The following is a 108,486-nucleotide window of genomic DNA, read 5'->3' on the forward strand; positions in this document are numbered from 1 at the left end:
AGCGACAGCTGGTGGGTCAGCAGCTCCTCGAAGGCCAGGCGGTGCTGGGCCCAGTGGCGGCCTTCGGCGAGCTCCTCGAGGTCGGCGTCCGGCGGTGGTCGATGCAGGTAGCGGATCGCCTCATCCAGCGGGCCGAGGCGGTAGTCGCGGGCCAGCTCCTCGGGCAGCCAGTCGGGCAGGCTACGCGGGCCGAGGCGGGCCAGGGCCTGCTCGCTCAAGGCTCGCAGGCGCTGCTGGGTCAGGCCTTCGGTGCTGGGGTAGATCGGCGTCAGGCACTGCTCCACCGGCGGCGCGTCGGCGCCACTGAGCGCGCGGTACTCCGGGTGGTAGATCTCCAGGCCTGAGGAGCCGGGGCGCACTTCGCCATAACAGCGCAGCTGGGTTCCGCGCTTGAGGCCGTCCTTCTGCGCCTGGCTGAAGTGGTAGAAGCGCAGGCTGAGGGTGCCGCTGCCGTCCTGCAGGCGCACCAGCAGGCTGCGCCGCCGGCCCATGACCACGTCGGCGCCGACCACCTGGCCTTCGACCACGGCGTCCTGGCCGGGCCGCAGGGCGCCGATCGGCACGATGCGGGTGCGGTCCTGGTAGCGCAGCGGCAGGTGGAACAGCAAATCCTGCAGGTTCTCCAGGCCGACCTTGGCGAGCTTCTCGGCCAGGGCGGCGCCGACGCCTTTCAGCGCGGTGACGGAGATGCTGGCCAGTTCGCTCATGGGCCGGACTTAAGCGGGCTGGGCCTGGGGCTTGGCCACCGAGCACAGGCGGATCGAGTCGCCCAGCACCTCGATGGCGTTGGGCCGCGGGAAGCTGGCGCGCCAGGCGATGGCCACGGTGCGGAACGGCGCTGGCGCGCTCAGCGGGCGCACCTCGATCACCCCGGGAGCGTAGTGGTGGCTGTCCACCGCGGAGAACGGCAGGATCGATACGCCGAGGCCGGAGGCGACCATGTGGCGGATGGTTTCCAGCGAGCTGGATTCCACCGTGGTGTGCTTGGCGTGCTCCTCGCCGCCCTTGCGCAGGGTCGGACAGGCCTCCAGCACCTGATCGCGGAAGCAATGGCCCTCGCCCAGCAGCAGCAGGCTCTTGTCGTTGAGCAGCTTGCTGTCGATGCTCTGCATGGCGGCCCAGGGGTGGCCGGCCGGCATCAAGGCATAGAAGGGTTCGTCGTACAGCGGCTTGGTCAGCACGTCGGCTTCCTGGAACGGCAGGGCGATGATGATGGCGTCCAGCTCGCCGGTGCGCAGCTTGTCGCGCAGCACATGGGTGAAGTTTTCCTCGATATACAGAGGCATCTGCGGGGCGACGCGGTGCAGCTGGGGAATCAGGTGGGGGAACAGGTAGGGACCGACGGTGTAGATGGCGCCGATCTTCAGCGGCGCGGTCAGCTGGTTCTTGCCGGCCTGGGCCAGCTCACGGATGCCCTGGGCCTGCTCCAGCACCTTCTGTGCCTGGGTGACGATGCCTTCGCCAACCGGGGTCAGGCGTACCGCGCTCTTGCTGCGCTCGAAGATCAGCACGCCGAGCTCGTCCTCGAGCTTCTTGACCCCCACCGACAGGGTCGGCTGGCTGACGTGGCAACGCTCGGCGGCGCGCCCGAAGTGCTGTTCCTGGGCGAGGGTGACGATGTAGCGCAGTTCGGTGAGGGTCATAGTGAATATCCATTGAATTGCGCCTAAGCATAGCCTTTGCATTGCGACGAACCAACCGCGCTACACTGGCTCACGGCGAAATTGTGGAGGTGCGGATGGCGAGTTCTACCAGGGTGCTGATAGCCGGCTGCGGGGATGTCGGCTCCCGCCTCGGCGTGCGCCTGGCCGAGGGCGGTTGGGAGGTCCATGGCCTGCGCCGCTCGGTGGCGTGCCTGCCCGCCGCGATCCGGCCGGTCGCCGCTGACCTGCAGGCAGACGGCTGTCCGCCGGGCTGGCCCACAGGCGAGCTGGACTACCTGGTGTATTGCGCGGCGGCCAACCAGCGCGACGAGGCGGGCTACCGGGCGATCTATGTCGAGGGGCTGCGCCGGGTGCTGGACTGGTTGGCGCAGCACGGGCAGCGGCCCAAGCGCCTGCTGTTCGTCTCCAGCAGTGGGGTCTATGGCCAGCAGCAGGGCGAATGGGTCGATGAAGATTCCCCGGCGCAGGCCGCGGGGTTCTCCGGCCAGGTGATGCGCGAGGCCGAGCAGCTGGCCCTGCACAGCGGCATCGCCGCCACCCGGGTGCGCCTGGCCGGGCTCTACGGACCGGGCCGCCAGTGGTTGCTCAGCCAGGTGCGCCAGGGCTACCGGGTGGCCAGCGAGCCGCCGCTGTATGCCAACCGTATCCACGTCGAGGATGCCGCCGGCCTGCTGGCGTTCCTGCTGCAGGCCGATGCCCGCGGCGTGGCGTTGGCCGATTGCTACCTCGGCGTCGACGACGAGCCGGCGCCGCTGCATGAGGTGGTGGCCTGGCTGCGCGAACAGCTGGGCGTCAGCCACTGGGCGCCCGAGGCGACGGTGCGCCGCGCCGGCAGCAAGCGCTGCAGCAACGCCCGCGCCCGCGCCCTGGGCTGGGCGCCGAGTTACCCGAGCTACCGGGAAGGCTATGGGGCGATCCTGGCGGATGCCTCGTTCAGCGCCTAGGGCGGTCAGTCGCGCGGCGCTTGCTCCTGCGAGTGCCTATTGGCGCTCCAGCTGCCAGCGTTGCGGCCCCTTGCGGTATTCCGGCATGTCGTCGAGCTGCGCCTGGTTGACGGCATCGAAGATGCTCAAGCGCTCGCCGTCGCGCTCGAACAGCCAGGTCTGGCCCTGCTCGCCGAGCTGCAGCCACAGGCTGTCGAATTCGCCGCTCATGGCCGCGCAGTCGCCGGCCAGGCACAGCGCGTAGCGCTCGGCGCCGGGCAGGCCCTCGACCCGGCCGTCGGCATGGAACAGCACCAGGCCGCCTTCGCCCAGGCCCTGGCGAATGGTCCAGGTGCCACCCAGGTAAGCGCCGTACAGCGCCTGCTCGAAGCGGCTGCCGGGCGGGGCGTAGCTGTTGTCGGCGCTCGGGGCGCGGACGAAGCGCTGCTCGGGCCAGGTGCCGCTGGCCGCCTGCACCAGTTCGGCATCATCGAGGCTGAGGTATTCGTGGTAGTCGCCGTAGAAGTCGACCCGCAGGCGCTGCTCGGTTTCGCTCACCAGCTGGCCTTCGTCGTGCTCGTAGCCATTGCTGAAGCTGGCGCGCCGGCGTTGCGGTTCGATCCGCCACTCCAGGTTCGGCCCGTAGGCGAGCAGGGCCTCGCGCAGATGGCCGCCGTGGCGCGCGGCATCGATTGCCGCCTGATTGATCCAGATGCCGCCGGGGTCGCCGGGCTGGCTGGCGCAGCCGGCGAGTAGCCAGATGAACAGCGGCGAAATGAGGAGCGGGCGCATCGGTGACTCCTTGCACGCAGGAGAAAGGCGGGGCGTCGTGCCCCGCCGGCGGACTTATTCGAGTACCAAGATAGCGTCCATTTCCACTTGCGAGCCGCGCGGCAGCGCAGCGACGCCGATGGCGGCGCGAGCCGGGTATGGCTGCTGGAAGTAGCGACCCATGATCTCGTTGACGGTGGCGAAGTGGGCCAGGTCGGTGAGGAAGATGTTCAGCTTGACGATGTCCTTGAACGAACCGCCAGCAGCCTCGGCCACTGCCTTGAGGTTCTCGAACACCTGGACGGTCTGCGCCTCGAAGCCTTCGACCAGTTCCATGGTCTTGGGGTCCAGCGGAATCTGCCCGGACATGTAGACGGTGTTGCCGGCCTTGATCGCCTGGGAATAGGTGCCGATGGCGGCAGGGGCCTTGTCGCTGGTGATGACGCTCTTGCTCATGGGAACTCCTGAAACGGTTGCTTGAATGGGGCGCTGCGTCGCGCCGGGTGCGCGCCGCGCAGCCGCGGGCGACTAGGGTCGGCGAAAGCCGGGGGCGCTGTCAAAGTACAGCTGCGAGGAAAATGACTTGTCAGTCGGGCGTCAGGCGCGCACGCGGGTGATGCGGATGACCCCGGGGAGGGCGCGCAGCTTCTTGATCACCCGGGCCAGGTGTACGCGGTCATGTACGCTGACCACCAGCTGGACCACGCTGATGCGGCCGTCGCGCTCGTCCATGCTGATCTTCTCGATGTTGCCGTCGGCGGCATTGACGCTGCCGGCCAGCAGGGCGATCAGGCCGCGCTGATGCTCCAGCTCGACGCGCAGCTCGACGTTGAACTCGCCGGTGACGTCCTTGGCCCAGGACAGCTGGATGCACTTCTCCGGGTTGTGGCGGATCTCGCCGATATTGCGGCAGCTCTCCAGGTGCACCACCATGCCCTTGCCCGCCGACAGGTAGCCGACGATGGGGTCGCCGGGGATCGGCGTGCAGCATTTGGCGTAGCTCAGCACCAGGCCTTCGGTGCCGCGAATCGCCAGCGGGCCTTCGGCGTTCGGCAGTTCGTCGCCGCCCTCGGCCAGCAGGCGCCGCGCCACCACATAGGCCATGCGATTGCCCAGGCCGATGTCTTCCAGCAGGTCCTCGATCAGCTCCAGGCGGTACTCGCCGAGTACCGTCTTGACGCGCTCGCCCGGAATCTTCTCCAGGTGGCTGTCGAAGCTGGCCAGCACTTTGTTCAGCAGGCGTTCGCCGAGGCTGATCGACTCGGAGCGGCGCTGCAGCTTGAGGGCGTGACGGATGTGGGTGCGCGCCTTGCCGGTGACCACGAAGTTGAGCCAGGCCGGGTTAGGACGCGCGCCAGGCGCGCTGACGATCTCCACGGTCGAGCCGCTCTGCAGCGGCTCGGACAGCGGCGCCAGGCGGCGGTTGATGCGGCAGGCGATGCAGGTGTTGCCGACGTCGGTGTGCACCGCATAGGCGAAGTCCACCGCGGTGGAGCCCTTCGGCAGCTCCATGATACGGCCCTTGGGCGTGAACACGTAGACCTCGTCCGGGAATAGGTCGATCTTCACGCTCTCGATGAATTCCAGCGAGTTGCCGGCGCGTTGCTGCATCTCCAGCACGCCCTTGACCCACTGCCGCGCGCGGGCGTGGGTGCCCTTGGGCTGGTCGTCGCCCTCGGACTTGTACAGCCAGTGGGCGGCGATGCCGTTGTTGGCCATCTCCTCCATCTCGCGGGTACGGATCTGGATCTCGATGGGCACCCCGTGCATGCCGAACAGGGTGGTGTGCAGCGACTGGTAGCCGTTGGCCTTGGGGATCGCGATGTAGTCCTTGAAGCGTCCGGGCAGGGGCTTGTACAGGTTGTGCACGGCGCCGAGCACGCGGTAGCAGGTGTCGACCTTGTCGACCACGATGCGGAAGGCGTAGACGTCCATGATCTCGTTGAACGCTCGGCGCTTGCCGCGCATCTTCTGGTAGATGCTGTAGAGGTGCTTCTCGCGGCCGACCACTTCGCCTTCCAGGCCGTCGCGGGCCAGGCAGTGGACCAGCGACTCCTCGATCTTGTTGACGATTTCCTTGCGGTTGCCGCGGGCCCGGCGCACGGCGGCGCGGATGCGCTCGGAGCGCATCGGGTGCATGGCCTTGAAACCCAGGTCCTCGAACTCCACGCGCAGGCTGTGCATGCCCAGGCGGTTGGCGATCGGGGCGTAGATTTCCAGGGTTTCCTTGGCGATGCGTCGGCGTTTCTCGCCGGACAGCACTTCCAGAGTGCGCATGTTGTGCAGGCGGTCGGCCAGCTTGACCAGGATCACGCGGATGTCGCGGGCCATGGCCATGGCCATCTTCTGGAAGTTCTCGGCCTGGGCCTCGGCCTTGGTCTCGAAGTTCATCTGGGTCAGCTTGCTGACCCCGTCGACCAGTTCGGCCACGGTTTCGCCGAACTGCGCATTGAGCGCTTCCTTGGCGATGCCGGTGTCTTCGATCACGTCATGCAGCATCGCCGCCATCAGGCTCTGATGGTCCATGTGCATGTCGGCGAGAATCCCCGCCACGGCGAGCGGGTGGGTGACGTAGGCTTCGCCGCTACGGCGGCGCTGGCCGTCGTGGGCTTGTTCGGCGTAGAAATAGGCGCGGCGGACCAGGTTGACCTGGTCGCCGTCGAGATAGGTCGAAAGGCGATCGGCGAGGGCGTCTATGTTCGCCATGGGTGTTCCCCCTGGCGAGCCTTGTGAGTCCGCGTCGTGCCGCTTCGACCAGGCATGGCTTACAGAGGCTCGTTGGCCTCTTCCTCGAAGGCGGCGAACAGCGGCTCTTCTTCGACGATCTCGTCCTGGGCAATGACGTCATAGTCGACCAGGCCAGCGGCGATTTCGCGCAGGGCGACCACGGTCGGCTTGTCGTTTTCCCAGGCCACTTTCGGCTCTTTGCCGCCGGTGGCGAGCTGGCGCGAACGCTTGGTGGCGAGCATGACCAGCTCGAAGCGGTTATCAACGTTGTCCAGGCAATCTTCGACGGTTACGCGGGCCATGGTGTTCCTCGTAGCAAATGCAAATAAAGAGCTGGGCCCGAATGGGCGAGCGGACTGAATAGTCTAAAAAATCACCAGCATTAAGGGAAGCACTGTTTTCTGCGCGGCCGCCCGGACTCAGGCCAGCAGCTCGCCGAGCAGGCCGCTGTGACGCTGCTGTTGTACCCCCTGCAGCAGCTGGTTGGCGCGGAAGATGGACTTCAGGTCGCTAAGGGCGTGGGCGAAGTCGTCGTTGATCACCAGGTAGTCGTACTCGACGTAGTGACTCATCTCGCTGACCGCCTCACGCATGCGCCGCTCGATGATCTCGCCGCTGTCCTGGCCGCGGTTGGTCAGGCGGTGGCGCAGGGCCTCCTGGGTCGGCGGCAGGATGAAGATCGACTTGGACTGCGGCATCAGCCTGCGCACCTGTTGGGCGCCCTGCCAGTCGATCTCGAGGATCAGGTCGTAGCCTTCGGCGAGGGTCTGCTCGACCCAGTGCTGGGAGGTGCCGTAGAGGTTGCCGAATACCTCGGCATGCTCGAGAAAGGCATTCTGGTCGAGCATGCCGTGGAACTGTTCGTGACTGACGAAGTGATAGTTCACCCCGTCCACCTCGCCGGGGCGCATGGCGCGGGTGGTGTGCGAGACCGAGACGCGAATCATCGCCTCGCTGTCGATCAGTGCCTTGACCAGGCTGGTCTTGCCGGCGCCGGAGGGCGCGGAAATGATGTAGAGGGTGCCGGTGGTGAGGCTCATGGCTGGGTCCTGGAAAAAGCGTGGGTCGTAGGGTGGCGGCGTGCTCGGCCGGGCTTCGGGGCGCGGCTACTCGATGTTCTGTACCTGTTCGCGCATCTGCTCGATCAGCACTTTGAGGTTGACCGCCGCCTGGGTGCTGCGTGGGTCGAAGGCCTTGGAGCCCAGGGTGTTGGCCTCGCGGTTGAGTTCCTGCATGAGGAAGTCCAGGCGCCGGCCGGCCGCTCCGCCGGCCTTGAGCACGCGGCGCACTTCGCTGACGTGGGTGCTGAGGCGGTCGAGTTCCTCGGCGACATCGCTTTTCTGCGCGAGTATCACCAGTTCCTGCTCCAGGCGCTGGGGATCGAGGTCGGCCTGCATCTCGCGGCAACGCTCGAGGATCTTCTGCCGCTGCGCGTCGAGCATCTGCGGCACCAGTTCGCGCAGGGCCGCCACTTCCTCGAGGATGCCGTCGAGGCGTTCGCCGAGCAGCTTGGCCAGTTCTGCGCCTTCGCGCGAGCGGCCGCTCTTGAGCTCGCCCAGGGCCTGGTTGAACAGCGCCAGCGCGGCCTTGTTGAGCGCCTGTGGGTCGGCGGCATCGGCCACCAGCACGCCCGGCCAGCCGAGCACTTCCAGGGGGTTGAGCGGTGCCGGCTGCTGGATCAGGCTGGCGACGCTTTCCGCTGCGGCGACCAGCTGCGCGGCGCGTTCACGGTCGACCTGCAGCGGCTTGCCGGCGCTGTCCTCGGCGAAGCGCAGGGTGCATTCGACCTTGCCCCGCGATAGCCCCTGGCGCAGCGCCTCGCGCACGGCGCCCTCGAGGTCACGGAAGGCCTCCGGCAGGCGCAGGTGCGGTTCCAGGTAGCGATGGTTGACCGAGCGCAGCTCCCAGCTCAGGGTGCCGTTTGGCCCGGCCTGCTCGGCGCGGGCGAAGGCCGTCATGCTGTGGATCATGGGGGCGAACCTCGCGGAATGTCGGGACGAAAGGCGCAGGATTGTAGCGCAGTGCGTCGGTCCCTCCCAATTGGTCATGTCGTCGCCGGGCCATGGCCCCTATAATGCTCGGCAGATTTAACTCCAGAGCAGGTATTCCTTGATGAAACGTCCCAGTGGCCGCGCGGCCGACCAGTTGCGCTCGATCCGCATCACCCGCAACTACACCAAGCACGCCGAGGGTTCGGTGCTGGTGGAGTTCGGTGATACCAAGGTGATCTGCACGGTCAGCGTCGAGTCGGGAGTGCCGCGCTTTCTCAAGGGCAAGGGCCAGGGCTGGCTGACCGCCGAGTACGGCATGCTGCCGCGGGCCACCGGCGAGCGTAACCTGCGCGAGGCCAGCCGCGGTAAGCAGGGCGGGCGCACCCTGGAGATCCAGCGGCTGATCGGCCGTTCGCTGCGCGCGGCGCTGGATATGTCCAAGCTCGGCGAGAACACCCTGTACATCGATTGCGACGTGGTCCAGGCCGATGGTGGTACCCGCACTGCGTCGATCACCGGGGCCATGGTCGCCCTGGTCGATGCGCTGAAGGTGATCAAGAAGCGCGGCGGTCTGAAGGCTGGCGACCCGCTCAAGCAGATGATCGCCGCGGTGTCGGTGGGCATGTACCAGGGCGAGCCGGTGCTCGATCTGGACTATCTGGAGGACGCCGCCGCCGAGACCGACCTGAATGTGGTGATGACCAGCGCCGGCGGCTTCATCGAGGTGCAGGGTACCGCCGAAGGCGCGCCGTTCCAGTCCGAGGAGCTGAACGCCATGTTGGCGCTGGCGCAGAAAGGCATGGCCGAACTGTTCGAACTGCAGCGGGCGGCGCTGGCCGACTGAGGCCTTTTACCGATCGAGGGAGGGTGACGATGGACGAGCATGCACAGGCGCCGGTGCCGACCCCGAACCAGGAAGCGCGGCAATGGGCGATGTTCTGTCACTTCGCCGCCTTTCTCGGCTTCGTCTTCCCCTTCGGCAATTTGATCGGCCCGCTGATCGTCTGGCAGATCAAGAAGGATCTTGACCCCTTCGTCGACGCCCAGGGCAAGGAGGCGTTGAACTTTCAGATCAGCGTGGCGATTGCCTTCATGCTCAGCGTGCTGCTGATGCTGGTGGTGGTCGGTTTCCTGCTGGCCGGCCTGGTCTCCATCGGCGCCATCGTGCTGACCATCATCGCCGGGATCAAGGTCAACGAGGGGCAGGCCTACCGCTACCCCTTCAACTGGCGGTTGATCAAGTAGGCGCGCTGCAAGGCACAAAAAAGCCGGCAACCGCCGGCTTTTTTGTGGGTGCTCATCCTACAGGCTGAGAATCCAGTCGTAATCGACGATCAGCGGCGCGTGCTGCGAGAAGCGCGGTTGGCGCGGCAGACGCGCGGTGCGCACGCTGCGGCGCATGCCCGGGGTCAGCAGCTGGTAGTCGAAGCGATAGCCCAGATTGAGCATCTCGGCCTGCTCGCTGTCCGGCCACCAGCTGAACTGGTCGCCTTCGCGACTGACTTCGCGCAAGGCGTCGACATAACCCATGCTGCCGATCACCTCATCCAGCCAGGCACGCTCGGGTGTCAGGAAGCCCGGTGACTGCTGGCAGTCGCGCCAGTTCTTCACGTCCAGCTTCTGGTGTGCCACGTAGAGCGAGCCGCAATAGATGTACTCGCGGCGCTTGCGCCGTTGCTTGTCCAGATAATGGGTGAAGTCGTCCATGAACTTGAACTTCTGGTTCAAGCCCTCGTCCCCGTTCTGCCCGGATGGCAGCAGCAGGGTGGCGATACTCACCTTGTCGAAATCGGCCTGCAGGTAGCGCCCGTAGCGATCGGCCATCTCAAAGCCGAGTCCACTGATTACCGCCTTGGGTTGCAACCGCGAATAGAGTGCCACGCCACCTTGGCTTGGCACTTCAGCATCGCAGGCATAGAGGAAATAGCCATCCAGTTGGAAGGCTTGGTCGTCCAGCTCAAAGGCGGAGGCGCGGGTGTCCTGCAGGCAGATGACGTCGGCATTCTGTGCTTGCAGCCAACTGAGCAAACCGCGCTCGACTGCAGCATGAATACCATTCACGTTCACACTGATGATCCGCATAAATGGCCCCCAAAAACACGTGCGTGTATGATACCCGAGCTCGACTTCAATTAGCTAAATTCCTAGCCAAATCCGTGCCGTCCGGGACTTTCCATGCAAGCGTACCAGCGCGAATTCATTCGTTTTGCCATCGAGCGCGGGGTGCTGCGCTTCGGTGAGTTCACCCTCAAGTCCGGGCGCACCAGCCCTTATTTCTTCAACGCCGGGCTGTTCGACAGCGGTCTGGCGCTGGCCCAGCTCGGGCGGTTCTATGCGGCGGCGGTGGTCGATAGCGGGATTCCCTTCGACGTGCTGTTCGGTCCGGCGTACAAGGGTATCCCCCTGGCGGCGACCACTGCGGTGGCCCTGGCCGAGCACCATCAACGCGATCTGCCCTGGTGTTTCAATCGCAAGGAAGCCAAGGACCATGGCGAGGGCGGCACCCTGGTCGGTGCGCCGCTGGCCGGCAAGGTGCTGATCATCGACGATGTGATCACCGCCGGCACCGCCATCCGCGAGGTGATGCAGATCATTCGCGCCCAGGGCGCCGAGGCCGCCGGGGTGCTGATCGCGCTGAACCGCCAGGAGCGCGGCCAGGGCCAGTTGTCGGCGATCCAGGAGGTCGAGCGCGACTTCGGCATGCCGGTAGTGAGTATCGTGTCACTGCAACAGGTGCTTGAATATCTGGCAGGCGATGCGCAACTCAAGCAGTATCTACCGGCAGTTGAGGCGTATCGCGCCGAATATGGAATCTAACCTGCGCACATAGGGTGTTGCTTCGATGCCAAGACTGGTCGTGACGCGTTGCCTGCTGCTCCTCGGACTGGCGCAGCCGCTGGCGGTAGGTGCTGCCGAGTTCTATCGCTATGTCAACGATCAGGGTGTCACGGTGCTCAGCCGTCAGGGCGTGCCGCCGGAATTCATCGCCAAGGGCTACCAGGTGCTGAATGAGCAGGGGCGGGTCATCCAGGTGGTGCCGCCGGCACCGAGCGCCGAGGAGCGCCGGCGCCTACTCGCCGAGAAGGCTCGCGCCGGCACCGATGCGCAGCTGCTGCGCCTGTATACCAGTCCCGAGGATGTCGATCGGGCCCTCGGGCGCAAGCTGGCTGAGCTGGATGCCCTGATTGGTGTGGCCCGCGGCAACCTGCAGTCGGCGCGCACCCAGCAGGGCAACCTGCAGAGCCAGGCGGCCGAGCATGAGCGCGCCGGCCGAGAGGTGCCGGAGCACCTGATCATGCAGATCGACAACCAGATCGCCGAGCAGCAGCGGCTGAAGAAGGACATCGCCCGTTATCAGGACGCGCGCAAGCGGGCCCAGGCCAGCTTTGCCGCCGACCGGGCGCGCCTCAGCGAACTGCTGGGGGCACGCCCTTAACCCTCATTTAAGACTGGTCGGCCGCTGTCCTTGGCTCAGGGACGCTTGCGGTTGCAGATCAGGGTGCCGACGCCGCTGTCGGTGAAGATCTCCAGCAGTACCGCGTTGGGCACCCGACCGTCGATGATGTGCGCGCTGGTCACCCCGGCCTGCACCGCTTCCAGGGCGCAGCGGATCTTCGGCAGCATGCCGCCGTAGATGGTGCCGTCGGCGATCAGGCCGTCGACCTGCTGGGTGGTCAGTCCCGTCAGGACCTCACCCTGCTTGTCCATCAGCCCGGCGATATTGGTCAGCAGCATCAGCTTCTCGGCCTTCAGCGCCTCGGCGACCTTGCCAGCCACCAGGTCGGCGTTGATGTTGTAGGACTCGCCGTCGGCGCCGACGCCGATCGGCGCGATCACCGGGATGAAGTCGCCCTTGACCAGCATGTTCAGCAGGTCGGTGTTGATCCCGGTGACCTCGCCGACATGGCCAATGTCGATGATTTCCGGTTGGGTCATCTCCGGGGTCTGGCGGCTGACCTTGAGCTTCTTGGCGCGGATCAGCCCGGCATCCTTGCCGGTCAGGCCGATGGCGCTGCCGCCGTGCTGGTTGATTAGGTTGACGATGCTCTTGTTGACCTGGCCGCCAAGGACCATCTCCACCACGTCCATGGTGGCGGTGTCGGTGACACGCATGCCATCGATGAAATGGCTCTCGATCGACAGGCGCTTGAGCAGGTCGCCGATCTGCGGACCGCCGCCATGCACCACCACCGGGTTGATGCCGACCGCCTTCATCAGCACGATGTCGCGGGCGAAGCCTTCCTTGAGCTCTTCGCTCTCCATGGCGTTGCCGCCGTACTTGATCACCAGGGTCTTGCCGACGAAGCGGCGGATATAGGGCAGGGCTTCGGATAGAACCTTGGCCACCTGGGTGGCGGCATCACGCTCGAGGGTCATGCGGGACTCCAATGCTGAATCGCTCATTCAAAACGGTAGATTAATGTCGGCGGCAACGCGCTGCAGCTGGCCGCGGAACACGGCCTTGATGCGTTCCAGTTCCTGTTCGCTGTCGGCCTCGAAGCGCAAGACCAGCACCGGCGTGGTGTTGGAGGCGCGCACCAGGCCCCAGCCCTTGGGGTAGTCGACGCGCACGCCGTCGAGGCTGGTGATGTTGCCCTCGCCCCATACGCCGTCGCGCTGCAGGCTGTCGATCAGGCCGAACTTGCTCTGTTCGGTGACCTGGATGTTGATCTCCGGGGTCGAGATGTCGCTGGGGAAGGCGGCGAATACCTGCTCGGCGTCGCGCTTGTCCTGGCTGAGGATCTCCAGCAGGCGGGCGGCGGCATAGATGCCATCGTCGAAGCCGAACCAGCGCTCCTTGAAGAAGATGTGCCCGCTCATCTCGCCGGCCAGCAGGGCGCCGGTTTCCTTCATCTTCTTCTTGATCAGCGAGTGGCCGGTCTTCCACATCACCGGGCGACCGCCGTAGCCGCTGATCAGCGGGGTCAGGCGGCGGGTGCATTTGACGTCGAAGATGATGTCGGCGCCGGGGTTGCGCGACACCACGTCCTTGGCGAACAGCATCAGCAGGCGGTCGGGGTAGACGATGGTGCCGGTGTTGGTCACCACGCCGACACGGTCGCCGTCGCCGTCGAAGGCCAGGCCGACATCGGCCTGCTCTTCCTTCACCTTGGCGATCAGGTCGACCAGGTTCTCGGGCTTGCCCGGGTCCGGGTGATGGTTGGGGAAGGTGCCGTCCACCTCGCAGTACAGCGGGATCACCGTGCAGCCGAGGGCCTCGATGAGCTGCGGGGCGATCACCCCGGCGGCGCCGTTGCCGCAGTCGACCACCACCTTCAGAGGCTTGGCCAGGGCGATGTCGTCGCGGATCTGGCGGAAGTAGCGTTGCAGCACCTCGACCTGCTCGACCGTGCCGACGCCGTTGGCCAGGTCGTTGTTGTCGATGCGCGTCTTGAGCGCCTGGATCTGCTCGTTGGCCAGGGTGTCGCCGGCGATGACGATCTTGAAGCCGTTGTAGTCCGGCGGATTGTGGCTGCCGGTGAGCATCACCGCGGACTTGCCGCTGAGTACGTGGGCGGCGTAGTACACCACCGGGGTCGGCACCATGCCGACGTCGCTGACGTTGCAGCCGCAGTCCAGCAGGCCCTGAATCAGTTGCTGCATCAGTTCCGGCCCGGACAGGCGGCCGTCACGACCCACGGCGATATTGGCTTCGCCCTGCGCCAGGCTCTGTGAGCCAATCGCCCGACCGACCCAGTAGGCGGTCTCGGCGGTCAGGCTGCTGCCGACCACGCCACGGATGTCGTAGGCGCGGAAGATATCGGCGGGGAGGGTCGGGGCGGTTTGCGGAGTACTCATTGCGGGTGTCTGCTCCAGTCCCAGGAGATCCTGGTCGTCGTCGAGAATGTCGATATCGAGGATATCGGTGTCTTGAAACAGCGGATCGACCAGATCCGCCGGCGTGTGGGCTGCCGTCGCGGCAGTCGCGGAGGGGGCGCCCTGGGGGCGCTCTTTTGCCGCTGTGCCCTGCGCCCCCTCATGGGTACGGCGCGGCATGCGGGCCAGGGTCTGGGCCAGGCCGTCCAGTGCCGGCAGGCTCAGGCTGAAGGCTTTGACGGCCTTGCCAGCCGAGAGTTCGCCGACCAGGTAGCCGAGCTGCCGGACGTCGGCGCGCAGGCGGCGTTGCAGGCCGCTGTGCAGCATGAACAGGCCGGTGATGGCGCCGGCCCAGGCCAGCAAGGCAGCCAGGGCAAGCAGTGGCAGGGAAACGTGCGCTGGTTCGAGGGCCTGTCCAGGGGTAAAGCTGAGCTTCCAGTTGCGGTTGCCGCTGTCGAAGCTCTGTCCGGTGCCCTGGGCCTGGCCGCGCTGGGCCAGCAGCTGTGGGGCAGCACCGCTGAAGTGCTGGAACAGCTGCAACTGGCCGACCTCGGTGGGCAGCGGCGGCAGGCTGCTCAGCAGGTGGTTGAGGTCGAACGCCAGCAGCAGGGTGCCCTGCAGCGGCTGGTCGTCGCTCAGGCGCACCGGCGCGACGCTGTACACCAGCCAGCGGTCGCCGACCTTGTAGGCTTCCGGTGCGGGCGTCTGGCCGTTCTCAGCCCGGCGCAGCAGGTCCAGGGCGGCGAAGTTCATCGGCGCGTCGTGCTGCATGTCCTGGGTTGCCTGGCCGCGACCATTGAGATGGGCGTCGATCACGCCGCCCCAGTGGCGCAGGTCGCGCTCGGCGGCGCGAATCCGCTCCGGCTCCTGGCTCTGCAGGGCTTCCAGCAGGCTGGGGTTGCGCGCGGCGCTGTGGGTGTCGCCGGCCAGCCGGATCAGCGCCTGGCGCAGCGCCGCGGCCTGCCCGTCGCCCCAGGCCTGGACCAGTTGCTGTTGATGCTGCTGGGCGCTGCCCTGTAGGCCGAACCAGAGCAGTCCTGCGGCCAGGACCACGCCGACCGTGCTGGCCAGCAGGCCGGGCAGCAGTGCCCGCAGGGGCTGCCGGTTGGCATCGGCCGGCCTCTTCGCCGTCTTGCCGGACGAGGTGCCGGCGTGGGTGTCCTTGGCGGTGCGCTTGAAGAGTTTCATCGAAGGGCTCCTCGGCGGTTCATCCTGAAAGGGTTAAGTGCGTTCAATGGCTGCCCGAGTGGCCGAAGCCACCCGCGCCGCGCTGGCTCTCGTCGAACTCCTCGACCAGCTCGAAGTGCGCCTGCACCACCGGCACCAGGATCAGCTGGGCGATGCGCTCGCCGACGGCGATGGTGAAGGCGCTCTGGCCACGGTTCCAGCAGGAGACCATCAGTTCGCCCTGGTAGTCCGAGTCGATCAGGCCGACCAGATTGCCCAGCACGATGCCGTGCTTATGGCCGAGCCCCGAGCGTGGCAGGATCATCGCCGCCAGGCCCGGATCGCCGATGTAGATCGACAGGCCGGTGGGGATCAATACGGTCTGCCCGGGGCCCAGGATCAGGTCCTGCTCGAGCATGGCGCGCAGGTCGAGCCCGGCCGAGCCGGGCGTGGCGTACTGCGGCAGAGGGAACTGGTCGCCGAGGCGCGGGTCGAGAATCTTGGCTTGTAGGGCGTGCATGTCGGGCTCTGTGGTCGGTGATTGGGGCGTCAGGCGCGGGGCAGGCGCTCGGCGATGAAGGCCACCAGCTGGCGCGCGATCTTGCTCTTGCTGGTCTGGGCGAAGCCGTTCTGCTGCAGCTCGCGGTCGATCACCGTGATGGCGTTTTCCTCGCTGTTGAAGCCGATGCTCGGGTTGGCCACGTCATTGGCGACGATCAGGTCGAGGTTCTTGTCCTTGAGCTTGCGCGAGGCGTATTCCAGCAGGTTCTCGGTCTCGGCGGCGAAGCCGACGCTGAACGGGCGGTCGTCGCGGCGCGCCAGGGTGGCGAGGATATCCGGGTTGCGCACCATCTGCAGGAGCAGGCCGTCGCCGTTGGCCGGGTCCTTCTTCAGTTTGTGCTGGGCGACCACTTCCGGGCGGTAATCGGCGACGGCGGCGGCGGCGATCAGCAGGTCGCAGGGCATCGCGGCTTCGCAGGCGGCGAGCATGTCGCGGGCGCTGACCACGTCGATGCGCTGGACCCGGTCCGGTGTCGGCAGGTGCACCGGACCGCTGACCAGGGTGACCTTGGCGCCGGCTTCGACAGCCGCCTCGGCCAGGGCGAAGCCCATCTTGCCGGAGCTGTGGTTGGTGATGTAACGCACCGGATCGATGTTTTCCTGGGTCGGGCCGGCTGTGATCAGGACATGCATGCCGGTCAGCGACTGGCGCTCGAAGCAGTCGGCGGCGCACTGGGCCAGCTTCTCGGCTTCGAGCATGCGGCCGAGGCCGACGTCGCCGCAGGCCTGCTCGCCGGCAGCCGGGCCGAACAGGCGCAGGCCGCGCTCGGTGAGCGTGCGCGCATTGGTCTGGGTTGCCGGGTCGCGCCACATCGCCTGGTTCATCGCCGGCGCCAGGGCAACTACGGCATCGGTGGCCAGCACCAGGGTGGTCAGCAGGTCGTCAGCGACGCCCTGGGCCAGGCGGGCCATGAGGTCGGCGGTGGCCGGGGCGATCAGCACCAGGTCGGCCCAGCGGGCCAGTTCGATATGGCCCATGGCGGCCTCGGCGGCCGGGTCGAGCAGGTCCAGGTGCACCGGGTGGCCGGACAGCGCCTGCAGGGTCAGCGGGGTGATGAACTCGCGGCCGCCCTGGGTCATCACCACCCGTACTTCCGCGCCCTGATCCTTGAGGCGGCGGACCAGTTCGGCACTCTTGTAGGCGGCAATGCCTCCCCCCACGCCGACGATGATGCGTTTGCGATAAAGCCGCTGCATAGGCCTGCCTTTTATATGAGGTGGATGTGCGCCGCGGCGATGCCGCCTCCCCAGGCCGATCGCCGCGCAAAAAGATGGGCTACGATAGCACAGCGGCCGCAGCGGAGTAGCGGCGCCCAGCTCGACACGGAGGTGCGATGAGCATTCGCGACTGGCCCGCGGCGGAGCGTCCGCGGGAGAAACTGCTGGCCCTGGGGGCGGCTACCCTGAGCGACGCCGAACTGCTGGCGATCTTCCTGCGGACCGGTGTTGCCGGGCAGAGCGCGGTGGACCTGGCGCGCCATCTGCTTGGCGATTTCGGCGGCCTGCGAGCCCTGCTGCAGGCCGATCTGCCGGCCTTCAGTCGGCGCCTGGGGCTGGGGCCGGCGAAGTTCGCCCAGTTGCAGGCGGTGCTGGAAATGGCCCGCCGTCACCTGGCCGAACAGTTGCGGCGGGACTCGGCGCTGGAGAGTCCGCAGGCGGTGCGCGACTACCTCAAGGCGCTGTTGCGCCATGAGCCCCACGAGGTGTTCGGTTGCCTGTTCCTCGATGCCAGGCATCGGGTGCTGGCCTTCGAGGCGCTGTTCCACGGTTCCATCGACAGCGCCAGCGTCTACCCGCGCCAGGTGGTCAAACGCGCGCTGGCACACAATGCGGCGGCGCTGATCCTGACCCACAACCACCCCTCGGGCGTGGCCGAGCCGAGCCAGGCGGACCGCCTGCTGACCCGAAGATTGAAGGATGCGCTGGAGCTGGTGGATGTGCGGGTCCTCGACCACTTCATCGTTGGCGACGGCGAGCCGCTGTCTCTGGCGGAGTACGGCTGGTTGTAGGTCCGTCGGTGCGACGAGCGGTCGAGAGGCGTCGCGGCCCATGCCCGTGGCCGGATGGCGAGGATAGAGTGTTCGTGGAAAAACGCGGAAAATGCGTTTCGCCTTGTTGCTCCGGGGGGTTTCTGGTATAAAGCAGCGCTCTTTTCTAGGGGCCCGGTTGTTGCGCTTTCAGGTGTGACCGGTAAGACCCTCGAGAAACGCGGCGCAGAGCGCCAATGACACTGAGTTTAAGCGGCCAACCCATGCCGGGTTGGGCATGTGGTTTTAGAGGGCTGAGGCATGTCGAGAGTCTGTCAAGTTACCGGTAAGGGTCCGGTAACCGGGAACAACATTTCCCACGCAAACAACAAAACCCGTCGTCGTTTCCTGCCGAACCTGCAGCACCATCGCTTCTGGGTCGAGTCCGAGAAGCGCTTCGTGCGTCTGCGCGTATCTGCCAAGGGCATGCGCGTCATCGACAAGCGTGGCATTGACGTAGTGCTGGCCGAGCTGCGCGCTCGCGGCGAAAAGGTTTAAGGAGCAAATCATGCGCGAACTGATCCGTTTGGTGTCCAGTGCCGGTACCGGCCACTTCTACACCACCGACAAGAACAAACGCACCACCCCCGACAAGATCGAAATCAAGAAATTCGATCCGGTCGTGCGCAAGCACGTGATGTACAAGGAAGCCAAGATCAAGTAATTGATCCGCAACCTTGCCGAGAGAGCCCGCCTATATGGCGGGCTTTTTCTTGGTCGGATTTCGCTGCCGGCAATCAGCTCGTCGCGGCGATGAACTGCACCACAACCTCTGCGAGCCTTTCGCCCTGGTCTTCCTGCAGGAAGTGACCGCCATTGACGATGGTGATATGGGCTTGGCCCCGGGTGCCGGGAATCAGTTTCTGCATCAGCTTGTCACCGCCGGCGGTGATGGGGTCCGAGTCGCTGAAGGCGGTGAGGAATGGCTTCTGCCATTGCCGCAACTGGGTCCAGGCCTCGCGGTTCTTGGCGGCCGCCGGGTCGTCCGGGGTGATGGGCACCAGCAAGGGGAACTGGCGTGCGCCTTCCTTGTAGCGTTCTTCCGGGAAGGGGGCATCGTAGGCGTCGATGACGGCCTGGGGCAGCTCCGTGGTGGTGCCGCCCTTGATGACGCCGCCGGCCGGAAACACCGCTACTTCCTGGGAGAACTTCTGCCAGCTGCGGAACGCCGCGCCAGGATCGTGATCGCCCGTCGGCAGCATGGTGTTGGCGGCGACCACCCGGGCGAAGCGCGCGGGATTGTCCGCCACCAGGCGCAGGCCGATCAGTCCGCCCCAGTCCTGGCAGACCAGGGTGATGTCCGTGAGCTGCAGCTGCTCGAGCAGCGACTGCATCCAGTCCACGTGGCGCTGGTAGCTGTAGTCGGCGCGCCGGCTGGGTTTGTCGGAGCGACCGAAGCCCACCAGGTCGGGGGCAATCACGCGATGCCCGGCCGCCACCAGGATGGGGATCATTTTCCGGTACAGATAGCTCCAGGAAGGCTCGCCGTGCATCAGCAGCACGGGGGCCGCCGCGGCAGGCCCCTCGTCCAGGTAGTGCGCCCGCAACTGGCCACCTTCGGTGTCATCGACCATCAGGTAGTGCGGGGCAAAGGGGTATCCAGGCAGGTTGGCAAAGCAGGCCTCTGGCGTGCGCAGGAACTCCATGACGCGGTCCTCCTTAATTGTTGTCTGCGCATTCTGGGCGCCCCCGGTGTCGCCGGACAGTCCGCTGGACGCGCCGAATGCCGCGTCATCACCCGCACTGCTGCCGCTGGGGTATTGCCGCATCAACCGATCACCGCGTCGGCATAAAAAAGCCCGCACGAGGCGGGCCCAAGGCTGACGCATGACGGGGGGCTCAGGACTGGGCCTGTTCGAAGATGACGTAGACCTTGCGGCAGGTCTCCAGCACCTCCCAGGTGCCTGTGAACCCGGCGGGAATGACGAAGCGGTCGCCGGCGCGTACGGTCTTGGCGTTGCCGTCCGCATCGCGCAGCACGGACACGCCCTGGAGGATCTCGCAGTATTCGTGCTCGCTGTAGCTGACGCTCCACTGGCCCACCGCGCCTTCCCAGACGCCGGCGCTGAACTGGGCGCAGGGGCTGGCGTAGTGGTTGCGCACGCTCTGCTCGGGGTCACCCTTGAGGACCTTTTCCGGCGCCGGACGGTAGTGCTCGGCAGTGCTGTTGGCCTGGGCGAAATCGACGATCTGCTGGATAGTCATCGGCGTGTCCTTTGAACGGGTTATTGGGCCCTGCGGATCGAAGCGGCGAGCTTCTCCACCAGGGTGTCGATCTGGGTCTTCTCGACGATCAGCGGTGGCGACATGGCCAGGGTATCGCCGGTCACGCGGACCATCAGGCCGTCGTGGAAGCATTGCTCGAACACCTGATAGCCGCGCTTGCCGATGCCCTGGTCGCTGGGCGCGAGCTGCACCCCGCCGACCAGGCCGACGGCGCGGATGTCGATCACCTGGGGCAAATCGCGCAGGCTGAGCAGGGCATCCTGCCAGTAGTTCTCCAGCTCGATGGTCCGTTCGAACAGGCCTTCCTGCTGGTAGATGTCCAGGGTCGCCAGGGCCGCGGCGCAGGCCACGGGGTGGCCGGAATAGGTGTAGCCGTGGAACAGCTCGATGCCGTCCGGCCCTTGCATGAAGGCGTCATGGATCTTCTCGTCGACGAACACCGCGCCCATGGGGATGGCGCCGTTGGTCAGGCCCTTGGCGCAGGTGATGATGTCCGGGGTGACGCCCCAGCGCTGGGCGGCGAAGGCCTTGCCGACGCGACCGAAGCCGGTGATCACCTCATCGAAGATCAGCAGGATGCCGTGCTTGCGGGTGATCTCGCGCAGGCGCTGCAGGTAGCCCACCGGCGGCAGCACCACGCCGGCCGAGCCGGACATCGGCTCGACCATCACCGCGGCGATGTTCTCGGCGCCGTGCAGGGCCACCAGGCGCGCCAGCTCGTCGGCCTTGTCGACGCCGAACTCCGGCAGTCCCTTGCTGAAGGCATTGCGGGCGATATCCAGGGTGTGTGGCAGGTGGTCGACGCCGGGCAGCTGCAGGGCGAAGGCCTTGCGATTGTTGACCATGCCGCCGACCGAGATGCCGCCGAAGCCGACGCCGTGGTAGCCCAGCTCGCGGCCGATCAGGCGGGTGCGGGTGCCCTGGCCGATGGCGCGCTGGTAGGCCAGGGCGATCTTCAACGCGGTATCGGCCGACTCGGAACCGGAATTGGTGAAGAACAGCTTGTTCAGCCCGGCCGGGGCGATCTCGGCCAACCGGCTGGCCAGCTCGAAGGGCAGCGGGTGGCCCATCTGGAAGGTCGGGGCAAAGTCCAGGGTGGCGATCTGCCGGCTGACCGCTTCGCTGATTTCCCGACGACCGTGGCCGGCGTTGCAGCACCAAAGTCCGGCCGTGCCGTCCAATACCTGACGGCCGTCGTCACTGGTGAAATACATGCCGGCGGCGCTCTTCAACAGGCGCGGTCTGGCCTTGAACTGGCGGTTGGCGGTGAAGGGCATCCAGAAATCGTCGAGGCCGTGGGTTTTTCTGTTCATCTGCTGGTGGCTATCGGTGGTCATGCGGGTTGTCCGAGCGAGCGAGAGAGGAGCGTGGGAAAGTGATTTTGCCCAGTCTATGTTCGATATAATGAACATTACAAGAGGGTCGATGGCGGCTTTGTCAAAAATATTGAAAAGCTGTGGCCCTCTGGTTTAGTGTTGCCAGCAGGATTCGGCCCGCTCGGGCCTTGCAGAATTATTGACAGTGCGGGAGCCTGCTCCATCGCGCTTTTTACTGATAAGAGGATGCTTGCATGACTAGCCTGACTCGCGCCGACTGGGAACAACGCGCCAAGACCCTGAACATCGAAGGGCGTGCCTTCATCCACGGCGAATACCGCGGGGCGGCGTCCGCTGCGACCTTCGAGTGCATCAGCCCGGTGGATGGGCGCCTGCTGGCGAATGTCGCCAGCTGCGATGTGGCCGACGCCGAGCTGGCGGTGCAGGATGCCCGGGTGACCTTCGATTCCGGCGTCTGGTCGCGCCTGGCACCGGTCAAGCGCAAGGCCGTGATGATCCGCTTCGCCGACCTGATCGAGCAGCACGGCGAGGAGCTGGCCCTGCTGGAAACCCTCGACATGGGCAAGCCGATCAGCGACTCCCTGGGTATCGACGTCTCCAGCGCCGCCCGCGCCATTCGCTGGAGCGGCGAGGCGATCGACAAGATCTACGACGAGGTGGCCGCCACCCCGCATGACGAACTGGGCCTGGTGACCCGCGAGCCGATCGGCGTGGTCGCCGCCATCGTGCCGTGGAACTTCCCGCTGCTGATGAGCTGCTGGAAGCTCGGCCCGGCGCTGTCCACCGGCAACTCGGTGATCCTCAAGCCGTCCGAGAAGTCGCCGTTGACCGCCATCCGCCTGGCCCAGCTGGCCATCGACGCCGGCATCCCGGCCGGGGTGTTCAACGTGCTGCCGGGCTACGGCCACACTGTCGGCAAGGCCCTGGCCCTGCACATGGACGTCGACACCCTGGTGTTCACCGGCTCGACCAAGATCGCCAAGCAGCTGATGGTCTACGCCGGCGAGTCGAACATGAAGCGGGTGTGGCTGGAAGCCGGCGGCAAGAGCCCCAACATCGTCTTCGCCGACGCCCCGGACCTCAAGGCCGCCGCCGAAGCCGCGGCCGGCGCCATCGCCTTCAACCAGGGCGAGGTGTGCACCGCCGGCTCGCGCCTGCTGGTGGAAAACTCGATCAAGGAGCAGTTCGTGCCGCTGGTGGTCGAGGCGCTCAAGGCCTGGAAGCCGGGGCATCCGCTGGACCCGCAGACCAACGTCGGCGCTCTGGTCGATCAGCAGCAGCTCAATACCGTGCTCGGCTACATCGAGGCTGGCCAGGCCGACGGTGCCAAGCTGGTCGCCGGCGGCAAGCGCACCCTCGAGGAGACCGGCGGCGTGTATGTCGAGCCGACCATCTTCGATGGCGTGAGCAACGCGATGAAGATCGCCCGCGAGGAGATCTTCGGTCCGGTGCTCTCGGTGATCGGTTTCGCCGATGCCGAAGAAGCCGTGCGCATCGCCAACGACACGCCCTACGGCCTGGCGGCGGCGGTGTGGACCAGCAACCTGTCCAAGGCTCACCTGACCGCCAAGGCGCTGCGCGCCGGCAGCGTGTGGGTCAACCAGTACGATGGTGGCGACATGACCGCGCCGTTCGGCGGCTTCAAGCAGTCGGGCAACGGCCGCGACAAGTCGCTGCACGCGTTCGACAAGTACACCGAGCTGAAGGCCACCTGGATCAAGCTGTAAGCTCGGACTACGACGGGCGGGCAACCGCCTGAAGGTCCGCCCTTCGGGGCCGGCTCCGATGAGCCACACCTGCGGCCGGGTTCCCTTGGGAAGCCCGGCCGTTTCGTTTTCACCGGCCACGACGACAGGAAGGAGTCGGGTAATGCGTTGGGGTACCTATTTCGCCGTCTGTTCGGCGGTGATCAGCATCGGCCTGGCTCTCGGCGTGACCATGCCGCTGGTGTCGCTGCGCCTGGAGGGCTGGGGCTACGGCTCCTTCGCCATCGGCGTGATGGCGGCCACGCCGGCGGTAGGGGTACTGCTTGGAGCCTCGCTGGCCGGTCGCCTGGCCGGCTGGTTGGGCACCACCCGGCTGATGCAGGCGAGCCTGCTGTGCAGCGCGTTGTCGGTGGCCGTGCTGGCATTGCTGCAGGACTACGTTATCTGGCTGGTGCTGCGCCTGTTGATCGGCGTGGCCCTGACCCTGGTGTTCATCCTCGGCGAGAGCTGGATCAACCAGCTGGCGGTGGAGAAGTGGCGCGGCCGCCTGGTGGCGCTGTACGGCACCGGCTACGCCTTGAGCCAGCTCTGTGGGCCGCTGCTGTTGACCGCGCTGGGCACCGCCAGCGACCGCGGCTTCTGGGCCGGCACCGCGCTGCTGATCGGCGGCTCGCTGCTGCTGGTGGGGCGCAGCGGGGCGCCCCGGGTCGATGCGCAGAGCGCCTCGGGGCGGGGCCTGCCGGCCTTCTGCCGCAAGCTGCCGGCGATCGCCTGGGCGGTGATGCTGTTCGCCGCGTTCGAGGCGATGATGCTCACCCTGCTGCCGATCTACGGCCTGCGCCAGGGCTTCAGCCAGGAGGTGGCGCTGTTCATGGTCAGCGTGGTGGTGGTCGGCGATGCGGCTCTGCAGCTGCCGATCGGCCTGCTGGCCGACCGCTTGTCGCGGCGCAGCCTGTTCCGCGGTTGCGGGGTGATCCTGCTGGGTTCGAGCCTGGCGATTCCGCCGCTGCTGCACTCGCCGCTGATCTGGCCGCTGCTGGTGCTGTTCGGCGCCAGCGCCGGGGGGCTGTTCACCCTGTCGCTGATCCTCATCGGCGAGCGCTACCGCGACGACCAGCTGGTGCGCGCCAATGCCCATGTGGCGCAGCTGTGGGGCATCGGCTGCCTGCTCGGCCCGCTGGCCACCGGAGCGGCCAGCCAGTGGCTGAACAGCCATGCGCTACCCATGCTGATGGCCCTCGGCGCGGCGGTGTTCGTGGTGCTGGCCTGGCGCGACAGCGGCTTCGAATCACCACTCGCCACCGCGCCGGTGCGCGGCGACTAATCCGTCCGGCGCAGCTCCGCCAGCAGCTCGCCGGCAGCTGCGCCGACGCGGCGCACGGCCTCTTCGAGTTCCGTCGTCGCTGGCGCGGCATAGTTCAGGCGCAGGCAGTTACGGTACTTGCCGGCGGCCGAGAAGATGCTGCCCGGCGCGATCTGCACCTTGTGCGGCAGCAGGACGCGGTTGAGCTGCTGGCTGTCGAAGGCGCTGTCCAGCTCGACCCAGAGCATGAAGCCGCCATGGGGCTGGCTGACCCGCGTGCCGCCGGGAAAGTAGCGGCTGACCCAGTCGGTCATCCGGTTGCGGTTGCGCGCGTACTGGCTGCGCATGCGCCGCAGGTGCGGCTCGTAGTGCCCGGCGGCGATGAACTCGGCCAGGGCCAGCTGCGGCAGCTGTGCGGTCATGCCGGTGCCGATGTACTTGAGGTGGAGAATCTGCGGCTGGTAGCGCCCGGCCGCTATCCAGCCGACGCGCAGTCCCGGCACGAGGGTCTTGGAGAACGAACTGCAGAGCAGCACGCGGCCATCGACGTCGTAGGACTTGATGGTGCGCGGGCGCGGGTAGCTGTATGCCAGCTCGCCGTAGACATCGTCCTCGATGATCGCCACGTCGTAGCGCTGGGCCAGCGTCAGCAGGGCGCGCTTGTTGGCCTCCGGCATGATGTAGCCGAGCGGGTTGTTGCAGGTCGGGGTGAGCTGGATGGCCTTGATCGGCCACTGCTCGAGCGCCAGCTCCAGGGCGTCCAGGCTGATGCCGCTGAGCGGGTCGGTGGGCAGCTCCAGGGCCTTGATGCCGAAGCCCTTCAGGGCCTGCATCACGCCATGGAAGCTCGGCGAGTCGAGGGCGACGATGTCGCCGGCCTTGCAGGTCGCGCAGATCGCCGCCGATAACGCCTCATGGCCGCCGGTGGTGATGACGATCTCGTCGGGCGGGATCTGGCAGCCGGAATCGAGCATCAGCCGCGACACCTGCTCGCGCAGCTTGGGGTCGCCATGGATGCAGCCATAGCTCAAGCCTTCCATCGACTGGCGCCGGCTCAGGCGCGACAGCGAGCGCAGCAGGGGTTTCAGGGTCGGGCTGCTGATATCGGGAATGCCGCGGCCGAGCTGCAGGACGTCGCTGCCCGGGGGCAGGCTGATCAGCTCGAGAATGTTGTCCCATTGCGAGACGTCGACCGGTCGCTGCGGCGCGCGCCCGACCTGGGGCAGGGCGGGCGTGTGTCGGGACAGCGGGACGAAGTAGCCGGACTTGGGCCGTGGGGTGGCCAGGCCGTGATCTTCCAGGTGGCGATAGGCCTGCTGCACCGTGCTCAGGCTGACGCCATGCTCCACGCTCAGGGCGCGCACCGAGGGCAGGCGATCGCCCGGGCGGTAGAGGCCTTGCTCGATGCGCGCGCCGAGCAGTTCGGCGAGGTCAAGGTAGAGGGTCATGGTCGCTGCCTCGGGCTTTTTTGAATTCCGTGGGTTCTATCTAAAGCAATACAGATCCGTGAGAAAAACAGGATTCAGCCGTACCTGATTCTAGTCTGTATGGTGATTAAACGAAAACTCTGAATCTGTAATGATCTTCTCCCACCACGCATCATGATCTCCCACAAGGCTGGCGTATCGGAGAACATGATCATGGGCGGATTGAGCGATGTGAGGCTGACGCTTTCCCAGCAGGAGTTGTTGGCGGCGGGGGAGCCGCTGCGCCTGGTTCCGGCGCCTCAGGAGGGCCAGGCGCAAAGGCGCTGGAAGGCGTTCTGGCGACGCCTGAGCACCCGTCGCGCCCTGCTCGAGCTGGATGACGCGCAGTTGCGGGATATCGGCCTGACCCGCGCGCAGGCGCGGCAGGAAGCCCTGCGGCCGTTCTGGACGCTCTAGGGTGGCGCCCGTCTCGGCGCGGGCGTCGGCGCCCGCTTCGTTGCGGTGTCTAGGCCAGTTCCTTGAGCCGGTGCCAGAGCATGCCCAGGGCCAGCAGTGGCGAGCGCAGGTAGCGGCCGCCGGGGAAGGTCAGGTGCGGCACCTTGGCGAACAGCTCGAAGCCGCCGCCGGCCTGGCCGGCGATGGCCTCGGCGAGCAGCTTGCCGGCCAGGTGGGTGGCGTTGACCCCGTGACCGGAATAGGCCTGGGCGTAGAACACATTGGCCTGCTCCTTGAGCCGGCCGATCTGCGGCAGACGGTTGGCGCCGATGCCGATCATGCCGCCCCACTGGTAGTCGATCCGGACATCGCGCAGCTGCGGAAACACCTCGAGCATCTTCGGTCGCATGTAGCCGGCGATGTCCGCCGGGTCGCGTCCGGAGTAGTGGCAGGCGCCGCCGAACAGCAGGCGGCGATCGGCGGACAGGCGGTAGTAGTCGAGTGCCACGCGCTGGTCGCACAGGGCCATGTTGCGCGGAATCAGCGCCCTGGCCTGGTCTTCGGAGAGCGGCTCGGTGGCGATGATGTAGCTGCCGGCCGGCAGCACCTTGCCGCCCAGGGTGGGGTTCAGCTCGCCCAGGTAGGCGTTGCAGCCGAGCACCAGCTGGGCGGCGCGCACCGTGCCGTGGGCGGTGTGCACCTTGACCTCGCGGCCGTAGTCGATGCGCGTCACCGGCGAGTTCTCGAACAGCTGCACCCCCAGGGCCTGCGCCGCGGCGGCCTCGCCGAGGGCCAGGTTGAGCGGGTGCAGGTGCCCCGAACCCATGTCGATCAGGCCGCCGACATAGCGGCTGGAGCCGACCACCTCATGCACCTGCTCGGCCTGCAGCAGGCGCAGTTCGTGGCGGTAGCCGAGAGACCTGAGCTCTTCCAGATCCTCGGCGAAGGCGGCCAGGTGGCTGGGCTTGTTGGCCAGGTCGCAGTAGCCCCAGGTCAGGTCGCAGTCGATGGCGAAGCGCTCGACGCGTTGGCGGACCAGTTCCACCGCCTCCAGGCCCATCAGCTTGAGCCGGCGCACGCCGTCGACGCCGATCACCGGCGCGAACTGCTCGACCCCGTGGCCGACTCCGCGGATCAGCTGGCCGCCGTTGCGGCCGCTGGCGCCCCAGCCGATCTTGCGCGCTTCCAGCAGCACCACCGAGAAGCCCTTGTCGGCCAGCTCGATGGCGGTGTTCAACCCCGAGAAGCCGCCGCCGACCACGCAGACGTCGGCCCGCAGCTCGCCGCCCAGGGGCGGGAAGTCGAGCTGGCGATTGGTGCTGGCGGCGTAGTAGGAGGCGGCATGCTGGGTGCTGTGCACGGGCTGGCGAACGCGGGCGTTCATGTGTGAAATCCTGATTTTTGTGTTTGGAAAATTTTACGAAGGATAAGCGCGGTTTCCGTCCGGCGCCAAGGGGCAGGGGCAAAAAACTGGACTCTGGTCGGCAAATCAGCCGAGCGGGCAGCCTCCAGGGACAACCGGGGGTAAGATGCGCGGATTTTCTCCCGGACCCTTCTGCGATGAGCTGCACCAGCCGCAAGATCGACTACCTGCGTTTGCAGATTCCCTCGTTCACCTGCGAGCCGGGCTGCCACGACTGCTGTGGCCCGGTGACGGCCTCAAGCGAGGAGATGGCGCGGCTGCCGGTCAAGAGCGTTGCCGAGCACGACGCCGCGCTGGCCGAGTTCAACTGCGTGCACCTCGGCCCCCAGGGCTGCCAGGTGTACGACCAGCGACCGTTGATCTGCCGCTTGTTCGGCACCACCCCGAGCCTGCCCTGTCCGCGCGGCCGCGGGCCGGAGCAGCCGACCGAGGCCGCCGTCGAGCGTCAGGTCCACCGGCTGATCGCCAGTACCCGTCAGGTGCTGGTCTGAGCGTGCCGGCTATTCCGGCACCGGCAGGGCCAGGGACTCCTTCACTTCTTCCATGACGATATAGCTCTTCGATTCCCGCACATGGGGCAGCTTGAGCAGGATGTCGCCGAGCAGCTTGCGGTAGCTGGCCATCTCGTTGATCCGCGCCTTGACCAGGTAGTCGAAGTCGCCGGACACCAGGTGGCATTCCAGCACGTGGGGCAGCTTGAGCACCGCGCGGCGGAACTCCTCGAAGGTGTCGCCGGACTTGTAGTCCAGGCTGATCTCGACGAACACCAGCAGGCTGGCCTTGAGGTTCTGCGGGTTGAGGCGCGCGTGGTAGCCCATGATGATGCCCTCGCGCTCCAGGCGCCGCACCCGCTCGGTGCAGGGCGTGGTGGACAGGCCGACGCGCTCGCCCAGCTCGGTGAAGGAGATGCGCCCGTCCTCCTGGAGGATGCGCAGGATGTTGCGGTCGATCTTGTCCAGCTCGCGCCGGCTCTGGTGCTGGGTGCGCATGGTGGATGCCCCTCCGTGAAAGTGGTTTTTGCCGAGAAATCTCGCCAAATATAGTAGTCAATATAGTGAGAAACACTGGCTGCTGCTCAATATACTGCGCCCATCAACTCTCTGGACAACAAACGCCAGCGCATAGTCGCGGCGAGGAGTGAAGCATGCGGGTTCTGGTTCTGGGCAGCGGTGTCATCGGTACGGTCAGCGCGTACTACCTGGCTCGTCAGGGCTTCGAGGTGGTGGTGGTCGATCGCCAGCCCGCGCCGGCCATGGAGACCAGCTTCGCCAACGCCGGCCAGGTGTCGCCCGGCTATGCCTCGCCCTGGGCCGCGCCCGGCGTGCCGCTGAAGGCCATCAAGTGGCTGCTGCAGAAGCACGCACCGCTGGCGATCAAGGCCACCGCCGACATCGACCAGTACCTGTGGATGGCGCAGATGCTGCGCAACTGCACCGCCAGCCGCTACGCGGTGAACAAGGAGCGCATGGTGCGCCTGTCCGAGTACAGCCGCGACTGCCTCGACGAACTGCGCGCCGAAACCGGCATCGCCTACGAAGGCCGTCGCCTGGGTACCACCCAGCTGTTCCGCACCCAGGCCCAGGTGGACAACGCCGCCAAGGATATCGCCGTGCTGCAGCAGTCCGGCGTGCCCTTCGAGCTGCTTGATCGCGATGGCATCGCCCGCGCCGAACCGGCCCTGGCCCAGGTCAAGGACAAGCTGGCCGGCGCCCTGCGTCTGCCCAACGACCAGACCGGCGACTGCCAGGTGTTCACTACCAAGCTGGCCGAGATGGCCAAGCAGATGGGCGTCGAGTTCCGCTTCGGCCAGAACATCCAGCACCTGGACTTCGCCGGCGACCGGATCAACGGCGTGTGGATCGACGGCAAGCTGGAAACCGCCGACCGCTACGTGCTGGCCCTCGGCAGCTACAGCCCGCAGATGCTTAAGCCACTGGGTGTCCGTGCGCCGGTCTACCCGCTCAAGGGCTATTCGCTGACCGTGCCGATCGTCAACCCGGACATGGCGCCGGCCTCGACCATTCTCGACGAGACCTACAAGGTCGCCATCACCCGCTTCGACAACCGCATCCGGGTCGGCGGCATGGCCGAGATCGCCGGTTTCGACCTGAGCCTAAACCCGCGTCGGCGCGAGACCCTGGAGATGATCGTCGGCGATCTCTACCCCCAGGGCGGCGACCTGAGCCAGGTGGACTTCTGGACCGGCCTGCGCCCGGCGACCCCGGACGGCACGCCGATCGTCGGCGCCACCAGCTTCCGCAATTTGTTCCTCAACACCGGTCACGGCACACTGGGCTGGACCATGGCCTGCGGCTCCGGTCGCTTGCTCGCCGACCTGATGGCCAAGAAGCGTCCGCAGATCAGCCCCGAAGGCCTGGACATCTTCCGCTACAGCAACAAACAGGAGACGCCCAAGCACGGCAGTCCGGTGCCCGCGCACTGAGACCGGCCAGGCGTCGGGACCCGCATGTTCCCCATGGACAGGCGGGTCGAGATGATGGCGGCGGCAAGCGTCTGCGCCATCATGAGCGAATAGCCGTCGCGTTCCCTCGGCCACGAATGCGACGCACAATCCTGCTTGGCCCGGCTCTGCCGGGCTTTTTTATTCACCGTGCCCCGTTAGAAGTGTGAGAGCCATGCGTCCAGCCCGCGCCCTGATCGACCTGCAAGCCCTGCGTCACAACTACCAGTTGGCCCGCGAAGTCTCGGCCGCCAGGGCGCTGGCGGTGATCAAGGCCGATGCCTACGGGCATGGCGCGGTGCGTGTCGCCCAGGCGCTGGAGGAGCAGGCCGATGGCTTCGCCGTGGCCTGTATCGAGGAGGCCCTGCAGCTGCGCGAGGCCGGCATCCGCGCGCCGATCCTGCTGCTCGAGGGCTTCTTCGAGGCCGACGAACTGGCGCTGATCGAGCGGCACGAGCTGTGGTGCGTGGTGCATGCCCAGTGGCAGATCGAGGCGATCGAACGCAGCGCCCTGAGCAAGCCGCTGACCCTGTGGCTGAAGATGGACTCCGGGATGCACCGGGTCGGCCTGGCGCCGGCCGAGTATCAGGCGGCCTACCGCCGCCTGCTGGCCAGCGGCAAGGTCGGCAAGATCGTGCTGATGAGCCACTTCGCCCGGGCCGACGAGCTGGACTGTCCGCGCAGCGAAGAGCAGCTGGCGGTGTTCGAGCAGGCCCGTCAGGGCCTGGTGGCGGAAGTCAGCCTGCGCAACTCGCCGGCCGTGCTCGGCTGGCCCAACATCCCCAGCGACTGGGTACGCCCCGGCATCATGCTCTACGGCGCCACCCCGTTCGAGCAGGAGCAGGCGCTGGCCGCGCGCCTGCAGCCGGTGATGACCCTGGAATCGAAGATCATCAGCGTACGCGAGCTGCCGGCCGGCGAGCCGGTCGGCTACGGCGCCCGCTTCGTCACCGAACGGCCGACCCGGGTCGGGGTGGTCGCCATGGGTTATGCCGATGGCTATCCGCGGCACGCGCCGACCGGCACCCCGGTGACCATCGACGGTCAGCCCAGCCGCCTGATCGGCCGGGTGTCGATGGACATGCTCACCGTCGACCTCAGCGACCTGCCCCAGGCCGGCCTCGGCAGCCGGGTCGAGTTGTGGGGCAAGCAGGTGCTGGCCAGTGACGTGGCAATCCGCGCGGGCAGCATTCCCTACCAGCTGTTCTGCAACCTGCGTCGGGTGCCGCTGATCTACTCCGGGGATTGAACCGGGCGCCGGGCAGGATTTGCAACTGGACTGTTGTAAATACTGAACGCTGTTGCCATGATACGGGCACTCTTTCCGTATCTTCCCCAGGGGGACTCCAGCATTGGACGTCGGTGCACGACTGCAATCCATTCGCAAGCTCAAAGGCCTTTCCCAGCGTGAACTCGCCAAGCGCGCGGGCGTCACCAACAGCACCATTTCGATGATCGAGAAGAACAGCGTCAGTCCCTCGATCAGTTCGCTGAAGAAGGTGCTGGCCGGCATTCCCATGTCCCTGGTGGAGTTCTTTTCCCTGGAGATGGAGCAGGACGGTCACAGCCAGGTGGTCTACAAGGCCGGCGAGCTGATCGACATTTCCGATGGTGCGGTGACCATGAAGCTGGTCGGCAAGGCCCATCCCAGCCGCGCCCTGGCGTTCCTCGACGAGACCTATCCGATTGGCGCCGATACCGGCGACGAGATGTACACCCACGACGGCGAAGAGGCCGGGATACTGGTCGCGGGGCGTCTGGAGCTGACCGTGGGCGGCGAGGTGTTCATCCTCGAGCCAGGCGACAGCTACTACTTCGAGAGCAGCAAACCGCACCGATTCCGCAACCCGTTCGACGAGCCGGCGCGGCTGATCAGCGCCACCACCCCCGCGAATTTCTGACCGTTCGCCGCAATAACCCTGCGACAAACTGGGTTGTTTCGGCCCGGCGGCCTTCCCGTTATACTGTCGCCCGCTCGCGAAACCGTGGCCGCGGGCGTGACTAGCCACGATGAGGGTGTATCCGTGAACCTACTTAACAAGATGCTGCTGGCGCCTGCCGCCGTGTTGGCCCTGTGGGCAGTGACTGCTCAGGCCACGACCAATGACGAGATCGCCGAGCGCCTCAAGCCGGTCGGTGAAGTCTGCGTGATGGGCGAGGAGTGCAAGGGCGTCGAAGCGGTCGCGGCCTCCGCCGGCGGCGGTGCACGCACCGCTGACGATATCGTCGCCAAGAACTGCAGCGCCTGCCACAGCGCCGGCGTGCTGGGCGCGCCGAAGATCGGCGACACTGCCGCCTGGCAGGCGCGCGCCAGCAACGGTGTGGATGGCCTGCTGGCCAATGCCATCGCCGGTATCAACGCCATGCCGCCGAAAGGCACCTGTGGCGATTGCTCGGATGACGAGCTGCGCGCCGCCATCGAGAAGATGTCCGGCCTGTAAGGCCCGGCCGTCGTTCTCGCAAAGCCGCCTTCGGGCGGCTTTTTGCATTGTGCCGGTTGTAGTGCAGCAAAAGCCCGCGATCCATAGTCCAACCTGACATGCCAGGGATGCCGTCAGGAGTCGCCAGATGCCAGAAGTTTGTTCCATCGAGCAGGCCGTTGATCGCGTGCTCAGTGCGATCGATGGGCCGATCCATCTGGGCCTGCCCCTGGGCCTGGGCAAGCCGAACCGCTGGGTCAACGCCCTGTACGCGCGGGTCAGGCAGCAGCCGCAGCGCCAGCTGACTATCTACACCGCGCTGTGCCTGGGTCGCCCGCGCGCCACCCAGGAGCTGCAGCGACGCTTTCTCGAGCCCTTCGTCGAGCGCGTCTACGGCGACTATCCGGAGCTGGATTTTCTCGCCGACCTGCATGCCGACAGGCTGCCGGCCAATGTGCGCATCGAGCAGTTCTTCCTGCAGCCCGGCAGCCTGCTGGACTGCGCCTCGGCGCAGCAGGACTACAACAGCTGCAACTACAGCCAGGTCACCCGCGACCTCGATGCCAAGGGCATCAACCTGATCGCCCAGCTGGTCGCCCGTGACCCGCAGCGCCCAGGCTACTTCAGCCTGAGCTGCAACCCCGACATCACCCTCGACCTGCTGCCCTTGCTGGAGCGGCGTCGCGCGGCCGGCGAAACCATCCTCTGCCTGGCCCAGGTGCATGAGCACCTGCCCTATATGCCGGGGCCGGCGGAGGTCCCCCGCGAGTGCTTCGACCTGCTGTTGCAGGAGCCGGAGCGCAGCACCTTGTTCTCCACCCCGAACCTGCCGGTGAGCCTGCAGGACCAGTGCATCGGCCTGCATGCCAGCAGCCTGGTGCGCGACGGCGGCACCCTGCAGATCGGCATCGGTGCCATGGGCGACGGGTTGACCGCGGCGCTGCTGGCCCGGCATGTGGACAACGCGGCCTACCGGGCCGGACTCGAGGCCTTGCAGGGCGACGCCTGGGCCGCGCAGGTCGACGCGGTGGGCGGCCGAGAGCCCTTCGCCGAGGGCCTGTACGGCTGCAGCGAGATGTTCGTCAATGGCCTGCTGGCGCTGCTCGAGGCCGGTGTGCTGCGCCGGCGGGTCTACCCCGAGCTGCGCCTGCAGCAGCTGGCCAGCGCCGGTGCGCTGGATGGGGAAGGGCGGCCGCACAGCGTGCAGGCGCTGCTCGACGCCGGCCTGCCGGCCCGCCTGGATGCCGCCGGCCTAGCCTGGCTGCAGGGCAACGGCCTGCTGGGCGCAACCCTGCAGGTGCGCGACGAGCGCCTGCGCCTGGCCGATGGATGCGAGCTGTCGACCGACCTGCAGGACCCCTATACCCAGTCCGCGCTGCAGCCCCACCTGGGCTCGGCGCGCGGCGGCGTCCTGCTGCACGGCGGTTTCTTCCTCGGCCCCGCCGATTTCTATGAGCGCCTGCGCGGGCTGGCGCCCGAGCGCCTCGGGCAGATCGCCATGACCGGCATCGGCTACGTCAACCAGCTGTATGGCGAGGAGGCGCTCAAGCGCCTGCAGCGCCGCGATGCGCGCTTCGTCAACAGCGCGTTCTGCATGACCCTGCTGGGCGCCGGGGTGGCCGACCAGCTGGAGGATGGGCGAGTGCTCAGTGGCGTCGGCGGGCAGTACGACTTCGTCGCCCAGGCCCAGGCGCTGGACGGCGCGCGCTCGATCCTGCTGCTGCGCAGCTGGCGCGAGTCGGGCGGGCGGTTGAGCTCCAACATCGTATGGCGCTACGGCCATGTCACCATCCCCCGTCACCTGCGCGACCTAGTGGTGACCGAGTACGGCATCGCCGACCTGCGTGGCAAGACCGACGCCGAGGTGATCGAGGCGCTGCTGGGCATCAGCGATTCGCGCTTCCAGCCCGAGCTGATCGAGCAGGCGCAGCAGGCCGGCAAGCTGCCGCGGGACTTCCGCCTCGCCCCGCACTTGCGCGACAACCGCCCGGAGCGCCTGCAGGCCGTGCAGGCGCGCCATCCGCGGCTGTTCGACGAGTACCCGCTGGGCAGCGACTTCGGCCGCGAGGAGCGCGACCTGCTGCGGGCGCTGAACTGGCTGAAGGGCAAGTTCAAGCTCAGCGAGGCGCTGGAGCTGGGCAAGGCCGCCCTGGAGGCGCCGCCGCCGGCCGACTTCGCCCGTCACCTGGCGCGCATGGCCCTGGCGCAGCCGGATGGCTGGCGCGAGGAGCTGTACCAGCGCCTAGTGCTGGCCGGCCTGCACGCGACTATTCCAGAAAGCTGACGGTGCCGCCTGCCAGGGAGCTGATGCGTGCCAGGGACTCGACCCGGTAGCCGCGGGCGTCGAGGTCGGTGCGGCCGCTCTGGAAGGACTTCTCGATCACCACCCCGACCCCGGCAATGCTCGCGCCGGCCTGGCCGATCAGGTCGATCAGCGCCCGGGCGGCGTGGCCGTTGGCCAGGAAGTCGTCGATCAGCAATACATGGTCGTCGGCATTGAGGTGCTTGGCGGAGATGGCGATGGTGCTCTCGGTCTGCTTGGTGAAGGAGAACACCTTGGAGGTCAGCAGGTCGTCCTTGAGGGTCAGCGACTGGTACTTGCGGGCGAAGATCACCGGCACGCCCAGTTCCAGGCCGGCCATCACCGCCGGGGCGATGCCGGAGGCCTCGATGGTGACGATCTTGCTGATGCCCAGGCCGGCGAAGCGCCGGGCGAACTCATGGCCGATCTGCTGCATCAGCAGCGGGTCGATCTGGTGGTTGAGGAAGGCGTCGACCTTGAGCACCTGCTCGGAGAGTACGCTGCCTTCTTCGCGAATCTTCTGCTTCAGTGCTTCCACGCGGTAACTCCCATGGTTATGACTTCGCGTAGCCCGGATGCAATCCGGGCTACGGCGGTTGATTATTTTTTCAGCAGGGCGCGCATATTGGCCAGCGCCGAGTTGCCGGTGGCGGCCTTGACCTCCGCCGGTGCGTCCTCCTGGCCTTCCCAGACCAGGTCCTCGGGCGGCAGTTCGTCGAGGAAGCGGCTTGGCGAGCACTCGATGATCTCGCCGTACTGCTTGCGCTTGGCGGCAAAGGTCATGGTCAGGTTGCGCTTGGCCCGGGTGATGCCGACGTAGGCCAGGCGCCGCTCTTCCTCGACGGTGTCGGCCTCGATGCTGGAACGGTGGGGCAGAATGTCTTCCTCCACGCCGAGGATGTACACCGAGGGATACTCCAGGCCCTTGGAGGCGTGCAGGGTCATCATCTGCACGCCTTCGGCGCCTTCCTCTTCCTCCTGCTGGCGCTCGAGCATGTCGCGCAGTACCAGCTTGCCGATGGCATCCTCGATGGTCATGTCGCCGTCTTCGTCGCGCTCCAGGGTGTTCTTCAGCGCGTCGACGAGGAACCAGACGTTGCCCATGCGCGCGTCGGCGACCTTGTCGCTGGAGGCGTTCTGCCGTAGCCAGTTCTCGTAGTCGATGTCCATCACCATGCTGCGGATCGCGGCGATCGGGTCGTTCTGCGCGCATTGCTGGCGCACCCCGTCCATCCAGCGGGTGAAGCGCGCCAGGCGCTCGGTAAAGCGGCTATCCAGCACTTCCTGCAGGCCGATCTCGCCGGCGGCGGCGTACATGCTGATCTTGCGCTCGGTGGCGTAGTTGCCGAGCTTTTCCAGGGTGGTGGAGCCGATCTCCCGGCGCGGCACGTTGATCACCCGCAGAAAGGCGTTGTCGTCGTCCGGGTTGACCAGCAGGCGGAAGTAGCTCATCAGGTCCTTCACCTCCTGGCGGGCGAAGAAGCTGGTGCCGCCGGACAGGCGATAGGGGATCTGGTGGTGCTGCAGCTTCAGCTCCATCAGCTTGGCCTGGTAGTTGCCGCGGTAGAGGATGGCGTAGTCGCTGTAGGGGCGCTGGGTGCGCAGGTGCTCGGTGAGGATCTCCAGGGCCACCCGCTCGCACTCGGCGTCCTCGTTGCGGCAGCGGATCACGCGGATCTCGTCGCCCATGCCCATCTCGCTCCACAGCTGCTTCTCGAAGGCGTGGGGGTTGTTGGCGATCAGTACGTTGGCGCACTTGAGGATGCGGCTGGTGGAGCGGTAGTTCTGCTCCAGCATCACCACCTTCAGCGACGGGTAGTCCTCCTTCAGCAGCATCAGGTTTTCCGGTCGGGCGCCGCGCCAGGCGTAGATCGACTGGTCGTCGTCGCCGACCACGGTGAACTGGTTGCGCGTGCCCACCAGCAGTTTCACCAGCAGGTACTGGCTGGCGTTGGTGTCCTGGTATTCGTCGACCAGCAGGTAGCGGATGCGGTTCTGCCATTTCTCCAGGATGTCGGCGTGCTCCTGGAACAGCTTCACCGGCATCAGGATCAGGTCGTCGAAATCCACCGCGTTGTAGGCCTTGAGGGTGCGCTGGTAGTGCAGGTAGACGATGGCCGCGGTCTGCTCCTTGGGGTTGCGCGCCTCGGCCAGGGCCTGATCGGGCAGGATCAGGTCGTTCTTCCAGCTGCCGATGTAGTTCTTCACCTCATCGATGCCGTCGTCGCCGGCATATTCCTTCTGCATGATGTCCGACAGCAGCGCCTTGATGTCGCCTTCGTCGAAGATCGAGAAGCCCGGCTTGTAGCCGAGGCGCGCGTACTCCTTGCGGATGATGTTCATCCCCAGGTTGTGGAAGGTCGACACCGTCAGGCCGCGTGCCTCGGCGCCCTTGAGCAGGCTGCCGACCCGCTCCTTCATCTCGCGGGCGGCCTTGTTGGTGAAGGTCATGGCGACGATGTGCTGGGCGCGGATGCCGCAGTTCTGCACCAGATGGGCGATCTTGCGCGTGATCACGCTGGTCTTGCCGGAGCCGGCGCCGGCGAGCACCAAAAGAGGGCCGCCGACGTAGTTCACGGCTTCCTGCTGCCGAGGGTTCAGTCGGGACATGGGCGGTATGGGGTCTGGTAAAAAGGTCGCAAATTCTATCAGCAATGCACGCTGCGGCGCAGGCGGCGACCCGGGCGGTTGGTCGCCTGAGGAATCTCGCGTATAAATTTTGATGCTTAATTAGGTTGGTGCAGCTATAAGTTAAAGTAAGTTCTTAGGTTGTGAGCTGCGGAGGTGTCGTGTCCTGCCAAAGCGATTTCTGCCGACTGCTGGTTCTGACGACAGAAAACCATTGGGTAAGCCTGCTTGACGCCATGCTGGCGGAGCAGGACGAGCCCGCCTGGTTGCTGGTCGCCGGCAGCTGGCAGGAAGCCCAGCAGCGCTACGCCCATTGCCCCCCCGACTTCGTCTTCACCACCCTGCAGTGCCAGCCCGCCGCCGAGCAGTGCGCGCAATTGCCCATCCTGTTGCTCGAGCGCCCGCCCCAGGGCCCCTTGCTCGGCGCCCAGGACTGGCTGTCGCGCGACAGCCTGAGCGCCGAGGTGCTGCGCCGCTGCCTGGATTACAGTCGACAACGCCAGGCCTTGCAAACCCTGGCCGACCGCGACCCGCTCACCGGGGTGGTCAACCGCCAGGGCTTTCAGAACCTGCTGCACAAGCGTCTGCAGCACAACCGTGGGCGCGGACTGCTGCTCGGCTATCTGGACCTGGACAATTTCAAGCATGCCAACGACAGCCTGGGGCACCGCGGCGGGGATCAGCTGATCCAGCAGGTGGCGCAGCGCATCCGCGATGTGCTCGCCCCCCACGACTGCCTGGCCCGCCTGGGCAGCGATGAATTCGCCCTGCTGCTGGACGTCAGTCAGTCCAGTGCCCGGGTCGAGCCCACGGCCCAGGCGCTGATGCAGGCCCTGGCGGAGCCCTACTGGATCCAGGGCGAGAGCCTGACCCTGGGCTGCAGTCTGGGGCTGGCCTATGGCCGCGCCGGAGAGGACGCCGACCCGCTGCTGTGGCACGCCCATATGGCCATGCAGCAGGCCAAGCACAAGGAAGGCTGCACCTATCACCTGTACGACGAGCGCATTTCCAGCCAGGTGCGCAGCCTCGCCGATGTCGAGGCCGAGCTGCGCCGGGCCCTGCGCCGCGACGAGCTGGAGCTGCACTACCAGCCGCGCCAGGACCTGGTCAGTGGGGCGATAGTCGGCGTCGAGGCGTTGATCCGTTGGCGCCACCCCAGCCGCGGCTTGCTCTACCCGCTGGACTTCATTCCGTTGGCCGAGCAAAGCGGGCTGATCGTGCCCCTGGGCTACTGGGTGGTGGACCGCGCCCTGCGCGACCTGCGCTGGCTGGCCGAGCGCGACCTGCTGCTGCACCTGGCGATCAACCTGTCGTTCAGCCAGTTCCAGGACAGCCAGCTGCTGCCCACGGTCAAGCGCCTGATCGAGAGCTGCGGGGTCGACGGGCGCTGGCTGGAATTCGAGCTGACGGAAACCGCCATGATGCGCCGCAGCGACTACGTGCTGGACACCATGAGCACCCTCGGCGACCTGGGCGTGCGCTTCTCCCTGGACGATTTCGGCACCGGCTTCTCCTCCTTCGTGCACCTGGCCAGCCTGCCGATCTCCCTGCTGAAGCTGGACAAGAGCTTCGTCTCGGGCATGGCGGTGCGCCCGGAGCAGTCGCGGCTGGTCAACGCGATGATCAGCCTGGCCCGCAACCTCGGCCTGGAAGTGGTCGCCGAGGGGGTGGAGAGCGAGGCGGAACTGGCGCTGCTGCAGCAGTTCGGCTGTGATCAGGGCCAGGGCTACCTGATCAGCAAGGCCCTGCCGCTGGCCGAGCTGCAGCAGTTTCTCCTGCGCCAGCCACGGCGTGAGGAGCCGTTGCTCAGCCTCTCGCTGGGCTGAGTCGAACCCGCCGCTTCCCCCGATTCCGGCGGCCGATCTGCCCGCCGGGCATGATCTCGCTCACAGCTTGCGGTCCTGTCGCTGGCCGCCATCGGCGCAGTTCGGTAACTTGTCGCACTTTCCGGCACCCAAGGCCGGGCCCGTCACCAGGAGGTGCGGGTGGGACAGCGCCGAGCGCCGGCGCCGTCAGTTCCCCCATCCAGCCAAGGAAGTCGTGTGGCCGCGTCAGCTCAACCCCTGCGTTTGCTCCTGTTGACCGATTCGGCGCACTGGACCGCCAGGTTGCGCGCGCAGCTGATCGCCCTGGGCGCCGAGCAGGGGCTGATCACCGCTCCGTCCTGGGCGGCGGCCCGCGGGTTGTTCGAGGGCTCCGGCCAGGCGCTGCTGCTGTGCACGCCCGCGCACCTGCCGGCGGCGGGGTGCTGCGACCTGCCGATCGTGCTGCTGCTCGAGCGGGAGCCCGAGGCCGGCCAGACGCCGGCCGGAGTCAGCGACTGGCTGGTGGCCGAGTCCTTCGGCGCCGACGCCTTGCGCCGCTGCCTGCGCTATGCCGGCGAGCGCAGCGGCCTGCAGGCCAGCCTGCGGCGCCTGACCGAGCAGGACGCCCTGACCGGGGTGGCCAACCGCCAGGGCTTCCATAACCTGCTGGCGGCCCGCCTGGCCGAGACCGGTGGCGGCGGACTGGTGCTGGGCCATCTGGACCTGGACAATTTTCGCAGCGTCAACGATGCCCTCGGCTATCAGGCCGGTGATCGCCTGATCCTGCAGGTGGTGGCGCGTTTGCGGGCCCAGCTGCAGCCCGGCGACCAGCTGGCTCGCCTGGGCAGCGACGAATTCGCCCTGCTGCTCGACGCTCGCCGTGGCCCCGGCTACGTCGAGCGCCTGGCCGAGCGTATTGGCGAGGCCCTGGGCGAACCCTACTGGGTCGATGGCGAGAGCCTGCTGCTGGGCAGCAGCCTGGGCCTGGCCCAGGCCCGCGCCGGCGGTGGCGCCGATGCGCTGATGTGGCACGCGCACATCGCCATGCAGCAGGCCAAGAGTCAGCAGGGCTGCACCTTCCATGTGTTCGACGAACGCCTGCATCGCGCGGCGCGCAGCCAGGCCGAGCAGGAAAGCGAACTGCGCCGGGCCCTGCGCCGTGACGAGCTGGAGCTGCACTACCAGCCACGGCTGTGCCTGAAGAGTGGCCGCATCCTCGGCCTGGAGGCGCTGGTGCGCTGGCGCCACGGCGAACGCGGCCTGCTGGCGCCGAGCGAGTTCGTACCGCTGGCCGAGGAGAGTGGCCTGATCGTGCCGCTCGGCTACTGGGTGATCGCCCGCGCCCTGCGCGACATGCAGTGGTTGCGCGGGCGTGGTCTGCCGCCCCTGCACATGGCGGTCAACCTGTCGTTCCGTCAGTTCCAGGACGGCCAGTTGCTGGCCACCCTGGCCCGGCTGATCGAGTCGCGCGGGGTGGACGCGCAGTGGCTGGAATTCGAGCTGACGGAAACCGCGGTGATGCGGCGCAGCGATCGGGTGCAGCAGACCATGCTGGCCCTGGGCCGGCTCGGCGTGCGCTTCTCCCTGGACGACTTCGGCACCGGCTTCTCCTCCTTCGTCCACCTCAACAGCCTGCCGATCACCCTGCTGAAGATCGACAAGAGCTTCGTCGCCGGCATGGCCGTGCGCCCGGAGAATCGCCAGCTGGTGCGGGCGATGATCAACCTGGCGCACAACCTCGAGCTGCAGGTGGTCGCCGAGGGGGTGGAAACTCCCGAGCTGCTCGAACTGCTGCGCCAGTTCGGCTGCGACCAGGTGCAGGGCTACCTGATCAGCAAGCCACTGCCGCTCAGCGAGCTGGCGCGTTTCCTGGTATTCGGCCAGCGCCAGGCCTTGCTCGGCATGCCGATCGCCTAGGCGTCCGCTAGCCGGGCAGCGCCCGCGCTGGCACCGGCCGCAGCAGGCGTGCGGTCTTCCACTCGAAGCCCAGGCTCAGGCCGAGCGCCGCGCAGGCCAGGCCGCCGGCCAGGCCCCACCACACCCCCGCGGCGCCCCAGCCCAGCGGGAAGGCCAGGGTCCAGGCCAGGGGTGCCCCGACCGCCCAGTAGCAGGCCAGGCCGACCAGCAGGGTGGTCTTGGCATCCTTGAGGCCGCGAATGGCGCCCATGGCGATGGTCTGGATGCCGTCGAACAGCTCGAACCAGGCGGCGATGGCCAGCAGCCCGATCGCCAGGGCGACGACTTCGCGGTAGGCCGGGTCGTGCGGGTCGAGAAACAGCCCGACCACCCAATGCGGCGCCAGCCAGAACAGCGCGGCAAAGGCGAACATGCACAGGGCGCCGAGGCCGATGCCCAGGCGTCCGGCCAGGCGCGCCTGGCGCAGGCGGCCGCCGCCGTAATGCTGGCCGATGCGGAAGGTGATGGCGTAGGAGATGCCCACCGGCACCATGAAGGCCACGTACACCGACTGGATGGCGATCTGGTGTGCGGCCAGCTGATCGCTGCCGAGCGCGCCCATGCACAGGGCGGCGAAGGCGAACAGGCCGGACTCCACCGCGTAGGTGCCGCCGATCGGCAGGCCCAGGCGCAGCAGCTCCTTGAGCTCGGCCCACTGCGGGCGCAGCAGGCCGCGCAACAGCGGGTAGGCGGCCGCGCCCGGCCCGCGCAGCAGTTGCCAGGCCAGCAGCAGCGCCATGGCGTTCATCACCAGGGCGGTGACCAGGCCGATGCCGGCCAGGCCCAAGGCCGGCAGGCCGAACCAGCCCTCGATCAGCGCGTAGTTGAGGACGAAGTTGGCCAGGGCGCCGCCGATGCTGATGGCCATCACCGGGCCGGGGTTGCCGATGGCGCTGGTGAAGCCGCGCAGGGCCATGAAGCTCAGGTAGCCGGGCAGGGCGAACACCAGGGTGGACAGAAACTGCGTGGCGCCGGCCACGCTCTGCGGCGCCTGGCCGAAATACAGCAGCAGCGGTCCCAGATTCCACAGCAGCAGGCCGGCGCCCAGGGCCAAGGCCCAACCCAGCCACAGGCCATTCTGGGTCAGGTGGATGACCCCGGCCCTGTCATCGGCGCCATGACGGATGGCCACCAGGTTGCCGACCGCGCCGATCACGCCGACGCAGAAGATCGACACGAAGGAATAACTGGCTGCGCCCAGGCCGCCGCCGGCCAGGGCATCGGGGCCGAGCAGGCCCATCATCACCGTATCGGTGAAGACCATCAGCACATGGGCCAGCTGGGCGGCGATCAGCGGGCCGGCCAGGCGCAGGATCGCCAGGAGTTCGCTGCGAAGGGCTTGCTTCATCATGAGTCTGGCTCAGTGTTAGGCTTGCCGGGGGTTCCCGGCATGGGACGAGTAGCGGCTATTTTGCTGGGCTGGATGAGGCCGGCACAAAGGGATAAATACGATGCCTTGGATGACTAATACTCATGGTTGCGGGCGATGAGCCGGCGCCTGCCGCCGCTCTATGCCCTGCGCGCCTTCGAGGCCGCGGCTCGACATAGCTCCTTCACCCGCGCCGCCGAGGAGCTGGCCATCACCCAGAGTGCGGTCAGCCGGCATATCCGCACCCTGGAGGAGCACTTCGCCTGCCGCCTGTTCGAGCGGCGCGGGCGCAGCCTGCGGCTGACCGAGTCGGCGCGCCTGCTGCTGCCGGGGCTACGCGACGGCTTCGATGCCCTGGAGCGGGCCTGCACCACGTTGCGGGTGGACGACGCCATCCTGCGCCTGAAGGCGCCCTCGACCCTGACCATGCGCTGGCTGCTGGCGCGCTTGTCGCGTTTGCGCCTGCAGCACAGCGACATCGAGGTGCAACTGACCAGCGCCTGGATGGACGTGGACCGAGTGGACTTCCTGCACGAACCCTTCGACTGTGCGGTGCTGCTCGGCAGCGGCGGCTTTCCCGAGGAGTGGGAGAGCGCCCTGCTGTTCGCCGAGTGGTTGATCCCGGTTTGCTCGCCCGAGCTGGCTCGCGCCGGGGCCTGGGATCTGGCGCGCCTGCAGGGCGCGGAGCTGTTGCACCCGACCCCGGACCGCCGTGACTGGCGCCAGTGGCTGCAGGCCATGGGCCTGAGCGAGCAGGTGCCGCTCAAGGGCGGCCAGGTGTTCGACACCCTGGAGCTGGGCATGGTCGCCGCGGCGCGTGGCTATGGCGTGTCGATCGGCGACCTGGTGATGGTCGCCGAGGACGTCGAGCAGGGTCGCCTGGCGCTGCCCTGGCCCTGCGCCGTGCCCAGTGGCAGCAGCTACTACCTGGTCTGGCCCAAGGCCCGGCGTGGCCAGGAGCGTTTCCGTCTGCTGCGTGACTTTCTCCTGGCCGAGGTGGCGGCAATGCACTTGCCGGCGGTCGAGCGGCGCGTCTGACGGCCGGCAAGTGCCGGCGAGCCTCAGCGCTGCGGCTCGTCGCGATACTGCAGGGCCTCGGCCAGGTGGCTGCGGGCGATGTGCTCGGCCTGCTCCAGGTCGGCCAGGGTGCGCGCCACCTTGAGCACCCGGTGGGCGGCGCGCAGGGACAGGCCGAGGCGCTCGCAGGCGCCCTCCAGCCAGCGCTGGTCCTCGGTCGCCAAGGCGCAGTGCTGGCGCAGCCCTGCCAGGTCGAGGAAGGCGTTGGCCAGGCCCTGGCGCGCCAACTGTCGTTGCCGCGCCGCGGCGACTCGGGCGGCGGCGCTGGCGGTGTCGATACCGTCGCTGGCTGGCGCCTGCAGGGACGTGGTTTCGCGGGCCACGGTCAGGTGCAGGTCGATGCGGTCGAGCAGCGGGCCGGAGAGCTTGCCGCGGTAGCGGGCGACCTGCTCCGGGGTGCAGCGACAGCGGCCGCTGGGGTCGCCGAGGTAGCCGCAGGGGCAGGGGTTCATCGCCGCCACCAGCTGGAAGCGCGCCGGGAAACGCACCTTGTCGCGGGCCCGGGCGATGACGATCTGCCCGCTTTCCAGGGGCTCGCGCAGCACCTCGAGGACCTTGCGGTCGAACTCGGGCAGTTCGTCGAGAAACAGCACGCCCTGATGCGCCAGGGTGATCTCGCCGGGTTGCGGGCGACTGCCGCCGCCGACCAGGGCCGGCCCGGAGGCGCTGTGGTGGGGCGTGCGGAACGGCCGTTGCGGCCAGGCGTCCAGCGGCGCGTGGCTGGCCACCGAGTGTATCGCCGCCACTTCCAGGGCCTCCTGCTCGTCCAGCGGCGGCAGCAGGCCGGGCAGGCGGCTGGCCAGCAGGGTCTTGCCGGTGCCGGGCGGGCCGCTGAACAGCAGGTTGTGCGATCCGGCGGCGGCCACCAGCAGGGCGCGCTTGGCGGCGGCCTGGCCCTGCACCTCGGCCAGATCCGGATAGGGGCGGGTCTGGCGCAGCAGGCCACGGGACTGGAAGGGCTCGAGGGGCGTCTGGCCGCTGAGGTGGGCGGCCAGCTCCAGCAGGTGCTCGACGGCGATCACCGTCAGCCCCGAGGCCAGGCTGGCTTCCTCGGCATTGGCCCTGGGCACCACCAGGGTGCGGCCGGCGGCGCGGGCCGCCAGGGCGGCGGGCAACACCCCCTGCACCGGGCGCACGGCGCCGGACAGGGCCAGCTCGCCGAGGCACTCGAGCGACTCCAGCGCGGCGCCGGGCAGTTGGCCGCTGGCGGCGAGAATCCCCAGAGCGATGGCCAGGTCGAAGCGCCCGCCGTCCTTCGGCAGGTCGGCGGGGGCCAGGTTCAGGGTGATGCGTCGGGGCGGGAAGTCGAAGGCCGAGTTGAGGATGGCGCTGCGCACGCGATCCTTGCTCTCCTTCACCGCCGTCTCGGGCAGGCCGACCAGCGCCAGGGACGGCAGGCCGTTGGCCAGGTGCGCCTCGACGGTGACGGCGGGCGCCTCGACGCCGACTTGGGCGCGGCTATGGACTATGGCCAGGGACATCGATCACTCCTTGATCGTCTGCCTCGCGGGAGCGCGTTACTCGGCGGGCGGTTGCGGCTCGCTGGCGAGGCGGGCTTCGAGTTCGGCCACCTTGGCCTCCAGCGCCTCCAGGCGGGCGCGGGTGCGCGCCAGCACGGTCATCTGGCTGTCGAACTCTTCCCGGCTGACCAGGTCGAGTTTGCTGAAGCCGCTCTGCAGCAGCGCCTTGAACTGGGCTTCGAATTCGCTGCGCGGCAGCGGCGTGTCGCCGTTGAACAGGCGCGAGGCATGGGCGCCGAGGGCGTCGAGCAGGGCTTTGGGTGGCAGCATGACGGGGGTTCCAGTGACAAACGGCGGCAGTGTAGCACGCGCCCCGCAGCTGGGCGCCGGCCACCGGGTAGGCCAGCGCCGCGCACGATTATCGCGCGTCCGGCGCCGGGGGCATGCACCGATATTGTGCGTTTGCCGTGCGGCAAACCCAGGGCGAAAGCCACACGCAGGGGTTAACTGCCTGAAAAAAGGCGTATTTCAATGAACTGGCAAGGTTTCTGCTTATGCCTTGTTAACCATGCACCAATGCGGTTTCGGTGCGCCAGTCGAGGCGGTGGAGTGCCTCGACTGCAGCGGTTGACGGAGATTGGTGCCGTAGCGGCCGAGTTAGGGCGGTCGATGCATTACAAAAGCCAGGCACTGCGCATAGACTTGAGCCGGGTTCGTAATTCCTGGGGCAAGTCCACCTTACACGGGAGAAAGTTACATGAAGCTAGTCACTGCCATCATCAAGCCGTTCAAGCTGGACGACGTCCGTGAGTCACTGTCGGAGATCGGCGTGCAGGGCATTACCGTCACCGAGGTCAAGGGCTTCGGTCGGCAGAAGGGTCATACCGAGCTGTACCGCGGCGCCGAATACGTGGTCGATTTCCTGCCGAAGGTGAAGATCGACGTGGCCATCGCCGACGACCAACTGGATCGCGTGATCGAGGCCATCACCAAGGCCGCCAACACCGGCAAGATCGGTGACGGCAAGATCTTCGTGGTCAACCTGGAGCAGGCCATCCGCATCCGTACCGGCGAAACCGATACCGACGCGATCTAAGCGCCCTTCGAACCCCCCAAAGCCCCAGGAGTTAAACCATGACTCTGCGAACATTCGCAGGGCTAGGAGCCCTATTGTCTCTCGTTCCGGGCCTGGCCCTGGCCGACGAGGCAGGCCTGAACGGCGGCGATACAGCCTGGATGCTGGTCGCGACCGTCCTGGTACTGTTCATGACCATACCCGGTCTGGCGCTGTTCTACGCCGGCATGGTGCGTTCCAAGAACGTGCTGTCGGTGCTCATGCAGTGCTTCGCCATCTGTGCCCTGATCAGCCTGCTGTGGGTGGTCTACGGCTACAGCATGACGTTCGACACCACCGGCATGGAGCAGGGGGTGGTCAACTTCAACTCCTTCGTCGGCGGCCTGTCCAAGGCCTTTCTCGCCGGCCTGACCCTCGACAGCCTGGTGGCCGGCGTGCCGGAGAGCGTGTTCATCACCTTCCAGATGACCTTCGCCATCATCACCCCGGCGTTGATGGTCGGCGCCTTCGCCGAGCGCATGAAGTTCTCGGCCATGCTGGTGTTCATGGCGATCTGGTTCACCCTGGTCTACGTGCCCATCGCGCACATGGTTTGGGCCGGTGATGGCGCGTTGATGTGGGACTGGGGCGTGCTGGACTTCGCCGGTGGCACCGTGGTGCACATCAATGCCGGTATCGCCGGCCTGGTGGCCTGCCTGGTGCTGGGCAAGCGCAAGGGCTTCCCGACTACCGCCATGGCGCCACACAACCTGGGCTACACCCTGATCGGCGCGAGCATGCTGTGGGTCGGCTGGTTCGGCTTCAACGCCGGCTCGGCGGTCGCCGCCAATGGCACCGCGGGCATGGCCATGCTGGTCACCCAGATCGCCACGGCCACGGCCGCCCTGGGCTGGATGTTCGCCGAGTGGATCACCCACCGTAAGCCCAGCGTGCTGGGCATCGCCTCCGGGGCGGTGGCGGGTCTGGTGGCGATCACCCCAGCCTCGGGCACCGCGGGGCCCATGGGCGCCCTGGCGATCGGCCTGGCGTCCGGGGTGATCTGCTTCTTCTGCGCCACCAGCCTGAAACGCAAGCTGGGTTATGACGACTCCCTGGACGTCTTCGGCGTGCATGCGGTCGGCGGCATGGTCGGGGCCGTTCTTACCGGTGCGTTCGCCGCACCGGCCCTGGGGGGCTTCGGCGAGGTGGAGAACATCCCGGCACAGCTCTGGGTACAGGTCGAGGGCGTGGTCTTCACGGTGGTCTACACCGCGGTGCTGACCTTCCTGATCCTGAAAGTGATTGAGCTGGTAATGGGCCTGCGTGTCAGCGACGAGGAGGAGACGGTCGGTCTCGACCTCGCCCTGCACAACGAGCGTGGCTACAACCTGTAAGCACACGGAGCGCGTCCGTCATCTGGACGGGCGCCCTAACCGAACGGCGCGATGACGCGTCACGGCAAGAGGTGAATCATGGACAACACGGCATTGACTGCTTTGCAGTACGGTTTCGATACCTTCTATTTTCTGGTCTGCGGCGCCCTGGTGATGTGGATGGCGGCGGGTTTCGCCATGCTCGAGGCCGGTCTGGTGCGGGCCAAGAACACCACCGAGATTCTCACCAAGAACATCTCCCTGTATGCGGTCGCCAGCGTCATGTACCTGCTGATCGGCTACCACATCATGTACTCCAGCCCGGAGGGCGGCATCCTGCCGAGCCTGGGCTTCCTGCTCGGCGCGGAGAATGGCGCCGACGCGGTACTCGGCGGCGCTGACGATGCGCCTTACTACTCGGCGCGCTCCGACTTCTTCTTCCAGGTGGTGTTCGCCGCCACCTGTATGTCGATCGTTTCCGGTGCGGTGGCCGAGCGCATGAAGCTGTGGGCGTTCCTCGCCTTCGCGGTGGTCATGACCGGCTTTATCTACCCGGTGCAGGGCTTCTGGAAGTGGGGCTCGGGCTTCCTCAACGAGGCCGGCTTCCTCGACTTCGCCGGCTCCGGTGTGGTGCACATGGCCGGTGCCTCTGCCGCCCTGGCCGGGGTCCTGCTGCTCGGTGCGCGTAAAGGCAAGTACGGTGCCGGCGGCCAGATCAACGCCATCCCCGGTTCCAACCTGCCCCTGGCGACCCTCGGCACCTTCATCCTGTGGATGGGCTGGTTCGGCTTCAACGGCGGCTCGCAGCTGAAGATGAGCACCGTCGAGGACGCCAACGCGGTGGCCCAGGTGTTCGTCAACACCAACATGGCGGCGGCCGGCGGCCTGATCGCGGCGATGATCGTGGCGCGCATCCTGTTCGGCAAGACCGACCTGACCATGGTCCTCAACGGCGCCCTGGCCGGCCTGGTGGCCATCACCGCCGAGCCGCTGACCCCGAGCGCGATGCAGGCGACCTTGATCGGCGGCGTCGGTGGAGTGCTGGTGGTGTTCTCGATCCTCGGTCTGGACAAGCTGAAGATCGACGACCCGGTCGGTGCCATCTCGGTGCACGGCGTGGTCGGCATCTGGGGCCTGCTGGCGGTCTGCCTGACCAACGGCGATGCCAGCCTCGGCGCCCAGCTGCTGGGTATCGCCTGCATCTTCGCCTGGGTCTTCGTCGCCAGCCTGATCGTCTGGTCGATCCTCAAGGCGGTGATCGGCCTGCGGGTCAGCGAGGAGGAAGAGTACGAAGGTGTGGACCTCGCCGAATGCGGCATGGAAGCCTATCCGGAGTTCACCAAATCCTGATCGGCCGGGCTTTCCACGAGGGCGCCTTCGGGCGCCCTTTGTTTTTTCTCACGGCGCGCTAGAATGCCCGTCGTTGAGCACGCTGCAGCTGGCAGCGGCGCCTTGGAGGCGACTTGCCCCCGGCTGTGGTAGCGGGCAAGGGCATTGGAAATTTTCCGGCGGTGTGCGATAGGTTACGCAGCTGGGCTATAACTAACCTGCTTTTGCAAGTCATGAGGTTGAACATGAGCGACGACGATCTGGAACAAGACGACCTGGACGGGGCCGACGAGGACGACGGCGAGGAGCTGGCCGCAGCGGACACCGGCGACAGCGGTGATGACGGCGACGACGAGGCGGCAACGCCGGTCAAGAGCAAGGCCAAGAGCAAGGCCGCGGCCGACGTCGAGGAACTGCCGAGCGTCGAAGCCAAGCAGAAGGAGCGCGATGCCCTGGCGCGCGCTATGGAAGAATTTCTCGCGCGCGGCGGCAAGGTGCAGGAGGTCGAGCCCAATGTGGTCTCCGACCCGCCCAAGAAGCCCGACAACAAGTACGGCAGCCGCCCCATCTGAGGGCTGTGCCGCGCTGTCAGAGCCCGCCTGCCGGCGGGCTTTTTTATGCCTCGCCGGCGCCCGGGCTCAGGTCCAGCGCTGCAGCAGCGCCGGCAGTTCGGCCAGGCTGGCGATTTCCGCGTCCGGCGTGCCGGCCGCCTGCCAGGCCTTGCCCTCGGGATTGAACCAGATCGCCCGCAGGCCGGCGGCCTGGGCGCCGCCGATGTCGTCGCTGGGGTGATCGCCGATATGCACCGCGTGCTCGGCCTTCACCCCGGCGCGGGCCAGGGCTTCGGTAAAGGGCTTGGGGTCGGGCTTGCCGACGCCCAGCTCCTCGGCGCACAGGGCGAACTGGAAATAGTCGGCCAGGCCCAGGCGGCGCACATCGGCGTTGCCGTTGGTGATCACCGCGAGCTTGAAGCGGCTGGCCAGGGCTTCCAGGGTCGGATGCACCTCGGCGAACAGCTCGACCTGATGGCGCGCGGCGAGGAATACCTGGAAGCCACATTCGGCCAGGGTGGCAGCGTCCTCATGGGGGTAGCCGGCGCTCTCCAGGGCGTTGAACAGGATGCGCCGGCGCAGTTCGCTGAGGCGGTGCCTGAGCGCCGGCTCGTCATCCAGCAGCTGGGCGCGAATGGTCCACAGGTGATCCACCGGCATGGTGCCCAGGCGCGGGGCGTGCAGGGTCAGCCAGTTGCGCAGCGCTGCTTCGGCATCCTGCATCACCGGGGTCACGTCCCACAGGGTGTCGTCGAGGTCGAAGGTGATCAGTTCGATGGTCATTCTGCGCCGCCTTTGCGTTTGGCCCGGGGGTGAGCACGGTCATACACCGTGGCCAGGTGTTGGAAGTCCAGGTGGGTGTAGACCTGGGTCGTGGCGATGTCGGCATGGCCGAGCAGCTCCTGCACCGCCCGCAGGTCCTGGGAGGACTCCAGCAGGTGGCTGGCGAAGGAGTGGCGCAGCATGTGCGGGTGCAGGTGCTGGCCGAGCTCGCGCACCCCGGCCTGGCGCACGCGCAACTGCACGGCGCGCGGGCCGAGGCGCCGGCCCTGCTGGCTGATGAACAGCGCGCCGTCGATGGGGCCGGCCAGGGCGCGCAGGGCCAACCATTGTTCCAGGGCCTGGCGGGCCATGCGCCCGAGTGGCAGCTCGCGGGTCTTGTTGCCCTTGCCGCAGACCCGCACCAGCCCGGCGGCCAGGTCGAGGCCGTCGAGATTCAGGCCGACCAGCTCGGACAGGCGCAGCCCCGAGGAGTAGAACAGCTCGAGCATGGCCTGGTCGCGCCGGGCGAGGAAGTCGTCCTCCACCGCGCCGTCGAGCAGTTGTGCGGTGCGGTCGGCGTCCAGGGTCCTGGGCAGCCGGCGCTCGCCCTTCGGTGGGCTCAGGCCGCTGGCCGGATCATGCTCGGCCAGGCCTTCGCGGATCAGGTAGCGGTACAAGCCGCGCACCGCCGAGAGCAGGCGCGCCAGACTGCGACTGGACTGGCCCTGCTGGTGCAGCTGGGCCACCAGACGGCGCAGCTGGCAGCTATCCAGGTCGGTCCAGGCAGGCAGCGCCTGGGCCTCGCAGAATGCCAGCAGTTTGCCGAGGTCGCGGCGATAGCCGTCCAGGGTGTGAGCGGAGACCTGGCGCTCGCTGCGCAGGTGTTCGAGGTAGGCGTCGAGCTGGCTGTGCATGGAGGCTCCCGACGGGGCGGCTCAGCCGCCGGCCGAGCTGGTGAATATCAGTCGATTGCCGAAGGGATCGCAGATCGGCATGTCGCAGCTGCCCCAGGGCATCTGCGCGATGCTCGGCCGGGCATAGCCATAGTCCTTGGTCAGCAGCTCCTGGTGCAGCGCCTGCACGTCGTCGGATTCGATGCGCAGCGCCGCGCCGGGACAGCAGTCGCCGTGATGCTCGGAGAGGTGCAGCACGCAGCCGCTCCGGGAAATCTGCAGGTACAGGGGCAGGCCCGGTTCGAAGCGGTGCTGCCAGTCGACCCGGAAGCCGAGGAAGTCGAGGTAGAAGGCGCGGGCCTTGGCCTCGTCGAATATCCGCAGGATGGGCGTGGTGCTGCTGAGCTTCATACGGGGTTCTCGTGGTGCTGGAGCTGAGCGGCAGCGACCCCGCGTCGGGCGCGGGCTAGCGCACCGAGCGCAGCGGGGTGGCGAAGCGCGGCAGCACGCGGGCCAGGACTTCGGCGATATAGCCGAGGAACAGGGTGCCGAGGGAGCTCTTGTAGTGCTGCGGGTCGGCGCTGCCGATGGCCAGCACGCCGTGCAGGCCCTGGTGCGCCACGGCCACCACGGCGGCCGAGCCGACTTGCTCGGCGTCCTCGGCGCCGAACAGGAACGCCAGTTCATGCTTGCGCAGTACCCCGCAGATGGTCTTGCCGCCGGCCAGCAGGCCGCCGATGGCCTGGTGCGCCTCGGCGCCACTGACCGTACGGCCGACCGGCAGCGGCGTTTCGCTGAACAGGATCAGGCTGACGAAGGGCACCTTGAACTCGCTGCGCAGGCTGTCCTCGACGGCGCTGACCACTTCTTCCAGGCTGCCGGCATCGAGCAGGTCGAGCACCAGGCGGCGGGTCTTGTCGAACAGCCGGTCGTTCTCCCGGGCCACGTCCATCAGCTGCGACAGGCGGTGGCGCATCTCGATGTTGCGCTCGCGCAGCAGCTTGACCTGGCGCTCGACCAGCGACACGGTGTCGCCGCGCTGATGGGGAATGCGCAGCTCGGGGATCAGCTCGTCGTGGTCGATGAAGAATTCCGGATGCAGGCGCAGGTAGGCGGCGACCGTCTCCGAATCGAGTGGCTTGGGCGAGCTCTGCTGGTCGGTCATAGGCGAACCTGTCCTTCGAAGACGCGGACTGCGGGCCCGGTCATCATAACGGGCTGGCCGGGGCCTGCCCACTCGATGGACAGGCGCCCGCCGGGCAGCTCGAGCTGCACCGGCGAATCCATCCAGCCTTGGCGAATCGCCGCCACCGCCGCGGCGCAGGCGCCGGTGCCGCAGGCCTGGGTCTCGCCGGCGCCGCGCTCCCACACCCGCAGGCGCGCGCGCTGGCGGTCGATGATCTGGAGAAAACCGACATTGACCCGCTGCGGAAAGCGCGGGTGATGCTCGAGCTTCGGCCCCAGTTCATGCACCGGCGCGCTGTCGACGCTGTCCACGCGCAGCACTGCGTGGGGGTTGCCCATGGACACGGCGGCCAGCTCGACCGTCTGCCCGTCCACCTGCACCGGATAGCTCAGCGCCTCGTAGTCGGCCTGGAAGGGGATCTGCTGCGGCTCCAGGCGCGGCGCGCCCATGTTGACGCTGACCTGGCCATCGTTGCGCACGTCCAGTTCGATGATGCCGCCCTTGGTCTCCACGCGGATCTGCTTCTTCACCGTCAGGCGCTTGTCCAGCACGAAGCGGGCGAAGCAGCGCGCGCCGTTGCCGCACTGCTCCACTTCCGAACCGTCGGCGTTGAAGATGCGGTAGCGGAAGTCGACGTCCGGGTTGCTCGGCGGCTCGACGATCAGCAGCTGGTCGAAGCCGATCCCGGTGTGGCGGTCGCCCCACTGCTTGGCGTTCTTCGGCTGGATGTGCGCGTGCTGGCTGACCAGGTCGAGGACCATGAAGTCGTTGCCCAGCCCGTGCATCTTGGTAAAGCGCAATAGCATCGAGGTCACTCCGGCAGGCGGCTTTCGCCCGCAAAGAGTTCGTCGAGGGTTTCGCGGCGGCGCACCTCGAAGGCCTGCTGGCCATCGACCATCACCTCGGCAGCGCGGCCGCGGGTGTTGTAGTTGGAGCTCATGACGAAGCCGTAGGCGCCGGCCGAGCGCACCGCCAGCAGGTCGCCCTCGGCCAGGGCCAGCTCGCGTTCCTTGGCCAGGAAGTCGCCGGTCTCGCAGATTGGTCCGACGATGTCGTAGGCGCGGGCGGCGCCGTCGCGCGGCTGCACCGCCACCACGTCCATCCAGGCCTGGTACAGGGCCGGGCGGATCAGGTCGTTCATCGCCGCGTCGACGATGGCGAAGTCCTTGTGCTCGGTGTGCTTGAGGTATTCCACGCGGGTCAGCAACACGCCGGCGTTGGCCACGATCGAGCGGCCCGGCTCGAATACCAGGGCCAGGTCGCGGCCGGCGATGCGCTCGCGCACCGCCTTGATGTAGTCACCAGCCAGCGGCGGCTGTTCGTCGCGGTACTGCACGCCGAGGCCGCCACCGAGGTCCAGATGCCGGATCTGAATACCCTGTTCGGCGAGGCGGTCGATCAGCCCCAGCAGGCGATCCAGGGCATCGAGGAAGGGCGGCAGGTTGGTCAGCTGCGAGCCGATATGGCAATCGACGCCGACTATCTGCAGGTTTGGCAGCGCGGCGGCGCGGGCGTAGACCGCCTCGGCGTCGGCGATGGCGATGCCGAACTTGTTTTCCTTCAGCCCGGTGGAGATATAGGGGTGGGTGCCGGCATCGACGTCCGGGTTGACCCGAAGGGAAATGGCGGCGGTCTGGCCCAGCTCGGCGGCGACCTGCTGCAGGCGCTCCAGCTCATCGGTGGACTCGACGTTGAAGCAGTGCACGCCCACTTGCAGGGCGCGGCGCATGTCGTCACGGCTCTTGCCGACGCCGGAGAAGACGATCTTGCCAGGCTCGCCGCCGGCGGCCAGGACGCGTTCCAGCTCGCCACGGGAGACGATGTCGAAGCCCGCGCCAAGGCGCGCCAGGGCATTGAGCACGCCGAGGTTGGAGTTGGCCTTGACGGCGAAGCAGACCAGGTGCGGCATGCCCTGCAGGGCATCGGCGTAGGCGTGGTACTGCGCCTCGATGTGTGCGCGCGAGTAGACGTAGGTGGGCGTGCCGAAGCGCTGGGCGATGGCGGACAAGGCCACGCCCTCCGCGAACAGCTCGCCGTCGCGGTAGTTGAAGACTTCCATGAGCCGTCCTTATTCGTCTTGCGTGGAGGCGGATGGACTGTCGTCCGGCAGGTACAGCGGGCCTTTCTGGCCGCAGCCCGCGAGCAGGGAGGTGACGGCGACGAGCGCAATGAGGGCAGTTAGCAGCCGCTTCATGGGGAAATCCTTGTAAAAAAGCATGATTGGGCCGGAGTATACCGGCCCCCCGAGGCCTTGCCTATGCGCTGGGATTCCCGTCCGGCGGGGCTTTGCCGCTGTTCGCCAGGCCTCGCCGAGCAGGCGCCGAATCGCCGGGCAACGGCACCGTGCGCGCGGCCGTGCAGTCGCCGGCTGCTAAAACAGGGGCGCCAGTTGGGCGAAGTCGGTTTATCCTTCCGCCAGTTGCCGGAGGCGACAGGCCGGCGGCCGGTGCGGCAACTGTGCGCCGACCAGGCCTTGCAGCCTGGCGTGATCGCCCGCCGTACTGGTCGGCGCCTCCAGAGCCCGCCTGATAGACCCGAATTATTCCGAGGACAGCCCAATGAGTTTGACCGAAGCCCGCTTTCACGACCTGGTCGACGCCACGCAGCAAGCGGTGGAAGACATCTTCGATGACAGCGACCTGGACCTCGACCTGGAGAACTCCGCCGGGGTGCTGACCGTGCGGTTCGAGAACGGCAGCCAGCTGATCCTCAGCCGTCAGGAGCCGATCCGCCAGCTGTGGGTCGCGGCCCGCTCCGGCGGCTTCCACTTCGACTACGACGCGGCCAGCGAACGCTGGATCTGCGACAGCAGCGACGAGCAGCTCGGCGAGATGCTGGCGCGCATCACCCTCGACCAGGCCGGGGCCGATCTTGAGTTCGACGAACTCTGAGGGGCGAGGCGCCGCAACCGAGGTGGTCGCCTCGCCGTGCCGGCGCCAGTGCTGCCTGGACCCTGGGGACATGTGCATGGGTTGCGGGCGGCTGCTGGCGGAGATCCTCGAATGGGGCCGCGCCGACAATGCGCGGCGCCGGCTGATCTGCCAGGAGGCCCAGGCGCGCCTGCAGGCGCGGCGCTGACCGGCTGGTCTTGTTTATTTGCCCGGCTGTGTTACGGTCGCTCGAAATCACTCGCAAAACCCCGCCGTCCTGGCGGGGTTTTGCTTTTTTCGCCTCCCGACAAGGAGATCCGCACGACCATGAACAGCGCACCGCCGATCACCATTACCCGCCTCGACCTGCAGCGTCTGGAGCGTCTGCTCGACAGCCTGGAGGACTTCGGCGCGGGCGCCGTCGCCCTGCAGGCCGAGCTGGATCGCGCCGAGGTGGTCGGTCACGACGAGGTGCCGGCCGGGGTGGTGACCATGAATTCGCGGGTGCACTGTCGTGAGCAGAGCACTGGCAAGGACTATCACCTGACCCTGGTCTATCCCCAGGATGCCGGCGGTGAGGGCCGGGTGTCGATCCTCGCCCCGGTCGGCAGCGCCTTGCTCGGTCTCAGCGTCGGCCAGCACATCGACTGGGTGGGGCCGGGCGGCAAGTCGCTGAAGTTGGCCCTGCTGGCGGTGGAGTACCAGCCCGAGGCCGCCGGCGAGTATCGCCGCCAGGGTTGAGCGCCTGGCGCCGGCGCTACCCGGCTCCTCAGGCGCGCCTCAGACCCGCTCCAGGGCGCTGTTCAGCGCCGCTTCCAGTTCGGCCTTGTAGCGCAGGTACTGAATGGTCTGGGCCTGGCCGTTGCCGAGCACCGCGGACAGGTCCAGGTCGGTGATGTAGCAGCGATAGCGCTCGCCGGTGCGGCGCTGGGCGAGAATGTGGCGGGCCGCGGCGGCGAACAGGCCGCCGCGGTATTCCAGTTCGGAAAACTCGCGATGATTGCAGTACAGGGTGACGCTGGGGCGTCGCCCTGCGGCCGGCTCGACGATCGCCTGGACGTCATAGAACGGGTGATTGGCCGGCGCCTGCGGCGGCGGGCGCCGCTCCAGGCGTTGCGCGCGCAGCGGCGCGTCCGGCAGCACCTGGTAATAGAGCACTTCCGGTGGCGCCTGCGGCACCGGGCTGTCCAGCGGCAGCACGGCGTTGCGCCGGTACAGGAAGGCGCGCAGGAAGCGCTGCAGCGGGGTCAGCAGGCTCTGCTCGTCGTGAAACGGCACCGACTGGCGCCACAGCGCGTTGTGCTCGTCCAGTACGGTCAGCTCCGCCGTCGCCTCGCTCTCGTGCAGGCGGTAGAACACCTGGATGCACTGGGGCCGGCCGAGGGGCAGGATCAGCGCCAGGTCTTCGCCTTCCAGGGCGTTGCGGTCGAGGTAAAGCGGGCTGTAGTCCGGCTGCGCGTGGCCCAGGTGGGCGAGCAGCGCGGGCAGGTCGTGCAGCACCGTGTGGCGCGTCTGGCCGGGGACCAGTTCGAGCACATGGTAGTGCTGCTGGATCTGCAGCAGGTAGCGGTTACGCTGCTTCGCGCTGAGGTGCTGGAGAATGTCGCGTAACAGGCCGTCGACCCGCTCGGCGATGGCCATGGCGCGGTTGCGGCAGAAGCAGCGCACCTGCAGGCGCGGCTTGGTCGCGCCGGCCGGCAGGCTGTCGAGCAGGCCGCGCAGGCACTCGAGCAGGGCGTTCGGCCCGGCGTAACGGCGCACGGTCAGCTCGTTCCAGCTGTTCAGGCTGACCTGATCGAGGGTCAGAATCAGGTTTTCCCGGGTCCCCGAGTAGCCCAGCGCGTCGGTCCGTTCGCTGGTCATGTGCAGGTCCATCTGGCTGTGCTGGCGCAGCGGGTCGAGGCCGACATTGACCAGCAGCAGGACCTCGCATGGCGCGCTGGGACGCAGCAGCGCGGTTTCCTCGAGCGGCGCCAGGGGCAGCGGCAGGGCCTGTTGCAGGCTGCCCAGCAGGTTGTTCAGTTCGGACTCGCTGAGGTCGCTGCTGCCCGGGTGCAGCGACAGCCGGGTGCCGCTGTCGATCACCCCGTTGCGGTGGCACCAGGCGAGCAGCTCGATCAGCTCGCCGGCGCGCTTGAGTGGGGCGAAATCCGGCCACTCCTGGGCGCCCAGGCTGCCGCGGAACAGCGCCCATTGATTGTCCTTGGGCGCTTGCGGGCTCGGACAGTGCACCAGGGTGAGGATGTCCTCGCCCAGGTCCGGGGCGATGCCCGGGTTGATGATCTCGATCTTGCCGGCCTTGCGCTCGAAGGCGGCGTACAGGCGCCGGCCGAGCACCCCGAGGTCGCGGCGGTTGAGCGAGCTGCCGGCCTGTTCGCGGCGGGCAAACTGCGAGAGGAAGCGGTAGCTGTAGGTCAGCTCGTTGACCAGCATGCGCCGCTCGGCGCTGACCTGGCGCAGCTTCCACTGGCTGCGGCTGTCGAGCAGCGCCAGCTGCTGCGGGTCCCACTGCCACTCGTCGATCAGGCGTTCGAGCAGCAGGCGCTGCCAGCTCTTGCGCGAGTCGCGCGGCGCGCGGCTGAGCTTGCGGTTGACCTTCAGGTACAGGCAGCGCCGCACCAGGGCCAGGCGCTCGGTTTCGCCACGCCCGCTCAGGTATTCCTCCAGGCGCCGGTAGACCAGCACGTAGGGGTCCAGTTCGTCGAGGTCCAGGCGGTTGGCGTAGACCGCCTGCTTGAAGCGCAACGACAGGCATTCGACCTGGGGATGCTCGCTGGCGTAGACCTCGGTGAGCAGCAGTTTGAGCACCGACTTGTAGGGCGACTCGATGCCCTTGTACAGCTGCCACATGCCGGCGCCGATGAACTCCTGCGGCGGGATGCGGGCCAGATGGCCGAGGTCGAGCACCTCCTCGGCACGGATGAAACGCTTGCTCAGCAGGGCGCGGGTGTAGTCGTGGTAGCGCGCCTCCTCGTACACCGGCACCAGCCACCATAGCGGCGTGCGCCCGGCCAGCCAGATCGCCGAGCGGTAGAACTCGTCGAGCAGCAGGTAGTGCTGGGTGGTGCCGCAGTCGTCCGAGGTCAGCTGGGCGTCGCGGTCGCCGATGCTGAAGCGGGCCGGGTCGACCAGGAAGAAGTGCGCCTCGGCGCCCTGGGTCGCGGCCCAGGCCTCGAGCAGGGTGCATTTCTTGCCCAGCTCGACGAGTTCCTGGGGGCTGAGGTCTGGGGCGTGGCAGACCCACAGGTCCATGTCGCTCTGCTCGGCCTGGGCCACCGTGCCCAGGCTGCCCATCAGGAACAGCCCGTGAATCGGTTGCGGCGTCGGGCCGCGGCGCGGCTTGTAGGCGAAGGAGCGGGTCAGGCGCTGCGTCTCGGCGAGCAGGGCGTCGTCGGGCTCGAAACCGGACAGCCCGGCCGGGGTCAGGCCCGAGACATAGCCGGGAAGCAGCGGGTGGTTGACGTGAAACAGCAACGGCAGCAGGCGCAGTACCAGTTGCTGGCGGCTCGACAGTGCCTGCAGGGCGCGCTGCAGGCGGCCGTCATTGACCTTGAGAAAGCGCGCGCGCAGCTGCGCCAGCACCTTGCGGTCGATGCCGTCGTCGAGGTCCGGGCGGATTTCCTGGCTGCTGCTCATGTCGGGGCTCTGCGGGGCAAGACGCTGGGGCTAGCGGCCGCCAGAGCCTCGCGGCGCATTATGGGCATGCGCTTAAGCCACCGCTCGCGCTGTCGAGCGGCGGCTTGTCTGGCGCAGTGGGTCAGGCCGTTTCGCTTACGGTGAGGATGGTCAGCAGGCTCTGTGCATGTTCGGCCGCTTCCAGCCCGAGGCTGGTCAGGTAGCCGCCGTCGGTCTGGGTGACCAGGCCCTTGTCGTGCAGGCGTTGGGCCGCGGCGATGGCCTGGGGTGCGGCGACGTGATGAACCTTGAGGCCTTCCTGGGTGTTGCCCAGGTTGAACAGCGCAAGCAGTTCCAGTTCGGCGACCAGATCAGGGGTGAAGGTCATAGATGCTCCCGGTTCTTGTTGTCTTGCGCCGGACACCGCGGGTGCCCGGCTGGTAGGTGCCCCCTGCGGGCTTTCGCCGCGTCGGGTGCGTGCAGTGTAGCGAGCCCGGCGCTGGCGTGCCGGCTGCAACGACTAGCGTAGCGGGGCGAACTCACGCCGGCTCAGACGGATCATCCGGCAGCTCGGGCAGCGCGCGCAAGGCCTGCTCGTAGGCGGCGCCGTCGAACGGACGGTCGGCGGCGAGCATGGCCTTGACCTCGTGGGCCAGGACCAGGGCCATCATCTGCAGGATTTCTTCGCGTTCGAAGCCGACCAGGGTCAGCTTGTTCAGCACCGCGAGGGTGGCGGGTGGCTCTCCGGCTTCGATCTGGTTTTCGATGGCCTGCAGCAAGGCTGCTTCGGCGAAGGCTTCGTCTTCTGCTTCTGGGTGTTCGCTCATGGCGTGCGTCCTGGGGCTGAGCGGACAGTGTGCCACGGCCGGCGCCGGCGCGCCCTGGCATTCTCCCCAGTGCTTGGGCGGGCCGACGCTGGCCAATGGCCGCGTGCTCGGCGTAGTCTGTGAACCTGATTATTCTCGAAGCGGACGCCGTGCCCGGCATTGGCGCGGCTGCAGACCTGGAGGCAGCACCCATGCGGGCGGAATTCGTCAACCCCTTTCTGGCCTCGATGCTCGAGGTGATGAGCACCATGGCCAATCTCGAGCTGACGCCCGGCAAGCCGCAGCGCAAGACCGACGAGCGAGCGTTGGGCGATGTCTCCGGGCTGATCGGCATGCTGGCCCCGCAGACCCGCGGCTCGATGTCGGTGACCTTCCAGAAGTCGCTGGCCCTGGAGGCCATGCGGCGCATGCTGGGCGAGGCGCCGACGGAGATCAACGACGAGGTGACCGATATGGTCGGCGAGATCACCAACATGGTCACCGGGGGGGCCAAGCGCCGCCTGGCCGAGCAGGGCTTCGACTTCGAGATGGCCACCCCGATGGTGGTGGCCGGTGCCGATCACAGCATCCGCCACCATGCCCAGGGGCCGCGCATCTACATGCCGTTCGAGTCGAAGTTCGGCCGCGCGATCATCGAGATCTGCTTCGAGTAACCGCCGCGCTTACTTGCAGGGCGTGCCAACGCCCTTCAGCGAGCGCTTGAAGAACTGCAGGCGGTAGCCCGAGGCCGCGGCCTGCGTGCACAGGTTGCTGTTGTAGGCGCGGTAGTCGGCGATCAGCACCGCCTTGCCCTGCTGGCGGAACAGCCGGTAGCCGTCGCATTCCTTGTAGACGTAGCAGCTTTCGTTGACGGCGAAGTCGAAGTCGTCGACCAGTTGCGGCAGCAGTTCCACGGCGTTCTTCAGGCCGACGGCGAGGTCGCGCTGGTGCGCTTCGCGGGCCAGCCAACGGTTGAAGTCGAGCTGATCGGCCGCAGTCAGTTGCAGGCCGTTGGCATTGCTGTAGCCATCCACATTGTCCGGGTCGACGCCGTGACAGCCCTTGCTGACCGCCAGGTCCAGGCGCTTGCTGAGCAGGGCACGCACGTCGGCGCGGCGAATATCCAGCCAGCGCTCGCCCGGCCAGTCGGCCAGCGGTGCGCCGAGCGCGGCGGCGGGGTAGTCCGCGGCGTCCGCGCGCCAGTCTTCCCAGGTGCCGGCGCTGAAGTAGCAGATGACGATGCGCCCGACGGCCTTGAGGTCACCGATGGTTTTCGCCGGCGTGTCGTACAGGTCGATGTCGTATAGCTGACGGTCGGGTTTCTGCAGCCTGCCGTCCAGTTGCATGTGCCAGCTCACCTGGCTGGGAATCACCAGCGGCGTGGCGCAGGCCGGGAGCAGGCCGAGGCCGGCGAACAGAACAAGGCTGAGGAGGATCCGTTTCATTGCGCTGTACTCCCGGGCAGGCGCCGTTTCGCGCGAGAAGGGCCCGGACGATCCGGGCCTGCTTGGCAGTCAGCCTAGAGCCTAAGGCGATCTGTTGCACGGTACTGCGTCACGATTCTGACGTATGGTTTATTGACGCCTCGATTGCGACGAGCCTGTCGCCTCTGTCGTGTGCATCCGGTCGGCCTCCAGCGCTGAGGGCGGGGGCATCATTCGGCCAGGCTGATGCCCGAGCCGCCCAGGTTTTCGGGTACGTCCCGCCACTTGGGCAGGCCATCCTTGATCCGCAGTACGGCCTCCTGGTAGTGCACATGCACGCCCGGGCTGAAGGCGAACGCCGGGATGAGCGCGGCGTAGACATCGACCAGGGCCATGTCCGGATGCTCGGTGAACAGGTGTCCACCGCACGCCTTGCACCATTGCCGCGTGCTCTGCGGGGTCTTGTTGTAGCGACCGATGTGCTCGGCGCCCTGGGTCACCTCGACGGCCTCCTTGGGCCACAGGGTGAAGGCGTTGACCGGTCCGGCCGACCAGTGTCGGCATGACTGGCAGTGGCAATAGCCCATGGCTGCGGGCTCGCCGCTGACGCTGAAGCGGACTGCGCCGCAAAGGCACTGCCCTTGATAGCTAGCTTGGCTGTTCATCTGTTGTCTCCTGTCGAAGGTCGGGCGCTTGCCGGGCCCTGTGCCCGGTTGGCCCGGTTTCATCGGTCGATGAAGTGCACCGCCTGGGATGGGGTGCGGCGCACCTGCAGCTCAAAGATGTCCGGACGTGCGTAGTGACCGCACACGTCCAGGGCTCGGCGCGCCGGCGCCACCCGGGAGCTGTCGAGCTGCGCGTAGAGAATGCCGCTCTCGCGGTGCAGCGGCCCGGCGACGATGCGGCCCTGGGGGTCGATCACCACGGAGTCGCCGTCATTGATCCATTCGGCCGGGTCGGGGAACAGTTGTGTCCGTCCGGGCAGGTCGTCGGGTACATCGCTGCCGCGCAGCAGGGTGCCGCTGCCCAGGACCCAGCAGCGGCCCTCCAGGGCGATGTGGCGCAGGGTCGCCAGCCAGCCTTCGCCGCTGTCGTAGGTGGGCGCCACATAGACCTGTACGCCCTCGGCATACAGGGCATAGCGCGCCAGCGGCATGTAGCTTTCCCAGCAGATCAGCGTGCCGACCCGGCCGACCGGGGTGTCGACCGTGCGCAGACCGGCGGCGTCGCCCAGGCCATGCACCATGCGCTCGGGGTTGGTCGGCATGAGCTTGCGGTGGCGATTGAGCAGGGCGCCGTCGGCGCCGATCAGTACCACGCTGTTGTACAGCGTGCCGCCGCCGCGGCTGTGTTCGCACTCGTTGAGGCCGCAGACGATGGTCAGGCCGTGGCGGCGGGCGGCCTCTTGCAGGGGGGCGAGGTCGCCGCGGGCGATATCCACGGCGTTGGCCAACAGTTGCTCGTGCAGCTGGCCCATCAGCGCCCCGTCCTTGCCGGCCGCCAGTCGCCAGATCCACGCGGGGTAGCCGGGGATGAACTGCTCCGGCAGGACCACCAGCTCGGCGCCCGCCGCCGCGGCCTCGGCCACCGACTCCAGGGCCCGGGCGAGGGTGGCCTGGCGATCGAGCAGTACCGACGGACGTTGGATGATTGCAATCATGCTCATGGTCGTGCTCCTCATTGGGGTGAACTCATGAGCTTCAGCCTGCGCCTGGTTTAATCGGGCAACTAGTCCAGAATCTGAAGTGTTGCTACCCGGAGGATCGACGATGGACGACAGCTACGGGCAGTTCTGCACCGTCGCCCGCGGCGCCGAGGCGTTGTGCAGTCGCTGGACGCCCCTGGTGGTGCGTGAGCTGCTGTGCGGTAGCAAGCGTTTCAACGACCTGCATCGCGGCGTGCCGCGCATGTCCAGCAGCCTGCTGACCCAGCGCCTGCGCCACCTGGAGGAGATCGGCGTGGTCCAGCGCACGGCCGTCGGCAATGCCTGGGAGTACGGCCTGACGGCGGCCGGCGAGGACCTGCGGCCGATCGTCATGGCCCTCGGCCACTGGGGCGCGCAGTGGATCGGCAGTCGCCTGCGCGACGACCAGCTCGATGCCGGCCTGTTGATGTGGGACGTGCGCCGCTTCGTCCGTCTCGAGGCCTTTCCCGCCTGTCCGGTGGTCATCCAGTTCAGCTTTCGTGACGCGCGCCCGGGTGAGGGCAGCTGGTGGCTGGTGGTCGAGGAGGGGCTGGCGGATCTGTGCCGCGACGATCCGGGGCGCGAGCTGACCCTGGTGGTGGATGCCACGGTGCGGGCGCTGACCGAGGTGTGGGCGGGCGATCGCACGCCGAAAGAGGTGATCGGCGCCCAAGAGCTGCGTGTCGACGGGCGCGCGGACGATGCCCGGAGCCTGTGGCGCTGGCTGGGCACCAGCGCCTTCGCCGCGACCCGGCGCCAGCGCTCCGGGCCACCGGCCAGCTGAGCGCGCCGCCGTTCAGGCCGCTGTCAGCGGGTGGCCAGCAACGTTTGGCCGCGCTTGACCGCCGCGCGCACCTGATCGGGGGCGGTGCCGCCGATATGGTTGCGGGCATTCACCGAACCTTCCAGGGTCAGCACGGCGAACACGTCCTGCTCGATCTGGTCGCTGAACTGGCGCAGTTCGTCCAGGCTCATCTCGGCCAGGTCCTTGCCGTTGTCGACGCCGTACTTCACCGCATGGCCGACGATTTCGTGGCAGTCGCGGAACGGCAGGCCCTTGCGCACCAGGTAGTCGGCCAGGTCGGTGGCGGTGGAGAAGCCGCGCAGCGCCGCCTCGCGCATGATCGCGTGCTTGGGCTTGATCGCCGGGATCATGTCGGCGAAGGCGCGCAGGCTGTCGCGCAGGGTGTCGGCGGCGTCGAACAGCGGTTCCTTGTCTTCCTGGTTGTCCTTGTTGTAGGCCAGCGGCTGGCCCTTCATCAGGGTCAGCAGGCCGGTCAGGGCGCCGAACACCCGGCCGGTCTTGCCGCGCACCAGTTCCGGCACGTCCGGGTTCTTTTTCTGCGGCATGATCGAGGAGCCGGTGCAGAAGCGATCCGGCAGGTCGATGAACTGGAACTGGGCGCTGGTCCACAGCACCAGCTCCTCGGAGAAGCGCGACAGGTGCATCATCGCCAGGCTGGCCGCGGCGCAGAACTCGATGGCGAAGTCACGGTCCGAGACGCCGTCCAGCGAGTTGCCGCCGATGGTGTCGAAGCCCAGCAGCTGGGCGGTGATCTGCCGGTCGATCGGGTAGGTGGTGCCGGCCAGGGCGGCGCTGCCCAGGGGCATGCGGTTGGTGCGCTTGCGGCAGTCGACCAGGCGCTCGTAGTCGCGCGAGAGCATCTCGAACCAAGCCAGCAGGTGGTGGCCGAAGGTCACCGGCTGGGCGGTCTGCAGGTGAGTGAAGCCGGGCATGATGGTCTCGGCCTCGCGCTCGGCCTGCTCCAGCAGGCCCTGTTGCAGGCGGGTGAGCTCGGCGAGGATCAGGTCGATCTCGTCGCGCAGCCACAGGCGGATGTCGGTGGCCACCTGGTCGTTGCGGCTGCGTCCGGTGTGCAGCTTCTTGCCGGTGACGCCGATGCGCTCGGTGAGCTTGGCCTCGATATTCATGTGCACGTCTTCCAGGTCGACGCGCCAGTCGAACTGGCCGGCCTCGATCTCGCCCTGGATCTGCGTCAGGCCGTCGATGATGCTGTCGCGCTCGGCGTCGGTGAGCACGCCGACCTGGGCCAGCATGCTGGCGTGGGCGATGGAGCCCATGATGTCGTGGCGGTACAGGCGCTTGTCGAACTCGACGGAGGCGGTGAAACGGGCGACGAAGGCGTCGACGGGCTCGCTGAAGCGGCCGCCCCAGGATTGGTTGGTCTTCTCTGTGCTCATGGGATTCGCTCGGCTGGTGCGCAGATTCGTGCGGGCCGTGGATAACGGCCGGCGCGGCGGAAAAAGTCCGTCGATAATAACAGGGTCGCGGGCAAATTCGCCGCGCCGCTTTTCCCCTGGCTCAGGCGGTGGCTGAGGCGCGTCCAGTGTAGGGCGGATCACAAATCCGGGTGCCGGCACGTGTTTTCAGGGATTTATTTCACCCGGCCGGAGCCGGCCAGCTTGCCGCCCGGGCGCGCTAAACGGAAACTGCGCCGATGCATATTCAATGGTTCAACAATAAAAATAGCGACGAGCCGGACGATGACTTCTTCATCCCGGAGCTCTGCCAACCGGAAGCGCTGCTGAGCATGGTCCTGCTCGCCGAGTTGCTGGTACTGGTGCTGGTGCTCGCCGAACCCATGCTGCCCGGTTTCAACTGGGTACGGCTGGCGCTGACATCGCTGTTCGTGCAGTGGATCGTGCTGCTGTCGGCGGCCCTCCTGTGTCGCCTGCGGCCATTGCTGGCGCGCCTGCGCGCGGCGCTGGCCGGGGGGCTGTCCTGCGCGATAGTGGTGGCTCTGACCCTGGCCTGCACCGCGGTGGCCGATTATTACCAGCTCGGCGGGCCGCTGCCGCACGACGGCGAGGTCAACCTGTACCTGCGCCACGCCCTGATCAGCATGATCATGTCGGCACTGCTGCTACGCTACTTCTATCTGCAGAGCCAATGGCGTCGGCAGGAGCAGGCTGAATTGCGTGCGCGCATCGAGTCCTTGCAAGCGCGGATCCGCCCGCATTTCTTGTTCAACAGCCTGAACAGCATCGCCAGCCTGGTCGCAGTCGATCCGTACAAAGCCGAACAGGCGGTACTGGATCTGTCCGACCTGTTTCGCGCCAGCCTGGCCAAGCCGGGCAGCCTGGTGCCCTGGATTGAGGAGCTGGAACTGGCCAAGCGCTATCTGTCGATCGAGCATTACCGGCTCGGCGAGCGGCTACAGTTGCAGTGGGAGGTAGCCGACGTGCCGAATGATTTGCCGATACCGCAGCTGACCTTGCAGCCGTTGCTGGAAAACGCCCTGGTCTACGGTATCCAGCCGCGCATCGAAGGGGGGCTGGTGCAGGTCGAGGCGAGCTACACGGATGGGATCTTCCGCCTGTGCGTCAGCAATCCCTACGAGCAGCAGGGGGAGCCGCAGGCTTCACGCGGGACGCACCAGGCGTTGAACAATATCGATGCGCGCCTCGCCGCACTCTTCGGGTCACGCGCCAGCCTCAGCGTGGAGCGCCGTGACGGCCGCCACTACACCTGTCTACGCTATCCTTGTGCGAGACTCATGCAGGAAGCCAGTGCATTATGAATGTCCTGATAGTCGATGACGAACCCTTGGCCCGTGACCGCCTCAGCCGTATGGTCGGCGACCTCGATGGCTACCGAGTCCTCGAGCCTGCTGCCAGTAACGGCGAAGAGGCGCTGACCCTGATCGACAACCTGAGACCGGATATCGTGCTGCTGGATATCCGCATGCCGGGCCTCGACGGTCTGCAGGTCGCGGCGAAACTCTGCGAGCGCGAGGCGCCGCCGGCCGTGATCTTCTGCACCGCCCACGACGAATTTGCCCTGGAGGCGTTCAAGGTCAGCGCGGTGGGCTACCTGGTCAAACCGGTGCGCCCGGAGAGTCTCAGCGAGGCGCTGAAGAAGGCCGAACGGCCAAACCGCGTGCAGCTCGCCGCCCTCACCCGACCGGCCGCCGAGACCGGCGGAGGACCGCGCACCCACATCAGCGCGCGTACCCGCAAGGGCATCGAGCTGATTCCGCTCGACCAGGTCATCTACTTCATCGCCGACCACAAGTACGTGACGCTGCGCCACGAGGGCGGCGAGGTGCTGCTCGACGAGCCCTTGAAGGCCCTGGAGGACGAATTCGGCGAGCGCTTCGTGCGCATCCATCGCAATGCCCTGGTGGCCCGCGACCGCATCGAACGCCTGCAGCGCACGCCGCTCGGCCACTTCCAGCTGTACCTCAAGGGTTTGGATGGCGACGCGCTGATCGTCAGCCGCCGTCATGTGGCCGGGGTGCGCAAACTGATGAACAGCCTCTAGCGGCGCGCACCGGCCCGCGCCCCGCTGAGTCAGGCGGCCGCCGGCGCGTGGCCATGCATGGCATTCGGCCGCAGGCTTCCGGCGGATCAGCCTGTTATCATCCTCGGCGGTTCGAATTCTGGAATTGCCCATGCCCCGCGAAATTCGCATTGCCACCCGTAAAAGCGCCCTGGCCCTGTGGCAGGCCGAACACGTCAAGGCCCGCCTGGAGCAGGCGCACCCGGGCCTCAAGGTCAGTCTGGTGCCCATGGTCAGCCGCGGCGACAAGCTGCTCGATGCGCCGCTGGCGAAGATCGGCGGCAAGGGCCTGTTCGTCAAGGAACTGGAAACCGCGCTGCTGGAGGATCAGGCCGACATCGCCGTGCATTCGATGAAGGATGTGCCGATGGACTTCCCCCAGGGGCTGGGCCTGTACTGCATCTGCGAGCGTGAAGACCCGCGCGACGCCTTCGTCTCCAATCGCTTCGACAGCCTCGACGAGCTGCCGGCCGGCAGCGTGGTCGGCACCTCCAGCCTGCGCCGCCAGGCCCAGTTGCTGGCCCGGCGCCCCGACCTGAAGATCCAGTTCCTGCGCGGCAACGTCAACACCCGCCTGGCCAAGCTCGATGCCGGCGAGTACGACGCCATCATCCTCGCCGCCGCCGGGCTGATCCGTCTCGGTTTCGCCGAACGCATCCGCGCCTCGATCAGTGTCGAGGACAGCCTGCCGGCGGGCGGGCAGGGCGCGGTGGGCATCGAATGCCGCAGCGCCGACAGCGAGATCCACGCCTTGCTGGCGCCCCTGCACCATGTCGACACCGCCCTGCGGGTGACCGCCGAGCGCGCGCTGAACAAGCGCCTGAACGGCGGCTGCCAGGTGCCGATCGCCTGCTACGCGGTGCTCGAAGGCGGGCAGCTGTGGCTGCGCGGCCTGGTCGGTCAGCCGGACGGCGGGCTGCTGCTGCGCGCCGAGGGTCGCGCGCCGGAGACGGCAGCCGAGCAGCTTGGCGTGCAGGTCGCCGAAGCCCTGCTGGCGCAGGGGGCGGCGGGCATACTGCAGGCGATCTACGGCGAGGCCGATCCCGAGTGAGTGCCTGGCGCCTGCTGCTGACCCGTCCGGCCGAGGAGTGCCCGGCACTGGCGGCGACGCTGGCCGCCGAGGGCATCCACAGCAGCAGCCTGCCGCTGCTGGCCATCGAGGCGCTGGCGGAAACCGCCGAGCAGCGCGCCACCATCCTCGACCTGGATCGCTATTGCGCGGTGATAGTGGTGAGCAAGCCCGCGGCCAGGCTCGGTTTGGAACTGCTCGATCGCTACTGGCCGCAACCGCTGGCCGAACAGCCCTGGTTCAGCGTCGGCGCGGCCACCGCGCAGATCCTCGGCGACTACGGTCTGCCGGTGCATTGCCCGGACGCGGGCGACGACAGCGAGAGCCTGCTGGCCCTGCCGCAGCTGCAGCAGGCGCTGCGCGCGGCCTTCACGCCGCGGGTGCTGATCCTGCGTGGCGAGGAGGGCCGCGAGCTGCTCGCCGAGCGACTGCGCGAGCAGGGTGTGCAGGTGGACTATCTGCCGCTGTATCGCCGGCGGCTGCCGGACTATCCCGAGGGCGTCCTGCAGGAGCGGGTGCGTGTCGAGCGTCTGAACGGCCTGGTGGTCAGCAGCGGCCAGGGCTTCGATCATCTGCGCCAGCTGGCGGCCGAGCACTGGCCCGAGCTGGCTCGGCTACCCTTGTTTGTACCCAGCCCGCGCGTCGCCGAGCAGGCGCGCGCCGCGGGCGCCGAGATTGTTGTGGACTGTCGCGGCGCCAGCGCCGCGGCGTTGCTGGCGGCGTTGCAGGCGCAACCTGCCCCTGACCTCTGATGCAAAGGATGGACACGTGAGCGAAGCGACTTCCCCGAACGAGCAAGAGCAGCCGACGCCGGCCGTACCCGAGGCTGCGCCGGCAGGCAAGGCCGAAGAGCCGTCCAAGCCGGGCAAGGTTGCCCTGCTGCTGGCCATTCTGGCCCTGTTGCTGGCCATCGCCGCGGTGCTGGCCGGCGGCTGGGGCCTGTGGCAGTTGCGCGCCCTGGAGGCCAGGGATCAGCAGCGCCTCGAGCAATTGCAGGCGGCGCGCGAGCAGGCCGGGGTTGCGGCGCAGCGGGCCGATGGCCTGAGCGCGCGGCTCCAGCAGCTGCCCGCGGCGGCGGAACTGGAGGAGCGCCGGCGCCTGCTTGCCCAGCTGCAGGGGGATCAGCAGCTGCTCAACAAGCGGCTGGAGACCGTGCTAGGTGCCAGTCGCCAGGATTGGCGCCTGGCCGAGGCCGAGCACCTGCTGCGCCTGGCCAGCCTGCGCCTGTCTGCCCTGCAGGACATCGACAGCGCCAAGGCGCTGGTGCAAGGCGCCGACGAGATCCTCCGCGACCAGGACGATCCGGCGGCGTTCGCCGCCCGCGAGCAGCTGGCCAAGAGCCTGGAGGCCTTGCGCGCGACCCGCAACCCGGATCGCACCGGGCTGTTCCTGCAGCTCGGCGCCCTGCGTGACCAGGCCGCACAGCTCAGCGCCCTCAACCCGGTGTTCGAAAGCCAGGGCGGCGTGCTGAGTGAGCTGGCCGCCGAGGGCGATGGCGCCAGCTGGTGGTCCCAGGGGCTGCACACCCTGTCGCAGTACTTCCGTATCGACTTCAGCGCCGACCAGAACATCCGGCCGCTGCTCGCCGGGCAGAGCCTGACCCAGGTGCGCCTGGCGCTCAGCCTGGCCCTGGAGCAAGCGCAGTGGGCCGCGCTGCATGGCCAGACCCCGGTCTACCGGCAGGCCCTGCTGCAGGCCGCCGACGTGCTGGATGCCCATTTCGACCGGGAGAATCCGGCGAGCCGGGCCCTGCGCACGCGCATCGATGAGCTGATCGGCCAGACCGTCGAGGTCGTGGCGCCGGACCTTGGTAACTCGCTGACTGCCGTGCAGGCCTACCTGGAGCGCAAGCAGTCGGCGCGTGAGTCGCTGGCGCCCGAGGGCGCCCAGGGTGACGAGGAGGCGCGTCCATGAAGCGTGTCTTGGTATTGCTCGCCGTGCTGCTGGTAGTGGCCGGCGTGGCGCTGCTCGGCGTGGCCATCGTCGAGCACAAGGGCTACGTGCTGTTCGCCTATCAGGGCTTCCGTTACGAATCCGGCCTGTGGGCCTTCCTCGCCCTGCTGGTGGCGATCTGGCTGCTATTGCGGGTACTGCGTCTGCTGCTGCGCCTGTTGGTGACCTCCGGGCGGCTGATCAACCCCTGGTCGGGCCTGCACCGCAGCCGCCGCGTGCGTGTGGCCTCCGAGCAGGGGTTCGTCGACCTGGCGGAAGGCCGTTGGGTGCCGGCCTTGCGCTACCTGCGCCGGGCGGCCGAAAGCGACCCGCAGCCCTTGATGTATTACCTGAGCGCGGCGCGGGCGGCGCACAAGCTGGGGCAGCACGAGGACAGCGACGCGCTGCTGGAGCGGGCGCTCAAGCGTCAGCCGGATGCCGAACTGGCGATTGCCCTGACCCATGCCAGGCTGCAGCACGCTCGCGGGCAGAGCGATTCGGCCCGGGAGACCCTGGAGATCATGCGCGAGCGCTACCCGCAGAATCGCCAGGTGCTGCGCCAGCTGCAGCGCCTGTACCTGCAGGCCGGCGACTGGTCGGCGCTGCTCGGTCTGTTGCCGGAGCTGCACAAGCACAAGGTCCTCGGCGCCGCCGAGCTGTCCGAACTCGAGCGCCAGGCCTGGCGCGGTCGCCTGACTGCCGTCGGCGAGGGCGCCGCGGACGATCTGCCGGGCGCCCTGGAGACGCTCAAGCAAGCCTGGGAGCAGCTGTCGTCAGCGCATCGCCAGGAGCCCGAATTGCTCGCGGTGTACGCCGAACAGCTGCGCGTGCTGGGCGCCGAGCAGGAGGCCGAGGCGCTCCTGCATCACGCCCTGAAGCGCGATTACGACGGCCGCCTGGTGCGCCTCTACGGGCTGCTCCGCGGCAAGGATCCGGCGCGTCAGCTGCAGGCGGCCGAAGGCTGGCTGAAGCAGCACCCGCAGGACGCCGGCCTGCTGCTGACCGTCGGCCGGCTGTGTCTGCAGAATCAGTTGTGGGGCAAGGCCAGGGAGTATTTCGAGAGCAGCCTGGTGTTCCAGCGTGACCCGGAAACCTGCGCGGAGCTGGCGCGTCTGCTGGCGCGGCTCGGTGAAGTCGAGCGCAGCAACCAGCTGTTCCAGGAGGGCCTCGGCCTGCTCGATCAGCGCCTGGGCGGCCTGGCGCTGCCACAGCCGGCCCTGAACTAGTCGCGGGGGGCAGATCGCCCCCGCCACTGGACGTACGGCACGTTTCGGCCGATGGCTAGCCGCACTGGCCGGCTGGTTTGCCTTGATCGGCCGAGGCGCTTTCCTCTACCGTAGGCGGCTTCGTTTTCCACCCCGGAGCCGTCATGCCCTTGGCCAGCCCCCGTTCTCTCTACTCCCTCGCGTTTCTCGGCTGCCTGGCGCTGATGGGCGCGGCGCTCTATCTGGAGCACGTGGTCGGCCTGGAGCCTTGCCCCCTGTGCATCGTCCAGCGCGTCTGCGTGATCGGCTTCGGCCTAGTCTGTCTGGTCGCCGCGCTGCACGCGCCGGGCCGTGCCGGTCGCCGCGCCTATGCCGGGTTGGGGTTGCTGTTCGCCGCAGCGGGTGGCGGCACGGCCGCTCGGCAGATCTGGCTGCAAGGGGTGCCGGCAGACCAGCTGCCCGCCTGTTTGCCAAGCCTCGACTACATGATGGAGGCCCTGCCGTTCCAGGAAATCGTGCGCCTGGTGCTGCACGGTTCGGCCGATTGCGCCGAGGTCAGCTGGACCCTGTTCGGCCTGAGTATCCCGGAGTGGAGCCTGCTCGGATTCGTCGCCATGCTGGGTTTCGCGTTGCTCCAGCTGTTGCGTCGCGACTGATCCTGTCGCGAGATTGCCGGCCACGCCGGCGCACGGCCCTTCGCGAGCAGAAAGCCAGGCACGATGCGGAGCGCCGATTAAACGCTCGTATGAAATTTTCTCCCGCCAGTGCCTTGTCGATGGCGGCCCCCGGGCATAATCTGGCTCGCACGCACCGCCGGAAAGTTGCCATCACGCGGTTGCCTTCCCAAGACCACGCACCGATTGACAAAAAACCGTCTCGGATCGGACGAATAACAGGAATACCGATAAGGGAAGAGAGGTCGTCATGCTCGAGAGTTGTCAGAACGCCCAGGAACGTTGGGGTGGGGTTCACCTGCTGATCGACCGCTGGTTGCAGGAGCGCCAGGAACTGATCGCCGCCTTTGCGGCCATCAGCGACTCCGGGCGAGCCCCCAGTGCCAATGCGCTAAGCTTGCAGCGCTTTTGCGAAGTGCTGGTCGACTACGTGTCGGCCGGGCATTTCGAGGTCTACGAGCAGTTGACCAACGAGGCCAAGGCTTTCGACGATCAGCGCGGTCTCGAGCTGGCCAAACAGATCTACCCGCGAATCGAGGCGATCACCGAGGTGGCGCTGTCGTTCAACGACCGTTGCGACAATGGCGACTGCCGCGACAGCGTGTCGCTGGGCGAGGAAGTGCAGCGTCTCGGCCAGCTGTTGCATGAGCGCTTCGAGCTGGAGGATTGCCTGATCGAGGTGCTGCACAACGCCCACCAGCAACAGGCCGAAGCCGCCCTTTGACTCACTCGCGGCGCCGCTGAGAACCCTTCGCGCTGAAGGCTGGGATCAGGGCATGCCGCCTTCGCCGACTCGAACAGGTGACTGCCGGGCGCTGTCATGCGCCCACGCTCACTCCGCACCGAAGCGATACGGCGCGTGCAGTCCCTGGCCGGGCGCCGCGCCTGACGCCGTTTGCCCTTCTTGACCATACCTTCGCCCCGAGCTTCTTCTTCGACGTGCTTGCGAGTCGCGACGCCTGTCCGTTGGCGGCGAATACCAGCATCCATTCCGCATTGCCGCGCCCGTGCGCCTGGCTGGGCCAGTGCGCCCAGGCAATGGCTGAACTAGCGACCCCCGGTGCGGGCGTCTAGTATGGGCAGCATCTACACCCGCCAGGAGGCGCGACATGTCGGCCAAGAAAAACCCTAAGAAGACTGCGGTTGGTACCCCCCTGCACCTGCTTCAGCAGCTATCCCACAGCTTGCTCGAGCATCTGGAAAAGGCCTGTACGCAAGCGCTGAGCGATGCCGAAAAGCTGTTGGCCAAGCTGGAGAAGCAGCGCGGCAACGCCCAGGAAAAACTGCACAAGGCGCGCGGCAAGCTGCAGGACGCCGCCGCGGCCGGCAAGGCCAAAACCCAGGCCAAGGCGAAGGCCGTGGTGGCCGAGCTGGAAGACCTGCTCGACACCCTGAAGACCCGGCAGACCGAGACCCGCAGCTATATCCAGCAGCTCAAACGAGATGCCCAGGAGAGCCTCAAGCTCGCCCAGGGCGTGGGTAAGGTCAAGGAAGCGGCGAGCAAGGCGCTGAGCAGCCGTGAAGCCAAGCCGGCCGCCGCGCAGAAGGCCGCCAAGCCTGCCGCTGCCAAGGTCCCGGCCGCGAAGGCGCCAGCCAGGGCGGTGGCCAGCACTGCCACGGCCAAGGCAGCCGCCAAGCCTGCGAGCAGGGCCGCGGCCAAGCCGGCGGCGAAGAAGCCAGCGGCTGCCAAACCGGCCGCCGCGGTGGCGAGCGGCGCGACTGCGGCGAAACCGGCCGCCAAGTCCGGCGCCCGCACTGCCGCCAAGGCACCCGCCAAGCCGGCGGCAGCCAAGACCACCGCCAGACCCGCGCCGCGCACTGCGGCCAAGCCAGCCGCCAAACCCGCGGCGGCCAAAACCGCCGCCGCGAGCGCGCCAGCCGAGGCTGCCGCCGGCAAAGCGGTCGCCAGCAAGGCACCGCGGAAAACTGCTGCAAAGCCTGCGGCCAAACCGGCCGCCAAGCCGGCGCCGAGGAAACCGGCGGCGCGCAAGCCGGCGGCGGCCCAGCCTGTCACCAGCTCGTCGGCGGCCCCGGCTGCGCAGCCCGCGGCAGCCGCATCGGGTGCGGCGCCGGATACGCCGCCGGCCGAGTCCTAAGTTTGCAGGGCGGCGTGGCGTAGCTGTCGCAGCGCCTCGTCGTCCGCGCTCAGGCCAGCGGGCGCCAAGGCGCCCAGCCAGGCATCCAGCGTTTGCCCGGCGACGGTCGGCCAGTCGTGGCTGGCCGCCGCCAGGCGCTGCAGTTGCACCTGTTCGGCTTGCAGTTCCAGGCGCTTGACCTGCTCGCGCAGCGCGGCCAGTGCCTCGTCGCCGTGGGCGGCTTCTCGCCAATCCTGGCGTACCTGGCGCAAGCGCTCGACCACCTGGCGCTGCCAGGGTTGCGCGAGCGCTTGCAGTTGTCCGCTGCGCGCTGCGCTGCAGGCGACGCCGCGGCTCCCGAGCCAGATGGCGCAGATCAGCAGGCAGACATCGGCGCCGCGCGCCTGCAGCCGCAGGCAGGCCGCCTCGACGCCGGGGCGTTGGTAGTACTCTTCGGCGAAACGCCACAGATCAGCGGGCATGGTGCTTTCCGGGTGTGCGGCGGGCGACTCTGATAGACTTCGCCGCCATTATGATCCGACTCCAGAACCTCACTCTACAGCGTGGTCCGCAGCGCCTGCTAGAAGGCGCCGAACTGACCCTGCACGCCGGCCAGAAGGCCGGACTGATCGGCGCCAATGGCGCCGGCAAATCCAGCCTGTTCGCCCTGCTGCGCGGCGAGCTCGGTCCCGACGCGGGCGATTGCCTGCTGCCGGCGGACTGGCGCATCGCCCACATGCGCCAGGAGGTCGACAACCTCGAGCGCCTGGCGGTCGACTACGTGCTCGACGGCGACGTCCACCTGCGCGGTCTGCAGGCCGAGCTGGCGGCCGCCGAGGCCGCCCAGGATGGCGCCGCGATTGCCCGTCTGCATACCGAACTGGACAGCGCCGACGGCTATACGGCTGCCGCTCGCGCGCGCAAGCTGCTGGCCGGCCTGGGTTTCGAGCATGCCCAGATGGACCGCCGCGTCGGCGACTTCTCAGGCGGCTGGCGGATGCGCCTGAACCTGGCCCAGGCGCTGATGTGCCCATCGGACCTGTTGCTGCTGGACGAGCCGACCAACCACCTGGACCTGGACGCGATCCTCTGGCTGGAAGGCTGGCTGAAGAGCTACCCCGGCACCCTGCTGCTGATCTCCCACGACCGTGACTTCCTCGATGCCGTGGTCGACCACGTGGCGCACCTGGATCAGCAGAAACTGACGCTCTATCGCGGTGGCTACTCGGCCTTCGAGCGCACCCGCGCCGAGCGCCTGGCGCAGCAGCAGCAGGCCTACGAGAAGCAGCAGGCGCAGCGCGCGCACATGGAGAAGTACATCGCCCGCTTCAAGGCTCAGGCGACCAAGGCGCGCCAGGCGCAGAGCCGGATCAAGGCCCTGGAGCGCATGGAGGAGCTGGCCGCGGCCCATGTCGACTCGCCCTTCGACTTCCGCTTCCGCGAGGCCAGTAAGATCTCCAGCCCGTTGCTGGACCTGGCCGAGGGGCGCCTCGGCTATGGCGACAAGGCCGTGCTGGAGCAGGTCAAGCTGAGCCTCGCGCCGGGCGCGCGCCTGGGCCTGCTCGGGCCCAATGGTGCCGGCAAGTCGACCCTGATCAAGAACCTCGCCGACGAGCTACAACCTATCGGCGGTCGCCTGCAGCGTGGCGAGAACCTGGTGGTCGGTTATTTCGCCCAGCACCAGCTCGACGCCCTCGACGACAAGGCCAGCCCGTTGCTACACCTGCAGCGCCTGGCGCCGAGCGAGCGCGAGCAGACCCTGCGCGACTTCCTCGGCGGCTTCGACTTCCGCGGCGCCCGCTGCGACGAGCCGGTGCTGAATTTCTCCGGCGGCGAGAAGGCGCGCCTGGCCCTGGCGCTGATCGCCTGGGGGCGGCCCAACCTGCTGTTGCTCGACGAGCCGACCAACCACCTCGACCTGGAGATGCGCCTGGCCCTGACCCTGGCCCTGCAGGAGTTCGCCGGGGCGGTGGTGGTGGTGTCCCACGATCGCCACCTGCTCAAGAGCACCACCGACGAGTTCCTCCTGGTCGCCGATGGCCGGGTGCAGCCGTTCGACGGCGATCTCGAGGACTACGCCCGCTGGCTGCTCGACTACCGGGCACGCCAGGCGCCGGCGCCGGTGAACGCCGCCGAGGGCGGCCTGGACAAGACCGACAAGCGCGCCCAGCGCCAGGCCGCGGCGGCCCTGCGCCAGCAGCTGGCGCCGCACAAGCGCGAGGCCGACAAGCTGGAGCGCGAGCTGGGTCAGCTGCACGAGCAGCTCGTCGCGGTCGAAGCCCGCCTGGGCGACAGCGCACTGTACGAGGCGGCACGCAAGGACGAGCTGCGCGACCTGCTGGCCGAGCAGGCCAGGCTGAAGGGCCGCGAGGCCGACCTCGAGGAGCGCTGGATGCTCGCCCTGGAAAGCCTCGAAGCCTTGCAGGCCGAGCTGGAGGCCGCCAGTTGAATCCGCTGCTGCTCGAGTGGCCCTGGCTGGCCGCCTGGAGCGAGCCGCTGCTGCGTGCGGGCCAGGTGCTGCTGATCCTGTTGCTCGCCTGGCTGCTGCAGCGCCTGCTGGCGCGCGGCCTGAAGCGCCTTGGCGCACGCTACCCGCAGGTGCCGGCGACGGCGCTGGTGTCCCTGCGCAACGGCCTGCGCTGGCTGGTCGTCGGCGGCGCCGTGCTGCTGGTGCTGGAGCGCCTCGGCGTGTCCGCCCAGGTGCTGTGGACCGCGCTGACCGGCTTCATGGCGGTGGCGGCGATCGCCTTCTTCGCCATCTGGAGCGTGCTGTCCAACCTGTTCTGCGCGCTGCTGATCTTCACCCTGGCGCCGTTCCGCCTGGGCGACAGTGTCGAGATCATCGAGAGCGCCGAGAAACCCGGGGTCAAGGGCCGGGTGCTGGCCATCAACCTGTTCTACACCACCCTGGAAGACCAGGGTGGCGAAAGCCCAGGGGCGCTGGTGCAGGTGCCCAACAGCCTGTTCTTCCAGAAAGCCGTGCGCCGCTGGCGCAACGGCACCTATCCCACATCCCGCAATTACGAGATCTAACGCATCATGGAATGGCTACTTAGCCCGGAAATCTGGGTCGCATTTCTCACCCTGACCGCCCTGGAGATCGTCCTCGGCATCGACAACATCATCTTCATCTCGATCCTGGTCAGCCGCCTGCCCAAGGAGCAGCAGCCCAATGCGCGCTTCTTCGGCCTGACCCTGGCGATGGGCACGCGGATCGCGTTGCTGCTGTCTATCACCTGGGTGATGCGCCTGACCGACGACCTGTTCCAGCTCTTCGGCATGGGTGTATCCGGGCGTGACCTGATCCTGTTCTTCGGTGGCCTGTTCCTGCTGTTCAAGAGCACCATGGAGATCTACCACAGCCTGGAGGGCGCCGAGGAGGCGCAGCAGGCCGGCGGCAAGGCCTACGGCTTCATGGGCATCATCGTGCAGATCGCCATCATCGACATCGTCTTCTCCCTGGATTCGGTGATCACCGCCGTCGGCCTGGTCGACAATGTGCCGGTGATGGTCGCCGCCATCGTCATCTCGGTGATCGTGATGATGCTCTCGGCCGCCACCATCAGTGACTTCATCGACAAGCACCCGAGCCTGAAGATGCTCGCCCTGTCGTTCCTGATCATGGTCGGCACCCTGCTGGTGGCCGAGTCGTTCGGCGTGCATGTGCCCAAGGGCTACGTCTACTTCGCCATGGCCTTCTCGCTGGCGGTGGAGGCGATCAACATCCGCCTGCGCGGCGCCATGGCGCGCAAGCGCGGCCAGGAGCCGGTGCACTTGCGCAAGGGCTCGCCGGACTGATCCGCGAGGCTGGTCGTCGCCTGTAGCAAGGGGTAGGCTGAGAAGCCTGCCCCTTTTTTCTGGGCCGTCCTTCAACCATTCGTTTCGAGGTATTCGCCATGGCCCTGCAGACCTGGCTCGCGTTTTTCGTCGCCTGTTGGGTGATCAGCTTGTCGCCCGGGGCCGGGGCCATCGCCTCGATGTCGTCCGGCCTGCAGTACGGCTTCTGGCGCGGCTATTGGACCGCCCTGGGTCTGCAGCTCGGCCTGGCCCTGCAGATCGCCATCGTCGCCGCCGGGGTCGGGGCGATCCTCGCCACCTCGGCGCTGGCCTTCAGCCTGATCAAGTGGTTCGGCGTGCTGTACCTGGTCTATCTCGGTTACCGGCAGTGGCAGGCGCTGCCCGCCGACCTGGCCACGGCGCCCGAGCAGCGCCCCATCGGTCGGCCGCTGACCCTGGTGCTGCGCGGCTTTCTGGTCAATATCAGCAACCCCAAGGCGATCATCTTCATGCTCGCGGTACTGCCGCAGTTCATCGATCCGCAGGCGCCGCTGCTGGCGCAATACCTGCTGATGGGCGTGACCATGATCTGCGTCGACCTGCTGGTGATGGCCGGCTATACCGGCCTGGCCTCGCGGGTCCTGCGCCTGCTGCGCACGCCGCGTCAGCAGCGGCTGATGAACCGCAGCTTCGGCGCCCTGTTCGTCGGCGCCGCGGCGCTGCTGGCCACGGTGCGCCGCACCACGGCCTGAGGCGCGGCCCGCCTACCACTCGATCGGCTGACCGTCCCAGGCCCAGAAGCTGCCGGATTGTTCGGGGCCATGGCGCGCCACCTGCTCCAGCAGACGCTCGGCGGCGAAACTCGCCTGGAACAGCTGCGCAGCCGGCACATTGGCCTGAAAGGGCCGCGACAGCTCGGTGTCGGTGGTGCCCGGGTGCAGCGCCAGCACCGTGCTCTGCGGATTGAGGCGGCTCAGCTCGATGCTGGCGGTGTGCAGCAGCTGATTGAGCGCCGCCTTGCTCGCCCGGTAGCTGTACCAGCCGCCGAGGCGGTTGTCGCCGATCGAGCCGACCCGCGCCGAGAGTGTCGCCACGGTGCACGGGTGGCGCCCGCGCAGCAGCGGCAGCAGGTGCTTGAGCAGCAGGATCGGGGCGAAGGCGTTGACCCGGAAGGTCGCCTGCAACCCGGCCAGATCGAGCTGGGCCAGGCCCTTCTCGGCCTTCGCCGTGCCATCCTGCAGCACGCCGACCGTGCACAGCAGCAGGTGCAGTCGGGCAATACGTGGCTTGAGCCGAGGCGCCAGTTCGGCCAGCTGCGCCTCGTCCGTGGCATCGACGTCCAGCAAGTGCAGGCGCTGGCCATGCTGCCGGGCCAGCGCGGCGAGGCCCTCGGACTGGCTGGCCCGGCGGGCCAGGGCCCACACACCGGCTACGTCGGCGCGGGCCAGCAGCTGTTCGCAGAGGGCCAGGCCGATGCCGCGGCTGGCGCCGCATACCAGCACCTGCGCGGGCTCATCCAGGCGTTGCCAGTAGGGCATGGGGCTTACTCCTGTCGCTCGCCCGGCGGCCAGAGGTGGGCCGCCGGTTGCGTCGGCCAGTATGGACTCATCGGCGAAAGCCGGCATCATGGGCGCCTGGCGGGCGCACCCGTTCGCCATTTCAGTCAGAGGAGAGTGCCGGTCGATGCGTATCTGGATAGATGCCGATGCCTGCCCGCGGGCGGCGCGGGATCAGGTGGTGAAGTTCGCCTTGAAGCGCGGCTACGAGGTGGTGCTGGTGGCCGGGCAGCCGGTGGCGCGGCCCAGCTTCGCCTGCGTGCGCCTGATCGTGGTGCCGAGCGGCCCGGATGCGGCCGACGACTACCTGGTCGAGCATGCGGTGCCCGGCGAACTGGTGATCTGCAGTGACGTGCCGCTGGCCGACCGCCTGGTGAAGAAGGGCGTCGCCGCCCTCGATCCGCGTGGTCGCGAGTTCGACGAGCGCAATATGGGCGACAAGTTGGCCACCCGTAACCTCTTTACCGAGCTGCGCGAGCAGGGCCAGGTCGGCGGCGGCCAGGGCGCCTATTCGGACAAGGACCGCCAGGCCTTCGCCAACGCCCTGGACCGCATCCTCACCCGCTTGAGCCGCGCTTAGCCGCACAGATAGGTGCCGGTGCCCACCGCGACCAGGACGCCCTCGTCGTTGTGCAGTTCGCTGCGTACCACCGCCACCTTGTTGCCCGAGCGCAGCAGCACGGCGCTGGCGGTGAAACTGCGGCCGCGACCGGGGCGCAGGTAGTCGATGCGCAGGTCGATGGTGCCGAGCTTGGACAGCCGTGTCAGGCGCTCGGCGCCCGGCAGCTGATGGTGCCGCTCGAAGGCGCCGATCAGCGCCATGGCGCCGCCGGCGACGTCGAGCAGCGAGGCGATCACGCCGCCATGGAGGATGCCGTGGAGGAAGTTGCCGATCAGCTCGTCCTTCATCGGCAGGACCATCGTCACCCGCTCCGGCGACAGTTGCTCGAGCTGAATGCCGAGCACCTGGTTGAACGGGATGCGCTGCATGAAGCTGCTCACCGCCTCCTGCAGCTCTGCGGTGAATTCATAGGGTTGGGTCATGGCCAGCGTACCTGTGCAGTTTGCCCGACACGCTGCCGCACGGCGGTGGACTTGGCCAGTGGCGCGGCGGGAGTGCCGCGCGCATTGGCCGGATCGACCTGCGCGGTCGGCCGTCTCAGTCGTGGTGGGTCAGTTCGAGGATGCGGTCGACCAGCTTGTTGATCCCCGAGGCGGCCTCGCTGATCGACTGGGCGAGCATGTAGGCCGGGGTGCTGACCAGCTTGCGCGGGCCGTCTTCGATGATCTCGCTGACCTCGCATTCGCGGTGCACGGCGCCCATCTGGGTCAGGGTCGCGGCGGTGTCGTGGTCGTTGCCGATGGTGCATTCCACGCCATTGCCGAAGATCCGCGCCGCCAGCACCGGCGAGATGCAGATCAGGCCGACCGGCTTGCCGGCGCTGGCGAAGGACTTGGCGGCGTTCAGCACGTCCGGTTGCACCTTGAGGTTGGCGCCGCTCAGGGCGAAGTCCGAGAGGTTCTTCGCCGCGCCGAAGCCGCCGGGCATGATCAGCGCATCGAAGTCGTCGGCGTGCAGCTCGCGCACGTCCTTGATCTTACCGCGGGCGATACGCGCGGATTCCACCAGCACGTTGCGGGTCTCGTCCATCTCGTCGCCACTGTAGTGATCGACCACGTGCAGCTGCTCCACGTTCGGCGCGAAGCACTGCACCTGGGCGCCGCGCTGGTCGAGGCGCAGCAGGGTGATCACGCTCTCATGGATCTCGGCGCCGTCGTAGACGCCGCAGCCGGAAAGAATCACTGCCACTTTCTTGTTCATCGAATACTCCTGGTCATGGGGCTGGGCCAAGGTGGCTGCGCAGGAAGCTTCTGGCCCGCTGCTGGGCATCCTTGGCGAGTTGTGGTTGGTAGGTGGCCAGATCGCTGAGGTGGTCGAACACGTGATCGGCGTTTGCGTAGCGCTGCACCTGGATCGCCCCCGGTTGCAGCTGCCGCAGGGCCTCGAGGCACTGGCGGTGATCGGTGATGTGGTCCTCGCCGGCCAGCAGCATCAGCTGCGGCGGCTGCGCACTCATGTGCCGGCGCAGCTGGGCGGGAAAGCCGCAATAGGGGTAGTAGAGAATCGCCGCCCTGACCCGCTCGAGCCCCTGTCGTCCGGGGGCGGCGAAGCCATGGCCGGCCGCGCCGCCATAGGCCAGGGCATCGAGGATGCTCCAGCCGCCATGGGAGAAGCCGAGCAGGGCCAGGCGCCGGCCGTCGACCCGGGGCAGCTCGGCGGCCAGCTCGATGGCGGCATACACGTCCAGGGCGCGCTGGTTGCCCCACAGCTGCTTGCCGGCACACACCGGCCGCCAGTCGTCGATGCCGCGGGCCCCGTGGCTGTCGACGAACAGCGCGGCGTAGCCGGCCGGCAGGAGCCAGTCGTTGACGCTGTCGAGTAGCGCCTGGTGCTGTCCGCTGCAGCCGTGGAACACCAGTACGGTGGCGAAGGGGCCGCTGCCGGCCGGGGTGAACAGGCGCAGGTGCGGGGCCAGGCGGGCCTTGGCGCTGGCCAGGTCGTCGGCTTCCGGCAACAGCGCCGTGCGATAGGGGTAGAGGCCGAGCAGGGCGGCAATGCTCAGCAGGGCCAGGGCGATCAGGAGCCAGCGAAGGGGTCTGCGCATACTGTCTTCACGTGTCACTCGGGCGGTCGCCGGGCCTCGCCTGAGGCGCCGGCGGCGGGTTTGCCATCCCTAGCAATCCTAGTCGCAGACTGCGCCGCGCGATACGCGCCGGGGTGAATTCGCCCGCGCCCGGCCGGCAGGCAACCTAGCGTTCGGAATCGGCCCCTCGGCGCAGGCGCCGGCGCAGCCAGAGCACCACGGCGACCAGCAGCAGGGCGGCGAACACATACAGCTGATAGCGACGCAGATCGCCGAGCAGCGTTTCCAGGGCCGCGCCCAGGTGGTAGGCGGCCAGGCCCAGGCCGCCGGCCCACAGCGCTGCGCCTATGCCGTCGAGCAGCAGGTAGCGGCGCCAGGAGTAGCCAGACAGGCCGATGGCCAGCGGCATCACCGTGCGCATGCCGTAGAGGAAGCGAAAGCTCAGCACCCACAGGTCCGGGTAGCGGCGCAGGTGGCGCAATGCCTTGTCGCCCAGGGCGTGCCAGCGTGGCCGGCGATCGAGAATCTCGCGGCCGTGGCGCCGGCCCAGGTGGTACCACAGCTGATCGCTGGCATAGGTGCCGCAGAAGGCGCACAGCACCACCCATTCCAGGCTCAGGTAGCCGCGCAGGGCCAGGTAGGCTGCCAGCAGCAGCGACACCTCGCCTTCGAGGAAGGTGCCCAGGACCAGGGCCGGGTAACCGTATTGCTGCAGCAGGTCTTCGAGCATGGGAACAACCGCGGGAAGGGGCATTCAGCCTACTCCCTCGGAACCGGGCGGAAAACTCCGGGCGACTCGACGGATACACGCCGGCATGGCCACAATGCGGCTCCGGCCGCTGCGACCCGCCGTCGCAGACTCGATTCCGCTGTCATCTATTGGTCATAATGACCGCTTATAACTGTCACACTCGCCCGTTCGCGCGGGCTCTGGAGTCTGCCGTGAGCTTTACCCCCGCCAATCGCCTGTTCCCTGCCACTCGCCTGCGCCGCAATCGTCGCGACGATTTCTCCCGGCGCCTGGTGCGCGAGCATCGCCTGAGCGTCGACGACCTGATCCTGCCGGTGTTCGTCCTCGACGGCGAAGGCCGCCGCGAGGCGGTGGAGTCGATGCCCGGGGTCGAGCGCCTGTCCATCGACCTGCTGCTGCAGGAGGCGGAAAAGTGGGTGGCCCTGGGCATTCCGGCGCTGGCGCTGTTCCCGGTGACGCCACTGGAGATGAAGTCCCTGGATGGCGCCGAGGCCTGGAACCCGGACGGCATCGCCCAGCGCGCGATCCGCGCCCTGCGCGCACGCTTCCCGGAGCTGGGGTTGATCAGCGACGTGGCCCTGGACCCCTTCACCACCCACGGCCAGGACGGCATCCTCGACGACAGCGGCTACGTGCAGAACGACATCACCGTCGATGCCCTGGTCAAGCAGGCGCTGTCCCATGCCGAGGCCGGGGCCCAGGTGGTCGCGCCCTCGGACATGATGGACGGCCGCGTGCAGGCGATCCGCGAGGCGCTGGAGCTGGCCGATCACAGCAACGTGCGCATCATGGCCTATTCGGCCAAGTACGCCAGCGCCTACTACGGCCCGTTCCGCGATGCGGTCGGCTCGGCGGGCAACCTCGGCAAGAGCAACAAGTACAGCTACCAGATGGACCCGGCCAACAGCGACGAGGCGCTGCACGAGGTGGCCGCCGACCTGGCCGAAGGCGCCGACATGGTCATGGTCAAGCCGGGCATGCCCTACCTGGATATCGTCGCCCGGGTGAAAAGCGAATTTCGCGCGCCGACCTTTGTCTATCAGGTCAGTGGCGAGTACGCCATGCACATGGCGGCGATCCAGAACGGCTGGCTCTCCGAGGCGGTGATCCTCGAGTCGCTGACCGCCTTCAAGCGCGCCGGCGCCGATGGCATCCTCACCTATTTCGCCGTTCGCGCGGCAGAACTCTTGCAGCAGGGGCAGTAGTCCCCCAGGACCAGACGATGAATACCGAAGGACTCTCCCAGAGCGAAGTGCTCGAGCCGCAGGCGCCAACCGTCGAGTTGCCGGAAGTGCCGGAGCCGGCGCCGATCGAGGCGCCCACCCCGGCGCCGCCTTTGGTGGTGCCGAGCCTGGACGACAGCAGCCTGTACATCCATCGCGAGCTGTCGCAGCTGCAGTTCAACATCCGCGTGCTGGAGCAGGCGCTGGACGAGTCCTATCCACTGCTGGAGCGGCTGAAGTTCCTCCTGATCTTCTCCAGCAACCTCGACGAGTTCTTCGAGATTCGCGTCGCCGGGCTGAAGAAGCAGATCAACTTCGCCCGCGAGCAGGCCGGTGCCGACGGTCTGCAGCCGCACCAGGCGCTGGCGCGGATCAGCGAGCTGGTGCACGAGCAGGTCGGCCGCCAGTACGCGATCCTCAACGACGTGCTGTTTCCGGCGCTGGCCAAGCACAACATCAACTTCATCCGCCGCCGCCACTGGAACACCAAGGTCAAGGCCTGGGTGCGCCGCTACTTCCGCGACGAGATCGCGCCGATCATCACGCCGATCGGCCTCGATCCGACGCACCCGTTCCCCTTGCTGGTGAACAAGAGCCTGAACTTCATCGTCGAGCTGGAGGGCGTCGACGCCTTTGGCCGCGACTCGGGCCTGGCCATCATCCCGGCGCCGCGCCTGCTGCCACGGGTGATCCGGGTGCCGGAGGAGGTGGGTGGCGCGGGCGCCAACTACGTGTTCCTCTCCTCGATGATCCACGCCCATGCCGACGACCTGTTCCAGGGCATGAAGGTCAAGGGCTGCTACCAGTTCCGCCTGACCCGCAACGCCGACCTGTCGGTGGACACCGAGGACGTCGAGGACCTGGCCCGCGCCCTGCGCGGCGAGCTGTTCTCCCGGCGCTACGGCGACGCGGTGCGCCTGGAGGTGGTCGACAGCTGCCCGAAGAACCTGTCCGACTATCTGCTCAAGCAGTTCGGCCTGACCGAGGGCGAGCTGTACCAGGTCGGCGGCCCGGTCAACCTGACCCGGCTGTTCAGCATCACTGGCCTGGACAGTCATCCAGAGCTGCAGTACACCCCCTTCACCCCGGTGATTCCCAAGCTGCTGCAGAACAGCGAGAACATCTTCAGCGTGGTCAGCAAGCAGGACATCCTCCTGCTGCACCCCTTCGAGTCGTTCACCCCAGTGGTCGACCTGCTGCGCCAGGCGGCGAAGGACCCGCACGTGCTGGCGATCAAGCAGACGCTGTACCGCAGCGGGGCCAACTCGGAGATCGTCGATGCGCTGGTGGAGGCGGCGCGCAACGGCAAGGAGGTCACCGCGGTGATCGAGCTGCGCGCGCGCTTCGACGAGGAATCCAACCTGGCCCTGGCCAGCCGCCTGCAGGCCGCCGGCGCGGTGGTGATCTACGGTGTGGTCGGGTTCAAGACCCACGCCAAGATGATGCTGATCCTGCGTCGCGAGAACGGCGATATCGTTCGCTACGCCCACGTAGGCACCGGCAACTACCACGCCGGCAACGCCCGCCTGTACACCGACTACAGCCTGCTCACCGCCGACGTGGCCCTCGGCGAGGACGTGGCCAAGCTGTTCAGCCAGCTGATCGGCATGGGCAAGACCCTGCGCATGAAGAAGCTGCTGCACGCGCCCTTCACCCTGAAGAAGACCCTGCTCGACCTGATCGGTCGCGAGACGGCGCTGGCCAGCGAGGGCAAGCCGGCGCACATCATCGCCAAGTTCAACTCGCTGACCGACGCCAAGATCATTCGCGCGCTGTACAAGGCCAGCCAGGCCGGGGTGAAGATCGACCTGGTGGTGCGCGGCATGTGCTGCCTGCGCCCGGGCATTCCCGGGGTGTCGCACAACATCCAGGTGCGCTCGATCATCGGCCGCTTCCTCGAGCACACCCGGGTGTTCTACTTCCTCAACGAGGGCGAGGAGAAGATCTACCTATCCAGTGCCGACTGGATGGAGCGCAACCTGGACAAGCGGGTCGAGACCTGTTTCCCGGTGGAGGGCAAGAAACTGGTCACCCGGGTGAAGAAGGAGCTGGAAAGCTACCTGACCGACAACACCCAGGCCTGGGTGCTGCAGCCCGACGGTCGTTACCTGCGTTGCAGCCCGACCGGCAACCAGAACCCGCGCAGTGCCCAGGCGGGTCTGCTGGAGAAGCTGACGGCGCCGGTGGTCAGCGCACGCTGAGGTCGATGCCGACGCGCTTGAGCCACTCCGCTTCCTGGGTGAAGTCGGCCTGGGTCAGCGGGTTGGCGGCCAGCCAGTCGTCCGGGAAGTGGATCTCCAGGCTGCTCTCGGCCGCGCGCAGCTGCACTTTGGGCATTTCCTGGGTGCCGCGGATGTGATGGAAGAGGATGGCGAAGCGCAGCAGCACGCACAGGCGCACCAGCTTCACGCCCTCGGCGCCGAAGTCGGCGAGCTTGTCCTTGGGGATGTTGCGCCGGTGGCCGCGCACCAGCAGCGCCAGCATCTGCTGGTCGAGGCGTGAGAAGCCGGCCAGGTCGGAATGCTCGACCAGGTAGGCACCGTGCTTGTGGTACTGGTAGTGGGCGATGTCCAGGCCGATCTCGTGGACCCGCGCGGCCCACACCAGCAGTTCGCGGTGCCAGTCGTCGCTCAGGCCCCAGCTGTCCTTCACCTGCTCCAGTGCCTCCAGCGCCTTGCTTTCGACCCGCGCGGCCTGCTCCAGGTCGACGTGGTAACGCTCCATCAGGGCGCTGAGGGTGCGCCCGCGCACGTCCTCGTGATGGTGGCGGCCGAGCAGGTCATAGAGCACGCCTTCGCGCAGCGCCCCCTCGGAGTGGCTCATGCGCTGGATGTCGCAGGCATCGAAGATCGCCTCGAGAATTGCCAGGCCGGCGGGGAAGATGCCGCGTCTGTCCGGCTTGATGCCGTCCAGATCGAGCTTGTCCACTTCGCCGAGCTTGAAGATCTTGCGCTTGAGCCAGGCCAGGCCTTCCGGATTGACCTCGCCGCTGCCCAGGCCGGCGGCCTGGATGGCCAGGCCGATGGCCTTGATGGTGCCCGATGCACCCACCGCGTCTTCCCACTTGTGCCGGCGCAGGGCGTGCTCGATGCCCATCACCTCCAGGCGCGCCGCGGTGTAGGCCTGGGCGTAGCGCGCCGGGGTGATCTTGCCGTCGCGGAAGAAGCGCTGGGTATAGCTCACGCAGCCCATCTGCAGGCTCTCGCGCAGCAGGGGCTCGAAGCGCAGGCCGACGATGAACTCGGTGCTGCCGCCGCCGATGTCGGCGACCAGGCGCTTGCCCGGGGTGGCGGCGATGCTGTGGGACACGCCGAGGTAGATCAGGCGCGCCTCCTCGCGGCCGGAGATGACCTCCACCGGATGGCCGAGAATCTCCTCGGCGCGGCGGATGAACTCGCCACGGTTGCGCGCCTCGCGCAGGGCATTGGTGCCGACGATGCGCAGCGCGCCCTCCGGCAGGCTGGCAGTCAGCTGGGCGAAACGGCGCAGGCAGTCGAGGCCGCGGACCATGGCCTCTTCGCTGAGCAGGCGCTGTTCGTCGATGCCGGCGGCCAGCTGGACCTTGTCGCCGAGGCGTTCGAGCACGCGAATCTCGCCGTGATCGGCCTTGGCCAGAACCATGTGGAAGCTGTTGGAGCCCAGGTCGATAGCTGCAATCAAGGGAAAAGACTCGGCTGGAGTGTGCGGCATGGGGCATAGGTCTCGGTGCGGATCCATGCCATCCTGCCACGATAGCCCGGGTGAGCCAACGCATACCGACGCCGCAGGCGTCCCCGTGGCCCGCGCAATCGGCCGCCACCGGGCTCAGCCGGCGACGCCTGCGGGCAGGTGAATTTGTGCGGGTCCATAGTTAAGCTCAATGGCGTCTGCCTTCCTGTGCCAGGCAAGCCGGGCTATGATGTCGATCACTTTTTGCTTCCGAACACGGAGACTTTCCATGAGCGAATTCATCACCAACGTCAGCGATGCTAGCTTCGATGAAGAAGTTATCCAGGCTGAGGGTCCGGTATTGGTCGATTACTGGGCTGAGTGGTGCGGCCCATGCAAGATGATTGCCCCCGTCCTCGACGAGATCGCCCAGACCTACCAGGGCAAGCTGAAGGTGTGCAAGCTGAACATCGACGAGAACCAGGATACCCCGCCGAAGTACGGTGTGCGCGGCATCCCGACCCTGATGCTGTTCAAGAACGGCAACGTCGAAGCGACCAAGGTTGGTGCACTGTCCAAGTCGCAGCTGGCCGCCTTCCTCGACAGCAACATCTAAAGTCGCTGTGTGGCAAAAAGGCCCCGAATATGCGGGGCTTTTTTCCGTCTGAAGGCTAGACGCCTTCGTCAGGCCGGTGTTACATTCGGCCTCGCTGCATTTCCTATGCAGCCCTCTGCAAGCCGTCGCCGACGCATTCCTACTCGAATACTTTCGCTACACCAGTAGGCGATCCGTTCGCCTTCTCAGCGGCGCGGCCTCCCAAGCTAATAGCTTATTCTCCCTCCTTCATGATTACGTCATTCCTATGAATCTGACCGAACTCAAGCAAAAGCCGATCACCGAACTGCTGGAAATGGCCGAACAGATGGGCATCGAGAACATGGCCCGTTCGCGCAAGCAGGACGTGATTTTCTCGCTGCTGAAAAAACACTCGAAAAGCGGCGAGGAAATTTCCGGTGATGGCGTGCTGGAGATCCTCCAGGACGGTTTCGGCTTCCTCCGCTCCGCAGACGCCTCCTACCTGGCCGGCCCGGACGACATCTACGTCTCGCCCAGCCAGATTCGCCGCTTCAACCTGCGCACGGGCGACACCATCGTCGGCAAGATTCGTCCGCCGAAAGAAGGCGAGCGTTACTTCGCGCTGCTCAAGGTCGATACGATCAACTACGATCGCCCGGAAAACGCGAAGAACAAGATCCTGTTCGAAAACCTGACGCCGCTGTTCCCCAACAAGCGCCTGGTCATGGAAGCCGGCAACGGCTCCACCGAAGACATCACCGGTCGGGTGATCGACCTCTGCGCGCCGATCGGCAAGGGCCAGCGTGGCCTGATCGTGGCGCCGCCGAAGGCCGGCAAGACCATCATGCTGCAGAACATCGCGGCCAACATCACCCGCAACAACCCCGAGTGCCACCTGATCGTCCTGCTGATCGACGAGCGCCCGGAAGAAGTGACCGAGATGCAGCGCACCGTGCGCGGCGAAGTGGTCGCCTCGACCTTCGATGAGCCGCCGACCCGCCACGTGCAGGTCGCCGAGATGGTGATCGAGAAGGCCAAGCGCCTGGTCGAGCACAAGAAGGACGTGGTCATCCTGCTCGACTCCATCACCCGCCTGGCGCGCGCCTACAACACCGTGATCCCGAGCTCCGGCAAAGTGCTCACCGGTGGTGTCGACGCCCACGCCCTGGAGAAGCCCAAGCGCTTCTTCGGCGCCGCGCGCAACATCGAGGAAGGCGGCTCGCTGACCATCCTCGCCACCGCGCTGGTGGAGACCGGCTCGAAGATGGACGAGGTGATCTACGAGGAATTCAAGGGCACCGGCAACATGGAGCTGCCGCTGGACCGGCGTATCGCCGAGAAGCGCGTGTTCCCGGCGATCAACATCAACCGTTCCGGCACCCGCCGCGAAGAGTTGCTGACCGCCGAGGACGAGCTGCAGCGCATGTGGATCCTGCGCAAGCTGCTGCACCCGATGGACGAGATCGCCGCCATCGAGTTCCTCATCGACAAGCTGAAGGCGACCAAGACCAACGACGAGTTCTTCCTGTCGATGCGTCGCAAGTAAGTCGCTGGGCTGTCGCAAAGGCCGGGGAAACCCGGCTTTTGTGCATCTGCATCCCCGCTATCCTTCTGAATAACCCAGTTCGGCGCTAAACTTTGCGCCCCCTACTGGCCTGCCCGAGACGAGGCTCCTGCATGCAGTATCGCGACCTGCGCGACTTTATTCGCGGTCTGGAACAGCGCGGCGAACTCAAGCGAATCCATACCCCGGTTTCCCCGGTGCTGGAAATGACCGAGATCTGCGACCGCACCCTGCGCAAGGCCGGCCCGGCGCTGCTGTTCGAGAACCCCACGGGCTTCGCCATGCCGGTGCTCGGCAACCTGTTCGGCACGCCCAAGCGGGTGGCCCTGGGCATGGGCGCCGAAGAGGTCGCCGAGCTGCGCGAGATCGGCAAGCTGCTGGCCTTCCTCAAGGAGCCTGAGCCGCCGAAGGGCCTGAAGGACGCCTGGTCCAAGCTGCCGATCTTCAAGAAAGTCCTGGCCATGGCGCCCAAGGTACTCAAGGACGCGCCTTGCCAGGAGGTGGTCGAGGAGGGCGAGGATGTCGACCTGGGCAAGCTGCCGGTGCAGACCTGCTGGCCCGGCGATGTCGGGCCGCTGATCACCTGGGGTCTGACCGTCACCAAGGGGCCGAACAAGGAACGGCAGAACCTCGGCATCTACCGCCAGCAGGTGATCGGCCGCAACAAGCTGATCATGCGCTGGCTCAGCCATCGCGGTGGCGCCCTGGATTTCCGTGACTGGTGCGAGAAGTACCCGGGCCGCCCCTACCCGGTGGCGGTGGCCCTGGGCGCCGATCCGGCGACCATCCTCGGCGCCGTCACCCCGGTGCCCGACAGCCTCTCCGAATACGCCTTCGCCGGCCTGTTGCGCGGCAACAAGACTGAGCTGGTCAAGTGCCGCGGCAACGACCTGCAGGTGCCGGCCAGCGCCGAGATCGTCCTCGAGGGGGTGATCCATCCGGGCGAGATGGCCGACGAGGGACCCTATGGCGACCACACCGGCTACTACAACGAAGTGGATCGTTTCCCGGTGTTCACCGTCGAGCGCATCACCCGCCGCCAGCAGCCGATCTACCACAGCACCTACACCGGGCGGCCACCGGACGAGCCGGCGATCCTCGGCGTGGCGCTGAACGAAGTCTTCGTGCCGATCCTGCAGAAGCAGTTCCCCGAGATCACCGACTTCTACCTGCCACCCGAAGGCTGTTCCTACCGCATGGCGGTGGTGACCATGAAGAAGCAGTACCCGGGCCATGCCAAGCGCGTAATGCTCGGGGTCTGGTCGTTTTTGCGACAGTTCATGTACACCAAGTTCGTTATCGTCACCGATGACGACGTCAACGCGCGGGACTGGAACGACGTGATCTGGGCCATCACCACGCGCATGGACCCCAAGCGCGACACGGTGCTGATCGACAACACGCCGATCGACTACCTCGACTTCGCCTCGCCGGTCTCGGGGCTAGGCTCAAAGATGGGCCTGGATGCCACCCACAAGTGGCCGGGCGAGACCACTCGCGAATGGGGTCGCGCCATCGTCCAGGACGAGGCGGTGAAGCGACGGGTCGATGAACTGTGGAACGAGTTGGGAATTGATTGATGCGTGTCACTCTGCAACCTTCAGGTGCGGTGCTCGAGACTCAGCCGGGTGAGCGCATCCTCGATGCCGCCCGGCGCCTGGGCTACGACTGCCCGCAAAGCTGCCGCAACGGCAATTGCCATATCTGCGCGGCGCTGCTGGTCGAGGGGCGCGTGCAGCAGGCCGGCGCCGAGCTGGACCATGGCGAGCTGCTCACCTGCCTGGCCGAGCCGCTGGGCGACTGCGTGCTGCACTGGGACGGGGTGATGGCGCCCGGCGAGCTGGCGGTGCGCGAGCTGAGCTGCCAGGTGATCGACTGCCAGGCGGTGGGCGGCGACGTCCATCGCCTGAGCCTGCGCGCGCCGGCCGGCAAGATCCCGCGCTACCACGCCGGCCAGTACCTGCTGCTGCAGCGTGAAGATGGCGAGTACGCGGCCTTCTCCCTGGCGTCGGCGCCACACTGCGGCCGTGAGCTGGAGCTGCATATCCTGGCCCGCGACGAGGCGACCCGCGGCTTGCTGGCCTTCCTCCGTGGCCAGGGCTTCGCCCGGGTGCAGCTGCCGTTCGGCGATACCCACCTGGCCGAGCTGCCGGAGGGCCCGCTGGTGCTGATCGCCGCCGGCACCGGCATGGCGCAGATGCACAGTCTGATCGAGCACTGCCGCGCGGCGGGCTTCAGGCACCCGGTGCACCTGTACTGGGGCGCCCGGCGTCCAGAGGACTTCTATCAGCTGCCCTGCTGGAGCGACTGGCAGCAGCTGGACAACCTGTTCCTGCACCAGGTGGTCAGCGACCAGTGCGGCTGGTCGGGCCGTTGCGGCCTGCTGCACGAGGCGGTGCGCGAGGACTTCGCCGACCTCAAACCACTGCACGTTTATGCCAGCGGGTCGCCGGCGATGGTCTATGCGACCCTGGATGCATTGGTCGAGGCCGGCATGGACGCGCACCAGATGCGCGCCGATGTGTTCGCCTATGCGCCCAGGGGCTGAGCGCCGCTCATGAAAAAGGCCGCCTGATGGCGGCCTTTTTCGTTGGCCCGGCCTACCTGACCCGGACCACCAGTTTGCCGACGGCCTGACGCCGGCCGAGGCAGTCGATCGCTGCGCCGGCCTGCTCCAGTGGGAAGGTCTGCGAGACCAGCGGCTTGAGCTTGCCCTCGGCATGCCAGGCGAACAGCTGCTGGAAGTTGGCGGCGTTGTCCTGGGGCTGGCGCTGGGCGAAAGCGCCCCAGAATACGCCGACCACCGCGGCGCCCTTGAGCAGGGCCAGGTTGACCGGCAGCTCGGGGATGCGTCCGCTGGCGAAGCCGACCACTAGCAGGCGTCCGTTCCAGGCGATGCTGCGGATGGCCGCGTCGAACTGGTCGCCGCCCACCGGGTCGTAGATCACGTCGGCGCCCTGGCCGCCGGTCAGGCGCTTGACCTCGTCCTTCAGGCTCTGCTCGCTGTAGTTGATCAGCTCGTCGGCGCCCGCGGCCCTGGACACTTCCAGTTTCTCCGCGCTGCTGGCCGCAGCAATCACCCTGGCGCCCATGGCCTTGCCGATCTCCACCGCGGCCAGGCCGACGCCGCCGGAGGCGCCAAGCACCAGCAGGGTCTCGCCGGGCTGCAGGTTGGCCCGCTGCTTGAGCGCGTGCATCGAGGTGCCGTAGGTCATGCCGAAGGCGGCGGCGCTGAGGAAGTCCATGCTCGACGGGAGCGGCATGACGTTGTAGCCGGGCACGGCCACCTGCTCGGCGAAACTGCCCCAGCCGGTCAGGGCCATCACCCGGTCTCCGACCTTGAGGTGGCCGACCTTCTCGCCGACCGCGCGAACCACGCCTGCGGCTTCGCCACCCGGGGAGAAGGGGAAGGGCGGCTTGAACTGGTACTTGCCCTCGATGATCAGGGTGTCGGGGAAGTTGACCCCGGCGGCATGTACCTCGAGGAGGACTTCGTTCTTCTTCGGCTCGGGGCTGGCGACTTCTTCCAGGGCCAGGGTTTCGGCGGGGCCGAAGGCTTTGCACAGCACGGCTTTCATCGGGCGTTGTCCTCTGTGGTGATGCCCCGCAGTGTAGGAAGCCGGCGGCGGCGGTCAACGAGCATGGTCGACCCTGATTGCGCGGCATAAGCGCCGGGCTTGGGTGCCGGCCCGGCAATGGCTATGCTAGGCCGCAATCTAGTGGAGATCTCGCTCGTGAAAGTCCTTATCGCTGCACTGCTCGCCCTGTCGCTGCCGATGTCGGCCCTGGCCGAAGAGGAGGAAAGCGCCGCCAAGCCGCAGGTGATCTACCACAACCTGTTCCCGGCACTGGTCGGCAACTTCGGCGGCGGGCCGAAGCTGAAGTTCTACAAGGCCGATGTCGCGCTGCGCGTCAGTGGTCCCGAGGCCCAGGCCAAGCTGAAGCACCACGAACCGCTGATCCGCAACCAGTTGGTGATGCTGTTCGCCCAGCAGACCGAGGAGGGCCTGAGCGCGGCGGATGCCAAAGAGGTGCTGCGCCAGGAGGCGTTGAAGCAGGTGCAGCAGGTGCTGACCCAGGAAGAGGGCCAGCCGGTGGTCGAGGACCTGCTGTTCAACAACCTGATCCTGCAGCGCTGACGAGGGCCTGTGCCTAGCGCAGGGCCAGGATCGCCGCCCACTGCTCGGTGCTGACCGGCATTACCGACAGGCGGCTGCCGCGCTGCACCAGGGGCAGCTCGAGCAGGGCGCTCTGCTGCTTCAGCTCGGCCAGCGGGATGACGCGGGCGAAGGCCTCGACGAAGCTCACGTCGACCGCGCTCCAGGGGGTCTTCGTAGCGCTGGCCTTGGCGTCGAAGTAGTGGCTCTGCGGGTCGAGCGCGCTCGGGTCGGCATAGGCCGGGCGGCTGATCCGCGCGATGCCGGCGATGCCGGGCTCGGGGCAGCTGGAGTGATAGAAGAAGAATGCGTCGCCGGCCTGCATGGCGCGCAGGAAGTTGCGTGCCTGGTAGTTGCGTACGCCGTCCCAGCGGGTTTCACCGAGACGCTGCAGGTCGTGGATGGATAATTCATCCGGTTCTGACTTCATCAGCCAATAAGGCATGAACTTTGCTCCATTTGGTCGGTCCGTTTATCGGGCTGATGGTCGTACGAGCCACCGACAACCGTTTGGCGCCTGATATTGCGACGCCGCCGCGGTTGGTCGACAATGCCCGGCCTCGTGCCAGGCACCTCGCGCGACCGATAAAAATAACGCCGCCGGTCCACCGTGCGCAGTGTGCCTTGAAGGAGGAGGCATTCGATGAAACGCAAGCCAGATCTATTGTGGGTATTGGTCATCCTGTTCAGCCTGGGCATGGTTACCACGGGTTACACCCAGAGCCTTTGGGATCGCCAGAACCAGCCGCCGGTCGAGGCCGCTGAGCAGCCCTGAGGCCCTCGCCCGGGGCCGCATCGGGAAGCAGGCTGGCGCCTGCCGTCAGTACCAACCCTTATCCGTTACCGTCGCCTCGAGCGGCACATCCCAGCTGGCCAGCGCCAGTCGATCCACTTGCTGACACTCATGGGCCAGGCCCAAGAGGGTCGGCTTGTGCCAATTTTTGCGCATGCTGCGGTAGGCCAGGCTGCGATCATAGAAGCCGCCGCCCATGCCGAGGCGACCGCCATGGCGGTCGAAACCGACCAGCGGCATTAGAATCAGGTCCAGCGCCCAGACCTTGCGCTGCCGCGCCGGGTCGCGTCTCGGTTCGAGAATGCGGAAGCGGTTGGGCGTCAGGCTGTCGCGCTGGCGCACCCGCTGGAACACCATTTTGGTGCTCGGCCAGGGGTTGAGCACCGGCAAATACGTGGCCTTGCCCCGCCGTTGGGCGGCGCGCAGCAGGGGCCTGGGGTCGATCTCGCCGTCGTTGGGCAGGTACAGGGCAATGTGTCGGGCGCGGCGGAACAGCGGGTGCTGCGCCAGCTGGCGATACAGGTCCTGGGCGGCGCGGCGCTGGGCCTGGGGGCTGAGGCGGCGGCGGGCCTGGCGTAGCAGGCGGCGCAGTTGCGCGCGGGACAGGTCGTTGGTGTCGTGCATGATTCAGGCGGGTAGTCCATCGCCGCGAACGGGCGCTGGGTGAAGAAGGGTGACTCCCCGACGTGCCGCTGTCGGTTTAGCCCTTGAACCCGAGAGTTCAAGGTGGAGGTTGCAGGAGGCGTTAAGGCTTTCCGTCAGGCGGACATGCACACCTGCCTCAACATGCAACCCCCGGGTTTGTGCGTATCGGCTCAGGGACATCACCAACTGGCGCACACCCCAGGGAGTGGCGGCCAGTATACCCGAATCGAGGCTGGCGTCAGCCATTGTGACCATCGCCGTCGCTGCCCAGGGCGGTATCGACCCGCTCGAGCAGGCTGCGCACGTGGTCGCGGGTGCTGCTGGTGTGCTGTTCCAGGTGCTGCTGCTTGTGCAGCAACTCGTGGGAGATGTTCAGGGCGGCCATCACCGCCACGCGGTCGGCGCCGATGACTTTGCCGCTCGAGCGGATCTCGCGCATCTTGCCGTCCAGGTAGCGGGCGGCGCTTTCCAGGTTGGCGCGCTCATCCGGCGGGCAGGCGATGCAGTATTCTTTGTCCAGGATATGGACGGTGACGGTATTCGACTGGGTCATGAGTCCTGCTCCAGGGCTTTTAGGCGCGAAATCATCGATTCGACCTTGTGCCGGGCCATTTCGTTCTTTTCGATCAGATGGGCGCGTTCCTCGCGCCAGGCCTTTTCATTCGCCAGGAGAAGTCGGTTGTGGGCCTTAAGCTGCTCGACGCGCTGGATCAGCAGGTCCAGCTTGGTCGTAAGGGCGTGCAGATCGGCGTCTTCCATGGGTTCTCGCTAAGGCAAGGATTGACCGGACTATATAGGAGCGGGCGGCCTCGGGGTCAAACCCTCGGATGGTCTTGCCGCGCCTGCCGGTGCTAGGATACGAGGCCTTCATTCTAGTGATTGCGCCGTCTGGCGCCTAGTTATCTATGCCGACTTCCAGTTCCGCCTATGCCGCCTTCGCCGCGTTGCTCGCCAGCAGCGCCAATCCCGTTTCTCCCGCCGAACTGCACGGCCTGCTGCTGGGGCGCAGTTGCGCCGGTGCCGGCTTCGAGATCGCACCCTGGCTGGCCGATGCCGCCGAGCTGCTCGGTGGCGCCCCCGAGGACAATGTGCGCCAGGCGCTGATCGGCCTGCAGGAAATGGTCAAGGGCGAATTGACCGGCGAAGAGGTCACCGTGGTCCTGCTGCTGCCTTCCGACGAGGCGCCGCTGCAGGAGCGGGCCAAGGCGCTGGGCCTGTGGTGCCAGGGCTTTCTCGGCGGCTTCGGCCTGACCGCCGGCGACCGCGCGCTGAGCGCCGAAGCCATGGAGGTGCTGCAGGACCTGTCGGCCATCGCCCAGGTGCAGAACGCCCTGGAAGAGTCGGAAGACGGCGAGAACGACTATATGGAAGTGATGGAATACCTGCGCGTCGCGCCGCTGCTGTTGTTCAGCGAATGCGCCAAGCCGGTGGCGGCCGCCAAACCGTCGCTGCACTGATTCTTCATGCCCCCCACACCGGACCCTGCCTGCCCATGACCAGCATCCCCAAGTCGGAATACGCCCGTCGGCGCAAGGCGCTGATGGAGCAGATGGAGCCCAACAGCATCGCCATCCTGCCGGCCGCGCCGGTGTACATCCGCAACCGCGATGTCGAGCACGTGTACCGCCAGGACAGCGACTTCCAGTACCTCTCCGGCTTTCCCGAGCCCGAAGCGGTGATCGCCCTGATTCCGGGGCGCGAACACGGCGAATACGTGTTGTTCTGCCGTGAGCGCGATCCCGAACGCGAGCTGTGGGACGGCCTGCGCGCCGGCCAGGACGGTGCGATCAGCCAGTACGGCGCCGACGATGCCTTTCCCATCGGTGACATCGACGACATCCTCCCCGGCCTGATCGAAGGCCGCGAGCGGGTCTACTACGCCATGGGCACCAACCAGGAATTCGACCGCCACCTGATGGAGTGGATCAACGTGATCCGCTCCAAGGCGCGCCAGGGCGCCCAGCCGCCGAACGAGTTCGTCGCCCTCGACCACCTGCTGCACGACATGCGCCTGTACAAGAGCGCCGCCGAGGTCAAGGTGATGCGCGAGGCCGCGCAGATTTCCGCCCGCGCCCATATCCGCGCCATGCAGGCCAGCCGTCCCGGCCTGCACGAGTTCCACCTGGAAGCCGAGCTGGACTACGAGTTTCGCAAGGGCGGGGCGAAGATGCCGGCCTACGGCTCGATCGTCGCCGCCGGCCGGAACGCCTGCATCCTGCATTACCGCGAGAACGACGCGCCGCTCAAGGACGGTGACCTGGTGCTGATCGACGCCGGCTGCGAGATCGACTGCTATGCCAGCGACATCACCCGCTGCTTCCCGGTCAACGGCCGCTTCTCGCCGGAGCAGAAAGCCATCTACGAGCTGGTGCTGGCGGCCAACGAGGAGGCGTTCAAGCACATCGCCCCGGGCAAGCACTGGAACGAGGCCCATGAAGCGACGGTGCGGGTGATCACCGCCGGCCTGGTCGAGCTCGGCCTGCTGCAGGGCGAAGTCGACGAGCTGATCGCCAGCGAGGCCTACAAGCCGTTTTACATGCACCGCGCCGGCCATTGGTTGGGCATGGACGTGCACGATGTCGGCGACTACAAGGTCGGCGGTGTCTGGCGCGAGCTGGAGGCCGGCATGGCCATGACCGTCGAGCCGGGCATCTATATCGCCGTCGATAACCAGAACGTGGCGAAGAAATGGCGCGGCATCGGCGTGCGCATCGAGGACGACGTGGTGGTGACCAAGGAGGGTTGCGAGGTGCTCACCACCGGCGTGCCGAAGACAGTCGCGGAGATCGAGGCGCTGATGGCCGCGGCAAAGCGCGAGGTCGCCTGAGGCCATGCAGCGCGCCCATCTCGCGATCATTGGCGGCGGCCTGGTCGGCGCCAGCCTGGCCCTGGCCCTGCAGGGCGCGGCCAAGGCGCGCGGCTGGCAGATCTGCCTGATCGAGGCCTTTACCCCTGGCGACGGTTACCAGCCCAGCTATGACGCGCGCTCCACCGCGCTGTCCTACGGCTCGCAACAGATCTATCAGCGCCTGGGCATCTGGCAGCAGGTGACCAAGCGCGCCGAGCCTATCCGGCAGATCCACGTCTCCGACCGCGGCCGCTTCGCCGCGGCGCGCCTCAGTGCGATGGAGGAGGGCGTGCCGGCGCTCGGCTACGTGGTGGAGAACGCCTGGCTCGGCCAGTGCCTGTGGCAGGCCCTGGATCCGGAGGTGGTCAGCTGGCGCAGCCCGGCCCAGGTCACGCGTCTCGACGCGCTGCCGGCAGGCTATCGCCTGACCCTGGACGACGACTCCAGCCTGGAGTGCGAGCTGGCGGTGCTCGCCGAAGGCGGCCGCTCCGGTCTGCGCGAACAACTCGGCATCGGCGTCAGCCACCGCCCCTACGGGCAGAGTGCGCTGATCGCCAACCTCAGCCCGCAGGAAGCCCATCGCGGCCAGGCCTTCGAGCGTTTCACCGAAGACGGGCCGATGGCCCTGCTGCCGCTGCCGGACAACCGCTGTGCACTGATCTGGACCCGGGCCGAGGCCGATGCCGAGCGCTTGCTGCGCCTGGATGAGGCGGCCTTTCGCGCTGAGCTGCAACAGGCCTTCGGTTACCGCCTCGGCGCCATTGGCCAGGTCGGCGCCCGCCATCTCTATCCGCTGGCGTTGATCGAGGCCCAGGAACAGGTGCGCCCGCACCTGGTGGTGCTGGGCAATGCCGCGCACAGCCTGCACCCGATCGCCGGCCAGGGTTACAACCTGTCGTTGCGCGACACCCAGGCGCTGGCCGAGGCGCTGCTGGCCAGTCGCGCGCCACTCGGCGATTTCGCCGTGCTGCAGGGTTACCTGCAGCGCCAGCAGAGCGATCAGCAGCTGACCCTGGGCTTCTCCGACCGGGTCACGCGCCTGTTCAGCAATGGTGAGCCGCTGCTTGCCGCCGGGCGCAACCTCGGCCTGCTTGGCCTGGACCTGTTGCCGCCGGCCAAGCGCTGGTTCGCCCGCCAGGCCATGGGCCTGGGCACTCGCGCCCAGCCTTGAGCCGGCGCATGGACAAGGGCTGCGCAAGGGCCAGGTCGCCTAGAGCGCGCCGTTCTACCCCTGGTACCCGTGCGGTGGTCAGGCGCTGGTATGGGTACCCAAGACTCTCTACTTGCGACTCGAGCCCCACGCGGCGAGCCGCCTAAGGAATGGACATGGATGCGGATCTGATCATCGTCGGCGCCGGTATGGTCGGCAGCGCCCTGGCGCTGGCGCTGCAGGATGCGGGCCTGGAAATTCTGCTGGTCGATGGCGGGCCGCTGAGTGTCGCGCCGTTCGACCGCAACGGCGCCTTCGAGCCGCGCGTCAGCGCACTCTCGGCGGCCAGTCAGCGGGTGCTCGAGCGCCTCGGCGTATGGCCGGGCATCGCCGCACGGCGCGCCAGTGCCTACGGCGAGATGCAGGTGTGGGACGGCGCCGGCACCGGGCATATCCATTTCAGCGCGGCCAGCGTGCACGCGCAGACCCTCGGCCATATCGTCGAGAACCGGGTGGTGCAGGAGGCCCTGCTCGAGCGCCTGCACGACAGCCGGGTGGGCCTGCTGGCCGGTGCGCGCCTGGAACGCCTGCGCCGCTCCGGCGACGGCTGGCTGCTGAACCTGGAGGATGGTCGTGAGTTGCGCGCGCCGCTGCTGGTGGCCGCCGACGGCGCCAACTCGGCGGTGCGCCGCCTGGCCGGCTGCGCCACCCGCGAATGGGACTACCTGCACCATGCCATCGTCACCAGCGTGCGCTGCAGCGAGCCGCACCGGGCCACGGCCTGGCAGCGCTTCACCGATGACGGCCCGCTGGCCTTCCTGCCCCTCGATTCGGGCGACGGGCAGCACTGGTGCTCGATCGTCTGGTCCTGCGTGCCGGACGAGGCCGAGCGCCTGATGAACCTGCCGGACGAGGCCTTCTGCGAGGCGCTGGGCAAGGCCTTCGAGCATCGTCTGGGGCGGGTGCTGCAGGCCGATCGGCGCCTGCGCATCCCGCTGCGCCAGCGGCATGCCAAGCGTTACGTCGAGGACGGCCTGGCGCTGATCGGCGATGCCGCCCACAGCATTCATCCGCTGGCCGGGCAGGGGGTCAACCTGGGCTTTCTCGATGCCGCGGTGCTTGCCGAGGTGTTGCTGCACGCCCTGGGGCGTGGCGAGCGCCTGGCCGAGGAGCGGGTGCTGAGCCGCTACGAACGCCGGCGCATGCCCCACAACCTGGCGATGATGGCGGCGATGGAGGGTTTCGAGCGGCTGTTCCAGGCCGATCCGCTACCGCTGCGCTGGCTGCGCAATGCCGGGCTCAACTGGGTCGACGGCCAGCCCGAGGCCAAGGCCTTGTTCGTGCGTCAGGCCCTCGGCCTGTCCGGCGACCTGCCGGAGCTGGCGCGCCCCTGATCCGCGGCAGGGTCGCCGCTGGCCTAGTCTGACGCCTCCAGTGGCCGATCGCCTCGGTTCGCGATCTTGTCGTTGCTGGGATGGCGCCGTCGGAAATGCCTGGTTGAGAAACTAAATAGGATTCACTACTATTTGCCGACTGAGTTCACCTTCGACCAAGAGGCAGATCCATGCAAGTAAGCAAGCGTTTGTTCGCCGCCTTCACCCTCACCGCGCTGGCCGGCGCCGTGCAGGCCGCTGACGAAGTGGTGGTCTACTCCGCGCGTATCGACGAGCTGATCAAGCCGGTGTTCGACGCCTACACCGCCAAGACCGGTGTGCCGGTGAAATTCATCACCGACAAGGAGGCGCCGCTGCTGGCGCGCCTGAAGGCCGAGGGCGAGAACACCCCGGCCGACATGCTGATCACCGTGGATGCCGGCAACCTCTGGCAGGCCGAGCAGGAAGGCGTGCTCAAGCCGATCGAGTCGGCCGTCATCGAGCAGAACATCCCGTCGCAGTACCGCTCCAGCACCAATAGCTGGACCGGCCTGTCGCTGCGCGCGCGCACCATCGTCTACTCCACCGAGCGGGTCGAGCCGAGCGAACTGACCACCTACGAGGCCCTGGCCGACGAAAACTGGGAAGGCCGCCTGTGCCTGCGCACCAGCAAGAAGGTCTACAACCAGTCGCTGACCGCCACCCTGATCGAGAACCATGGCGCGGCCAAGACCGAGGAGATCGTCAAGGGCTGGGTCAACAACCTGGCCACCGACGTGTTCTCGGATGACACCGCGCTGATCAAGGCCATCGATGCCGGCCAGTGCGACGTGGGCATCGTCAACAGCTACTACTTCGTGCGCCTGCTCAAGCAGAAGCCGGACCTCAAGGCCAAGCTGTTCTGGCCGAACCAGGACGGCCGCGGCGTGCACGTCAACCTGTCCGGCGCCGGCGTGACCAAGCACGCACCGCATGCCGAGGCGGCGCAGAAGCTGCTGGAGTTCATGACCACCGCCGAACCCCAGGCGATCTTCGCCAACCTGAATCAGGAGTTCCCGGCCAACCCGCAGATCGATCCGTCGCCGGATGTCGCCGCCTGGGGCCGCTTCAAGGCCGACAGCGTGCCGGTCGAGGTGGCGGGCAAGCGCCAGGCCGAGGCCACCATGCTGATGGATCGCGCCGGCTGGAACTGATGACGGCCGGGTAGGGTGGATGGCGCTTTTGGCATCCACCCTGCAGCCAACCGGCTTTATACTCCCGACGCCCCGGCCTGACCGGGGCGTTGTGCTTTCTCAGTTCCGAGGATTCTGCGTGGCCCACCCTGCCCAGCGTCGCTGGTACCCCATCGCCTTTGCCGTCGCCCTTCTGGTGCTGCTGCCACTGAGCGTGCTGTTGTTCAGCTGGCACGAGGTGGACCGGCAGATCTGGGCCCACCTGTGGCAGACCCAGCTGCTGCGGCTGATCGGCAATACCCTGGTGCTGGTGCTCGGGGTGGGTGTCGGGGTGACCCTGCTCGGGGTCAGCCTGGCCTGGCTCACCAGCCTCTGCGAATTCCCCGGGCGGCGCTGGCTGGACTGGGCGCTGATGCTGCCGTTCGCCATTCCCGCCTATGTGCTGGCGTTCGTCTTCGTCGGCCTGCTGGACTTCGCCGGGCCGCTGCAGACGCTGCTGCGCGAGCTGTTCGGCAGCGGCCTGCGGCTGCCGCCAGTGCGCTCCACCGGCGGGGTGATCATCGTCCTGGTGCTGGTGTTCTACCCCTACGTCTACCTGCTGGCGCGCAATGCCTTCCTGGCCCAGGGCAAGGGCCTCATGGAGGCGGCGCGGGTGCTGGGCCTGAGTCCCTGGCAGGCGTTCTGGCGGGTGGCCCTGCCGGTGGCGCGACCGGCCATTGGCGCCGGCCTGGCCCTGGCGGTGATGGAGACCCTGGCCGACTTCGGCGCGGTCTCGGTGTTCAACTTCGACACCTTCACCACGGCCATCTACAAGACCTGGTACAGCTTCTACAGCCTGACCAGCGCCACCCAGCTGGCCAGCCTGCTGCTGTTCGCGGTGATGCTCGCGCTGTATGGCGAGCGCCGCGCCCGCGGCGCGGTGCGACCGAGCAACGAACGCCCGCGCGGCAAGGTGCTGTATCAGCTCACGGGCGGCCGGGCGCTGGCGGCCAGTGCCTGGTGCGGCTTGGTGTTCGCCTGCGCCTTCGTCATCCCGGTGCTGCAGCTGCTGGTGTGGTTCTGGCAGCGTGGGCGCTTCGATCTGGATGAGCGCTACAGCGCGTTGATCCTGCACACCCTCTATCTGGGCGGCCTGGCCGCGTTGATCACCGTCGGCGTGGCCCTGCTGCTGGCCTTCTCCCGGCGTCTGGCGCCGACCCGGCTGATGCGCTCGGCGGTCGGCCTGGCCAATCTCGGCTATGCCTTGCCCGGCTCGGTGCTGGCCGTGGCGATCATGCTGGCGTTCAGCTATCTGGATCGCCATCTGGTGATACCGCTGTCCGGCTGGCTGGGCGGAGCCGGTCAACCGATGTTGCTGGGCAGCCTGTCGGCGCTGCTGCTGGCCTACCTGATCCGCTTCCTGGCGGTGGCCTATGGGCCGTTGGAGAACAGCCTGGCGCGAATCCGCCCGTCGCTGCCGGAGGCCTCGCGCAGCCTCGGCGTCGGCGGTGTCGGCCTGTTCCTGCGGGTCTACCTGCCGCTGCTGGTGCCCGGCGCCCTGTCCGCGGCGCTGCTGGTGTTCGTCGACGTGCTCAAGGAGATGCCGGCCACCCTGCTGATGCGCCCCTTCGGCTGGGACACCCTGTCGGTGCGGGTCTTCGAGATGACCAGCGAGGGCGAATGGGCGCGCGCCGCGCTGCCGGCCCTGACCCTGGTGCTGGTCGGCCTGCTGCCGGTGATCCTGCTGATTCGCCGTTCCGCCCGGCGCATCGGCTAGGCGCAGCGGGCGGCGTCCCCGCCGCCCCTTTCCGGGCGGGTCATGAGCGGCTCCGACCGGTGAGCCGTCGGTCGAGATGACCCGCCCCGACCTTGCGGCTACAATGCGCGCCATTCGCTGCGACCGGTCATTGCCATCGGGAGGGCGGAATCCCCGCAAACGCCCGATTCACGGGCGTTGCGCGGATTTCAGCGCCTGCTCGCAGCCCTGCCAAGCCCGGAAGGAGATACCTATGGGACAGCGCACAGCTCTTTACGACCTGCACCTCGCCTTGGGGGCCAAGATGGTCGACTTCGGCGGCTGGGACATGCCGCTGCACTACGGTTCGCAAGTCGAGGAACATCATCAGGTGCGTCGCGACTGCGGGGTCTTCGACGTGTCGCACATGACCGTGGTGGATGTGTCTGGCGAGCAGGCCAAGGTCTATCTGCAGCACCTGCTGGCCAACGACGTCGAGCGTCTGCAGGTACCGGGCAAGGCCCTCTACAGCGCCATGCTCAACGAGCAGGGCGGGGTGGTCGACGACCTGATCGTCTACCTCACCGGTGTCTCGGCGCAGCAGCCCAGCTACCGCCTGGTGGTCAACGCGGCCACCCGCGACAAGGACCTGGCCTGGATGCGTCTGCAGAGCGCCGGCTTCGCCGTCGCACTGGACGAGCGCGCGGAGCTGGCCCTGCTGGCGATCCAGGGCCCGCAGGCGCGGGCCAGGACCTCCGAGCTGGTGACCCAGGCGCGCGCCGCGCTGATCCACGAGCTGAAACCCTTCCAGGGCCTGGCCGAAGGTGACTGGTTTATCGCCCGCACCGGTTATACCGGCGAGGACGGCCTGGAAATCATGCTGCCGGCCGAGCAGGCGGTGGCCTTCTTCAACGACCTGGTGGGTGCCGGCATCTCGCCGATCGGCCTCGGCGCCCGCGATACCCTGCGCCTGGAAGCGGGCATGAACCTGTACGGCCAGGACATGGACGAGCAGGTCTCGCCGCTGGCCGCCAACATGGCCTGGACCGTGGCCTGGGAGCCGGCCGCGCGCCGCTTCGTCGGGCGTGTCAGCCTGGAGGCGCAGCGCGCGGGCGCCAGCCAGGCCAAGCTGGTCGGCCTGGTGCTCGAGGAACGTGGCGTGCTGCGCGCCCACCAGGTGGTGCGGGTAGAGGGGGTGGGCGAGGGCGAGATCACCAGTGGCAGCTTCTCGCCGACCCTGAACAAGTCCATCGCCCTGGCCCGCGTACCGGCGGCCACCGCCGAGCGCGCCGAGGTGGAAATCCGCGGCAAGTGGTACCCGGTGCGCGTGGTCCAGCCGACTTTCGTGCGCCATGGCAAAGCCTTGATCTAGGCTTGGCCAAGGGCCAGCGGCTCGAATTCTTAAAGGCAGGGCCGGCGCGATCAGCGGCGCCTGCTAAATTTTCCAGACGGCGCGGTCGCCGTCATGTCAGATGAGGAACGACACATGAGCACTATCCCCGACGATCTGCGTTACGCCGCCAGCCACGAATGGGCCCGTCTGGAGGCGGATGGCAGCGTCACCGTGGGTATCTCCGACCATGCCCAGGAAGCCCTCGGCGACGTGGTCTTCATCGAGCTGCCGGAAGTCGGCAAGACCCTGTCCGCCGGCCAGGAAGCCGGGGTGGTGGAGTCGGTCAAGGCCGCCTCCGACATCTACTCGCCAATCGGCGGCGAAGTGATCGCCATCAACGAGTCCCTGGCCGACAGCCCCGAGAGCGTCAACGGCGACCCCTACGGCAGCTGGTTCTTCAAGCTCAAGCCGAGCGATGTCAGCGAGCTGGACAAGCTGCTCGACGCCGCCAGCTACAAGGCCAACGCCGACGCGGACGCCTAATCGTCCGGGCAGAACGCTGAGTTTTTCCTAAGCTGATAGAGCCTCGCATCGTCGAGGCTTTGTCTTTTTAGCAGAGTGATGGCCATGCCCCAGACACCCCGCCTTGCCCAGTTGCAGCAGCCCGACGCCTTCCTGCGTCGCCACCTCGGCCCGGATGCCGCCGAACAGCAGGCCATGCTGGCGAGCCTCGGCCTGCCCAGTCGCGCCGCGCTGATCGAACAGACGGTACCGCCGGCGATCCGCCTGAAGCGGCCGCTGGAGTTGCCGGCGGCCCTGGACGAGCAGGCCGCCCTGGCCAAGCTGTGGGGCTATGCCGAGCAGAACCAGGTGTGGACCAGCCTGATCGGCATGGGTTACCACGGCACCATCACCCCCACGGTGATCCTGCGCAACGTGCTGGAGAACCCGGGCTGGTACACCGCCTACACGCCCTACCAGCCGGAGATCGCCCAGGGGCGCCTGGAGGCGCTGCTGAATTTCCAGCAACTGACCATCGACCTGACCGGCCTGGAGCTGGCCAGCGCCTCGCTGCTCGACGAGGCCACCGCCGCCGCCGAAGCCATGGCCCTGGCCAAGCGCGTGGCCAAGAGCAAGAGCAACCTGTTCTTCGTCGACGAGAACTGCCATCCGCAGACGATTTCCGTGGTGCAGACCCGTGCCGAGGCGTTCGGCTTCGACCTGGTGGTCGAAACCGTGGACAAGCTCGGCGAGCAGCAGGTGTTCGGCGCGCTGCTGCAGTACCCGGATACCCACGGCGAGATCCGCGATCTGCGGCCACTGATCGAGCAGCTGCACGCCCAGCAGGCGCTGGCCTGCGTCGCCTGCGACCTGCTCAGCCTGCTGCTGCTGACCCCGCCGGGCGAGCTGGGTGCCGACGTGGTATTCGGTTCGGCGCAGCGCTTCGGCGTGCCGATGGGCTACGGCGGCCCCCACGCGGCCTTCTTCGCCACCCGCGACGCCTTCAAGCGGGCCATGCCCGGGCGGATCATCGGCGTGTCCAAGGACACCCGCGACAACGTCGCGCTGCGCATGGCCCTGCAGACCCGCGAGCAGCATATCCGCCGCGAGAAGGCCAACTCCAACATCTGCACCGCCCAGGTGCTGCTGGCCAACATCGCCAGCTGCTACGCGGTGTACCACGGCCCCGAGGGCCTCAAGCGCATCGCCCAGCGCGTGCATCGGCTGACCGCGATCCTCGCCGCCGGCCTGGCGCAGAACGGCATTGCCCGTGACAACCGGCATTTCTTCGACACCCTGACCCTCGATGTCGGCGGCAGCCAGGCGGCGATCATCGAGTCGGCCAAGCAGGCGCGGATCAACCTGCGCATCCTCGGCCGCGGCAAGCTCGGCGTCAGCCTCGACGAGACCTGCGACGAGCGCACGGTGATGCAGCTGTTCGCGGTCTTCCTCGGCGCCGACCACGGCCTCAGCGTGGCCAAGCTGGACCAGGGCGAGATCGCCGACGGCATTCCCGCCACGCTGCTGCGCAGCTCCGGCTACCTGATCCATCCGGTGTTCAACGCCCACCACAGCGAAACCGAGATGCTGCGCTACCTCAAGCAATTGGAGAACAAGGACCTGGCGCTGAACCAGGCGATGATTCCGCTCGGTTCCTGCACCATGAAGCTCAACGCCACCAGCGAGATGATCCCCATCACCTGGCCGCAATTCGCCAACCTGCACCCCTTCGTGCCGCGGGACCAGGCCCTAGGCTACAAGGCGATGATCGACGAGCTGGAGGCCTGGCTGTGCGCCATCACCGGCTTCGATGCCGTGTCCATGCAGCCCAACTCCGGGGCCCAGGGCGAATACGCCGGGCTGCTGGCGATCCGCCGCTACCATGAGAGCCGCGGCGACAGCCAGCGCACCATCTGCCTGATCCCGGCCTCGGCCCACGGCACCAATCCGGCCTCGGCGCAGATGGCCAGCATGCGCGTGCAGATCGTCGAGTGCGACGCCGAGGGCAACGTCGACCTCGACGACCTCAAGCGCAAGGCGGCCGAGGCGGGCGAGCAGCTGGCCTGCCTGATGGCCACCTACCCCTCGACCCATGGCGTCTACGAGGAAGGTATCCGCGAGATCTGCGAGGTGATTCACAACCATGGCGGCCAGGTGTACATGGACGGCGCCAACCTGAACGCGCAAGTGGGGCTGACCCGTCCGGCCGATATCGGCGCCGACGTGTCGCACATGAACCTGCACAAGACCTTCTGCATTCCCCACGGCGGCGGCGGCCCGGGCATGGGGCCGATCGGCGTGCGCGCGCACCTGGCGCCCTTCGTCGCCAACCACCCGGTGGTCGAGCTGCAGGGGCCCAACCCGCAGAACGGCGCGGTCAGCGCGGCGCCCTGGGGCAGCGCCAGCATCCTGCCGATCAGCTGGATGTACATCGCCATGATGGGGCCGCAGCTGGCCGACGCCACCGAACTGGCGATCCTCGGCGCCAACTACCTGGCCAACCAGCTGGGTGGCGCCTTCCCGGTGCTGTACAGCGGCCGCAACGGCAGGGTGGCCCACGAGTGCATCCTCGACCTGCGCCCGCTCAAGGCGGAAACCGGGATCAGCGAGGAGGACGTGGCCAAGCGCCTGATCGACTACGGCTTCCACGCCCCGACCATGTCCTTCCCGGTGCCCGGCACGCTGATGATCGAGCCGACCGAAAGCGAGAACAAGCACGAGCTGGACCGCTTCATCGAGGCCATGCTGAGCATTCGCGAGGAGATCGCCAAGGTGCAGCGCGGCGAATGGCCGGCCGAGGACAACCCCCTCAAGCACGCCCCGCATACCCTGGCCGACGTCGTCGGGCCCTGGCAGCGGCCCTACAGCATCGAGGAGGCGGTGACCCCGACGGCCCACTGCCGGGCCCACAAGTACTGGCCGACGGTCAACCGGGTGGACAACGTCTATGGCGACCGCAACCTGTTCTGCGCCTGCGTGCCGCTGGACGCCTACCGGGAGTGACCGATCCTCGAGGTGAGTGGCCAGGCGGGCCGCTCAAGGTGCAAGGGCTGACCTGACCAGCTGTCGCCGGCGCTGGCCGAGCAGCTCGACGCGCTCGCCGGTACCCTTTACCCGGGCCCAAGCTCGGAGCACACTCCGGGCTGAGTACGGGAAGAGGCTGGCAATGAGACGTTTGATCGGCGCATCTGGCTTGCTGCTCTCGATCCTGTGCCCGGGCGCGGCCCTCTCGGCCAGCGAGCCCGCGACGATGAAGATCGTCTATACCGAC

The 108,486-nt window shown here is 67.5% G+C and carries 111 protein-coding genes and 1 other RNA gene (2 of these 112 cut by a window edge); 61 read left to right on the forward strand and 51 right to left on the reverse strand.

Features of this window, described 5'->3' with window-relative positions:
• Together recG and LPB260_RS06150 are read right to left on the reverse strand one after the other, a co-directional pair.
• Window positions 1-707, reverse strand: partial view of an ATP-dependent DNA helicase RecG gene (gene recG, locus LPB260_RS06145; RefSeq protein WP_208707825.1) — the beginning only. 1,369 nt of this gene lie to the left of the window's left edge; 707 of the gene's 2,076 nt are visible here — the first part of the coding sequence; its start codon is at window positions 705-707; its stop codon lies off the left edge, out of view.
• Window positions 708-716: 9 nt separating this feature from the next.
• Window positions 717-1,643, reverse strand: coding sequence for a hydrogen peroxide-inducible genes activator (locus LPB260_RS06150; protein WP_208707826.1), 927 nt, complete (start codon window positions 1,641-1,643; stop codon window positions 717-719).
• 95 nt (window positions 1,644-1,738) lie between these two features.
• Here LPB260_RS06150 and LPB260_RS06155 point away from each other — a divergent pair, with 95 nt between their 5' ends.
• A complete protein-coding gene (locus LPB260_RS06155; RefSeq protein ID WP_208707827.1) occupies window positions 1,739-2,608 on the forward strand; it encodes an SDR family oxidoreductase in 870 nt (289 codons plus the stop codon).
• A gap of 36 nt (window positions 2,609-2,644) precedes the next feature.
• Here the strand turns inward: LPB260_RS06155 and LPB260_RS06160 are convergent, their stop codons facing one another.
• From LPB260_RS06160 to LPB260_RS06185, 6 genes are all read right to left on the reverse strand, one after another.
• Window positions 2,645-3,379 carry a hypothetical protein gene (locus LPB260_RS06160; RefSeq protein ID WP_208707828.1) on the reverse strand — a complete coding sequence of 245 codons (735 nt, stop codon included), beginning with the start codon at window positions 3,377-3,379 and terminating at the stop codon, window positions 2,645-2,647.
• A gap of 54 nt (window positions 3,380-3,433) precedes the next feature.
• Complete coding sequence (locus tag LPB260_RS06165; RefSeq protein ID WP_208707829.1) at window positions 3,434-3,814, reverse strand: RidA family protein; 381 nt, start codon at window positions 3,812-3,814, stop codon at window positions 3,434-3,436.
• Between the two features lie 141 nt (window positions 3,815-3,955).
• The gene (spoT, locus tag LPB260_RS06170) at window positions 3,956-6,064 is read right to left on the reverse strand and encodes a bifunctional GTP diphosphokinase/guanosine-3',5'-bis pyrophosphate 3'-pyrophosphohydrolase (RefSeq protein ID WP_208707830.1); all 2,109 of its coding nucleotides are present in this window, start codon (window positions 6,062-6,064) and stop codon (window positions 3,956-3,958) included.
• 59 nt (window positions 6,065-6,123) lie between these two features.
• Window positions 6,124-6,387, reverse strand: coding sequence for a DNA-directed RNA polymerase subunit omega (gene rpoZ, locus LPB260_RS06175; protein WP_208707831.1), 264 nt, complete (start codon window positions 6,385-6,387; stop codon window positions 6,124-6,126).
• Between the two features lie 117 nt (window positions 6,388-6,504).
• Window positions 6,505-7,125, reverse strand: coding sequence for a guanylate kinase (gmk, locus tag LPB260_RS06180; RefSeq protein ID WP_208707832.1), 621 nt, complete (start codon window positions 7,123-7,125; stop codon window positions 6,505-6,507).
• Between the two features lie 66 nt (window positions 7,126-7,191).
• A complete protein-coding gene (locus LPB260_RS06185) occupies window positions 7,192-8,055 on the reverse strand; it encodes a YicC/YloC family endoribonuclease (protein ID WP_208707833.1) in 864 nt (287 codons plus the stop codon).
• Window positions 8,056-8,197: 142 nt separating this feature from the next.
• Here LPB260_RS06185 and rph point away from each other — a divergent pair, with 142 nt between their 5' ends.
• Both rph and LPB260_RS06195 read left to right on the forward strand, forming a co-directional pair.
• Window positions 8,198-8,920 (forward strand): ribonuclease PH, encoded by a 723-nt coding sequence (rph, locus tag LPB260_RS06190; RefSeq protein ID WP_208707834.1) that lies wholly within the window; start codon window positions 8,198-8,200, stop codon window positions 8,918-8,920.
• A 29-nt stretch (window positions 8,921-8,949) separates the two neighbouring features.
• Window positions 8,950-9,321, forward strand: coding sequence for a DUF4870 domain-containing protein (locus LPB260_RS06195; protein WP_208707835.1), 372 nt, complete (start codon window positions 8,950-8,952; stop codon window positions 9,319-9,321).
• A gap of 57 nt (window positions 9,322-9,378) precedes the next feature.
• On the opposite strand, the gene LPB260_RS06200 is transcribed toward LPB260_RS06195, so the two are convergent.
• A complete protein-coding gene (locus LPB260_RS06200; RefSeq protein WP_208707836.1) occupies window positions 9,379-10,158 on the reverse strand; it encodes an exodeoxyribonuclease III in 780 nt (259 codons plus the stop codon).
• 93 nt (window positions 10,159-10,251) lie between these two features.
• Here LPB260_RS06200 and pyrE point away from each other — a divergent pair, with 93 nt between their 5' ends.
• Both pyrE and LPB260_RS06210 read left to right on the forward strand, forming a co-directional pair.
• Window positions 10,252-10,893 carry an orotate phosphoribosyltransferase gene (gene pyrE / locus LPB260_RS06205; protein WP_208707837.1) on the forward strand — a complete coding sequence of 214 codons (642 nt, stop codon included), beginning with the start codon at window positions 10,252-10,254 and terminating at the stop codon, window positions 10,891-10,893.
• 25 nt (window positions 10,894-10,918) lie between these two features.
• Window positions 10,919-11,512, forward strand: a complete 594-nt coding sequence (locus LPB260_RS06210) for a DUF4124 domain-containing protein (RefSeq protein WP_208707838.1) — start codon at window positions 10,919-10,921, stop codon at window positions 11,510-11,512.
• Between the two features lie 35 nt (window positions 11,513-11,547).
• Here LPB260_RS06210 and argB read toward each other — a convergent pair whose 3' ends face one another.
• From argB to coaBC, 4 genes are all read right to left on the reverse strand, one after another.
• Window positions 11,548-12,453, reverse strand: coding sequence for an acetylglutamate kinase (gene argB, locus LPB260_RS06215; RefSeq protein WP_208707839.1), 906 nt, complete (start codon window positions 12,451-12,453; stop codon window positions 11,548-11,550).
• Window positions 12,454-12,480: 27 nt separating this feature from the next.
• Window positions 12,481-13,875 (reverse strand): phosphomannomutase/phosphoglucomutase, encoded by a 1,395-nt coding sequence (gene algC / locus LPB260_RS28910; protein WP_218281542.1) that lies wholly within the window; start codon window positions 13,873-13,875, stop codon window positions 12,481-12,483.
• A 1,249-nt stretch (window positions 13,876-15,124) separates the two neighbouring features.
• Window positions 15,125-15,580, reverse strand: coding sequence for a dUTP diphosphatase (gene dut, locus LPB260_RS06225; protein ID WP_208707841.1), 456 nt, complete (start codon window positions 15,578-15,580; stop codon window positions 15,125-15,127).
• A 29-nt stretch (window positions 15,581-15,609) separates the two neighbouring features.
• Entirely contained in the window at window positions 15,610-16,818 is a 1,209-nt protein-coding gene (coaBC, locus tag LPB260_RS06230; RefSeq protein ID WP_208707842.1) for a bifunctional phosphopantothenoylcysteine decarboxylase/phosphopantothenate--cysteine ligase CoaBC, read from the reverse strand.
• 137 nt (window positions 16,819-16,955) lie between these two features.
• Here coaBC and radC point away from each other — a divergent pair, with 137 nt between their 5' ends.
• The 3 genes from radC to rpmG all read left to right on the forward strand — a co-directional run bounded on the left by radC (window position 16,956) and on the right by rpmG (window position 18,312).
• The gene (radC, locus tag LPB260_RS06235; RefSeq protein ID WP_208707843.1) at window positions 16,956-17,630 is read left to right on the forward strand and encodes a DNA repair protein RadC; all 675 of its coding nucleotides are present in this window, start codon (window positions 16,956-16,958) and stop codon (window positions 17,628-17,630) included.
• A 279-nt stretch (window positions 17,631-17,909) separates the two neighbouring features.
• Window positions 17,910-18,146 (forward strand): 50S ribosomal protein L28, encoded by a 237-nt coding sequence (rpmB, locus tag LPB260_RS06240; RefSeq protein WP_003242523.1) that lies wholly within the window; start codon window positions 17,910-17,912, stop codon window positions 18,144-18,146.
• 10 nt (window positions 18,147-18,156) lie between these two features.
• A complete protein-coding gene (gene rpmG / locus LPB260_RS06245; RefSeq protein WP_003464575.1) occupies window positions 18,157-18,312 on the forward strand; it encodes a 50S ribosomal protein L33 in 156 nt (51 codons plus the stop codon).
• Between the two features lie 73 nt (window positions 18,313-18,385).
• On the opposite strand, the gene LPB260_RS06250 is transcribed toward rpmG, so the two are convergent.
• The 3 genes from LPB260_RS06250 to LPB260_RS06260 form a co-directional block, all read right to left on the reverse strand.
• Window positions 18,386-19,417, reverse strand: coding sequence for a haloalkane dehalogenase (locus tag LPB260_RS06250; RefSeq protein ID WP_371926114.1), 1,032 nt, complete (start codon window positions 19,415-19,417; stop codon window positions 18,386-18,388).
• Between the two features lie 70 nt (window positions 19,418-19,487).
• A complete protein-coding gene (locus LPB260_RS06255; protein WP_208707844.1) occupies window positions 19,488-19,853 on the reverse strand; it encodes a cupin domain-containing protein in 366 nt (121 codons plus the stop codon).
• A gap of 20 nt (window positions 19,854-19,873) precedes the next feature.
• The gene (locus LPB260_RS06260; protein WP_208710086.1) at window positions 19,874-21,187 is read right to left on the reverse strand and encodes an aspartate aminotransferase family protein; all 1,314 of its coding nucleotides are present in this window, start codon (window positions 21,185-21,187) and stop codon (window positions 19,874-19,876) included.
• Window positions 21,188-21,444: 257 nt separating this feature from the next.
• Here LPB260_RS06260 and LPB260_RS06265 point away from each other — a divergent pair, with 257 nt between their 5' ends.
• Window positions 21,445-22,938, forward strand: coding sequence for an aldehyde dehydrogenase (locus LPB260_RS06265; RefSeq protein ID WP_208707845.1), 1,494 nt, complete (start codon window positions 21,445-21,447; stop codon window positions 22,936-22,938).
• Between the two features lie 142 nt (window positions 22,939-23,080).
• Window positions 23,081-24,241, forward strand: a complete 1,161-nt coding sequence (locus LPB260_RS06270; protein ID WP_208707846.1) for an MFS transporter — start codon at window positions 23,081-23,083, stop codon at window positions 24,239-24,241.
• On the opposite strand, the gene LPB260_RS06275 is transcribed toward LPB260_RS06270, so the two are convergent.
• Window positions 24,238-25,668: a PLP-dependent aminotransferase family protein gene (locus LPB260_RS06275; protein ID WP_208707847.1), complete on the reverse strand. Its 1,431-nt coding sequence runs from the start codon at window positions 25,666-25,668 to the stop codon at window positions 24,238-24,240. The genes LPB260_RS06270 and LPB260_RS06275 overlap by 4 nt on opposite strands.
• 192 nt (window positions 25,669-25,860) lie before the next feature.
• Here LPB260_RS06275 and LPB260_RS06280 point away from each other — a divergent pair, with 192 nt between their 5' ends.
• Complete coding sequence (locus LPB260_RS06280; RefSeq protein ID WP_208710087.1) at window positions 25,861-26,103, forward strand: DUF1127 domain-containing protein; 243 nt, start codon at window positions 25,861-25,863, stop codon at window positions 26,101-26,103.
• A 49-nt stretch (window positions 26,104-26,152) separates the two neighbouring features.
• Here the strand turns inward: LPB260_RS06280 and LPB260_RS06285 are convergent, their stop codons facing one another.
• On the reverse strand, window positions 26,153-27,466 hold the full coding sequence (locus tag LPB260_RS06285) for an FAD-binding oxidoreductase (protein ID WP_208707848.1): 1,314 nt from the start codon (window positions 27,464-27,466) through the stop codon (window positions 26,153-26,155).
• Between the two features lie 176 nt (window positions 27,467-27,642).
• On the opposite strand from LPB260_RS06285, the gene LPB260_RS06290 reads away from it, so the two are divergent.
• A complete protein-coding gene (locus tag LPB260_RS06290; protein ID WP_208707849.1) occupies window positions 27,643-27,996 on the forward strand; it encodes a YkgJ family cysteine cluster protein in 354 nt (117 codons plus the stop codon).
• Window positions 27,997-28,005: 9 nt separating this feature from the next.
• Here the strand turns inward: LPB260_RS06290 and dadR are convergent, their stop codons facing one another.
• Window positions 28,006-28,494 (reverse strand): transcriptional regulator DadR, encoded by a 489-nt coding sequence (gene dadR, locus LPB260_RS06295; RefSeq protein WP_159972404.1) that lies wholly within the window; start codon window positions 28,492-28,494, stop codon window positions 28,006-28,008.
• A gap of 155 nt (window positions 28,495-28,649) precedes the next feature.
• Between dadR and dadA the strand changes: the two genes are divergently transcribed.
• The 5 genes from dadA to LPB260_RS06320 all read left to right on the forward strand — a co-directional run bounded on the left by dadA (window position 28,650) and on the right by LPB260_RS06320 (window position 34,670).
• The gene (gene dadA / locus LPB260_RS06300) at window positions 28,650-29,948 is read left to right on the forward strand and encodes a D-amino acid dehydrogenase (protein WP_208707850.1); all 1,299 of its coding nucleotides are present in this window, start codon (window positions 28,650-28,652) and stop codon (window positions 29,946-29,948) included.
• A gap of 193 nt (window positions 29,949-30,141) precedes the next feature.
• Complete coding sequence (gene alr / locus LPB260_RS06305; RefSeq protein ID WP_208707851.1) at window positions 30,142-31,215, forward strand: alanine racemase; 1,074 nt, start codon at window positions 30,142-30,144, stop codon at window positions 31,213-31,215.
• Between the two features lie 103 nt (window positions 31,216-31,318).
• Window positions 31,319-31,867 (forward strand): cupin domain-containing protein, encoded by a 549-nt coding sequence (locus LPB260_RS06310; protein WP_208707852.1) that lies wholly within the window; start codon window positions 31,319-31,321, stop codon window positions 31,865-31,867.
• A 123-nt stretch (window positions 31,868-31,990) separates the two neighbouring features.
• The gene (locus LPB260_RS06315) at window positions 31,991-32,407 is read left to right on the forward strand and encodes a cytochrome c5 family protein (protein WP_208707853.1); all 417 of its coding nucleotides are present in this window, start codon (window positions 31,991-31,993) and stop codon (window positions 32,405-32,407) included.
• Between the two features lie 127 nt (window positions 32,408-32,534).
• Entirely contained in the window at window positions 32,535-34,670 is a 2,136-nt protein-coding gene (locus tag LPB260_RS06320) for an acetyl-CoA hydrolase/transferase C-terminal domain-containing protein (protein ID WP_208707854.1), read from the forward strand.
• On the opposite strand, the gene LPB260_RS06325 is transcribed toward LPB260_RS06320, so the two are convergent.
• The gene (locus LPB260_RS06325) at window positions 34,654-35,226 is read right to left on the reverse strand and encodes a xanthine phosphoribosyltransferase (RefSeq protein WP_208707855.1); all 573 of its coding nucleotides are present in this window, start codon (window positions 35,224-35,226) and stop codon (window positions 34,654-34,656) included. The genes LPB260_RS06320 and LPB260_RS06325 overlap by 17 nt on opposite strands.
• A gap of 62 nt (window positions 35,227-35,288) precedes the next feature.
• A complete protein-coding gene (rep, locus tag LPB260_RS06330) occupies window positions 35,289-37,298 on the reverse strand; it encodes a DNA helicase Rep (protein WP_208707856.1) in 2,010 nt (669 codons plus the stop codon).
• Window positions 37,299-37,477: 179 nt separating this feature from the next.
• Between rep and LPB260_RS06335 the strand changes: the two genes are divergently transcribed.
• Both LPB260_RS06335 and LPB260_RS06340 read left to right on the forward strand, forming a co-directional pair.
• Window positions 37,478-39,142, forward strand: a complete 1,665-nt coding sequence (locus tag LPB260_RS06335; RefSeq protein ID WP_371926115.1) for a putative bifunctional diguanylate cyclase/phosphodiesterase — start codon at window positions 37,478-37,480, stop codon at window positions 39,140-39,142.
• 216 nt (window positions 39,143-39,358) lie between these two features.
• Window positions 39,359-41,038 carry a bifunctional diguanylate cyclase/phosphodiesterase gene (locus LPB260_RS06340; protein ID WP_208707858.1) on the forward strand — a complete coding sequence of 560 codons (1,680 nt, stop codon included), beginning with the start codon at window positions 39,359-39,361 and terminating at the stop codon, window positions 41,036-41,038.
• Between the two features lie 7 nt (window positions 41,039-41,045).
• On the opposite strand, the gene LPB260_RS06345 is transcribed toward LPB260_RS06340, so the two are convergent.
• On the reverse strand, window positions 41,046-42,425 hold the full coding sequence (locus LPB260_RS06345) for a NorM family multidrug efflux MATE transporter (RefSeq protein ID WP_208710090.1): 1,380 nt from the start codon (window positions 42,423-42,425) through the stop codon (window positions 41,046-41,048).
• A 138-nt stretch (window positions 42,426-42,563) separates the two neighbouring features.
• On the opposite strand from LPB260_RS06345, the gene LPB260_RS06350 reads away from it, so the two are divergent.
• Complete coding sequence (locus LPB260_RS06350) at window positions 42,564-43,484, forward strand: LysR substrate-binding domain-containing protein (RefSeq protein ID WP_208707859.1); 921 nt, start codon at window positions 42,564-42,566, stop codon at window positions 43,482-43,484.
• 23 nt (window positions 43,485-43,507) lie between these two features.
• Here LPB260_RS06350 and LPB260_RS06355 read toward each other — a convergent pair whose 3' ends face one another.
• Window positions 43,508-45,004, reverse strand: a complete 1,497-nt coding sequence (locus tag LPB260_RS06355; protein ID WP_208707860.1) for a YifB family Mg chelatase-like AAA ATPase — start codon at window positions 45,002-45,004, stop codon at window positions 43,508-43,510.
• Between the two features lie 36 nt (window positions 45,005-45,040).
• Window positions 45,041-45,313, reverse strand: a complete 273-nt coding sequence (locus LPB260_RS06360; protein WP_208707861.1) for an accessory factor UbiK family protein — start codon at window positions 45,311-45,313, stop codon at window positions 45,041-45,043.
• 427 nt (window positions 45,314-45,740) lie between these two features.
• Here LPB260_RS06360 and glnK point away from each other — a divergent pair, with 427 nt between their 5' ends.
• The 4 genes from glnK (at window position 45,741) to sutA (ending at window position 49,311) form a co-directional block, all read left to right on the forward strand.
• Entirely contained in the window at window positions 45,741-46,079 is a 339-nt protein-coding gene (gene glnK, locus LPB260_RS06365) for a P-II family nitrogen regulator (protein WP_003096476.1), read from the forward strand.
• Window positions 46,080-46,117: 38 nt separating this feature from the next.
• On the forward strand, window positions 46,118-47,431 hold the full coding sequence (locus LPB260_RS06370) for an ammonium transporter (RefSeq protein WP_208707862.1): 1,314 nt from the start codon (window positions 46,118-46,120) through the stop codon (window positions 47,429-47,431).
• A 78-nt stretch (window positions 47,432-47,509) separates the two neighbouring features.
• On the forward strand, window positions 47,510-48,760 hold the full coding sequence (locus LPB260_RS06375) for an ammonium transporter (RefSeq protein WP_208707863.1): 1,251 nt from the start codon (window positions 47,510-47,512) through the stop codon (window positions 48,758-48,760).
• Between the two features lie 224 nt (window positions 48,761-48,984).
• The gene (gene sutA, locus LPB260_RS06380; protein WP_208707864.1) at window positions 48,985-49,311 is read left to right on the forward strand and encodes a transcriptional regulator SutA; all 327 of its coding nucleotides are present in this window, start codon (window positions 48,985-48,987) and stop codon (window positions 49,309-49,311) included.
• A gap of 66 nt (window positions 49,312-49,377) precedes the next feature.
• On the opposite strand, the gene LPB260_RS06385 is transcribed toward sutA, so the two are convergent.
• Genes LPB260_RS06385 through LPB260_RS06415 form a run of 7 tightly spaced genes read right to left on the reverse strand, consistent with a single transcriptional unit; the run spans window position 49,378 to window position 54,325 of the window.
• Complete coding sequence (locus LPB260_RS06385; protein WP_208707865.1) at window positions 49,378-50,073, reverse strand: HAD family hydrolase; 696 nt, start codon at window positions 50,071-50,073, stop codon at window positions 49,378-49,380.
• Window positions 50,070-50,966 carry a tyrosine recombinase XerC gene (gene xerC, locus LPB260_RS06390; protein WP_208707866.1) on the reverse strand — a complete coding sequence of 299 codons (897 nt, stop codon included), beginning with the start codon at window positions 50,964-50,966 and terminating at the stop codon, window positions 50,070-50,072. The genes LPB260_RS06385 and xerC overlap by 4 nt, the downstream gene beginning before the upstream one ends.
• A gap of 21 nt (window positions 50,967-50,987) precedes the next feature.
• Complete coding sequence (locus LPB260_RS06395; RefSeq protein WP_208707867.1) at window positions 50,988-51,356, reverse strand: glyoxalase superfamily protein; 369 nt, start codon at window positions 51,354-51,356, stop codon at window positions 50,988-50,990.
• Between the two features lie 55 nt (window positions 51,357-51,411).
• Entirely contained in the window at window positions 51,412-52,110 is a 699-nt protein-coding gene (locus LPB260_RS06400) for a DUF484 family protein (protein ID WP_208707868.1), read from the reverse strand.
• Window positions 52,107-52,937 carry a diaminopimelate epimerase gene (gene dapF, locus LPB260_RS06405; protein WP_208707869.1) on the reverse strand — a complete coding sequence of 277 codons (831 nt, stop codon included), beginning with the start codon at window positions 52,935-52,937 and terminating at the stop codon, window positions 52,107-52,109. Before dapF ends, LPB260_RS06400 begins: the two co-directional genes overlap by 4 nt.
• Window positions 52,938-52,942: 5 nt before the next feature.
• A complete protein-coding gene (lysA, locus tag LPB260_RS06410; protein WP_208707870.1) occupies window positions 52,943-54,190 on the reverse strand; it encodes a diaminopimelate decarboxylase in 1,248 nt (415 codons plus the stop codon).
• A gap of 9 nt (window positions 54,191-54,199) precedes the next feature.
• Complete coding sequence (locus LPB260_RS06415; protein WP_208707871.1) at window positions 54,200-54,325, reverse strand: lipoprotein; 126 nt, start codon at window positions 54,323-54,325, stop codon at window positions 54,200-54,202.
• Window positions 54,326-54,689: 364 nt separating this feature from the next.
• Between LPB260_RS06415 and cyaY the strand changes: the two genes are divergently transcribed.
• The 3 genes from cyaY to rnk all read left to right on the forward strand — a co-directional run bounded on the left by cyaY (window position 54,690) and on the right by rnk (window position 55,742).
• A complete protein-coding gene (cyaY, locus tag LPB260_RS06420) occupies window positions 54,690-55,022 on the forward strand; it encodes an iron donor protein CyaY (protein WP_208707872.1) in 333 nt (110 codons plus the stop codon).
• 22 nt (window positions 55,023-55,044) lie between these two features.
• The gene (locus LPB260_RS06425; RefSeq protein ID WP_208710092.1) at window positions 55,045-55,209 is read left to right on the forward strand and encodes a DUF1289 domain-containing protein; all 165 of its coding nucleotides are present in this window, start codon (window positions 55,045-55,047) and stop codon (window positions 55,207-55,209) included.
• Window positions 55,210-55,328: 119 nt separating this feature from the next.
• The gene (gene rnk / locus LPB260_RS06430; protein WP_208707873.1) at window positions 55,329-55,742 is read left to right on the forward strand and encodes a nucleoside diphosphate kinase regulator; all 414 of its coding nucleotides are present in this window, start codon (window positions 55,329-55,331) and stop codon (window positions 55,740-55,742) included.
• A gap of 39 nt (window positions 55,743-55,781) precedes the next feature.
• Here rnk and LPB260_RS06435 read toward each other — a convergent pair whose 3' ends face one another.
• From LPB260_RS06435 to LPB260_RS06445, 3 genes are all read right to left on the reverse strand, one after another.
• Window positions 55,782-58,637, reverse strand: a complete 2,856-nt coding sequence (locus tag LPB260_RS06435) for a class I adenylate cyclase (RefSeq protein WP_208707874.1) — start codon at window positions 58,635-58,637, stop codon at window positions 55,782-55,784.
• Between the two features lie 121 nt (window positions 58,638-58,758).
• Window positions 58,759-59,004: a TIGR02647 family protein gene (locus tag LPB260_RS06440; RefSeq protein WP_208707875.1), complete on the reverse strand. Its 246-nt coding sequence runs from the start codon at window positions 59,002-59,004 to the stop codon at window positions 58,759-58,761.
• Between the two features lie 151 nt (window positions 59,005-59,155).
• A complete protein-coding gene (locus LPB260_RS06445) occupies window positions 59,156-59,443 on the reverse strand; it encodes a hypothetical protein (protein WP_208707876.1) in 288 nt (95 codons plus the stop codon).
• Window positions 59,444-59,562: 119 nt separating this feature from the next.
• On the opposite strand from LPB260_RS06445, the gene LPB260_RS06450 reads away from it, so the two are divergent.
• Entirely contained in the window at window positions 59,563-60,096 is a 534-nt protein-coding gene (locus LPB260_RS06450) for a chemotaxis protein CheX (RefSeq protein WP_218281509.1), read from the forward strand.
• Window positions 60,097-60,105: 9 nt separating this feature from the next.
• Here LPB260_RS06450 and LPB260_RS06455 read toward each other — a convergent pair whose 3' ends face one another.
• The 3 genes from LPB260_RS06455 to LPB260_RS06465 form a co-directional block, all read right to left on the reverse strand.
• Complete coding sequence (locus tag LPB260_RS06455; protein WP_256625529.1) at window positions 60,106-60,867, reverse strand: endo alpha-1,4 polygalactosaminidase; 762 nt, start codon at window positions 60,865-60,867, stop codon at window positions 60,106-60,108.
• A 209-nt stretch (window positions 60,868-61,076) separates the two neighbouring features.
• Window positions 61,077-61,511, reverse strand: a complete 435-nt coding sequence (locus LPB260_RS06460; RefSeq protein WP_208707877.1) for a GFA family protein — start codon at window positions 61,509-61,511, stop codon at window positions 61,077-61,079.
• A gap of 59 nt (window positions 61,512-61,570) precedes the next feature.
• Window positions 61,571-62,512, reverse strand: coding sequence for a carbon-nitrogen hydrolase family protein (locus LPB260_RS06465; RefSeq protein ID WP_208707878.1), 942 nt, complete (start codon window positions 62,510-62,512; stop codon window positions 61,571-61,573).
• A 103-nt stretch (window positions 62,513-62,615) separates the two neighbouring features.
• On the opposite strand from LPB260_RS06465, the gene LPB260_RS06470 reads away from it, so the two are divergent.
• Entirely contained in the window at window positions 62,616-63,314 is a 699-nt protein-coding gene (locus LPB260_RS06470) for a helix-turn-helix domain-containing protein (RefSeq protein ID WP_208707879.1), read from the forward strand.
• Between the two features lie 23 nt (window positions 63,315-63,337).
• Here the strand turns inward: LPB260_RS06470 and argH are convergent, their stop codons facing one another.
• Window positions 63,338-64,732, reverse strand: coding sequence for an argininosuccinate lyase (gene argH, locus LPB260_RS06475; protein ID WP_208707880.1), 1,395 nt, complete (start codon window positions 64,730-64,732; stop codon window positions 63,338-63,340).
• A 257-nt stretch (window positions 64,733-64,989) separates the two neighbouring features.
• Between argH and LPB260_RS06480 the strand changes: the two genes are divergently transcribed.
• The 9 genes from LPB260_RS06480 to LPB260_RS06520 all read left to right on the forward strand — a co-directional run bounded on the left by LPB260_RS06480 (window position 64,990) and on the right by LPB260_RS06520 (window position 73,809).
• A complete protein-coding gene (locus tag LPB260_RS06480) occupies window positions 64,990-66,072 on the forward strand; it encodes a sensor histidine kinase (protein WP_208707881.1) in 1,083 nt (360 codons plus the stop codon).
• On the forward strand, window positions 66,069-66,815 hold the full coding sequence (locus tag LPB260_RS06485; protein WP_208707882.1) for a LytTR family DNA-binding domain-containing protein: 747 nt from the start codon (window positions 66,069-66,071) through the stop codon (window positions 66,813-66,815). The genes LPB260_RS06480 and LPB260_RS06485 overlap by 4 nt, the downstream gene beginning before the upstream one ends.
• A gap of 130 nt (window positions 66,816-66,945) precedes the next feature.
• Complete coding sequence (gene hemC / locus LPB260_RS06490) at window positions 66,946-67,884, forward strand: hydroxymethylbilane synthase (RefSeq protein WP_208707883.1); 939 nt, start codon at window positions 66,946-66,948, stop codon at window positions 67,882-67,884.
• Complete coding sequence (locus LPB260_RS06495; RefSeq protein WP_208707884.1) at window positions 67,881-68,654, forward strand: uroporphyrinogen-III synthase; 774 nt, start codon at window positions 67,881-67,883, stop codon at window positions 68,652-68,654. The genes hemC and LPB260_RS06495 overlap by 4 nt, the downstream gene beginning before the upstream one ends.
• Window positions 68,655-68,670: 16 nt before the next feature.
• On the forward strand, window positions 68,671-69,816 hold the full coding sequence (locus LPB260_RS06500; protein ID WP_208707885.1) for a uroporphyrinogen-III C-methyltransferase: 1,146 nt from the start codon (window positions 68,671-68,673) through the stop codon (window positions 69,814-69,816).
• Window positions 69,813-71,060 (forward strand): heme biosynthesis HemY N-terminal domain-containing protein, encoded by a 1,248-nt coding sequence (locus tag LPB260_RS06505; RefSeq protein WP_208707886.1) that lies wholly within the window; start codon window positions 69,813-69,815, stop codon window positions 71,058-71,060. The genes LPB260_RS06500 and LPB260_RS06505 overlap by 4 nt, the downstream gene beginning before the upstream one ends.
• A 143-nt stretch (window positions 71,061-71,203) precedes the next feature.
• On the forward strand, window positions 71,204-71,695 hold the full coding sequence (locus LPB260_RS06510) for a disulfide bond formation protein B (protein WP_208707887.1): 492 nt from the start codon (window positions 71,204-71,206) through the stop codon (window positions 71,693-71,695).
• 268 nt (window positions 71,696-71,963) lie between these two features.
• A complete protein-coding gene (rsd, locus tag LPB260_RS06515; RefSeq protein WP_208707888.1) occupies window positions 71,964-72,437 on the forward strand; it encodes a sigma D regulator in 474 nt (157 codons plus the stop codon).
• 385 nt (window positions 72,438-72,822) lie between these two features.
• Entirely contained in the window at window positions 72,823-73,809 is a 987-nt protein-coding gene (locus tag LPB260_RS06520; protein WP_208707889.1) for an AlgP family protein, read from the forward strand.
• Here the strand turns inward: LPB260_RS06520 and LPB260_RS06525 are convergent.
• Window positions 73,806-74,270, reverse strand: a complete 465-nt coding sequence (locus LPB260_RS06525) for a TIGR02444 family protein (RefSeq protein ID WP_208707890.1) — start codon at window positions 74,268-74,270, stop codon at window positions 73,806-73,808. The genes LPB260_RS06520 and LPB260_RS06525 overlap by 4 nt on opposite strands.
• Before the next feature lie 50 nt (window positions 74,271-74,320).
• Between LPB260_RS06525 and LPB260_RS06530 the strand changes: the two genes are divergently transcribed.
• From LPB260_RS06530 to rhtB, 4 genes are all read left to right on the forward strand, one after another.
• On the forward strand, window positions 74,321-76,237 hold the full coding sequence (locus LPB260_RS06530; RefSeq protein ID WP_208707891.1) for an ATP-binding cassette domain-containing protein: 1,917 nt from the start codon (window positions 74,321-74,323) through the stop codon (window positions 76,235-76,237).
• On the forward strand, window positions 76,234-76,821 hold the full coding sequence (locus LPB260_RS06535; protein WP_256625530.1) for a mechanosensitive ion channel family protein: 588 nt from the start codon (window positions 76,234-76,236) through the stop codon (window positions 76,819-76,821). The genes LPB260_RS06530 and LPB260_RS06535 overlap by 4 nt, the downstream gene beginning before the upstream one ends.
• Window positions 76,822-76,827: 6 nt before the next feature.
• Entirely contained in the window at window positions 76,828-77,586 is a 759-nt protein-coding gene (locus tag LPB260_RS06540; RefSeq protein WP_208707892.1) for a TerC family protein, read from the forward strand.
• 98 nt (window positions 77,587-77,684) lie between these two features.
• Entirely contained in the window at window positions 77,685-78,317 is a 633-nt protein-coding gene (gene rhtB, locus LPB260_RS06545) for a homoserine/homoserine lactone efflux protein (protein ID WP_208707893.1), read from the forward strand.
• A 12-nt stretch (window positions 78,318-78,329) separates the two neighbouring features.
• Here rhtB and LPB260_RS06550 read toward each other — a convergent pair whose 3' ends face one another.
• The gene (locus LPB260_RS06550) at window positions 78,330-79,103 is read right to left on the reverse strand and encodes an SDR family NAD(P)-dependent oxidoreductase (protein WP_208707894.1); all 774 of its coding nucleotides are present in this window, start codon (window positions 79,101-79,103) and stop codon (window positions 78,330-78,332) included.
• Window positions 79,104-79,248: 145 nt separating this feature from the next.
• Between LPB260_RS06550 and LPB260_RS06555 the strand changes: the two genes are divergently transcribed.
• Complete coding sequence (locus tag LPB260_RS06555) at window positions 79,249-79,701, forward strand: YaiI/YqxD family protein (RefSeq protein ID WP_208707895.1); 453 nt, start codon at window positions 79,249-79,251, stop codon at window positions 79,699-79,701.
• On the opposite strand, the gene LPB260_RS06560 is transcribed toward LPB260_RS06555, so the two are convergent.
• The 4 genes from LPB260_RS06560 to LPB260_RS06575 form a co-directional block, all read right to left on the reverse strand.
• Window positions 79,698-80,165: a thioesterase family protein gene (locus LPB260_RS06560; protein ID WP_208707896.1), complete on the reverse strand. Its 468-nt coding sequence runs from the start codon at window positions 80,163-80,165 to the stop codon at window positions 79,698-79,700. The genes LPB260_RS06555 and LPB260_RS06560 overlap by 4 nt on opposite strands.
• Window positions 80,166-80,280: 115 nt before the next feature.
• Window positions 80,281-80,943, reverse strand: a complete 663-nt coding sequence (gene elbB, locus LPB260_RS06565) for an isoprenoid biosynthesis glyoxalase ElbB (protein WP_208707897.1) — start codon at window positions 80,941-80,943, stop codon at window positions 80,281-80,283.
• A 13-nt stretch (window positions 80,944-80,956) separates the two neighbouring features.
• Window positions 80,957-81,787, reverse strand: a complete 831-nt coding sequence (locus tag LPB260_RS06570; protein WP_208707898.1) for a dienelactone hydrolase family protein — start codon at window positions 81,785-81,787, stop codon at window positions 80,957-80,959.
• A gap of 145 nt (window positions 81,788-81,932) precedes the next feature.
• Entirely contained in the window at window positions 81,933-82,496 is a 564-nt protein-coding gene (locus tag LPB260_RS06575) for a DedA family protein (protein WP_208710098.1), read from the reverse strand.
• 212 nt (window positions 82,497-82,708) lie between these two features.
• Between LPB260_RS06575 and hemB the strand changes: the two genes are divergently transcribed.
• Together hemB and ppk1 are read left to right on the forward strand one after the other, a co-directional pair.
• Window positions 82,709-83,722, forward strand: a complete 1,014-nt coding sequence (hemB, locus tag LPB260_RS06580; protein WP_208707899.1) for a porphobilinogen synthase — start codon at window positions 82,709-82,711, stop codon at window positions 83,720-83,722.
• Window positions 83,723-83,739: 17 nt separating this feature from the next.
• Window positions 83,740-85,941: a polyphosphate kinase 1 gene (gene ppk1 / locus LPB260_RS06585; RefSeq protein ID WP_208707900.1), complete on the forward strand. Its 2,202-nt coding sequence runs from the start codon at window positions 83,740-83,742 to the stop codon at window positions 85,939-85,941.
• On the opposite strand, the gene ppx is transcribed toward ppk1, so the two are convergent.
• Window positions 85,928-87,430: an exopolyphosphatase gene (ppx, locus tag LPB260_RS06590; protein WP_208707901.1), complete on the reverse strand. Its 1,503-nt coding sequence runs from the start codon at window positions 87,428-87,430 to the stop codon at window positions 85,928-85,930. The two genes, ppk1 and ppx, sit on opposite strands and share 14 nt — an antisense overlap.
• Before the next feature lie 247 nt (window positions 87,431-87,677).
• Here ppx and trxA point away from each other — a divergent pair, with 247 nt between their 5' ends.
• From trxA to LPB260_RS06610, 4 genes are all read left to right on the forward strand, one after another.
• Entirely contained in the window at window positions 87,678-88,004 is a 327-nt protein-coding gene (trxA, locus tag LPB260_RS06595; protein ID WP_208707902.1) for a thioredoxin TrxA, read from the forward strand.
• 247 nt (window positions 88,005-88,251) lie between these two features.
• Window positions 88,252-89,511: a transcription termination factor Rho gene (gene rho / locus LPB260_RS06600; RefSeq protein WP_208707903.1), complete on the forward strand. Its 1,260-nt coding sequence runs from the start codon at window positions 88,252-88,254 to the stop codon at window positions 89,509-89,511.
• A 131-nt stretch (window positions 89,512-89,642) separates the two neighbouring features.
• Complete coding sequence (gene ubiD / locus LPB260_RS06605; protein ID WP_208707904.1) at window positions 89,643-91,109, forward strand: 4-hydroxy-3-polyprenylbenzoate decarboxylase; 1,467 nt, start codon at window positions 89,643-89,645, stop codon at window positions 91,107-91,109.
• Window positions 91,109-92,077: a CDP-6-deoxy-delta-3,4-glucoseen reductase gene (locus LPB260_RS06610; protein ID WP_208707905.1), complete on the forward strand. Its 969-nt coding sequence runs from the start codon at window positions 91,109-91,111 to the stop codon at window positions 92,075-92,077. Before ubiD ends, LPB260_RS06610 begins: the two co-directional genes overlap by 1 nt.
• Before the next feature lie 52 nt (window positions 92,078-92,129).
• On the opposite strand, the gene LPB260_RS06615 is transcribed toward LPB260_RS06610, so the two are convergent.
• Complete coding sequence (locus tag LPB260_RS06615; protein ID WP_208707906.1) at window positions 92,130-93,107, reverse strand: NADPH:quinone oxidoreductase family protein; 978 nt, start codon at window positions 93,105-93,107, stop codon at window positions 92,130-92,132.
• A 156-nt stretch (window positions 93,108-93,263) separates the two neighbouring features.
• Here LPB260_RS06615 and LPB260_RS06620 point away from each other — a divergent pair, with 156 nt between their 5' ends.
• Window positions 93,264-93,668: a flagellar basal body-associated FliL family protein gene (locus LPB260_RS06620; protein WP_256625531.1), complete on the forward strand. Its 405-nt coding sequence runs from the start codon at window positions 93,264-93,266 to the stop codon at window positions 93,666-93,668.
• Between the two features lie 13 nt (window positions 93,669-93,681).
• Here LPB260_RS06620 and LPB260_RS06625 read toward each other — a convergent pair whose 3' ends face one another.
• Entirely contained in the window at window positions 93,682-94,131 is a 450-nt protein-coding gene (locus LPB260_RS06625; protein WP_208707907.1) for an EVE domain-containing protein, read from the reverse strand.
• Between the two features lie 198 nt (window positions 94,132-94,329).
• Here LPB260_RS06625 and LPB260_RS29000 point away from each other — a divergent pair, with 198 nt between their 5' ends.
• On the forward strand, window positions 94,330-94,461 hold the full coding sequence (locus LPB260_RS29000; RefSeq protein WP_256625532.1) for a hypothetical protein: 132 nt from the start codon (window positions 94,330-94,332) through the stop codon (window positions 94,459-94,461).
• A 45-nt stretch (window positions 94,462-94,506) separates the two neighbouring features.
• Here the strand turns inward: LPB260_RS29000 and LPB260_RS06630 are convergent, their stop codons facing one another.
• From LPB260_RS06630 to LPB260_RS06645, 4 genes are all read right to left on the reverse strand, one after another.
• Complete coding sequence (locus LPB260_RS06630) at window positions 94,507-95,103, reverse strand: 5-formyltetrahydrofolate cyclo-ligase (RefSeq protein ID WP_208707908.1); 597 nt, start codon at window positions 95,101-95,103, stop codon at window positions 94,507-94,509.
• 50 nt (window positions 95,104-95,153) lie between these two features.
• A non-coding RNA gene (ssrS, locus tag LPB260_RS06635) (6S RNA) lies at window positions 95,154-95,332 on the reverse strand.
• A gap of 30 nt (window positions 95,333-95,362) precedes the next feature.
• Complete coding sequence (locus LPB260_RS06640) at window positions 95,363-95,677, reverse strand: cell division protein ZapA (RefSeq protein WP_208707909.1); 315 nt, start codon at window positions 95,675-95,677, stop codon at window positions 95,363-95,365.
• Window positions 95,674-95,883, reverse strand: coding sequence for a TIGR02449 family protein (locus LPB260_RS06645; protein ID WP_208707910.1), 210 nt, complete (start codon window positions 95,881-95,883; stop codon window positions 95,674-95,676). The genes LPB260_RS06640 and LPB260_RS06645 overlap by 4 nt, the downstream gene beginning before the upstream one ends.
• 146 nt (window positions 95,884-96,029) lie before the next feature.
• Here LPB260_RS06645 and LPB260_RS06650 point away from each other — a divergent pair, with 146 nt between their 5' ends.
• The 10 genes from LPB260_RS06650 to LPB260_RS06695 all read left to right on the forward strand — a co-directional run.
• Window positions 96,030-96,581 carry a YecA family protein gene (locus LPB260_RS06650; protein ID WP_208707911.1) on the forward strand — a complete coding sequence of 184 codons (552 nt, stop codon included), beginning with the start codon at window positions 96,030-96,032 and terminating at the stop codon, window positions 96,579-96,581.
• A 35-nt stretch (window positions 96,582-96,616) separates the two neighbouring features.
• Window positions 96,617-97,951 carry a Xaa-Pro aminopeptidase gene (gene pepP / locus LPB260_RS06655; protein ID WP_208707912.1) on the forward strand — a complete coding sequence of 445 codons (1,335 nt, stop codon included), beginning with the start codon at window positions 96,617-96,619 and terminating at the stop codon, window positions 97,949-97,951.
• A 4-nt stretch (window positions 97,952-97,955) separates the two neighbouring features.
• The gene (ubiH, locus tag LPB260_RS06660; RefSeq protein ID WP_208707913.1) at window positions 97,956-99,143 is read left to right on the forward strand and encodes a 2-octaprenyl-6-methoxyphenyl hydroxylase; all 1,188 of its coding nucleotides are present in this window, start codon (window positions 97,956-97,958) and stop codon (window positions 99,141-99,143) included.
• A gap of 155 nt (window positions 99,144-99,298) precedes the next feature.
• Window positions 99,299-100,516 carry a 2-octaprenyl-3-methyl-6-methoxy-1,4-benzoquinol hydroxylase gene (locus LPB260_RS06665; protein WP_208707914.1) on the forward strand — a complete coding sequence of 406 codons (1,218 nt, stop codon included), beginning with the start codon at window positions 99,299-99,301 and terminating at the stop codon, window positions 100,514-100,516.
• 170 nt (window positions 100,517-100,686) lie between these two features.
• Window positions 100,687-101,688 carry an extracellular solute-binding protein gene (locus LPB260_RS06670; RefSeq protein ID WP_208707915.1) on the forward strand — a complete coding sequence of 334 codons (1,002 nt, stop codon included), beginning with the start codon at window positions 100,687-100,689 and terminating at the stop codon, window positions 101,686-101,688.
• A gap of 118 nt (window positions 101,689-101,806) precedes the next feature.
• Window positions 101,807-103,423 (forward strand): iron ABC transporter permease, encoded by a 1,617-nt coding sequence (locus LPB260_RS06675; RefSeq protein WP_208707916.1) that lies wholly within the window; start codon window positions 101,807-101,809, stop codon window positions 103,421-103,423.
• A gap of 232 nt (window positions 103,424-103,655) precedes the next feature.
• On the forward strand, window positions 103,656-104,753 hold the full coding sequence (gcvT, locus tag LPB260_RS06680; RefSeq protein ID WP_208707917.1) for a glycine cleavage system aminomethyltransferase GcvT: 1,098 nt from the start codon (window positions 103,656-103,658) through the stop codon (window positions 104,751-104,753).
• Window positions 104,754-104,867: 114 nt separating this feature from the next.
• Window positions 104,868-105,257, forward strand: coding sequence for a glycine cleavage system protein GcvH (gene gcvH, locus LPB260_RS06685; protein ID WP_208707918.1), 390 nt, complete (start codon window positions 104,868-104,870; stop codon window positions 105,255-105,257).
• 84 nt (window positions 105,258-105,341) lie between these two features.
• Window positions 105,342-108,218, forward strand: a complete 2,877-nt coding sequence (gene gcvP, locus LPB260_RS06690) for an aminomethyl-transferring glycine dehydrogenase (protein WP_208707919.1) — start codon at window positions 105,342-105,344, stop codon at window positions 108,216-108,218.
• Window positions 108,219-108,381: 163 nt separating this feature from the next.
• On the forward strand, window positions 108,382-108,486 hold the beginning of the coding sequence (locus tag LPB260_RS06695) for an ABC transporter substrate-binding protein (protein ID WP_208707920.1). It continues 648 nt past the right edge of the window; only the first 105 of its 753 coding nucleotides appear in the window; the start codon lies at window positions 108,382-108,384; its stop codon lies off the right edge, out of view.

The sequence above is a fragment of the Pseudomonas sp. LPB0260 genome (assembly GCF_013388395.1).

Bases quoted from the DNA above. Each gene is read 5' to 3' on its own strand.
- LPB260_RS06150 (WP_208707826.1), bottom strand. From the start codon at position 1,643: ATGACCCTCACCGAACTGCGCTACATCGTCACCCTCGCCCAGGAACAG.
- LPB260_RS06155 (WP_208707827.1), top strand. From the start codon at position 1,739: ATGGCGAGTTCTACCAGGGTGCTGATAGCCGGCTGCGGGGATGTCGGC.
- LPB260_RS06160 (WP_208707828.1), bottom strand. From the start codon at position 3,379: ATGCGCCCGCTCCTCATTTCGCCGCTGTTCATCTGGCTACTCGCCGGC.
- LPB260_RS06165 (WP_208707829.1), bottom strand. From the start codon at position 3,814: ATGAGCAAGAGCGTCATCACCAGCGACAAGGCCCCTGCCGCCATCGGC.
- spoT (WP_208707830.1), bottom strand. From the start codon at position 6,064: ATGGCGAACATAGACGCCCTCGCCGATCGCCTTTCGACCTATCTCGAC.
- rpoZ (WP_208707831.1), bottom strand. From the start codon at position 6,387: ATGGCCCGCGTAACCGTCGAAGATTGCCTGGACAACGTTGATAACCGC.
- gmk (WP_208707832.1), bottom strand. From the start codon at position 7,125: ATGAGCCTCACCACCGGCACCCTCTACATCATTTCCGCGCCCTCCGGC.
- LPB260_RS06185 (WP_208707833.1), bottom strand. From the start codon at position 8,055: ATGATCCACAGCATGACGGCCTTCGCCCGCGCCGAGCAGGCCGGGCCA.
- rph (WP_208707834.1), top strand. From the start codon at position 8,198: ATGAAACGTCCCAGTGGCCGCGCGGCCGACCAGTTGCGCTCGATCCGC.
- LPB260_RS06195 (WP_208707835.1), top strand. From the start codon at position 8,950: ATGGACGAGCATGCACAGGCGCCGGTGCCGACCCCGAACCAGGAAGCG.
- LPB260_RS06200 (WP_208707836.1), bottom strand. From the start codon at position 10,158: ATGCGGATCATCAGTGTGAACGTGAATGGTATTCATGCTGCAGTCGAG.
- pyrE (WP_208707837.1), top strand. From the start codon at position 10,252: ATGCAAGCGTACCAGCGCGAATTCATTCGTTTTGCCATCGAGCGCGGG.
- LPB260_RS06210 (WP_208707838.1), top strand. From the start codon at position 10,919: ATGCCAAGACTGGTCGTGACGCGTTGCCTGCTGCTCCTCGGACTGGCG.
- argB (WP_208707839.1), bottom strand. From the start codon at position 12,453: ATGACCCTCGAGCGTGATGCCGCCACCCAGGTGGCCAAGGTTCTATCC.
- algC (WP_218281542.1), bottom strand. From the start codon at position 13,875: ATGAGTACTCCGCAAACCGCCCCGACCCTCCCCGCCGATATCTTCCGC.
- dut (WP_208707841.1), bottom strand. From the start codon at position 15,580: ATGCACGCCCTACAAGCCAAGATTCTCGACCCGCGCCTCGGCGACCAG.
- coaBC (WP_208707842.1), bottom strand. From the start codon at position 16,818: ATGCAGCGGCTTTATCGCAAACGCATCATCGTCGGCGTGGGGGGAGGC.
- radC (WP_208707843.1), top strand. From the start codon at position 16,956: ATGAGCATTCGCGACTGGCCCGCGGCGGAGCGTCCGCGGGAGAAACTG.
- rpmB (WP_003242523.1), top strand. From the start codon at position 17,910: ATGTCGAGAGTCTGTCAAGTTACCGGTAAGGGTCCGGTAACCGGGAAC.
- rpmG (WP_003464575.1), top strand. From the start codon at position 18,157: ATGCGCGAACTGATCCGTTTGGTGTCCAGTGCCGGTACCGGCCACTTC.
- LPB260_RS06250 (WP_371926114.1), bottom strand. From the start codon at position 19,417: ATGCGGCAATACCCCAGCGGCAGCAGTGCGGGTGATGACGCGGCATTC.
- LPB260_RS06255 (WP_208707844.1), bottom strand. From the start codon at position 19,853: ATGACTATCCAGCAGATCGTCGATTTCGCCCAGGCCAACAGCACTGCC.
- LPB260_RS06260 (WP_208710086.1), bottom strand. From the start codon at position 21,187: ATGAACAGAAAAACCCACGGCCTCGACGATTTCTGGATGCCCTTCACC.
- LPB260_RS06265 (WP_208707845.1), top strand. From the start codon at position 21,445: ATGACTAGCCTGACTCGCGCCGACTGGGAACAACGCGCCAAGACCCTG.
- LPB260_RS06270 (WP_208707846.1), top strand. From the start codon at position 23,081: ATGCGTTGGGGTACCTATTTCGCCGTCTGTTCGGCGGTGATCAGCATC.
- LPB260_RS06275 (WP_208707847.1), bottom strand. From the start codon at position 25,668: ATGACCCTCTACCTTGACCTCGCCGAACTGCTCGGCGCGCGCATCGAG.
- LPB260_RS06280 (WP_208710087.1), top strand. From the start codon at position 25,861: ATGGGCGGATTGAGCGATGTGAGGCTGACGCTTTCCCAGCAGGAGTTG.
- LPB260_RS06285 (WP_208707848.1), bottom strand. From the start codon at position 27,466: ATGAACGCCCGCGTTCGCCAGCCCGTGCACAGCACCCAGCATGCCGCC.
- LPB260_RS06290 (WP_208707849.1), top strand. From the start codon at position 27,643: ATGAGCTGCACCAGCCGCAAGATCGACTACCTGCGTTTGCAGATTCCC.
- dadR (WP_159972404.1), bottom strand. From the start codon at position 28,494: ATGCGCACCCAGCACCAGAGCCGGCGCGAGCTGGACAAGATCGACCGC.
- dadA (WP_208707850.1), top strand. From the start codon at position 28,650: ATGCGGGTTCTGGTTCTGGGCAGCGGTGTCATCGGTACGGTCAGCGCG.
- alr (WP_208707851.1), top strand. From the start codon at position 30,142: ATGCGTCCAGCCCGCGCCCTGATCGACCTGCAAGCCCTGCGTCACAAC.
- LPB260_RS06320 (WP_208707854.1), top strand. From the start codon at position 32,535: ATGCCAGAAGTTTGTTCCATCGAGCAGGCCGTTGATCGCGTGCTCAGT.
- rep (WP_208707856.1), bottom strand. From the start codon at position 37,298: ATGTCCCGACTGAACCCTCGGCAGCAGGAAGCCGTGAACTACGTCGGC.
- LPB260_RS06345 (WP_208710090.1), bottom strand. From the start codon at position 42,425: ATGAAGCAAGCCCTTCGCAGCGAACTCCTGGCGATCCTGCGCCTGGCC.
- LPB260_RS06350 (WP_208707859.1), top strand. From the start codon at position 42,564: ATGAGCCGGCGCCTGCCGCCGCTCTATGCCCTGCGCGCCTTCGAGGCC.
- LPB260_RS06355 (WP_208707860.1), bottom strand. From the start codon at position 45,004: ATGTCCCTGGCCATAGTCCATAGCCGCGCCCAAGTCGGCGTCGAGGCG.
- LPB260_RS06360 (WP_208707861.1), bottom strand. From the start codon at position 45,313: ATGCTGCCACCCAAAGCCCTGCTCGACGCCCTCGGCGCCCATGCCTCG.
- glnK (WP_003096476.1), top strand. From the start codon at position 45,741: ATGAAGCTAGTCACTGCCATCATCAAGCCGTTCAAGCTGGACGACGTC.
- LPB260_RS06370 (WP_208707862.1), top strand. From the start codon at position 46,118: ATGACTCTGCGAACATTCGCAGGGCTAGGAGCCCTATTGTCTCTCGTT.
- LPB260_RS06375 (WP_208707863.1), top strand. From the start codon at position 47,510: ATGGACAACACGGCATTGACTGCTTTGCAGTACGGTTTCGATACCTTC.
- sutA (WP_208707864.1), top strand. From the start codon at position 48,985: ATGAGCGACGACGATCTGGAACAAGACGACCTGGACGGGGCCGACGAG.
- LPB260_RS06385 (WP_208707865.1), bottom strand. From the start codon at position 50,073: ATGACCATCGAACTGATCACCTTCGACCTCGACGACACCCTGTGGGAC.
- xerC (WP_208707866.1), bottom strand. From the start codon at position 50,966: ATGCACAGCCAGCTCGACGCCTACCTCGAACACCTGCGCAGCGAGCGC.
- LPB260_RS06395 (WP_208707867.1), bottom strand. From the start codon at position 51,356: ATGAAGCTCAGCAGCACCACGCCCATCCTGCGGATATTCGACGAGGCC.
- LPB260_RS06400 (WP_208707868.1), bottom strand. From the start codon at position 52,110: ATGACCGACCAGCAGAGCTCGCCCAAGCCACTCGATTCGGAGACGGTC.
- dapF (WP_208707869.1), bottom strand. From the start codon at position 52,937: ATGCTATTGCGCTTTACCAAGATGCACGGGCTGGGCAACGACTTCATG.
- lysA (WP_208707870.1), bottom strand. From the start codon at position 54,190: ATGGAAGTCTTCAACTACCGCGACGGCGAGCTGTTCGCGGAGGGCGTG.
- LPB260_RS06415 (WP_208707871.1), bottom strand. From the start codon at position 54,325: ATGAAGCGGCTGCTAACTGCCCTCATTGCGCTCGTCGCCGTCACCTCC.
- cyaY (WP_208707872.1), top strand. From the start codon at position 54,690: ATGAGTTTGACCGAAGCCCGCTTTCACGACCTGGTCGACGCCACGCAG.
- rnk (WP_208707873.1), top strand. From the start codon at position 55,329: ATGAACAGCGCACCGCCGATCACCATTACCCGCCTCGACCTGCAGCGT.
- LPB260_RS06435 (WP_208707874.1), bottom strand. From the start codon at position 58,637: ATGAGCAGCAGCCAGGAAATCCGCCCGGACCTCGACGACGGCATCGAC.
- LPB260_RS06440 (WP_208707875.1), bottom strand. From the start codon at position 59,004: ATGACCTTCACCCCTGATCTGGTCGCCGAACTGGAACTGCTTGCGCTG.
- LPB260_RS06445 (WP_208707876.1), bottom strand. From the start codon at position 59,443: ATGAGCGAACACCCAGAAGCAGAAGACGAAGCCTTCGCCGAAGCAGCC.
- LPB260_RS06455 (WP_256625529.1), bottom strand. From the start codon at position 60,867: ATGAAACGGATCCTCCTCAGCCTTGTTCTGTTCGCCGGCCTCGGCCTG.
- LPB260_RS06460 (WP_208707877.1), bottom strand. From the start codon at position 61,511: ATGAACAGCCAAGCTAGCTATCAAGGGCAGTGCCTTTGCGGCGCAGTC.
- LPB260_RS06465 (WP_208707878.1), bottom strand. From the start codon at position 62,512: ATGAGCATGATTGCAATCATCCAACGTCCGTCGGTACTGCTCGATCGC.
- LPB260_RS06470 (WP_208707879.1), top strand. From the start codon at position 62,616: ATGGACGACAGCTACGGGCAGTTCTGCACCGTCGCCCGCGGCGCCGAG.
- argH (WP_208707880.1), bottom strand. From the start codon at position 64,732: ATGAGCACAGAGAAGACCAACCAATCCTGGGGCGGCCGCTTCAGCGAG.
- LPB260_RS06480 (WP_208707881.1), top strand. From the start codon at position 64,990: ATGCATATTCAATGGTTCAACAATAAAAATAGCGACGAGCCGGACGAT.
- LPB260_RS06485 (WP_208707882.1), top strand. From the start codon at position 66,069: ATGAATGTCCTGATAGTCGATGACGAACCCTTGGCCCGTGACCGCCTC.
- hemC (WP_208707883.1), top strand. From the start codon at position 66,946: ATGCCCCGCGAAATTCGCATTGCCACCCGTAAAAGCGCCCTGGCCCTG.
- LPB260_RS06505 (WP_208707886.1), top strand. From the start codon at position 69,813: ATGAAGCGTGTCTTGGTATTGCTCGCCGTGCTGCTGGTAGTGGCCGGC.
- LPB260_RS06510 (WP_208707887.1), top strand. From the start codon at position 71,204: ATGCCCTTGGCCAGCCCCCGTTCTCTCTACTCCCTCGCGTTTCTCGGC.
- rsd (WP_208707888.1), top strand. From the start codon at position 71,964: ATGCTCGAGAGTTGTCAGAACGCCCAGGAACGTTGGGGTGGGGTTCAC.
- LPB260_RS06520 (WP_208707889.1), top strand. From the start codon at position 72,823: ATGTCGGCCAAGAAAAACCCTAAGAAGACTGCGGTTGGTACCCCCCTG.
- LPB260_RS06525 (WP_208707890.1), bottom strand. From the start codon at position 74,270: ATGCCCGCTGATCTGTGGCGTTTCGCCGAAGAGTACTACCAACGCCCC.
- LPB260_RS06530 (WP_208707891.1), top strand. From the start codon at position 74,321: ATGATCCGACTCCAGAACCTCACTCTACAGCGTGGTCCGCAGCGCCTG.
- LPB260_RS06540 (WP_208707892.1), top strand. From the start codon at position 76,828: ATGGAATGGCTACTTAGCCCGGAAATCTGGGTCGCATTTCTCACCCTG.
- rhtB (WP_208707893.1), top strand. From the start codon at position 77,685: ATGGCCCTGCAGACCTGGCTCGCGTTTTTCGTCGCCTGTTGGGTGATC.
- LPB260_RS06550 (WP_208707894.1), bottom strand. From the start codon at position 79,103: ATGCCCTACTGGCAACGCCTGGATGAGCCCGCGCAGGTGCTGGTATGC.
- LPB260_RS06555 (WP_208707895.1), top strand. From the start codon at position 79,249: ATGCGTATCTGGATAGATGCCGATGCCTGCCCGCGGGCGGCGCGGGAT.
- LPB260_RS06560 (WP_208707896.1), bottom strand. From the start codon at position 80,165: ATGACCCAACCCTATGAATTCACCGCAGAGCTGCAGGAGGCGGTGAGC.
- elbB (WP_208707897.1), bottom strand. From the start codon at position 80,943: ATGAACAAGAAAGTGGCAGTGATTCTTTCCGGCTGCGGCGTCTACGAC.
- LPB260_RS06570 (WP_208707898.1), bottom strand. From the start codon at position 81,787: ATGCGCAGACCCCTTCGCTGGCTCCTGATCGCCCTGGCCCTGCTGAGC.
- LPB260_RS06575 (WP_208710098.1), bottom strand. From the start codon at position 82,496: ATGCTCGAAGACCTGCTGCAGCAATACGGTTACCCGGCCCTGGTCCTG.
- ppk1 (WP_208707900.1), top strand. From the start codon at position 83,740: ATGAATACCGAAGGACTCTCCCAGAGCGAAGTGCTCGAGCCGCAGGCG.
- ppx (WP_208707901.1), bottom strand. From the start codon at position 87,430: ATGCCGCACACTCCAGCCGAGTCTTTTCCCTTGATTGCAGCTATCGAC.
- trxA (WP_208707902.1), top strand. From the start codon at position 87,678: ATGAGCGAATTCATCACCAACGTCAGCGATGCTAGCTTCGATGAAGAA.
- rho (WP_208707903.1), top strand. From the start codon at position 88,252: ATGAATCTGACCGAACTCAAGCAAAAGCCGATCACCGAACTGCTGGAA.
- ubiD (WP_208707904.1), top strand. From the start codon at position 89,643: ATGCAGTATCGCGACCTGCGCGACTTTATTCGCGGTCTGGAACAGCGC.
- LPB260_RS06610 (WP_208707905.1), top strand. From the start codon at position 91,109: ATGCGTGTCACTCTGCAACCTTCAGGTGCGGTGCTCGAGACTCAGCCG.
- LPB260_RS06615 (WP_208707906.1), bottom strand. From the start codon at position 93,107: ATGAAAGCCGTGCTGTGCAAAGCCTTCGGCCCCGCCGAAACCCTGGCC.
- LPB260_RS06625 (WP_208707907.1), bottom strand. From the start codon at position 94,131: ATGCCTTATTGGCTGATGAAGTCAGAACCGGATGAATTATCCATCCAC.
- LPB260_RS29000 (WP_256625532.1), top strand. From the start codon at position 94,330: ATGAAACGCAAGCCAGATCTATTGTGGGTATTGGTCATCCTGTTCAGC.
- LPB260_RS06630 (WP_208707908.1), bottom strand. From the start codon at position 95,103: ATGCACGACACCAACGACCTGTCCCGCGCGCAACTGCGCCGCCTGCTA.
- LPB260_RS06640 (WP_208707909.1), bottom strand. From the start codon at position 95,677: ATGACCCAGTCGAATACCGTCACCGTCCATATCCTGGACAAAGAATAC.
- LPB260_RS06645 (WP_208707910.1), bottom strand. From the start codon at position 95,883: ATGGAAGACGCCGATCTGCACGCCCTTACGACCAAGCTGGACCTGCTG.
- LPB260_RS06650 (WP_208707911.1), top strand. From the start codon at position 96,030: ATGCCGACTTCCAGTTCCGCCTATGCCGCCTTCGCCGCGTTGCTCGCC.
- pepP (WP_208707912.1), top strand. From the start codon at position 96,617: ATGACCAGCATCCCCAAGTCGGAATACGCCCGTCGGCGCAAGGCGCTG.
- ubiH (WP_208707913.1), top strand. From the start codon at position 97,956: ATGCAGCGCGCCCATCTCGCGATCATTGGCGGCGGCCTGGTCGGCGCC.
- LPB260_RS06665 (WP_208707914.1), top strand. From the start codon at position 99,299: ATGGATGCGGATCTGATCATCGTCGGCGCCGGTATGGTCGGCAGCGCC.
- LPB260_RS06670 (WP_208707915.1), top strand. From the start codon at position 100,687: ATGCAAGTAAGCAAGCGTTTGTTCGCCGCCTTCACCCTCACCGCGCTG.
- gcvT (WP_208707917.1), top strand. From the start codon at position 103,656: ATGGGACAGCGCACAGCTCTTTACGACCTGCACCTCGCCTTGGGGGCC.
- gcvH (WP_208707918.1), top strand. From the start codon at position 104,868: ATGAGCACTATCCCCGACGATCTGCGTTACGCCGCCAGCCACGAATGG.
- gcvP (WP_208707919.1), top strand. From the start codon at position 105,342: ATGCCCCAGACACCCCGCCTTGCCCAGTTGCAGCAGCCCGACGCCTTC.